This window comes from Micromonospora sp. KC213 (assembly GCF_004348325.1).
Classification (GTDB): domain Bacteria; phylum Actinomycetota; class Actinomycetes; order Mycobacteriales; family Micromonosporaceae; genus Micromonospora.
In genome coordinates this window covers 1-115343 of the sequence record NZ_SMKF01000001.1, presented here as the reverse complement: position 1 = coordinate 115343, position 115343 = coordinate 1, and the positions used below count along the sequence as shown (strand labels likewise).

Genomic DNA, 115343 nt, shown 5'->3' with positions numbered 1-115343 from the left:
GCATCAGCGCGATCCGCTCCGGTGGGTACTCCGGGTCGATCGGCAGGTACGCCGCGCCGGCCTTCAGCACGGCCAGCGCGCAGACGAGAAACTCACCGCAGCGGGGGAGCGCGACGGCGACCACGGTCTCGGGTCCGGCGCCGCGCGCGGCGAGTGCGCCGGCGAGGACGTCCGAACGCTCGTCCAACTCGGCGTAGCTCAGGGTCCGCGTTCCACCGTCCTCCCAACGCAGTGCCTCCGCGTCGGGTGTGTGTCGGGCCCGCGCGCGGAACAACTCGGCGATGGTGGCCCGGTCCACCGGCCGGGCGCGGCTGCCCCAGCCGGTGAGCACGAGTTCCCGCTCGCCGGGAGCGAGCAGGTCCAGGTCGCCGAGCGGGGCGTCGACGTCGGCCAGGGCGGCGTCGAGCAGCCGCGCGTAGCGGCCGACGAGGCCGTCGACGGTGCCGGCGTCGTACCGGTCGGCGCGGTAGGTGACGTCCAGACCCAGCGTGCCGTCGGGTTCCAGCACCGCGGCGACGGCCAGGTCGAACGCCGCGGCCCCGTTGTCGACGCGCCGTTCCGTCACGGTGACGCCCGGCAGGTCGAGGGCCGCCCAGACGTCGCTGCGTACCGAGAACAGGATGTCGAACCAGACGTGGTTCCCGGCGCTGCGATCCGGGCGCAGCTCCTGCACGATGGTGTCGAACGGCACCCGCTGGTGGGCGTACGCGGCGAGGCACTGCTCACGGACGTGCTGCAGGAAGGCGCGGAACGTCGTCGCCGGGGTCGCCCGCGTATGCAGGGCGAGTGTGTTGCCGAAGTTGCCGATGAGGCGGTCGGCGCCCGGGTCGGTGCGGGTCACGACGGGGGACCCGACGATGAGGTCCGGCACGCCGCCGACGCGGTGCAGGAGACCGGTGAACCCGGCGAGCAGTGCCATGAACGGGGTGACGCCCTCGGCGCGGCAGACGGCGTGCAGTCGTTCGCGCAGCGCCGCCGGCAGCCGCCGGGTGAGCCGGCCGCCCGTCGCGGTCCCGTCGGTGGTGCGCAGCCGGTCGGTGGGCAGCGGTACCGGGGCCGGTGGGTCGGCCAGTCGGGCGCGCCAGTGGTCCAGGTCCGTGGCGGTCCACGGCGGCGTGCGGTGTTCCGCGGCGGCCAGGTCGGCGTACTGCGCCGGCAGGTGGGGCAGGTCCCGCCCGGTGTACCCGGCACCGAGGTCGTGCAGGAGCACCTGCCAGCTCGCGTCGTCCCAGGCGATGTGATGCGCGACCAGCAGCAGGACGTGCTCGTCCGCGGCGAGCCGGAGGATCTCCAGCCGGATCGGCAGCTCGGTCGTCAGGTCGAACGGGCGTTCGGCGAGCCGCGCGGCGGCCCGGTCGACGGCGGGTTCGCGCTTCTCGGGCGCCAGCGAGGTCAGGTCGGTGGTGGTCAGCTCCAGCCCGTCGACCGGTACGACCACCTGGTGCGGTTCGCCGTCCTCGCCGACCCGGTAGACCGAGTGCAGCACGTCGTGGCGCTGCACGACGTCGCGCAGCGCCCGGGCGAGGTCCGGCGCCGACAGCGCACCGCACAGTCGCGCGCCGACGCAGACGTGGTACGCGGTGTCCTCCGGCCGGAGCTGGTGCAGCAGCCACATCCGGCGCTGCGCCGCGGACAGGGGAGCCGGTCCGGTGACGCGGGGGACGGTCGACGGTATCTCCGGCCGACGGGCGATGCCCCGCTCCGCGAGTCTGCGGCGGACGAGTTCTCTCCGCCGGGCCGCCAGGTCGGCGTTGCCGTCGCCGTCCATGTTGGGCACGTTCCTGTCACCTCCGATTGCGCCGGGTCAACCGGAGGGACCCTAACTTAGGTTAGCCTAATCTTGCCATAGCGACGGGTGGAGGTGGCGCGTGCGCGTCCGTGAGTTCGGCTTGGATCTGCGTCCGCTGCGGGGCGGTTCGCGGCTGGCCTGGGTGCTCGCCGCCCGGCTGCTGGGACTGCTCAGCATCGGACTCACGTCCGTCGCCGTCGTCGTGCAGGTCTACGCGCTGACCGGTTCGTCGTTCCAGGTGGCGATGGTCAGTCTGGTGCTCGGCGCGGGCCTGCTGGTCGGTCTGCTCGCCGGCGGGGTGCTCGCCGACGGCCGGGAACGCCGGTCCCTGATCCTGCTCGGCAGTGGCTGGGCGGTCGTGACGTTCGGCGCGCTGGCGCTCAACGCGGCAGCCGACCACCCGCGGTTGTGGGTCATCTACCTGCTCGGCGCTCTCTTCGGCCTCACCGAGGGCTGCGCCGAGAGTGCGTTGACCGCCGTCGTGCCGAGCCTCGTGCCGGCCGACCAGCTACCGGCGACGGGCGCGCTGGTGACCGTCACGACCACCGTCGGCGCCATCACCGGTCCGGTGGTGGGCGGAGCGCTCGTCGCCGGTCCGGGACTGGCCACCACGTACGCGCTGGCGGCGCTCGGCGCGGCGGGCGCCGTTCCGCTGCTGGCCCGGCTGGGCGCGCTACCGCCGCAGGCGCCCGGCGACGCGGAGTCCGTCGCGCCGGCCGGCCGTGCCGCCTGGTGGCCCGCGCTGCGGGAGGGTCTGGCGTTCATCCGTCGCAGCCGGATCGTCGCCGCTGTGCTCGTGGTGGACCTCTGTGGTGCGCTGTTCGCGACCCCGGCGGCACTGTTTCCGCAGTTCGCGGAGCGCGTCTTCGCCGCCGGCCCGAGCGCGGTCGGCCTGCTCACCGCCGCTCCTGCCGCCGGCGCCGCCGTCGCCTCCCTGCTGTCGGGCTGGACGGGACGGTTGCGCCGGCCCGGACGGGTCCTGCTCGGCGTGGTCGGTGCCTACGGACTGGTGACGATCGGCTTCGGTGCCAGCCCGGTGCTCGGCCTCGGCCTCGCCTTCCTGGCCCTGGCCGGTGCCGCGGACACCATCTCGGAGATCCTGCGTCGCACCCTTCTCATGCAACACACCTCCGCGCACCTGCAGGGGCGGGTCGGCAGTCTCTGGCTCGCGCAGGCGATGACCGCACCCGCGCTCGGCGGCGTACTGCTCGGGCTGGCGGCAGGGCTGACCGGCCCGTCGGCAGCCGTCGCTCTCGGTGGGGCGCTCTGCGTCGGGGCCACCGTCCTGGTGGGATGGTGCTACCCGCAGCTGTGGCGGCACCGGGCGGTCGGCGCCGGACCGAAGGCCGGTCGGGACGTCGCGGAACCGCCGTGCGACGACGTGAGGACCGCGACTGTCCAATCCTAGTTAGGTGAGGCTATCCTACCTCGGTGACTATCGAGGCGACGAGCGTCGTGCCCCGCCGGTCGGCGTCGCCTGCCGTCCGGTCGCACGCGTGGGCCACGCTGAGCTGCCTGGCCCTTCTGCTGGTGCTCTGCCTGGCGTCCGTGGCGCTCGGCACCCGATGGATCCCCCCCGATCAGGTCCTCACCCTGCTCCTGCACCCAGACGGATCGGAAGTGGCCGCCATCGTCCACCAGATGCGGGTGCCGCGGACGCTGTTCGGGTTGCTGGCCGGGGCGGCGCTGGCGATCGCCGGCGCACTGATGCAGGGGCTGACCCGCAACCCGCTCGCCGATCCAGGAATCCTCGGCGTCACCGCCGGTGCCTCCATCGGTATCGTCGTCACGACCACTGTGCTCGGCATCGCGTCGGTCTACAGCTACGTGTGGTTCGGCTTCGCCGGTGCCCTCGCCGCGACGGCTCTCGTGTACTTGCTCGGCTCGGCCGGCGGCGGTGGCGCCACACCGGCCAAGCTGGCCCTCGCCGGTGCCGCCGTCTCCGCGTTGCTGCAGTCGCTGGTCAACGCAGCCCTGCTCGTCGATGCCGCGGCTCTCGGCGATTTCCGGTTCTGGGCGGTGGGAGCCCTTACCGGCCAGCCCGCCACGATGCTCGGGCCCGTCCTGCCCTTCTTCGCGGCCGGCGCCGTGCTCGCCGCCACCACCGCGCCCGCGCTCAACACCCTGGCGCTCGGCGAGGACGTCGCCCGCGGTCTCGGGCAGCGCGTGGGCCTCGCCCGGTTGCGCGGTGCCGCCGCGGTGACCCTCCTCGCCGGTGCCGCCGTGGCGCTGTGTGGACCCATCGCCTTCGTCGGCCTGCTCGTACCCCACGTCGTGCGTGCCTTCACGGGCCCGGACCACCGATGGATCCTGTGGTACTCGGCGCTGCTCGGGCCGTGCCTGCTGCTTGCCGCCGACATCGCCGGCCGGCTGGTCGCCCGGCCCGACGAACTACCCGTGGGGATCGTCGTGACGGCGCTGGGTGCGCCGTTCTTCGTCGCGCTGGTCCGCCGCCGCGGACTCCGGGAGCTGTGACCGTGTCTGCCGCAGAGAACGCCAGGGCTCTTGCCCCGGGGGTCGTGATCCGTCTGCCGGGCACCCGGGCATGCTGGCTGGTGCGCCCCCGCGCCATGGTGGTGAGCCTGCTGCTCGCGGCGGTGGTCGCCGCGGCTTTCCTGCTCGCCGTCGCCGTCGGCGAGCTGGACCTACCGCTGTCGGATGTGGCGGCGGCCCTGGTGACCGGCGGTGACGACGTGACCGGCCTGGTGGTACACGACCTGCGCCTGCCTCGGGCACTGGTCGGCCTGCTCGTCGGCGCCGCGTTCGGCGTCTCCGGGGCGGTCTTCCAGTCACTCACCCGCAACCCGCTCGCCAGTCCCGACGTGATCGGCGTGTCCGCCGGTGCCGGCACCGCCGCCACGGCGGGACTGCTCATCGGCGCCGGCGCCGGGCTCGGCCTGCAGACGGTGGCGTTGCTCGGCGGGCTGGGATCGGCCCTGCTGATCTACCTGCTGGCGTATCACGGCGGCACCAGCGGCTTCCGGATCGTCCTGGTGGGCATCGGCGTCGCCGCCCTGTGCGGCAGCGTCACCACCTACCTGTTGCTGAGGGCCGGGGTGTACCAGGCGCAGCAGGCCCTGATGTGGCTGACCGGCAGCCTCAACGCCCGTGGCTGGGAGCACGTCGGCCCGCTCGTGGTCGGCCTCGCTGTCCTCGCGCCCGCCGTCGCGGTGCTCGCACCGTGGCTGTCCGGCCTGCAGCTCGGCGACACCCCCGCCCAGGCCCTCGGCCTTCCCGTTCACCGGGCCCGGGTCGCCCTGCTGGCGGTGGCCGCCGCGCTCGCCTCGATCGGCACCGCCGCCGCCGGCCCGGTGGCCTTCGTCGCCCTGATCAGTCCGCAGATCGCCGTACGGCTCGTCGGGGCACCCGGCCCCGCGCTGGTCTCGTCCGGCCTGGTCGGGTCCGCGGTGGTGCTTCTCGGTGACGTGCTCGCCCGGGAGGCGCTGCCCGGCGTCGAATTACCCGTCGGCGTGGTGACGGGCGTACTCGGCGCACCTGTCCTGCTGTGGCTGCTGGGCCGTGCGAACCGTTCCGGTGTAGGAGGCTGACATGGATGTGCTGGCGCACGGGCTCACCGCTGAGGGACTCACCCTCGGGTATCCCGGCCGACGAGTGGTGGACGGCCTGGACGTGACGATCCCGCCCGGCCGGGTGACCGCCATCGTCGGGGCCAACGCCTGCGGCAAGTCCACCTTGCTGCGGGGCCTGGCCAGGCTGCTGCGCCCGGCGGCCGGCACCGTGCAGCTCGACGGCCGGTCGATCGACACGCTGCGCGGTAAGGAGCTTGCCCGGCTGCTCGGTGTGTTGCCGCAGGACCCGGCCGCGCCGGACGGCATCACCGTACTGGACCTGGTCCGTCGCGGCCGCAGCCCGCACCAGTCGTGGTGGCGGCAGTGGTCCGCCGCCGACGAGCGCGCCGTACGGGACGCGCTGACCGCGACCGGTCTGCTCGCCGAGGCGCAGCGCAGCGTCGACGAGCTGTCCGGGGGGCAGCGTCAGCGTGCCTGGATCGCCATGGCGCTGGCCCAGGACACCGGTGTGCTGCTGCTGGACGAACCCACCAACCACCTCGATCTCGCCCATCAGATCGAGATCCTCGACCTCATCGCCGACCTGAACCGGGCACAGGGCCGCACCGTCGTGCTCGTCCTGCACGACCTGAACCATGCCGCGCGCTACGCCCACCACGTCATCGCCATGCTCGGCGGCCGGGTCGTCGCGGCCGGACCTCCGCGTGAGGTCATCACCCGACAGCTCGTCGAGGACGTCTTCGGTCTCGCGTGCGTCGTCGTCGACGACCCGGTCAGCGGTGGGCCGCATGTCGTCCCGTACGGCCGTCACCACAGCGTCCCCGCGGCCCACTGATCCTCGATGACCTACCGACGCCGCCGGGCGGAACGCCCCGCGGCGCCTGCTGAAAGGAAACACGCACCATGTCAATGATCGGTCATCCCGTCCGGGTCGGGCAGAAGCTGCTCGCCGTGGGTGCCGCTGTCGCCATGACGGTCCTGCTGGGTGCCTGCGCCACCGGTAACCCGGCCCCGTCCACGGCCGGCGCGGGGTCCGCGAGTTCCGACGGGCCGTGGAGCTTCACCGACGACCGCGGTACGAAGATCGACCTGCCGAAGCGTCCGACCCGGATCGTGGCGCAGTCCCACCCGGCGGCCGCCCTGTACGACTTCGGCATCAAGCCGGTCGGTGTGTTCGGCCCGCAGAGAACCTCCGACGGCAAGCCGAGCCCGCAGATCGGCAACCTCGACCTCACCGGCGTCGAGTCGGTCGGTACCGCGTTCGGCGAGTTCCAGTTGGAGAAGTTGATCGCCCTCAAGCCCGACCTGATCGTCACCGTGGCCTACGGTCCGATGCTCTGGTACATCCCCGACGAGGTGCGGGCGAAGGTGGAGAAGGTCGCCCCGATCGCGGTCATCCAGCTGATGGGCGTCGCGGTCCCGGACGCTGTCAAGCGTTTCGGTGAGCTGTCCGCGGCCCTGGGCGCGGATCCGAACAGTCCGGCCATCCAGCGGGCCAAGACCGGATTCGAGGCCGCGGCCAACGCCCTGAGGACCGCGGTGGCGGCGAAGCCCGGACTGTCGGTGGAGGTTGTCTCGGGCACCAAGGAGAACTTCTTCGTCGCGGACCCCGAGTTCCACGGCGACGTGAAGTTCCTGCAGCAGCTCGGGGTGCAGTTCGTCAAGCCGGCGAAGCCCGAGGCCGGTTTCGAGTCGCTCAGCTGGGAGGAGGCCGGCCGCTACCAGGCCGACCTCATCATGGAGGACGCCCGCCCCGAAGGCGGCCTGGACGCGACGCAGTTGGCCACGTACCCCGCCTGGCAGAACAGCCCCGCCGTCAAGGCCAACCAGGTCATCGACTGGCAGACCCAGACGCCGTTCACGTACCAGCGGTTCACGAAGGTCCTGACCGACACCACCGCCGCCATCGCGAAGGCCGACGCCACCGTCGTGCCGTGACGTCGGACGCGCCCCGCCAGCCGTGGCGGGGCGCGGAAACCCTGCGAGAGGAAGCGATCGATGCTGCTGACCGACGACTGGGCGCGCTGGTTCCGCCGGTACGTACCCAAGCCCGACGCGACGGGCCGGCTGGTCTGCTTCACTCCGGCCGGTAGCCTGCCGTCGTTCTACCTCGACTGGGCGCGGACCGCGCCTGCCGGGGTGGAGGTCCTCGCCGTCACGCTGCCCGGCCGTGAGCAGCGCAGCGCCGAGCCACCGGCGACCGACCTGGAGTCCCTGGCCGATGCCGTCGCCCAGGCGCTGCGCCCGCTGGGGGATCGCCCGACCGCCCTGTTCGGGCACAGCATGGGCGCCGCCGTCGCCTACGAGGTCGGCCGGCGGGTCGAGGCGGCGGGTGGCTCGCTGGCGGGCCTGGTCGTGTCGGGCTGCGCCAGCCCCGCCCGACTGCGGGAGCGACGGTCGTCTCTCACGGCGTACGACAACGACCGGCTCGCGGTGTACCTGCGTGACCTCGGCGGCACGCCGGCGCAGCTGTTCGACGACCCGGAGCTGCGCCAGCTGGTCGTCGACGCCTTCCGTGCCGACCTGGCCGTCCTCGAACCGTATCGGCCGGACGAGACGGGCAGCCGCCTGCGGACCGCGGTGCACGTCCTGCGGGGCGAGCAGGACCAGGCGACGCCGGGCCACGACGCCGCCCGCTGGGCCGAGGTGACCGACCGGTTCGCCGGGGTCCGCTCCTTCCCGGGCGGCCATTTCTACCTGCTCGACCAGCGGTCCGCCGTACTGCACGCCGCCGTCGAGCCGCTGCGCGGCCACGGTCTGCAGCCGATGTTCATGCACGCACACAGGAAGGGGTAGGACCGGCATGTCAGCACGGGACTCAGGCTCTCCGGCAGAGCACGTCGACGACGTGGTGGGCGTGGGATTCGGCCCCGCGAACCTGGCGCTCGCCGTCGCCATCCACGAGCACAACGCGCGGCGGCCGCACACCGACGCGGTACGTGCCGCGTTCGTCGAACAGCAGTCGCAGTTCGGCTGGCACTCCGGGATGCTCCTGGAGGGCGCGACGATGCAGGTGTCCTTCCTCAAGGACCTCGTGACCATGCGCGACCCCGGCAGCCGGTTCACGTTCCTGCGTTACCTGCACGAGCAGGGGCGACTGCCGGACTTCATCAACCAGAAGAGCTTCTTCCCGACCCGCATCGAGTTCCACGACTACCTACGCTGGTGCGCCGCCGCCGTGGACGACATGGTGGCCTACGGCGAGACGGCCGTCGCCATCCGCCCGGCGGCCACCGGGGTCGGGCCGGTCGACCACCTCGACGTGGTGGTGTCGCGCGCCGACGGCCGGCAGCGGGTGCTACGTGCCCGCAACGTGGTGGTCAGCACCGGCCTGCGGCCCCGGATGCCCGCCGGCGTCACCGCGGGACCACGGGTGTGGCACAACCGTGATCTGCTCTTCCGAACGCGTGAGCTCAGACAGCGCCGGCACCGGCGGTTCATCGTCGTGGGAGCCGGGCAGTCCGCCGCCGAGACGGCCGAGTACCTGCACCGCACCTTCCCGGACGCGGAGGTGTGCGCGGTCTTCGCCCGGTACGGCTACAGCCCGGCCGACGACAGCCCGTTCGCGAACCGGATCTTCGACCCGGCCGCCGTGGACGACTTCTACACCGCGCCGGAGGACGTGAAGCAGACGCTGTTGAGTTACCACGCCAACACCAACTACTCGGTGGTGGACGGCGAGCTGATCGAGCAGCTCTACCGGATCGTGTACCAGGAGAAGGTGGCGGGTGTGCAGCGGCTGCGGATCCTGAACACCACCGCCCTGGAGTCCGTCGACGAGTCCGCCGACGGGGTGCGGTGCGTGCTCCGCTCGCTGACCACGGGGAAGCGGTACCCGCTCGACTCGGATGCCGTGGTGCTGGCCACCGGCTATGCCCCCGTGGACTGGCGGGAGCTGCTGGGAGCGCTCGCCGACGAGTGCACCACCGACGTGCTCGGGCGCCCGCGGATCGGCCGGGATCACCGGGTGCTGACCTCCGACTGGATCCGGGCCGGCCTCTACGTCCAGGGCGCCGGTACCGAGCACAGCCACGGCCTGACGGCGTCCCTGCTGTCGACCCTCGCGGTCCGCTCCGGCGAGATCTGCGACTCGCTGGTGCAGCGCCGCGCGGCCACCGCCGGTCTGGCCACCGCCGTCCATCCCGGCTGATCCCCACCCGCCCTCACCGAAGGAGTACCGATGGCTGCCACGAACCCGTTCGAGGACGACGACGCCCGCTACCTGGTGCTGGCCAACGCCGAGAACCAGCACTCGCTCTGGCCCGCCTTCGCCGCCGTGCCGGCGGGCTGGTCCGTCGTGCACGGCGAGGACTCCCGCCAGGGCTGTCTCGAGTACGTGCAGACGCACTGGACGGATCTGCGCCCGGCCAGCCTGATCGCGCAGGGATGACCGACGCCCCGCCGTCGCGAGGCTCGCGACGGCGGGGCGTCAGAAGGCGCGCGGCGGCGTCACGGCGCGACGGCCGCCGCCAGCGCCCGCTTGTCGATCTTGCCGATGGCGGTCAACGGCAGGTCGTCGACGACGGCCAGCAGGTCCGGCAGTTTGAACGCGGCCACGCCACGCTCCAGCAGGAACGCGCGCACGTCCGCCAGTTGCGGCGGGGCGGCTCCGGCGGGCGGCCGCAGCGCCACGCAGATCAGCTGCCCTTCGGCGCCGTCGGGCACGCCCACCGCGGCGCACCGGTCGATGAGCGGGTGGGCGTGCAGGTGGCTCTCGATCTCCTCGCCCGAGACGCTCTCACCGTTGCGGTCGATGGTGTCCTTGACCCGGCCCTCGACCACGAGATGACCGGACGGCAGTGCCCGGACCAGGTCTCCGGTGGTGTAGTACCCGTCCGGCGTGAACGCCGTCGCGTTGACCTCGGGTGCCCGGTAGTACCCGCGCAGCGTGTACGGGCCACGCACCAGCAGCTCGCCCACCTCGCCCGCGGCCACGTCCGCTCCGTCGGCGTCGACGACGCGCAGCTCGTCGTCCGGGCACATCGGCCGGCCCTGGGTGCTCGTCACGATGTCCTCGTCGTCGTCGCCGCGGGTGTAGTTCAGCAGCCCTTCCGCCATCCCGAACACCTGTTGGACCCGGCAGCCGAGCGCGTCGGGAATGCGCCGCGCCAGCTCCGCGGACAGCTTCGACCCGCCGGCCTGCAGGATCTCCAACGTCGACAGGTCCGCCGGATCCCAGGCCGCGGTCTCGATCCACAACGGGATCAGAGGTGGGACGAGGGCGGTGTGGGTGACGCCCTCGGCCTCGATGAGCGGGAACGCGTCGTCGGGCGCGGGAGAGGGGGAGAGCACCACCGTGCCTCCGACCGAGAACGTGCCCAGCATGCCGGGGCAGGCGAGCGGAAAGTTGTGGGCGATCGGCAGGCAGGCCAGGTAGACCGTGTCGCGGTCCAGCTCGCACACCTCGGCGCTGGCCCGGGCGTTGTAGCCGTAGTCGTTGTGGGTACGCGGAATCAACTTCGGCACACCCGTCGTCCCGCCCGAGACCAGCAGCAGGGCGATGTCGGCCGGGTCCGGTTCGGCGAACTCGCGCGGCGGGGCGTCGATCGACGCCAGCGCCGGGTACGGCCCCGGGTCACCGTCGACGAGCACGTGGCGCAGCTCCGGCGCGTGCGCGGTCACCTGACCGGCCAGCTGTCGGTAGTCGAACCCGGCGACCTCGTCGGCGATGACGTAGGCGACCGCACCGGAGAGTTTCGCGAGGTGGGAGATCTCCGTGAACCGGTGCGCCGGCAACGTCAGCACCGCGATGGCACCGATCCGCGCCAGGGCGAACAGCAGCGGCGGGAAGGATCCGGTGTTGGGCAGCTGGACGAGGACCCGGTCACCCGCGCGGATGCCGAGGTCGGCGAGGCCCGCGGCCATCCGGTCGGCCCGCTCGTCGAGCTGCCGGTACGTCAGCCGCTGCTCGCCGGCGACCAGGGCGAGCCGGCGGCCGTGCGCCGCCGTCCAGTCCCGCAGCAACCGGCCCAGGGTACGCCCGTCCCAGTAGCCGCGTTCGACGTAGCGTTCGGACAGCTCCCGGGGCCACGGTGTCAGGCCGGAGGGTAGAGGGGCGACCAGGTCGTCCGGTACGCGCATCGCTGCTTCTCCTTAACGGCACGGCAGGTGAGGGGGACCCGAGGAACATCCTCGGACAGTAGGTTAGGTTAACCTAACCATTGGCCGGTGGTGGCCGGCGGCGGAGCTTCCCGCACCATGACGGAGGGTTGGCGATGTCCACTGTGGATGACCTGCGGCGACTGGTGTTCGAGCTGCTCGGCGGGGACATTCCCCCGGCCGACGACGACCACCTCATCGCGCTCGGTCTCGACTCGCTCAAGCTGATGCGCATCGCGGGCCTGCTCCGCCAGCGCGGCGTACGGGTGAGCTTCGCCGACCTCATCGCCACCCCCACCCTCGGCGCCTGGTCGGCGCTGCTCGCGACCGCCACGCCACCCGGCCGACCCACCGCGACCGAACGTCCGGGTCCGGCCACCGTCACCGAGGGGGAACCGTTCCCCCTCGCGCCGATGCAGCACGCGTACTGGGTGGGGCGCGAGGCGACCCAGCAGCTCGGCGCGGTCGCGGCGCACCTCTACACCGAGTTTGACGGGCACGGCGTCGACCCGGCCCGGCTCGGCGTCGCCCTCGCCACGCTCGCCGGGCATCACCACATGCTGCGTGCCCGCATCCTGGACGACGGCCGGCAGGTCGTCGAGCCGTGGCGGCACGGCACCGAGGTGCCCGTCCTCGACCTGCGCGACGCCGCCCCGGACGAGGTCGCCGCGGCCACCGCCGCCCTGCGCGAGAGGATGTCCCACCAGCTCCTGCCGGTGGACCAGGGCCGGATGCTCGACGTACGGGTCACCCTGCTGCCCGAGGGCCGCACCCGGGTCCACGTCGACATCGACATGCTCGCCGCCGACGCGCGCAGCTACCGGATGCTCCTCGCCGACCTGGTGCGGCTCTACGAACACCCCGAGCAGCCGCTGCCGGCCCTCGACTACCAGTACGCGCAGTACCTCGCCGACCGGCGCACCGAACCGCCGCGACCCGCGGACGTGCGGTGGTGGCAGGAGCGGCTCGCCGACCTGCCGGGCGCCCCCGAGTTGCCGGCGCGACCCGACAACCGCAGGAGCGACCCGCACCGGGTCGTCCGGCTGCACCGGTGGCTCGACCCCAGGACCCGCGCGGGCCTGGTACGCCAGGCGCGCCGCCACGCCGTCACCCCCGCCGTTGCCGTCGCCACGGTCTTCGCCGAGGTGCTCGGGGCGTGGAGCGGCGTACCGCGCTTCCTGCTCAACGTCCCGATGTTCGACCGTCAGCCGATCCATCCCGACGTGGAGCGCCTCGTCGGCGACTTCACCAGCTCGGTGCTGCTGCCGGTGGACGTCTCCCAACCCGTCGAGTTCGCCGAGCGCGCCCAGGACGTGCAGCAGTCGATGCACGACGCGGTCGCGCACTCCTCGTACCCCGGCCTGGACGTGCTGCGCGACCTCTCCCGCGAGCACGGCACGCAGGTGCTCGCCCCCGTCGTCTTCACCAGCGCGCTCGACCTCGGCGAGTTGTTCGGCGCGGAGGTCGAAGGTGTCCTCGGCGAACCGGTCCACATCATCTCCCAGGGCCCGCAGGTCGTGCTCGACGCCCAGGTGACCGAGCTGCACGGCGGCCTGCTCGTCAACTGGGACGTCCGCGCCGACGCGCTGCCCGACGGCGTCGCCGACGCGATGTTCGCCGCGTTCGGTGACCTGCTCGGCCGCGTCGCGGACGGAACGGCCTGGGATGAGCCGGTGGGCGATCTGCGCCCGGCCGCGTGCCGATCGGTGCGCGAACAGGTCAACGCCACCGCCGGGCCGGTGCCGGAACACCCACTGCACCACGCCTTCTTCGCCCGCGCCGGCCGCGAGCCGGGACGGCCGGCGGTCGTCGGCGCAGCCGGCACCGTCCTCACGTACGGCCAGCTGGCCGACGCCGCCCTGCGCCTCGCCCGCACCCTGACCGACCGGGGCGTCCGGCCCGGTGACGCCGTGGCCGTCCGGCTGCCCAAGGGCCCGGAGCAGGTCGTCGCCGTGCTCGGCGTGCTGGCGGCCGGCGCCCACTACGTGCCGATCGGGAGGGACCAGCCGGCGGCACGGGTACACCGCATCCGCCAGCGGGCCGGCGTCACCGTCGTCGTCGCCGAGGCCCCCGCCGGCGACGACGAGATCGGGTACGCCTCGGCGGTCGCCGCCGATCACCCCGCTCCCGCCCCCGTCCTGGCCGATCCGACCGACGTGGCGTACGTGCTGTTCACCTCCGGTTCCACCGGTGAGCCGAAAGGCGTCGAGGTGTCCCACCGGGCCGCCGCCAACACCGTCGACGACCTGGTGCAGCGGCTCGGCCTGGGCGCCGACGACCGCACCCTCGCCCTGTCCGCGCTGGACTTCGACCTGTCGGTCTTCGACCTGTTCGCGCCGCTGTCCGTCGGCGGTGCCGTCGTCGTGGTGGACGAGGCGACCCGCCGCGACGCCACGGCCTGGGCCACTCTCGTCCGCGACCGCGCCGTGACGGTACTCAACTGTGTGCCGAGCCTGCTCGACATGCTGCTCACCGCGGGCCGCACCGAGCCGCTGGGCGGCAGCCTGCGCGCGGTGCTGCTCGGCGGTGACTGGGTGGGCACCGACCTGCCCCGGCGCCTGCACGCCCAGGTGCCCGGCTGCCGGTTCCTCGCCCTGGGCGGTACGACCGAGACGGCGATCCACTCCACGGTCCAGGAGGTCCACGGCGGCCTGGTGCCGGAGGGGTGGACGAGCGTGCCGTACGGCACCCCGCTGCGCAACGTCCAGTGCCGGGTGGTCGACCCGCAGGGCCGCGACTGCCCGGACTGGGTCCCCGGCGAGCTGTGGATCGGCGGTGCCGGTGTCGCCGACGGGTACCGCGCCGACGAGGACCGCACGGCCGACCGGTTCGTCACCGTCGGGGGCGTGCGCTGGTACCGGACCGGCGACCGCGCCCGGTACTGGCCCGACGGCACGATCGAGTTCCTCGGCCGCGCCGACGACCAGGTGAAGATCCGCGGTTTCCGGATCGAGTTGGGCGAGGTCGAAGCGGCCCTCTCCGACCATCCCGGCGTCCGGCAGGCGATCGCCTTCGTCCTGCGCGGTTCGGGCGCGCCGCGCCTGGCCGCCGTCGCGGTCACTTCCGACGTCAGCGCCGTGGACCTGGCCGCGCATGCCGCCCTCCGGCTGCCGCCGCACATGGTGCCCGACCCTCTGGTCGTCACGTCGGAGCTGCCGCTGACCCCGAACGGGAAGGTCGACCGCAAGGCGCTCACGGCCCTCGCCGAGGCGCGTCCGGTTGACGGGGCCCGGGTACTCCCCGAGACACCCCTGCAGCAGCTCGTCGCCCACGTCTGGGCACAGGCCCTGCAGTCGGGCCCGGTCGGCCTGCACGACGACTACTTCCAGCTCGGCGGCGATTCCGTGCTCGCCACGGCCATCACGGCGCGGCTGCGCGCGGCCCTCGACACCGACGACGTGCGCGTGCACGACGTGCTCGGCTCGCTGACCGTCGCCCGACTCGCGGACGCACTGCTGCGCCGGGCTGCCGACCCGGCGGTCCTGACGGCCACCGCGGAGATCTACCTGGAGGTCGAGGCTCTCACCGAGGAACAGCTCACGGCCGAACTCGGGGACCGCAGCGGCGTACCGCACGGCTGACCGACGCACCCGCCGATGTGGACAGCGGCCCGCCGGGGCAGGTGCCCGGGACGGGCCGGGCCGGAGCAGACCGGCCCTGCATGATCCACTCCGCGTGCGGCAGATCGCGTGTCTGGACTGCCCGACACCGCAACCTGCCGCAACCTGCGAACGCTGACCGTCTCGTCGAGGATGGGTGCAGGCCGGTCGTGACGGCGGTGAGCGTGGCGACCAGGTAACGGTGCTGGCCACTGGTGCGGTTGCTCATCCCCTACGACGTCGGCGCGGTGCCGCCGCCGAACTGCCACCAGTCGACGTTGAACAGGTAGCCGCTGCCGCCGGCGAAGCGCAGGTACATGTCTCGCGTACCGGTGGCTCCGCTCACCCCGCAGGTGGTGGTCGTCCAGTTCTGCCAGCCGCCGGTGCTCCCGACGGCGCAGGTGCCGACGACCGGCCCGCCAGGGCTGTCGAGCCGCACCTCGACCCGGCCGCCGCTGGTGGCGGAGGCGACCCGCGCTGAGAAGGACGTGGCACCGGCGCCGAAGGCGACGCCCTTGACCTTGATGTAGTCCCCGTTCTCGATCCAGCCGACGTTCATGCCGCCCGCACTGGACGGCTCCGTCTCGATGCCGGATCCCCAGGCGATCGTCTCGGCCTCCTGGCGCGCGTACGGATTGAGCACGCCGACCTGGGGAGCCCCTGCGGTGGTCATGTTGATGGTGGGAAAGGTGCCGTTGGCGTTGTAGGTGAACCTTTCCACCGCGACGGATCGGGTGTAGCCACCACCGCCGGGCAACGCCCCGTTGTGGTAGAAGAAGTACGAGGCGCCGTTGAAGTCGATGATTCCGGCGTGGTTGGTGAAGCTGCTGCCCTGCCGAGGCATGATCGTTCCCCGGTAGGTCCACGGCCCGGTCGGGCCGGGCGCGGTCGAGTACCCGATAAACTCGGAGCAGCACTCCGCCGCGAACACGTTGTAGTAGAGCCCGTTGCGCTTGAAGACCCACGGTCCTTCTTCGTAGAGGGTCGGGCGGCTGGGGTTGCCGGTGCGGGTGCCGAATCCGGCGGTGGTGAGCGGTATCCGGGTCGGGCCGCCGGAGAACGAGATCATGTCGGGGTTCAGCCGCACGTACCACAGGTTCGGGTTGCCCCAGTACAGGTATGCCTGCCCGTCGTCGTCGATGAAGGCGTGCGGATCGATCTCGCCGTTACCGACCAGTGGGCGGCCGAGCGCGTCGCGGAACGGGCCGGTGGGGCTGTCCGCGACGCCAACCCCGATGACCATCTGTTTGTTCGACCGTTGGCGTACCGGCACGTACCAGTAGAACTTCCCGTTGCGGGGAACGACATGCCCGGCCCACGCGTCGGCGTCCGCCCAGGCGAAGGTCGCCAGGCTCATGGGCACACCGTGATCGGTCCAGTTGACCATGTCGGCGGAGGAAAAAACCCGCCACTCACGCATGGTGAAGTACGTCGAGCCGTCCTCGTCGTGTCCGGTGTAGAGGTACACCCTGCCGTTGTGTACCAGCGGCGCCGGGTCGGCGGTGTAGATGTGCTGGACGATGGGGTTGTCGGCCCGCCCTGTGCCAGGCAGCAGGGCGACGGCGCAGAGCAGGCCGGCGAGTGCGGCGACGGCGCGCCTGAACTTCGCGCCGCCCCGGTGTGCAGCTGTCAACGTCAAGGCTTCCCCCAGGGTGTGCAGCGGTACGTCGTCGGTGGCGTGGGGCCGGCGGGCAAACCGGCGTCCTCGGACGGCAGGTCTAACCGCTCGGCGGGCACCTGCGGGTCACGCCCGGTTCCATCGCTGGTTCGCGTTGCCGTGGCAGCCCCAGACGATCACTGCGGTGCCGTTCGCGGTGCCGCCGTTGTTGACGTCCAGGCACAGGGACGGGGAGCGGCCGTTGCTGATCGTGCCGTTGCCGTTGAACGTCCACTGCTGGTTGGTGCCGCCGTGGCAGTCCCAGATCTGCACCCGTGTGCCGTTGACCGCGTTCGTCGGCAGGTCCAGGCACTTGCCGAGGATCCGCAGCGTCTGGCCCTGCTGGCTGATCTGTTGGTTGGTGCCGCCGTGGCAGTCCCAGATCAGGGCCGCGGTGCCGTTGGCGGTGGAGGAGTTGTCGACGTCGAGGCACCGCCCGGCCGACTCGCTGCGCAGTCGGAAGGTGGTGGGGGTCGGTGGTTCGGTGGTGGTGCCGCCGCTGACCCGGTACACCACCGTGCCGTGCGCCGGGACGCTCGCGGAGATGGCCCCGGTGGTGGTGACGGTGCCGTTGGTCCACACGTCCCGAAGGGTGAACGAGGTGCCGGTCTTGCCGATCGCCGCCGCGGTGGTGGAGACGGTTGTGGTGGAGGCGCCCTGGTTGAACAGGGCCACCGCGACGTCGCCGTTGGCCAGCCGCTTGGCCAGGACCCGCCGGGTGCCGTCGTGGGACACCTGGACGGCCTGACGGCCGAGGGTGTCCTGGTTGATGGCGATGAGGTGCTCGTTCCTCAGGATCGTCAGCGTCGCCGCGTCGGCCGAGCGCAGGTCGTTGCCCATCATGAGGGGGGCCGCCATGATCGCCCAGAGCGCGAAGTGGCTGCGCATCTCGGTGTCGGTCATACCGCCTCTGCCGACCTCCATCATGTCCGGGTCGTTGAACCCGCCCGGGGCGGCGTACCCGGCCAGCGGCACGTTGACGTTGACGATGTTCTGGATGCCCATCGGGTAGCCGTTGGTCTGGCCGGTGTCCCACTTGTTGGTGATGTCCTCGGTGGTCCGCCAGAGGTTCGCCACGTCGCTCCAGTTGCGCTGCGGCCCGGTCTTCTCGTGGATGCTGTTCGGGTTGATGCTGTAGACGATCGGCCGGCCGGTGGCCGCCAGCGCGTCGCGCATGAGGCCGAACCTCGCCACCTGGTCGTTGATGGTCCCGGTGGGGGAGCACCAGTCGTACTTCAGGTAGTCCACACCCCAGGCGGCAAACTGCCGGGCGTCCTGGTACTCGTGACCGAGGCTGCCGGTGGCGCCGGGGAAGGCGTTGAAGTACTGAGCGCAGGTCTTGTCCAGCGGGGCCTGGTAGATGCCGAACAGCAGACCCCGGGAGTGCAGATAGTCGCCCAGAGCCTTCATTCCACTCGGGAATCGTTGTGGATGGGCCTGGAGGTTGCCCTGCGCGTCCCGGTCCGGGTTGAACCAGCAGTCGTCGACCACGACGTACTTGTAGCCGAGGTCGCGCAGGCCGTGGTTGACGATCGCGTCGGCCATCTGGCGGATGAGCGTCTCGTTGATGTTGCAGCCGAACGTGTTCCAGGTGTTCCAACCCATCGGTGGAGTGCGGGCCACACCGTTCTCCAATGCCTGGGCCGTGCGGGGCGCGACAACGCCGCCGCCAACTGTCGTCGCGAGCGTCACCGCCAGGACACCCAGGACAGACGTCAGCCATTTCCTCGGCTTGCGCACGTGATCCTCCTCGGTCGAGGGTGACCGGCACCGGTACTCCGGCTGCCGGCACCGAGATACGAACATCGCGGGACCGACGCCGGGTCGAGGCCGGCGGGGGTGGCCGTCACGCCTGGTCCGTGCCGTTCCTGGTGTCGCGCAGGGTGCGGCGGTAAGACGTCATACATCTTATCAGCTACCATCCATCTATGTAAATGGCTGTCGAGTCTGGACCGGCGCTGTGTGTTGCGTCTTGACTAACCACCTGTTATCGCTCACAGTCGATGGATGGAACGGTCGGCATACGCGGCGGACAGGGCTCACGGCCGTTCCCCGTAGCTCATGCGGACAGCACAAGCCGCATGGGCGGAGGACGTGTTTGTTAGCGGTCACATTCGCTGGTGGAGTCGCAGGCCAGTTGGCCCGGAAGCCGTAACGACGGCCCGCAAGCCCTTCAGTGCCTGTCAATCCGAGGAGGATCATGGTTGCCATCGGTGGGCTTTCGCTGGCCGCGCCGCGTCGGCGTGGGTGGTTGTCGCGGGTCGTCGCGGCGGTGGTGACGGTGGTGGTGGCTGGTGCCCTGGTGGGCGTCGCGCCGTCGCCGGCTTCTGCGGCGACGGTGGACCCCAACGCGTGGTACGTGTTGGTGAACCGCAACAGCGGCAAGGCGTTGGATGTCTACAACATGGCCACGAACGACGGTGCGCGGATCACCCAGTGGTCGCGACACGGCGGCAACTGGCAGCAGTGGCAGTTTGTCGACTCCGGTGGCGGCTACTACCGGCTCAAGTCCCGGCACTCGGGCAAGGTGCTCGACGTCTACAACTTCTCCACCGCCAACAGCGCGGCCATTGTGCAGTGGACCGACCACAATGGCGCCAACCAGCAGTTCCGCCTCGCCGACTCGACTGACGGCCACGTACGACTGATCAACCGCAACTCCAACAAGGCCATCGAGGTGCAGGGCGCCTCGACCTCCGACGGCGGCAACATCGTGCAGTACGACGACTTCAACGGCACCCACCAGCAGTGGCAACTCGTCCGGGTCGACGACAGCGGCACCCCCGGTGGCACCTTCACCAACCCGGTCGTCTGGCAGGACTTCGCCGACGTCGACATCATCCGGGTCGGCGACGTCTACTACATGTCCGCCTCCACCATGCACTACTCGCCGGGTGCCCCGGTGCTGCGCTCGTGGGACCTGGTGAACTGGGAGTTCGCCGGGCACTCCGTACCCCGGCTGGACTTCGGCTCGAAGTACGACATGGCCAACGGCAGCCAGGCGTACGTCGACGGCATCTGGGCCTCGACGCTGAACTACCGACCGAGCAACCGGACCTTCTACTGGGCTGGCTGCATCGACTTCGCCCAGACGCACATCTACACCGCGTCCGCCGTCGACGGCACCTGGAACCGGCACGCCACCATCCCGAACTGCTACTACGACGCCGGGATGTTGATCGACGACAACGACACCATGTACATCGCGTACGGCAACGGCACGATCAGCGTGGCCCAGCTGTCCGCCGACGGACGCTCCCAGGTGCGGGCCCAGCAGGTCTACCAGACGCCGTCGACCATCGGCACCCTCGAGGGGGCCCGTTTCTACAAGCGCAACGGTGCGTACTACATCTGGCTCACCCGACCGGCGAACGGCCAGTACGTGCTCAAGTCGACCAACGGCCCGTTCGGCCCCTACGAACAGCGGCAGGTGCTGCTCAACATGCCCGGCCCGATCCCCGGCGGCGGCGTGCCGCACCAGGGCGGACTGGTGCAGACCACGAACGGCGCCTGGTACTACATGGCCTTCACCGACGCCTACCCGGGCGGACGGATGCCGACGCTGGCGCCGATCACCTGGACCAGTGACGGCTGGCCGCAGGTGCAGGCGGTCAACGGCTCCTGGGGCGTCAACTACCCCAACCCCCTGCCGCTGCGTCCGGTGAAGCCCCTCACCGGCACCGACACCTTCGACGGGACCACCCTCGGCGTCCAGTACGAGTGGAACCACAACCCGGACAACAGCCGGTGGTCGGTGGACAACGGGCTGCGCCTGCAGACCGCGTCGGTGACCAACGACCTCTACCGGGCCCGCAACACGCTCACCCATCGGATCCAGGGCCCGACCTCGACCGGAACCATCGAGTTGGACTACTCCACGATGCGTGACGGTGACCGGGCCGGGCTCGCGATGCTGCGCGACAGGTCGGCATGGATCGGCATCAGACGGGACAACGGCGCCACGCGCGTGGTCATGACCAACGGCCTGGCCATGAACACCAACTGGGACACCAGCAGTACCGGGACCGAGATCGCCAGCGCTCCGGTGTCCGGCGGGCGGATCTGGTTGCGGGCCAACGCCGACATCCGACCCGGCTCAGGCCGGCAGGCAACGTTCTCGTACAGCACCGACGGGGTCACGTTCGTTCCGCTGGGCAACGCGCTGACCCTCAACAACGCCTGGCAGTTCTTCATGGGATACCGGTTCGGCATCTTCAACTACGCCACCGGGTCACTGGGCGGAGCGGTGACGGTGCGCCGGTTCGTCCTGACGACACCGTGACGCTGACCATCCCCGGTAGCGCGCTGTCCGATCGGCGCGTCGGGGATGGTCAGCGGGGCGCAGTGTCGGCGGGGCTGAGGGAAAAGAACCCTTCGCTTCCTCGGTGGCGCAGGCAGAGCACGGCGTTAGCCGTACTGCGCGGCCAGCAGGTCCGGTGCCGTCTCAGGGCGCAGCCGGCCGTCCGGGTGCCGCGCCGGGTGGCCACCGATCTCATCCATCAGCCGGCTGCCTCCGCATGGCCTCGGCTGCCTCGTGTGGCAGCACCTCGTCGACCAGCCGGCGGTGCACCTCGCCGCACCGCCGGCACGCACTGCGGGGCGTCCGGACGGGCCGCCACCAGGTCGGCGGTCGATGCCCTCCTGGACAAACGCGCCGCCGACCGGGGGCAGGCCACCGGTCGGCGGCGGGTACTGGGCGATCACGTCCTCCACGCCGACGGGGGTGTGGTGAGGCCCCTGTCTGAGGCAGACAGGGGCCTCACGCAGCGGGGTAGATGGTGGCGTACCCCTGACGCGGCGACGGCTCGAGTACAGAACCGCCGGAGAAGATGAGCTCCGCCAGCGCGAGTCGCTGGTGGTAGAAGTTCAGCGACGACGGGGCGCCGAAGATGTCGGCCGAGGCCAGAAAGAACGGAAGTTCGGCGAGGAGATACTGCATGGCCCGCTCGATGCGTGCGGTGTCGGGAGGGCCGTCATACCCCCGGGTGGCGAGCACCTCCTCACTCATCTCCTGGCACGTCTCCCACAGGGCGCGGTCCTCCTTCAAAGCCTGCTCGCACTCCACGAACCTTTCGCGGTAGACCTCGTTGGATACCAGGTCCGACATGCGCTGGAGGCCGTCGAGTTCCCGGGGCCCACCGTGGGTCTTCCAAGCCCGGACCACCCGGTTGTACAACACGTTTGTCTCGCCGCGCGCCTTGCGAACCGCTCGCTGCGGCTCGTAGCCGAGGGCGAGGTACGTGTGGTGCAGGGCCGAGTCCGGGATGATCACGTCCACCCGCTCGAACTCGGCGCGGAGCCAGCCGAGGAGGCTGGCCAGCCGCGGCACCTGGAAGTAGCTGTTGCCGGGGCTCACCCCGCACACCACGTGCTTGCGCTGCTCCCAGATCACCCGGCTGACGTCGGTGAGTGGTTCGACGACAAAGGCCCCCTGTTGAAGCGTCCGGGTTTCGTTGTCCTGGGCTGTTCTCCCGTGCCCCGCCATCAGGTCCACCGGCCGCTTCCAGGATGCTCGGCCTCGTCGAGGTACCGCCGGCGCAGTTCCTCCCGGATGATCTTCCCGGTACCGGTGCGGGGCATGTCCCCGGCATCGATCACGATTGGTTCGGCCATCGGGGGACGACCGCGAATCACCTGCTGCCACAGATCTTTGTCCAGCGTGCCGTCTGGTGTGGCAACGATCGGCACCGGCGGCCCGCCGGTCACCGGTAGCAGCGCCACGTCGTGCCCGCCTGGCAGGCGATCGACGAGCACGTCCTCCTGTTCGAGGTTGCTGCTTCCCGGGACGTGGTTGACCTCCCGGTCGATGAGCATCAGCGCTCCCGTCCTGGTCTTGATGCCGATGTCACCGGTGTTCCACCACTCGCCCACAACCTTCTCGTTCCAACGCTCGGGTTCCTTGTAGTAGCCGACGCAGCGGGCCTTCGTGCGGGCGAGCACCAGCCCTGGCTCACCGTTGGGCACCGGCCGGAAGGTCTTCGGATCGACCACCTTCAGGGTGACGAAGCCGGGCATGGGCCGGCCCACCCGCCGCGGCCCGGGAAGCTCCTCGCGCCGCTTGTTGGCCGTGCGCCGACTCACGAACGTCATTCCCATCCCGCCGGTCTCCGACTGCCCGTACCCCTCTCGCCAAAGAGGGAAGGGATGCCGCGAGGCGTTCAGGAAGGGACGGATTGTGGACCAACGCACCCCGTCGAAGTTGCTGATGAACATGCGAACCGAGGAGAACGCCTTTCGGCCCGGCTCCTTGGCGAGTTTCTCGAGCCGGAAGTAATCGATTGGCAGCGCCTCGATCACGGTGGGCCGATGCTGCTCAAACATCGGACCCACAATCTCGGGGTCACTGTCGCTCATCACCAGGACTTTGGTGGGGGACAATGTGAGTGTCGAGTAGATCCAGGTAAATGCGCGAGCATGCACGTAAGGCGTGAACATCGCCACGACGTCGTCGCGCGTGAACGTGATGGGCGGTAGGTGGCGGCATTCCAGCCGAGCCATCTGGCGCTGCAGCTTGGCCGGCGTATACATGATGAGCTTCGGTACGCCGGTGGTGCCGGACGTGTGTGTGAGCATCATCAGCTCGTCGTCGGCACGCGGGGTGGGCGACGGATCCGTGGCCCCGTAGAGCTCGGCGAAGGGCAGTGCGTTGGAATCGCCCCCGTCGAGGGAGACGCTCTGCTCCGCGAACGCGGCGGGCGAGGCGCCGTCGCTGCCCTTGCCCGCCAGGAGCCGTTGGTTGCTCACCAGCAGTTTCGGCTCGACCCGCTGGAGCAGCGCCTGCGTCGGATCGGGTGGCAGCAGACCCGACACCATGACCGGGATCGCGCCGATCCTGATTCCGGCGGAGGCGAGCAGCAGGCAGTCGAAGTGGTTGTCCTTGTAGACGACGAACCGGTCGCCGGAACGAAGTCCCGCCGCGTACAGCGCCCCGGCAGTCTTGCGCACGATCTTGGCAATCGCCTCCAGATCGAGGACTTCCTGTCTCGCTGGATCGATGTCCAACGGTCGGCTGGGGCGGAAGATCATCGGCTTTCCCACTTCGGCCCTGCGGTCGAAGAGGAGGCCGACGCTGGTTTCCCATAGCTTGAGATTCGCCACCGTTCCCTCGCCTTCCGGCTCCCGACAGTCGCAACGGTCGATACCGTATTGCCGTGAGGAGGTATTCGTCAAGGTCGACTCTGGGGCGGGAGCCCACGTATTTTCCGGGACGGCTGTGATGCGTCCAATCGGCAAAAATGGGGTTCCAACCTGCGTTTTTGAGCGCTCTTCGAGCGGTGGGCCAGCGAGCCGTGACGGTTGAGTGATAGCATCATCGACCGTATGGTTTCACGCAGGTGAATGCCCGCAGGATACGCGACGAAGTTTTGGCTGTAATGCGCCGCCGGTGGGGAGGAGCGCACGTGTCCGACCAGTACGACGACATCGCCAGGAGTTTCGACGAGGTGGAGAGCGTCATCCGCTTCGTTCGGGAGAATCTAGAGTTCCCGTCGTTCCGGCGGGCCCTCGGGCCCCTGACGGGCAAGCAGGTGTTGGATGTCGGCTGCGGGGAAGGCACGTTCACCCGCATGATCATGCGGCAGGGCGCCCGGCGGGTGGTCGGAATTGACCAGTCCGAGGGCATGATCAAGCTCGCCCAGACGATCGAGGCCCGCGAGCCGCTCGGTATCGAGTACCTCGTCCAGGACATGGTGACGATGCCGGCGCTGGAAGCCTTCGACGTGGTGACCGCCGTCCACGTGCTGCACTACGCCGACAGTCGGGAGAGCATGGCCCACCTGGCGCAGCGGATGTTCGCCAACCTCGCTCCGGGCGGCCGGCTCGTGGCGTTGTTGGCCAATGCGGAATCCAGCGCGCGGTCGGAGGAGGCCAGTGGCTTCCGCACCCACCGTCCGGACAATCCGCGGGAGGGCGAACGCTTCCGCGTCTCGGTGCTGACGACGCCGCCCACCGATGTCTGGGTCCACCACTGGCCCAGCGAAAGCATCGTGAGCGTCCTCGAGTCGGCCGGTTTCACCGGGTTCACCTGGCATGCGGTGGCGGTGGCGGAGTCTGTCGCGCCCGAGGACCTCGAACGGGCCCGGCAGTGCGCCGAGAATCCGACCAGCCGCCTCCTGACCGCCACCCGGCCGTAACGTGTGACGTGGGGCGGACGGTGCGCCCACAGTTCGAACGGTCAGGACTGGGTCGTGACCTGGCATGCGGGCGCCGAGCCACCGCCGGGGATGTCGCACGGTGCGGGCCGGTGTCTGCGTCACCGGCGACGGCCACCTGGTGCTGATCAGTCACGACGCCAGACACTGGGGTTTCCCGGCCGGCCGCCCCGTGGGGTTCCGAGACCCTCTTCGAGAACGCTGCGTCGTGAGATGCTCGAAGAGGCATGCGTCACCGTCGGTGATGCCCGACTACTCGGCTTCGCGAGGAGCCGGTGCCTCCGTGGCCACGGGCAGGGTCTGGGTGCTGGTGCGCTCGTTCGAGGTGAGAATCTGCTGCCCCGGGATCCGCAGTTCGAGATCCAGCACCGCCGGATACGCTCCCGACCCGGTGGGAGCCCGTATCGCCCAACGCGCGCTGGTTGACGCCGGGCTGGGGTGAGGCGGCACTCCAGTCGAGGACTTCGATCATGGCTCGTGCGGGTGTGCGGGCGTAGTGGCTGTTCATGGCGCGGGCTGAGTGATCGCGACGCCGCTGATCGGCGTACGGTGCCCGCGAGCGGTCCGGACAGCGCTCGCCTGTGGACGCGATTGGTAGGGCCAGGGAGTCGGTAACCGTGGGGCGCCCGGTACCGGCGTTGCTTGATCCATCAGGTGCGGATGTTGGCTGCGGCCTGGCGGCACACCTCCTCCCAGCCTTGGCCGCGTCGTGGGTGGCGAACCGAGAGTGGTGGCGAGGCGGGTGACGTCGGCGGGGAGGTGGGAGGCGGTCGTGACGCGGGTCACACCCTGTCCCGCACCGATCCGACGGGGGAGGTCGTCTTACCGGGTGTGAAACGACACCTGGACGCGACTGACGAGGAAGACCTCGTACGCCGCGTTGCCCGCGGGGACCGGCAGGCGTTCGACGAGTTGTACCGGCGTACCGCTCCGTGGCTCGAGGTTCGGCTGCGGCGCCGGTGCGCCGACCCCGACGTGGTCGCCGATGTGCTGCAGGAGACGTACCTGGCGGTGTGGCGGGCCGCGGGCGGCTTCGCCGGCACCGACGCCCGGGGCAGCACCGTGGGTTGGCTGTGGACCATCGCCGCGCACCGTCTCGTGGACGCCTTCCGCCGGCGGGCCCGACAGGCGCGGACACCCCCGGTGACACTGGCGGAGAGCACGGTCCCGGCGGCCGAGGACGAGGTGATGGCCGCCCGCGTCGGCCAGGAACTCGAACAGGCGCTGCTCGTTTTGCCCCTGGAGGTGCGGCAGGTGCTTCGCTCCACCGTCCTGGACGGGCTCACCGTCCGGGAGACGTCCGTGCTACTGGGCGTACCGGAGAACACCGTCAAGTCGCGGATACGCCGTGCCCGGATCGCCCTGCGGGAGGCCCTGTCGTGACCCGCCATCCCACCCTTACGGTGATCGACCGGTACGCCACCGCCGACCCTGGGCTCGATGAGGCCACCGTGTGGTCGGTCGAGGTCCACCTCGAGGACTGCGCCGACTGTCGCGCCCGGCTGGCCGGCAGCACGACCCCGCAGAGCCGAGCCCTGATCGACCGGGTGGCGACCGGGCTGGACCGGGAGATCTCCGCCGGCCCCGTCCCGGCCGGCCGCGCCCGGCAGCTGCGGTATCGGTGGATGACGGTGGTCCTGCTGCCGTGGCTGGTCATGACGGGCGCGGTCCTCGGCTGCGCGGCGCTGCTCACGATCCTGGAGACCGGCTTGCCATCGCTGGTGCTGCTGCTCGCCCCGGTGGCACCGCTGCCCGGGGTGGCCGCCGCCTGGAGCCGGCGTACCGATCCGTGCTGGGAGCTCATCGCGGGCACCCCGGCCGCCGGGCTGACGATGGTGCTGCGGCGCACCGTGGCCGCCCTGGTCCTGGTCATCCCGGCGCTCGCCGCCGTCGGTGCCGGGACCGGCGCCTCGCTGGCGCTGATGCTGCTGCCCTGCCTGGCGTTCACCGTCGCCACCCTCCTGCTCGGCACCCTGGTCGGCGTGCGCCGTGCCGCCGTCGGCCTGGCCGCCTCCTGGACGCTCGCCGTCGTGCTGCCCAGCCTGGCCACCGCGCGGCTGCCGGTGCTGCTGCAGGCGGACAGCGCCGGCCTGTGGGCACTGACCACCGTGCTGCTCGCCGGCTGGGCGACAACCCGCGCCGGCAGCTTCCGGCGCCTGTCCAACAGCAACTGACCCCGACCGAGGCGCCCCCGGGCGCCGACTGTCCACCAGCAACCGACCAATCCAGCGCTTGCGACAGCGGCACGTGCCCCACGGCAACGGCCGACGGCGAAGCGCATCCGAAATGAGGGGAAACGATGATGCGTGCGGTGAGCGCGGCCGAGACGGTCGCCACCACCCACCCCTGGGCTGTCCACGCCGAGGGGCTACGGGTCCGCGCCGGCCGGCACCTGGCGGTGGACGGTCTCGACCTGGCCCTGGGCGCCGGCGTGTACGGTCTGCTGGGCCCGAACGGTGCCGGCAAGACCACCCTGATGCGGGCCCTGGCCACGGTGACCAACCCGGCCGGCGGACGGCTGGCGCTGCTCGGGCACCCGGTGGACGGTCGGTCCGACCTCCGGCTGGTCCGCCGTCAGCTGGGCTACCTGCCTCAGCACTTCGGCTTCTACCCGCGGTTCACGGTCCGTGAGTTCGTCGGATACATGGCCTGGCTCAAGGAGATGCCCAAGGCCGGACTGGCCGCGGCGGTACAGCGGGCGATCGACCGGGTGGGGCTGACCGCGAAGGCCGACGCCCGGATGAAGACGCTGTCCGGAGGCATGCTGCGCCGGGCCGGCATCGCCCAGGCCATCGTCAACGATCCACGCCTGCTGCTGCTTGACGAGCCGACGGTCGGCCTCGACCCGGAGCAGCGCCTCGACTTCCGGGAACTGGTGCGTGACCTCGGCACGGACACCTGCGTGCTGGTCTCCACCCATCTGGTCGAGGACGTGGCCGCCGCCTGCACCGAGGTCGTCCTGGTCAACGAGGGCCGGCTGGTGTGGCAGGGCACTGCCGCGGACCTATCCGGGCAGGGCGACCCGAACCACGCCGGAGACAGTGCCGCCGAACGCGGCTACTCGGCTGTCCTGCGCCGGCACCGCGCGGAGGCCGTCCGATGAACGTCCTCGGAGTCGAGCTGCGCCGGTCCGCCGCCCCGGGCGCGGCGCTGATCATGCTGGTGATCGCGGTCGCCGCCCTCTACGTCGCGCCAGGCCGGTGGGCGAGCGGCTGGATGTCGCTGGCCATGACCGCGCGCGAGTACACGTTGCTCCTGTGGCCGCTCGCCCTCGCCGCCGGCGCCTGGCAGGGCCGCCGGGAGCACCGGGCGAAGGTCGGCGAACTGTTCGCGACCACGCCCCGCCCCCGCGGGCAGCGGATGGCACCGGTCCTCGGTGCGATGGCCGTCGCGCTGGCGGCCGGGTACCTGCTGACGATCCTGGCCGGCGCCGCCTGGATCATCACCACCGCCCGCTACTTCCCGGTGGTGAACTTCACCGTCGTCACGGCGGTGGGCGTGCTGTCCCTGATCGGTGCGGCGTGGCTCGGCCTGGGGACAGGGCGGCTGCTGCCCGCCCTGGCGACCGCTCCCGCGCTGGGTGTGGCCGGTGTCCTGCTGACGATGTTCGGATCGCAGATCCGGCCGGACTGGTTGGCTGCGGTGCTGTCGCCGATCTACGGCACGAGTCAGCACCATGCCTTCCAGACGATCGACAACCGGGTCAGCGGCGCACACGCGATCTGGATGGCCGCGCTCGCGGTCGCCGGTGTGGTGCTGGTCGTGGCCGGCGACTGGCGTCTCCGTACGGCCGCACTGCTGCCGGTGCTGCTCGGGGTGACCGCGGCGAGCGCGGTGGTGCCCCGGGACGCGGCAGCCCTGGACACGCCGATCGACCCGGTCGCACGGCAACTGGTGTGTACCGACGACGCGCCGAAGGTCTGTGTCAGCCGGGTCAACGCCCACGTGCTCGCGGCGCTCACCCCGTTGGCCCGCGACGGCCTGGCCCGGCTGGCCCGGCTGCCGGGTGCGCCGAGCGCGGTGCACGAGGACACCCGCACGTACGATGCCGGCACACCCCAGCCGCCCCGGCGCGACGACGTCGTACGGATCCCGGTCCGGACCGACGACCACGGCGGGCTCGCCCATCCGGGCGCGGTGGTGCCGGAGATCGTTGCCGGGCTGGGCGTCGAGAGTGACCGGGACTGCCGCGACCGCGACCCGGTGGTCGAGCGGGCGGCGGCCTACTGGCTGCTCGGGCAGGAGCCACGGTCGGACGTCGGCGTCATCCCCGGTGCCCTCTCCGAGGACCCGGCGTTGAACGCCGAAGCCGTCCAGTTGTGGCAGGGTCTGCGGCAACTGCCCGAGGACGAGGCGCTAGCCCGCGTGACGGCCGTCCACCGCGCCGTCCGGGCCTGCGCGGACAGCGCCGGACTGCTGTCCCGGAGCGCCCGATGACCTGGACCCTGCTGTACCTGCGCTCGCGGCGGGTCCCGCTCGCGCTGGCGGTGAGCGTCGGTGGCGCGGTGCTCATCTGGGGCCTGTGGCTCGCGCTCGCGGACAGCCGGGACGCCGCCCGCGTCACGGTCGTGCTGACCGTGCTGTTGATGGTCGCGGTGCTGTCGACCACGCTGGCCGGACCGGACGACCACCTGGAACGTATCGCGGCGATGCGCTGGCCCTGGCGGCGGGCCGTGCACCTGGTTGCCGCCCTGCTGGTCGTCTCGCTCGTCCTGTCCGCCACGTTGCCGACCGCGGCCCGGTTCGGCCCGGCCGCACTGGTCGTCCGCGACGCGGCCGGTCTGCTGGGTTTGACCGCGCTGGGCACCGCGACGTTCGGCGCCGCCCGGGCGTGGCTGCTGCCCCTGCTCTGGACGACCATCGCGGCCGTGTATCCCCAGGACGGGACCGGGGGTGCCGTCGTGACGTGGCAGGCGCAGGGGCCGCAGAACACGGCGGCCGCGGTGACGGCGGGCGTGCTCGCGCTCGGCGGGCTGGTCGCCTGGTCGTTCGCCGGGCCGGCCGGGCGGGAGGCCGCCGAGTACATCCACTGATTCACTCTCGGGCATCGGCCGCCACCGTGGCGGCCGTTCGTCTGCCCCGCATCGGTCACCCCGGCAGGCAGGACGCGGCAAGGCCCAGAACCGCTTGATCAGCTTCGGCGTGGCCAGGCCCGATACACCAGGCGCCCGGGCGCGTTGAACTGACCGGACGGTCCTGGGTCTCTCGCGGGCGGGCAACCCTGCTCAGGTGCGTGCCGGTGAACAGTCCACCTCGGCGATCAGGGTGAATCACCCAGGCTAGGACGCTTGGCGGATGGGCGTGTCGGCCAGCCAGACGTCGGCCAGGTCGCTGAGGGGAATCTCCAGGGCCTGGCTGAGGCAGACGACAGTGCCGAACGCCGGAGCCGGAAGGCGGCCCGCCTCGATCTTGCGTAGCGTCTCGGGGGAGATGCCGGCCGCCAGGGCAACCTCGACGAGGCTGCGGCCGGCCCGCGCGGCCCGCAGGGCGGTTCCGAGGCGCTGGCCCGCTGCGATCTGTTCGGCGGTGAGTGGCTGGCGAACCATGCCAGCAGGATATCCCCTTCGGACGTCCCGACCTGGCATGGTATAAAAATACCGGTATAGAAATACCGCATCGGAGGGGGAGGCTGTCGTGATCGAGCTCAAGTCCGCCGAGGAGATCGGCCGGATGGCGGTGACCGGCCAGTTCGTCGGCGAACTGCTCGCCGAGCTGAGCGATGTCGCCGCGGTCGGCGTCAACCTGATGGACCTCGAACACCACGCCCGCCGCCGGATCACCGAACGCGGCGCGACATCCTGCTACTGGGACTACGCCCCTTCGTTCGGCCGCGGCCCGTTCCGCAACGTGCTGTGCCTGTCGGTCAACGACGCGGTGCTGCACGGCCTGCCGCACGACTATGGTCTGCGGGACGGTGACCTGCTCAGCATCGACATGGCAGTCGGCATCGACGGATGGGTCGCCGACTCCGCGCTCTCCGTCATCGTCGGCACCCCCGACCCGGCCGACCTGAAGCTGATCGAGGCCACCGAGGTCGCACTGGAGGCCGGGATCACCGCCGCCCAGCCCGGCGGCCGCCTCGGCGACATCTCCGCCGCGATCGGCGAGGTCGCCCATTCCTACGGCTACGGCGTGAACGCCGAGTTCGGCGGCCACGGCATCGGCCGCACCATGCACGAGGCCCCGCACGTGGCCAACAACGGCCGCGCCCGCCGCGGCATGAAACTGCAACCCGGCCTCACCATCGCCATCGAGCCCTGGTTCTGCCGCTCCACCGACGAAATCAGGTTCGACGACGACGGCTGGACGATCCGCTCCGCCGACGGCTCCCGCGCCGCACACTCCGAACACACCGTCGCCATCACGGCTTCTGGCCCCCAGGTCCTCACCCGCCGCCTCACGCGCGGCGTCACCTCGGCCGACGCCACCAGAAAGCCCGCCACAGCCTCCTGACCCACTGCCCTGACCGACCATGTCGCAGGCGGGTCACCGGGACCGTGTCACGGAGGTGTTTCTGGCCCGACACGCCGGGGGCCACCCTGGTCCGCGCTGGCCATTGACTTCAGATCTGCCCTGACACCTGTCGGCAGGGCGCACGGGCACGTTCGGCCTGAGATGGACAGCCTCTTGACCGGAAGCGATTCGGCTTGTCCGGGCGCTCACCCGTACGCCCGGGCTTGCGCCGTGTAGAGGGTTGCGTACGGACCGGTGGCCGCCAGGAGCTCGCTGTGTGTCCCCGATTGGACGATTCTCCCGTCAGACAGCACAAAGATCCGGTCAGCCATGTGCACCGTGGAGAATCGGTGGGAGACCAGAAGCGTTACCGCTCCGGAGCGGGTGGATGCCGCCCGCGATTGCTGGGCGAAGGTTTCGAACAGGTCGTGTTCGGCCTGTGGATCCATCGCCGCTGTCGGCTCGTCGAGCACCAGGAGCAGCGGCTGCTCACGCATGAAAGCGCGGGCCAGAGCCAGTTTCTGCCACTGACCGTGCGACAGTTCCACACCGCCGAACACATGTCCTAGCTGGGTGTCCAGCCCTTGAGGCAACGCGGCGACGAGGCCGGCAGCGCCGGCCCGCTCGACCGCGTTCGGGACAGCCTGCGGGACATCGATGCGCCGGAGATCTCCCACGCCGACCGCCGTGCGGACGGGCAGCTGCAGTTTGCCGAAGTCCTGGAAAACGCCGGAGCAGCGTGCCGCCCAGCTGGCCGGGTCCAGGTCAGCGAGCGGAGTCCCGTCCACCGTGATGACGCCATGGTCGGGTTGGTACAGGCCGCACAGGAGTTTGATGAGGGTGCTCTTCCCGGCGCCGTTGATGCCGACCAGGGCGATCGTTGCCCCCGCCGGAAGATCCATGTCGACATCCTGCAACACCGGGATGTCGGTGCCGGGATAGCAGAAAGTTACGCCACGCAGTCGGATTCCGCTCGTCAGGCGGTCCGGGGCGGTGGCGCCACTCCGTTGCCGGGAAGCCGCGTACTGCCGGAGCCAGTTGTAGTGGCCGGCGATCCGACCGGCCTCCGCCACGGCCCCGAGACCGCCGATCGTCCCGGCCGCCTGTGAGCGCAGCTCCCTCGACAGGCTCAGTACCAGCACCACGTCACCCACCGAGGCGCGGTGGTGCATCGCGGCATCAGCCACCACGATGACAGCCACTGCGAGCCCAGCGGCGTAGGTCGCCCAGCCGGCGTACGACCAGACCAGACCCCGCAGCCTGGCGGCAACCTCCCGGCGAGTTGCCGTCTGCCACGCCGCACGCGCCATTCGGTCCAACTCGGGGCCGGCTCCGGCGATCCACACTTCCTTGGCAGGGTCGGGCTTGATACACAGATCGTGTAGCTGGGCCTCCTGCCGTAGCGGCCCGGCCACCTCGTCGCGCGCCTGCCCGAGCAAACGTTGCGCTCGCCGCCCCGCTAGCAGCACCGGCGCGGTCCCGATGACGAGGACAATCAGTACCGGGTGGATGTCGACGAGGAGCCACGCGCTCAGGGCCAGGCTGGCGACCGCGCAGGCTGTCTCCGCGAGTGACCAGCATGACCAGGCCAGCGCCCAGGCGCCGCGACGCAGCAGCGACAACCGGTTAAGGTGCTCGGGCCGCTCAAGATGCTCAATGTCGGGCACCTTGGCCGTGGCGGTCAGAATGTCCTCGACGAGTGTCGCCGCGACCCGGTCGGCGAGATCAACCCGCAGGTTGCCCGCTATCCGGCCGAGGGTCAAGGTGACGATGTGCACGGCGACACCCAACGCAACCGCGCTGATTAAGCTCGGCAGCATGCCCATACCTGCGGAATCGATCAGCCAGCGCTGGCTGACGGCGGTACCGGCAGCCACGCCGGCCAGCGCCACGGTCAGGCCGACCCCCAGCACCGTGCCCAGCGGGTACGCGCGCCAGGTCAGCCGCAGCGATACCGCGGTGATGCCCAGCATCCGCCTCATGACACACCCGCAAAGCGGTCCGCCTGCAGCCGGAACAGCCGCGCGTAGGTTCCGTTGAGATGCATCAGTTCCTCGTGGCTGCCCGCCTCGGCGACTCGCCCGTCGGACAGCACGACGATCCGGTCAGCGTCACGGATCGTCGACAGCCGGTGCGAGATCAGGACGACCGACACATCACCTACCGCCGCGACGACCTGCCGGTAGAACTCAGCCTCGGCCGCGACATCCAGGTGGGCCGTGGGTTCGTCCAACACCAGGACCGTGCGGCCGTGGCGGACCGCGAAGATCGCCCGGGCGATGGCGATCTTCTGCCACTGTCCGCCGGACAGGTCGGTGCCGCCGGCGTCAGCACGCCACAGTGGGGTGTCCAGACCTTCCCCGTGCCGCTCAATGATCTCCCGCGCACCGGCAGCCTCGAGAGCCGCCATGATCGCCTCATCGTCGGCGGACGCCTCTGGCGCCGACATCCGGATGTTGTCGCGCAATGTGGAGGGGTAGTGCACGAAATCCTGGAAAACCACGGCCATGCGACGCCGCCATGCCACGGGATCCAGGCGGGCCATGTCAACCCCGTCCACCGTGACCCGGCCGGATTGCGGACGGTGCAAGCCGGCCAGGAGCTTGATGAGCGTCGTCTTCCCAGCACCGTTGAGGCCGACGATGGCAAGCACCTCACCCGGGTGGATGTCGAGGTCCAGCCCATCCAGCACCAGCCGGTCGCCAGTCGGATAACCGAACCGCACCTGCTCGAAGCCCACCCTGGGCGGGCCCGGCTCGACTGTGGCTGCTGTGGCCCCGGCGGTGTCCGTAGCACTCGTCCTGGGTGCCGGTGTGCCGTAGCGGGCGGCCAGCCGATCCAACGCATGCACGGCACCGACACCGTACTCGACGTTCAACGCCTCAACGCCCATGAAGCTGATGCTGAAAATGGCCCACGCCGCGGCCAGGCATTCCGCCAGCCCACTGGGGCTCAGCCGTCCATCAAGAGCGGCCAACCCGGGGATCAGTAGCGCGGCCAGGCTGGCACCGGCGGCGATGAGGATCGTGACCCACTGCCGCCGCAGGATTCCGCGCACCTCCGTCGAGTACGGCGTCGCCCAGGCGGAATGAGCCTCTCGCCGGCGCCCCACGACCCACGGCGCCAGCCCGAACAGCCGGATCTCCTTTGCCGCGGCCGGCCCCGCGGCCAGCTCAGTCCAGTACTCAGCCCGGCGCTGCGCATCGGCGAAACCATCAACCAACCGCTCCAGGTAGATCCACTGCCGGCGGGTGATCGCCCGGATCAACAGGGAACCTGCCAGCAGCCCCACCGCCAGCCACGGAAAGTAGGCCGCGACGACGACGGCGGCACCCACCGCCGACACCAGCCGAGCCAGCAGTACCACCTGGCCGGTCGCCGCGGTGCCGGGTGACCGGAGACGCCACGTCTCACCTTGGTCTGAGGCTCGGGTCACCTCCGCGGCGAAGCGAGGATCGGCCAGGTGGTCGATGAACGCCGGGCTCAACGCCGTTGTCCTCACCCGACTGCGCGCCGCACTGTCAATCCGGCGGGTGGCCAGCCAGTTGAGCAACTCCAGCAGCGACTCGCCGATATGACGCAACAGGACGCCGCCAGCCACCATCGCGAGCGGCACCACCATCTGGGCAATGCCCCTGCCGGCGACGACGCTCTCGACCACAGCGCCGGTACCCAACGCCGTCAGCGGTGCCGACGTCGCCATGGCGACTCCCGCCGCGATGATCCCGGTGACTAGCCCAGGACCGGCCAACGCCAGCAGCCGTGCCAGCCGAATTCGCTCAGCCGCAGTCGCCAAGAGCGCTGATACTCGGAAGTCCAGCAGCGCCGGTGGCTGCGCCGCATCCTCGACCGCCATGCCCGAACCCCCTGGCTCGTTGAAGTTAGTTGATCGTCGATGGGACGATGCGGCTCTCGCAGATGATCGCGAAGGCGCTCGATGTCGGTAGGAGCCCTCATCGAGTCGTGAACGGTATCCGGACGGTGGGTTTGGCCGAGTAGTAGACCGCGAGCGGCGCCACCAACCACAGCATGAGCAGCGGCGCCGCGAATGGCAACGCTGATGGGTTGACCGACCAAATGACGCCGGCGAGAACCAGGCTGAGCACGCAGGACGCCCTCATCGTGCGATAGCGCACCCATACGCCGTCCCTCAGCTGTCGGGTCTGCGTCCGCGCTGCTGTCCACTGCAGGATTCCCCGATGGCTAGCGACGGTGCGGTACCCCGCTCGCACCACCGCATCGGTGAGGGTGACCGCCCGGTCCGCCATGAGCAGGATTCCCGTCGGAAGGCTCGCCAACTCCGCAAGAGTCTTGTGTCTGACGTGTCTGTAGTGATCTCGAAGGAACGGATGCCCCACCAACTCCGTCGTCGGGGCGGATATGAACCGTCGCCGAAACGGTCGGGCGATCGCCAGTATTGGGCGGAACAGCACGTGACCAGCCAGCAGTGGCACCAGCACCACCACGGCGGCGAACAGCCCCGCTCGGGCGCCTGGCAGGGCCAGCCAGCCGCAGGCCAACAGCGCCAAGCTCACCGGTGGCAACAGGTGACCCACGGCGTCGTCGAGCACACGGTATCGGTCCAGCAGTGGGAGTCGTCGCAATGTTGACTTCGGACCGGCGAGGAGCCAGGGGACGAGGTGAATGTCTCCTCGTGCCCATCGATGGTCGCGAAGTCGGGAGGCCAGGTAGTCTTCGGGGGAGTCCTCGATGATCATTGCGCGGCTCTCGTAGGCCGCGCGAGCGTACATGCCCTCGATCTTGTCGTGGTTGAGTACGGCGTTTTCCGGGAGGCTGTCGTTCAAGGTGGCTGCGAATGCGGTGATCTCGAAGATTCCCTGGCCAAAGAAATGATCCCGGCCGAAGAGCTGTTGCATGACCGTGATCTTGGCTGAGCGCTGCTTGGCTCGAGTCGCCCAAGCGAAGAGGGTCCGCGCTCGTCTGGAAGCGATGAGCGGGCGGAGAAACGTGAAACCAGACACGACCTGACCGGTCTCCCGGTCGACGACCGGGCAGTTGTCGGGATGGGCGATCGTGGCGACGAGTTGCCGAGCGCTACCTGGACACAGTCGGCTACACACGTCGAGCGTGATGACGAACCGCACACCTCGAAGCGCTGCCGTGGCCGTCCGGTTGGCCAGGAACGTCGTGTCCTGTGACCCGTTGACCACGCGCACGAATTCCACAATTTTGCCGCGCTTGCGCTCCCAACCCATCCAGACGCCGTCGGCCGAATTCCACTTCCTGGCTCTGAAAAGCGCGAACATCGGTGGGCCGGGAGCACAGTCATGCGCGACCCGGATGCGTTCTTCGATGAGACGGCTCAGCTTTTCGTCCCCGGGATGGGTGGGGGAGTTCCCGTCGGCAAAGTCCACCAGTGCCACGTGGGCGACGAACCCGGATCCGGCGTCCCGCCGCGAATCGCGCATTGTCGTCAGGAGATCCTCGACGTCCTGCTCATCGTGCACGATGACGGGATACACCAAGCAGGTTCTGGCGACCGCGGCCTCGGTCGCCTGAGCATCCAGGTCCGACAGCGGCGCGGCGTCCGGCAGGATGGCCTGCAGCACCGTGTGCACCGCCTGCTGGGCGATCCGACTGGTCACCGGTACCGCCAGAAGTCCTGCCCACCACGCGAGCACGGCCCCGCCGCCCAGCGACCGCGTGAGCCATCCCATGAGTCCAGCCAATGCCACGGTGGTGACGCCGATGGTGCCGGTATAGACCAGCGCTCGGTTCCGCTCGCCACGGCCCGTGGCCACGGTCGATGCCTTTGCCGCCAGCGTCCCGTTACTGGTCACGCGCATAACCCCTTCGCGTCTGTTGGCGGGCCCCGCCCCACGGGCCCGTTACCGTCGTTCGACACCCGCACGCGGTTGGTCTTCACAAAATTGGTCGCTGGCGGTTGCTCAACTGCGAACCTGCCCGGTCGGCCATGACTTTGCTGGTTCGAGACGTCGAGCAACCGTTCGTCGACGTGGCTACGCGGCGTGGTGGCGCTCAGCCGGGTTCGTCGCCGCCCAGATCCTCGCGATAGAGCCGCTGTGCGTCGTCCTGGGTGAGCACACCCTCGAACAGCCGGATCGGCCCGACGGACCCGGGCCACTGGTCGACCGGCTCGTTGCGCCAGTACGCCCGCCCGATCTGCAGGGGCGCGTCGGCCTGCCAGAATGGCCAATGGGAGACAAGCGTCGCGGTGCCGTGCTCGCCGGTCGCCGGCAGGTAGAGGTGAGTGGTCAGTGACTCCTTGTCCACGACGCCGACGACGAAGACCCAACGATCGAGCACCGACGAGTCGAGCTGACCGGGAGAAAAGGCGTTCTCCCAGACAAACGGCCACGGTGGACCGGGCGGGTCACCGTCGACCGGCGCTACCTCCAGACACCACTTCATCACCTCTGGGGTGTCCTCGTCGCGCGCCCGTACGCCCAGATAGAACGGCGAGTGAGTGAGTGACCCGGCCGCCGGTCCTGGCTGGCTGACAGCAGTGAAGGCGTACCACCCGGGTGGAAAGGCAAGGTAGTCGCCGACAACCGCGCGGTCCAGGCGCAGCCACGCGGCCACACTCAAGCTTTCGTCGGTGCGCAGTACCGGTCCGGCCGTTTCCAGATGCTGATCCTTGCCGTTCAGGGCGACTGCGCCGCCGGGCTTGCCGCGGACCCAGGCGGGGTCGCCAACGAGGCGTAGGGTGTGGCCGTTGCCGGAGGAGTCCTCGACAACGTCTCCCGCCCCCTCCTCAAATCTCCACCACGCCAGAAGGCGGGCATCACTTTCGAGGCTCGACATGCGCCTGACTCCGTTCTCGCGAGGGCCTGTGTCCCGGGTCAGGGAGCACACAGCCCGTGTGTATATCGTCGTCTTTGAACTGCCGGATGGCCCGGCATGCCCTCGGGAAAGGCCGTTCCGTTGGATCAGCACCGGATTGCCGTTGTCGGCCTCGGTCCGGGGCCGCGCGACATGGCGTGCGGGGCCGCGGTGGACGCCGTTCGGACGGCCGGCAGCGTGTTCACGACCGCGCCCGAGCACCCGGCGATGTCGATCGTTTCGGATTGCGTTGCCCTGCCGTCGACCGATCCGCCGGCCGCCGCGCGCCTGCTCCTGGATGCCGCGGCCAGAGCGGGATCGCCGTCGGTGCTCGCTGTACCTGGCTCGCCGTACGTCTTGGAGCCGGTTGTGGCGTGGCTGGTGAAACGACACCGGGCGGTACTTCGTGTCATTCCCGGCACATCCTTCCTCGACCTGTTGTGGCAGCGCATCGGAATTGATCCGTTCCACCGTGCTGTCCGGGTGCGGCGAGCCGCCGAGGTCAACGCTGCCTCGGTGCGCCAGGGTGGACTTGTCGTGGCGGAGCTGACTCCGCGATGGATATCGGCTGCCGCCAGACTGCCTGACATCGAGGCGGCCACGCCGGTCACCGTCGCCCATCGTCTAGGCATGCCGGGCGAGTCGGTGGCGCCGGTCACCTGGGACGATCTCGAATACATCGACATTGGCCCCTACTCATCACTGTATATCCACAATGGAGCGTTTGGGAGCGAGTCGGCTCTCGCCGCGGCGTTGCGTGCCCAGCACCGCGGCGCGGGGATGGGCTTCGGGCTGCCGGATCTGGCCGCCGCCCTCGCCGACGTCGAGGATGAGGTGGCGGAAGCCCGCGCCGATCCCAACGCGGCCGAGGTCGGCGACATCCTGTTCGCGGCGGTGCAGGTGGCACGGCAGCTCGGCGTCGATCCCGACGACGTACTCATCGGCGCCGTAGGGCGGTTCGTTGCCCGGCTCGACTACATCGACGCCCGCGGAGAAGATCTGGCGGCTGCTTCGCCCAAGCGGCTCCGCGAGCTGTGGGCGGAGGCGAAGCGCAGCGCGGCCAGCCGGGCAACACCGCCCTAGGCGAACCGGTTTTCGCGTGACGTCGACAGCCAACTTGGTCGCTTGTAGGCGGTGTCCGGACCGTCGGCACCCCACGGCCACGCGCCGAGAAGACCCATGAGCGCGGCGAAGCGGGACGAGTTGCGCTCCAGCATTTCGCGCGTGGTCGAAGCGAAGAACACCTCCTGCGGCAGCAGGTGGTAGCGGACCATCGGCATCACGAGGGTCACGCGCTTGCCCGGCGCGGTACGCGGAACCGCGCCGTGCCAGAGGCCACCATGCCAGATGATGACCGAGCCGGCCTCCGCCTCGATCACCTCGAGATCGGGATGGTCATGCGCCATTTCGAACTCGCGAGGCACATCGGTGCAGAGCTTGTGCGTGCCGGGGAAGACGCACACCGCGCCGTTGTCCCTGGTGTATTCGCTCAGCACCCAGGTGACCGTGCAGTACTGAGCGTCGCTCGGCCAGGGCGCAGGAACCTTTCGGCTGTGGTCGGCGTGGATCTCCATGGGCAGCACGGACGTGTCGTCCTTGACGATTCCCCGGAACTGGCTCAGCTTTGCCCGGTATCCCATCAGATACGCCACCAGGGCGAGAGGCGCCGGTGCCATGAGGGCCTGTTCGAATACTGGGTCCCGGGGCAGCAGGTGCCAGAGGTTCCGGCCGCGGGAGTGGCCTGGCTCGGGCGCGTCGGGCTGCTCCTCCTCGTCGATTGCCAGGATCAGGTCCCGTAGCCTGGGCCAGAGGTCCGGAGGGCCGGCGACGTGCGGCGGAAGGACCGTATACCCGTTGGTCTCCAGGTCGACGGCATAGCTGTCCAGCCCAAGCTTGCTCAGATCCTTCCGTACCTGAAGGCCGGCCTCGAGGCCGGTGGGCAGCCGGTCCTGCTCGACTTTGGCAGCCGCCACCTGCCGAAGTTCGGCGAGGTGGCGCGACAGGTCCCGATGATCGATCGACATCTTTGCTCCTCCGTGACAGGGTGCCGTGGATGCCAGCTGGTTGGTGACTGCGGCGCGTCGTGCCGCCGGTCAGACGACCGGGTCGGCAAGTACCTGGACTAGTACCTTTGTCTGGAAGCCCTCGGGGTCGGGGCTGGACAGGCCGGCCATCGTGGCCAGCGCCTTCCACAGCGCCCACCCGCGGGCCCGGCGCCAGGTGTCGGGGGGAAGGCCCACCGCGTTTGCGAAAGCCTTCCGTTCGTCGCCGCTAAAGTAGGTCCACGCCATGACGAGGTCGCAAGCGGGGTCACCGACCCCGCACGTGCCGAAGTCGATGACGGCGGCGAGCCGACCATCGTCGACCAGCAGATTGCCGGCGGCCACGTCGCCGTGGAACCACACGGGCGCGAGCGGCCACGCGGTGATCAGCGCTTCGGCCCAGATCGTCTGGCAGGCGCTGACGTCGACCGCGTCGCCCAGGCGACTCAGCGCCGTTTCCACCTGCTCGCTGTAGACACTCGGGTGGCAACCTCGGAAGTACGAGTGCTGGCCGCCGGCCGGGCCGTGCCGGGTCGGCACGTCGCGCAGCGCGGTGAGGAAGCTGCCGAGATCGCGTGCCAGTGTCGTCCGGTCGACGGCCGGGCTGCTGTCGACCGGTTCACCTGGCAACCAGCGGCGGACCGACCAAGGGAACGGGTACACCGTCGACGGCGAGCCGATGGCAAGCGATTCCGGCACCGGCAGGGGCAGGTGCTTGGCCAGGATGGGCAGGCACCGCTCCTCTTTCTCCACGGCCGCCACATACCCTTCGGCGCTGGGTAATCTCACCGCCAGCTCGTCACCGAGGCGGAACGTCCTGTTGTCCCAACCCTGGCGCGGCACCGGGACGATCGGCAGGTCGCGCCAGTCAGGGAATTGCTCGTCAATCAGAGAGCGCACGATATCAGCGGTTATGTCGAGCATTGGCCTCGTTCCCTCATTTTTGTGGAGTCTGTTCTACTCTGGCTGTGGTTGGGGCTTGTGTCGACGGGAGCCCGCGGCACCTCCGTACCATCACCCGGGCCGCCTGCGACGATGTGAACCGGCAGATAGGCCGGGCCACTCACCACGATGGAAGCCACCGGCACCGCGGGGCCGGCAGGCTCGACCCGCAGGCCAGCATCGAGCAGTTCAGACAAGAGCACGGTGGTCTGGATGCGGGCCAACGCGGCACCGATGCAGGCGTGCGGCCCCGCGCCGAAGCTGAGGTGGCGGTTGGGGCGTCGAGTCACCCGGAACTCGTCGGGCGCGACAAACACTTCCTCGTCGCGATTGGCCGACGGCAACCAGACGACGACCCGGTCGCCGGGTGCGATCGTGTGGTCGCCGAGCAACACCGGTGCCGTGGCCGTCCGCATGCTGTGACTGGCGCTGGAGGTCCAGCGGAGGATCTCGTTGACGGCGCTCGGCAACTGATCCGGGCGCTGGACGAGAAGCGACCACTGGTCCGGGTGCTCGGCGAACGCGACGATGCCGGCCGCGATCGAAAGCCCGGAGTTCTCTGCCGCTCCAATGATGTTCTCGCAGTTCAGCAGGATCTCGACGTCGGAGAGCGGATCCCCGTCGACTGTGCCGGCCACGAGCCGGCCGACGACGTCGTCGCCCGGGTCCGCTGTCGAGAGGTCGATGAGCTCGATCACGTACCGCATCAGCTCGTGGTGCGTGGCCAGTGATCGGCCGGCAGCAAACGACTCGCTGGTCCAGCGCAGCACGTCGTCGTGATCCGAAGCCGGTATGCCCAGGATGGCACCGATCACGGCGACGGTCAGATGCGCCGCAACGTCGTGGACGAAATCGCATGTCTGGCGTTCCCGCGCCGCGTCGAGCACGGCGCGGGCCGACCGCCGCACGCTCTCCTCAAATGACCGTACCTGCCGGCCGGAGAAGGCGTCGGCGACAAGGGCGCGGATCGCGGTGTGCCGAGGTGGGTCGGTCAGCGCCAGCGTCAGGCCGGAGCCAGGGTCAGCGCCGGCCGTGACGGGCCGCAGCATCACCCCATGTGCCGAGCTGAAGGTGGCATGGTCGAGGTACACGCGCCGCACGTCGGCGTATCGGGTCACCGACCAGAAGCCCGGATACACTCCCGGCTCGTGCCAGTGAACCGGCGCATGTCGACGCATCCAGCGCCACACAGCCCGCGTCTCGCCACGGGCGTGCACGGCCGGATCGGTCAGCCGCCCCGGATCCATGATGGCGTCATCCACGACGGCCTCGATCGTCATCACCCCACGATGCCGGTCCCACGAGCGCGTCGACGCTCGCGACGAACCTGTGTGCGATATCTTCTGCCGTCTCCACGGCGACCGCATCGATGCGGTACGAGACATCCACCGCCAGTTCCCCGTGCTCGCCGGGCCAGAGCTCGGCGTGGAGGTCGGCCGGCAGGTCAAGGTATGGCTGGCGCACGAGGGTGGTCGTCGCGCCCACCAGGTCCAGCCGCGGCACCGGATCGTCCTGGAGCGCGAACAGGGTCTGCGCGAGCGGCGGGCGGGAACTGCGCCGCGCGCCCGTGAGATCGAGTACTTTCCCCAGCGGAACATCCTGTGCGCCCCGCGCCGCGGCGACGGCGGCGGCGACGGCGCGCACAGCCGACGGGTCGCCGGCGAGCATCGACCCACGCAGCCGCACGAACACCATCGCGATATGACACCCGACGACGTCGCTGGTCTCGGAACTGGAGCGTTGGCTCATCGGCGAGCTCACGACGAAGTCGCCGTGCCCGGTGACGGTAGCGACGGCCGCGCCGTAACAGGCGAGGAGCGCGACGTAGGGTGACGTGCCGAGCACCTTCGCGTACCCCTTGAGCGCATCCACCGTTGAGGCTCGGATGGCCGTCGTGACCAGTCCGGTCGCTGGCGCGCCCGGCGGCCTGCCTGCCGGGGGCCTGGGCCAGACCAGGTCGGGTGCGCCGCGGAGCCGTCGCGCCACCTCGGCATCGGCGGCCTCGTTGGCCTCGCCCGCGCAATGGCGGTAGGTCAGATCCAGAGGTGTCGGCGACTCGTGGGCATCGCGGCCCGCCAACGCACGGCGGTATGCGGCGCCGAGGTCCGTGGCCAGCACCGACTGGGATCGCCCGTCGAACGCGATGTGATGGACCACGATGCCGAGCACCGCGGTGTCGCCGCCGACGGGAACGAGTGCGACGCGCCACAGGTCGGCCACCGTCACGTCGAGGTCCTCGTCGAAGGCGTCTCGCACCGCCGCGACGGCGGCCTCGACGGACGCCTGGCCGGGAAGCTCCTCCAGCGGTGGCGGTTCGATGTCCACGAGAAGCATCCGCGGCGAGGGGTCAGGCAGGTACCCGGCGCGCAGTGGAGTGTGACGCCGGTGCACGGCAGTCACAGCGGCCATCAGGGCCGCCCGATCCACATGGCCCTCGACGACCCAGGTCAGCAGGCAGTGTCCGGTCCGGTCGGCCGGATTGGCGAGGAACCGGGTCAGGAAGACCCGCTGCATCGCCGTCAGCGGAACCGAGCTGTCCGGGCAGTCGGGGCGATGGTCGCGGTCGTGCGTCGGCGCCTGGTCCAGCCACCCAGCGAGCTCCTCGACGCTCGGATGTTGGTAGAGCCGTGACAGCGGCACCGGACGCCCCACCAGCGCGCTCAGGCGTGCGCAGATTCTGCCGGCATCGAGCGAGGACCCACCGAGACTCAAGAAGGACGATCCGCGGGGCGTCGACGTCCCGAGGACCTCATCGAACACCCTGGCCACGATCGCGACCGTTCCCTGCCCGGTGGCGGCACCCGGCCGCGGAGCCCCGTCCGCCAATGGTGTACGGGCTGCGCGGAGCAGATTGTCCTGGCCCGAGGTGGCGGCCAGCAGGCTGACCTCGTCGAGTTTTCCGTTGGCGGTCAACGGGAAAGCCTCGACGCTGACAACGGCTGCCGGCAGTTGGTACGGCACCATGGTCGCGCGCAACACGCCGAGGGCATCGTCTAGCGCGTCGCCCGTGCGCTGCGGCACGCAGAACGCGATAAGGCGGTCGGGCCGGCCGTCCCGACCGGGCGCGGGGACCACGCGGCATGCGCGGACCGGGAGTGACGCCTCGATCTGGTGCTCCACCTCGGCCGGCTCGACCCGATGCCCGTGGATCTTCACCTGCCGGTCGGCGCGCCCCCGGAAGTGCAGCACGCCGTCCGACGCGAGCATGCCCAGGTCACCTGTGCGGTAGACCCGGGTGTCGCGCCCGTTCACCGACACCGACTCGAACCTTGTCCGGGTGAGCGCGGGGTCGCCCACATAACGCAGCGCGAGGCCTTCGCCGGAGACGCAGATCTCGCCCACGACCCCGGCAGGGCACGGTTGGTCACCGTGGAGGACATGGACCTCGGTGCCCGGCACCGGCCGGCCCAGGGGGATTCCATCCGGCAGGTCGCAGTCCGCCGGCCGGACGCGGTGCAGGGTGGTGAACACCGTCGACTCCACCGGGCCGTACCCGTTGCACAGGGGGATCTCGGGGTGCCGGTCCAGGAACCGGCGGACGTGCCGTGGCGAGAGCGCCTCGCCACCGGCCACGACGGCGTGCAAGCCGGCGAACGAGTCGATGTCCTCATCGATGATCATGTTGAACAGACTGCTGGTCAGCCAGGTGACCGTTGCGCCGTGTCCGGCGACGGCCCGGCGCAAGCCTGTACCCGTGAGGTAGGGCTCGTCGTCAAGCAGGGCCGTACCTCCGGTGAGCAGGGCCCACCACAGCTCCAGGGCGAAAGCGTCCCACGGGATGGGTGCCCCGAGGGGCACGACGACCCGATCGGTCAGGCCGGGCAGTACCCCCGCGCGGAACAGGCGGGAGATGGCACGGTGGGTGGTGAGCGCTCCCTTTGGCGGGCCCGTGGTGCCGGAGGTGAAAAAAACGCAGCACGGGTCGGTGTCATGAGTGGATGCGCTGCGCCAGCCAGGTGGGGGCGAGGCGGCAGCGGTTGGCGGCGTCCACACGGTGGCAGCGACCGACGGCGGAAGGTCGGCGGCGACGGTGATCGGGCTGTCGAGCTGACCGAGTATCTGCGTCAGGCGGGAAGCCGGCCAACCGGGCCTCAGAAGGGAATAGGCGGCGCCCGCCTTGAGTACCGCCAGCAGCGAGATGACAAGCTCGACGCCTTTCGGCAGCACGATGGGGACGAGATGACCGGGCCGGACCCCGCGCCGGGTCAGATCCGCCGACCAGGCTGCGGCCGTACGGTCAAGATCCGCATACGAAAGCCGGTGATCGCCGGCCACCAATGCCGTGGCGTCGGGGCGGGTACGTGCTGTCGCGGCGACCATGTCGTGAAGGCTGCCTCGACAACCCGGCAGGTTCGATGCAACCAATGAGCCAGCCCGCATGCCATCCCCCGTCGACGAGCCATTCGTGGTGGACTATAAGCCAGTACGCCGAAGGACGGGGCGGGGAAGCGAGCGCACGCCTCATTTGTCCGGCGCGTCGGCGCATAGCGGCCGATGCCCGCCGTTGACGGTGTTCTCATCCACAGGAAGGGAGTTGGCGATGACACGTGACCGTTCACTCGACATTGGCGTCGTCGGTGTCGCGGGATGGTTCCCCGGCCGCCGGGACGTGGACGGTCTGTGGTCGGCCGTCTGCCGGGCCGAGCGGCTCATCACGACGCACACCCGCGAGGCGCTGCTCGCCGCAGGGGTGCCCGCCGATCTCGTCGACGACCCCGACTATGTACCCGCAGGTGGCTACCTGCCCGACGCCGACAGGTTCGCTCACACGCTCTTCCGGATCACGCCCCGGGACGCGGAGGTGATGGATCCGCAGCACCGGCTGATGTTGGAGGCTGCCTGGGCGGGCTTGGAGGACGCGGCATCCGGCTTTGGTCGGGACGCGCCCGTGACGAGCGTCTTCACCAGCGCCAGCGGCAGCGGTTATCTCCGCGCCATGCTGACGCGCGGGCCGCTCGACCCAGCGCGGCTGGACCAGGCGCTGCACGGTACCGAGCCGGACTTCATCGCCAGCCTTATCGCCTACAAGCTGGGCCTGACCGGCGCCGCCATCGCTGTACAGACCGCCTGCTCGTCCGGTCTGGTGGCGGTTCACCTCGCGGTGCAGGCGTTGCTCAACGGGGAATGCGACCAGGCGGTCGTCGTGGCCGCCGGCATCGGCTATCCGCAGGGTGGCCACCTGTATCTGCCCGGTGGCGTCTTGTCGCGGACGGGCGTCTGCCGCCCCTTCGACGCGGCGGCGGACGGCGTCGTTCCTGGCGCGGGCGTCGCCTGCGTGGTGCTCCGGCGGCTCGCGGACTCGCTGGGCGACGGCCCGCCGCCGCACGGCGTGATCGTGGCCAGTGCGGTGAACAACGACGGTGCCGCCAGGGCGGGATACTTCGCGCCCTCGCCTGAGGGCCAGGAGAGCGTGATCCGGGCCGCCTACGCGACGGCCGGCATTGACGCCACGCAGACCGGCTATCTGGAGACCCACGGCACGGGGACGCGGATCGGTGATCCGATCGAATGGTCGGCCGCCTCTGCGGCGCTGTCCGGCCTGGATGCGGCCCCAGGAACGGTGGCCGTCGGTGCGCTCAAGGCCAACATCGGTCACCTGGACGCCGCTGCCGGGATCGCGGGGCTCATCAAAGCGCTCCGGGTCGTGCGGGAGGCCACGGTGCCCCCCGTGGCAGGATTCCAGCGGCTCAATCCACTGCTGCAGACCGACGGCTCGCCCCTGTACGTGCCGGACGCACCGAAGGCGTGGGGCGGCCCGGGACCGCGCCGGGCGGGCGTCAGCTCGTTCGGCATCGGCGGTACCAACGCTCACGTCATCGTGGAGGAGGCGCCAGCGCCGTCACGACCGCGCCACCCGTCGGCCGGTCCGCGGCTACTGGCACTGTCCGCCATGGACGCCCGGAGTCTGCACGGCGCGGCCCGGCGCCTGAGCGATCACCTGAACACCACCCCGGTCGCGATCGAAGACGTGGCGTACACGCTGGCGCGCGGGCGTGCCGAACTGCCAGTTCGGATGGTGGCGGTCGCCGATGATCCGATCGGTGCCGCGGCCACGCTGTCCGCTGAGGCGGACCTCGCCGGTGAACGGTCACCGGGGTACGCTCCGTCACCCCTGGTGTTCCTTTTTCCGGGGCAGGGTGCCCAGCGGCCCGGCATGGCGCTGACCTTCGCCGAGGCGCTACCCGGTTACCGAGCGGCGCTGGAGGGATGCATCGAGGCATTCGCCGAGCCGTTAGCGGGCCGGCTGCGTCGGGCCCTGTTCGATCCATCGTCCTGCGCCGACGACATGCGAGACACAGGTCTTGCCCAGCCTGCCCTCTTCGCTACCGAGTACGCCTTGGCCCGCACCATCGTCGACGATCTGGGGCTCGTTCCCACTGCCGTCGCGGGGCACAGCCTCGGCGAGGTCACTGCCGCTTGCATCGCGGGGATGCTCGACGTCGCCACGGCGGCGGCGTTCGTCACCGCGCGCGCGGAGGCCATGCGGGACTGCGCGCCGGGTGGCATGCTCTGGCTGGAATGCGACGAGCAGACGGCACTCGCGCTCGCGGAGCAGGCGGCGCTGCCACTCGAACTGGCAGCGGTGAACGGCTCGGCGATGTGTGTCATGGCGGGACCGGCCGGAGCGGTGGCCGAGCTGCGCCAGGCGATCGACGGTAAGGTCCGGTCTGGGATCCTGCGAACAAGTCATGCCTTCCACACCACGATGATGGAGCCGGCCGTCCGAGCGCTCGAAACAGCGCTGGCACCTGGTGACCTCCTGCCCAGCCGGATGGCGTTCGCCTCCGGCTTCACCGGGACACTGCTGCCGGCGGGTGCGCGACTGCCTGCCGGCGCGCTCGTCGAACAGATTCGGCGTCCCGTGCTGTTCGCCGGTGCGCTCGGCAGCCTGGCCGAGCACTTCGGTGCGGTGACGGCCATCGAGGTGGGGCCGGGCTCCGCGTTGACCACCATGGCGCAGTACTCCGGCATAGCGGCGATTCCGCTCGACGACAACCGCGGCGGCGCGGCACTCGGGCCGCTCGGTGCCATCGGAACGCTGTGGGTCGCCGGCCACCCCGTCCGGTTGGCCGGCCTGGTCGGGCAGGGAAGGGCGGTCCATCTTCCCGGTTACCATTTCGCCGGGGACAGGTTCCTGACGCCGGAGCTCGCCGCGCCGGTCGGGCCGGACGGTCGGCGCCCGAAACCGTCCACGGACAAAGGTTCGGAAGGCGAAACCGTCGCCGAGGCGTCCGCTTTGGCCGCGCCGCACACCGTCGGCGCTGAGACTCTCGACGCCGCGAGCCTGGTCCGAGACCTGTGGTCCAGCCTCCTCGGACCAGACAACTACCCGGGCACCGCGGATTTCTTCGACCGTGGCGGGGACTCGATGCTCGTGACTCATCTGGCCCGTCGTATCAAGGCAACGACCGGCGTCACGCTGCCGCTGCGCGGCCTTCTCGCGGCGCGGACGCTGGACGGACACATCGCGCTCGTTACCGAGGCGCTGAACCGCCAGGGCGAGTGAGGTTGGTGGTTCGACGTACGGTCGCGCAGCGGCCGCGCGCCGATAAGATATCCACATGGATCTACGTTCAACAGATCAGTGCGTCCGGGAAAAGTCGCACAACACAATCGACGTCTGGTGGCTGGTGCGGCCGGAGGAACTGCGCGGGGTGACCGAGGGCGGTTATCTGGAGTACGTCACCGAGTTCGAGGTCGCCGGCGGCGACCTGGTGGAGCCCCACCAACACCCGTCGGTCGAGTTCTACTACGTGCTGCACGGCCGGGGACGAATGAGGGTCGGGGACGACGAACGTATCGTCGTCCCCGGCGATCTCGTCCACATTCCGTCTGATGTGGTGCACAGTCTTGAACCGGTGAGCGAGCACGACTCCGTGCGCTGCTTCACGTTCGCCATCGCCGATCGCGGTAAGGCCAGTCATTACCGCTGACCGCTGCCGTTGCCCCGCCAGCACGATGATTGGGAGTAGCTAGCGCCATGGTCATTGACTCCGCTTTTCCTGCACATATCGAACGGTTTCCGACCGACGAGAACTGGGTGGTTCAGAACGGCCTGAAAATCCCTGCCCGGAAACTGGCGGCGGAGGGCTGTGAGGTTGTCTTCGCCACTTACCCCGCCGGCCTCACCCTGGCACCGCACCGTCACGACGACCTGGACATCGCCGGTGTGGTGACCAAGGGTCTGGTGCGGCTGACCATCGACGGCGATGAGCGGCACTACGGGCCCGGCGACTGGTTCCATGTGCCGACGTCAGTGGAGCATTCGGCCACCTACGAGCAAGAGACGTCTCAGGTGGAGCTCATCTTCCCGCCTAGCGCACACACGACGGCCACCCAGCCGTAGCTCGCGGCCGTGGACCGGCTGGTCGTGGCGGCGCTGACCGTCACGACCAGCCGGGCCCGCCTCAGTGGCGGGCAGCGGAAAGACGGGGACTAACCGACAGACCAGATGAGCTCTCGCTGCATGGCACCCGGATAGCCGAGCAGAGCACCCATGTGCCGCACCTCGCCCATCGCGCCGACGAGGCTGAGCTGCGAGGCGTAGCAGAGCACAGCATCGCGTTTCCGCGACCACTCGGACGGGCCGAGCGTGATGCTGTGCGAGATTCTCAGGTCGTAGCGTGCCAGAAGGGCACGATAGCCGGCGTCGTGGGCCGCCAACTCCGACGCGAGCGCCTCCGCGGGCGCGGAGGCCCAGTCGGTGACGAGCGCGGCGGCGTACGGCAGGTCTGCGTACATCCCCACACGACGATGGCCGGTGCTGTCGAGCGCCGCGAGGGCCGCGTCCCGCGCGACGCCGTGATCCGGTTGGTTGATGCCCAGCGGCAGCAGCACCTGCACGTCCGCGTCCAGGCTCGCGAAAAGCTCGCGTAGGCCGATCAGCGGCCCGCCGGATCGGTACGGGTTGTCGGGGTTGTTCAGAGCCACCTGGTCGGCGCCCAGGATCGCGCACGCCCGGTCGTCCTCCGCCAGGCGCGTGGCGTGGGCCTCTGTCGCCGTGGTGAAGCCGCAGTCCCGGTCCCAGCTGGCGAGCTGTGTCCCGGATTCCGGTGCGCCGCCGTGCACGGTCACGACGGCCTTGGGTACCGTGATCCCGAGGAGAAAACCGCCAAGGGACAGGGCGGCGTCATCGAAATGGGTGGAGATCACCACGACTCGCCAACGGCGGTCGATCAGCGGCGATACGGTGCCGGACATGGCTGGCTGCCTCCAGATGTTTACTCGTGACGTCTCGCGGTCGAGGCGGTGGCTGTCCCGTCAGGCCGCCGCGTCGAGCAGACTGCGCATCGCGCGATGCAGTTGGGGCCCGGCAGCCAGCACGCCAGCGCCGAGCTCCGTGACGATCCCGCCAGCCTCCTCCACGATCAGGCGTCCGGCGGCCCAGTCCCAGCGGGACAGCTCGTCCTCGTAGTAGCCGTCGAGCCGGCCAGCCGCGGTCCAGCAGAGGTCGAGTGCGGAACTCCCCGTGGCGCGGACGTCACCGACCAGCGGCGCGACGCGGGCGAGGGTGGCCGCCTGGCGCTGCCGGCTCTCCGACGAGTAACCGAACTCGGTCGCCACCAACGCCTGCCCGGTCGGCACCGGATCAGTGACGCCGATCGGCCTGTCGTCGAGCCGGCTACCACCGCCTCGCACCGCGGTGAACAGCTCGCCACGGGCGACGTCCAGTACGACGGCGACGGCGGCCGACCAGACCCGGCCGACGTACGCCTCGCAGGCGATGCTCACCGAGATGTGCGGAACACCGTGCACATGGTTGACCGTGCCGTCGAGCGAGTCCACCACCCAGCGCAGCCCGGTGGCGGACTCGATGTCGTCGCCGTCCTCGCAGAGGATTCCGTCGCGCGGGCGCCTCCCGGCGAGCCCGGCCCGGATGGCGGCGTCGCTGGCCAGATCCGCGGCGGTGACATGGTCGGTCGGGGTGGACTTCACCCGAAGGCTGCGCCGACCATCGTGCTCCGCGCCGATCGCTTCGCCCGCCCGCACGGCGAGGTCGATCCCGAGTGCGAGCAACTCGTTGAGGTCCGCGTTGGCCAACGGAGGAGCCGGCAGCGTCATCGCGCCCCCTCGGCGTCCGCGCCGACCAGGCGCCGGGCGGTGGCCCGGACCTTGGCCACATACTTGGCGGGCAGGCGGTCGATCGTGGGCAGGACGCGGCAGTTCGCCGCGCTACCGTCTTCGTACGGCACAGCCAGCCCGGCCAGCGGCAGGATCTCCACCGAGGCTGCCGACCGCGTGACGTCGCGGACCTCGGCGTCGAGAATGTGATGCTCGCGATCGAGGGGCACGCCGAGAAACAGCGACGCGGTGCCATCCGTCACGACGCGCACCGTGCCCAGCAGGTCTGCGCCGTCCCGGAGGACGGCTCGCACTGCGGCGAGGTAGTCCAGGTAGAGGCCGTTCGCTTCGTAGTCGCTGAACGCCGCCGCGAGCTCCACGTCCGGGCCTGGCCACTTGCGGAGGAACTGGCGGTACGTGATCGCCTCGGTGACGAAGTTGGCGGCACTGTCCCGGACGTGGGGGAGATGTATGGCGTACGCGTCCGGACGCAACAGGATCGGTGTACCGGTGGCCGCGATGCGATAGCCCCACTCGATGTCGTCGACGCCCCATCCGATGAACGACTCGTCGAAGTAGAGGTCGTGCTTCCTGACCAACCCGGCCGGCAGCGCCACGAGGCCCGTCCAGGCGAAGCTCCACGGTATGACGTGCTCGACTTGGAACCGCGGATCACGTGGTCGCTCCACGATGCCGTGCAGGTCCTCCAGGCGCTTCTGCCAGATCTCGAACGGCTCCGGTACGACGTGCGAGACATCGCCGTCGTAGTTGTTGCCGTACCCCACGACCTGCCCCACGACGCACGCGTTCTGTCCGAAGGCGTAGTGCCGCTCGTAAAGGTGCTGCAGGCCGTGGGGCGGCAGCAGGGTGTCGGCGTCGATGTTGACGATAACGTCTCCGGTGGCCTGTCGCATGGCCAGGTTCCGGGCTCGCGGGATCTCGAACCGCTCGTCGGACATGACGGTCACCAGGTTGATCCGGTCGACCACCTCCCGGCAGGTGGCGACGTAGTCGTCGTCGTACTTCGTGGTGCCGACGACGACTTCGAAGTCCGCCGGTGACATCGTCTGCCGGGCGAGGCCCTGCAGGGCGAGCCGCAGATTGTCCAGCCGTCTCTCGTACGGGATGATCAGACTTAGCTTGGGTTGACGCATCGGGCCTCCTCGTGGAGCCGTTCTCATCCTGTCTGGTTGAGGAGCCGGCGGAGCCAGGAGAGCCGGGCCGCCTCTGCCGCCCGGGACACCTCCGCCTCGGGCACCCACTGGTCGAAGCTGTGGAACGCGCCAGACCACACGTGCAGCTCGGTGGCGACCCCCGCCTGGCACAGACGCATGGCGAACAGCATCGCCTCGTCCCGCAACGACTCCACTGCGCCGACGTCGACGAACGTCGGTGGAAGACCGCGCAGATCGGATGCGCGGGCAGGCGCCGCATAGCAGGACACGTTGGCGCCGCCCTGCCGGTCCCCGAGCAGCGCCCGCCAGCCGGTCCGGTTGGATCCGGTGTGCCAGAGGCCCACGGACTCCATCTGGCGCGCCGACTCGGTGTCGCACCGGTCGTCGAGCATCGGGCATTGGAGCATCTGCCCCAGCGGCCGTGCGGTGCGCCGGTCTCGGGCGAGCAGCGACACCCCGGCAGCGAGACCCCCACCGGCGCTGTTACCGCTGACGACGATGCGGCGGGGGTCGATGCCCAGCTCGTCGGCGTGCTCCACGATCCACCGCAGCGCGGCGTGGCAGTCCTCCACCGGGGCCGGATCGGGATGCTCCGGGGCCAGACGGTACTCGATGGCGAGGACCGACAGCCGCAGTGCCTCGGCCCGCCGCAACTCGCCACCGAGGTCGGCGCACCGCGCATCGCCGGCCACCATGCCGCCGCCGTGAATGTTGAAGATCGCGGGATGTGGCTCGCGCGCGGCCGTGTTCCGGCAGACCAGCAGCCTCATCGTGCCGTCGCCGCCGGCCGCCGGCAGGTCGAGCCATCGCACTTCGAAGGCGCCGCCACGACGGATCTCGTCGTCGGTCATCCCGGTCGCTGCGGTTCGGGCCCGCCGGTCGGGGATGCTCTCGAGCGTCAGGGGCGGTAGGTCGGCCAAGATGGCCCGCAGCGGATTGGCCAGTTCCGCGTCCAACGGAGGAGGGCTACCGACCGTCATCGCCGGAACGGTCCACGCGGGGATGACGCAGGTGAAGGCTGCGCAGGAGACATCGGCGTCGACCGGGCCCGTCGCGATAGGCGTCGCGTCCGTGCGAGATCCGGGTGTTGTCCATGACGAGGGCCTGGCCGGCCGCGAGGTCGAAGCGCCGGATGAACGTGCTGCCGACCTGTCGCGCCTGGTGCAGGAACTCGGCACCGCGCGCGATGGCGGCGGCGTCGCTACCCTTCGGCACCGCCCAGCGGTCGGTTGCATCGACGCAGTACCGGCAGATCAACTGTTCGCCGTCCACCGCGAACACCGGAGTCTCCTTGATTTCCGAGGATCCGTTGAACGTGGCCTGGCGGACGAGGACTCCATGCGCTGTCAGCGCCCGAGCCGCCTCGGGATCGACGTCGAGGAGCTTGGTGAACGCGCCATGGGCATTGAAGAGGGTCGTTGTGCCGCCGTCAAGCCCCTGCGACTGGCACAGCAGGATCACCGACTTCACCTCGCCGATGTCCTGGAGGGTTCCATCGCAGTGCAGCTCCTGCCCGACGGTCGTTTCGAAGTGCGGATGAAGCGTGCCTGAGGTGTCGTCGACTGCGGGCGCACCTATCCGGGACACCGGGGGTGAGGAGTACCCGCCCCTGCTGTACAGCGGTGGGACGAACGGCTCACCCAGATCGAGCGCCACCGCCAGTCGCTCAACGGTTTGCTCCGTCCACGGCCCCGGTGCGAACTGGGCGACCGCGAAGCCGTGGCGACGGTATCGCCGGACGATCTCCGCGACCGTGTCTGGCGAGATCCGGTCCGGGTTGGCCGGTACCGGGGCCGGCGGGATGGAGTCGAACGTGATCGGCCGCGCGGCCGTTCCGGTGCGTAGCCTCTCCAGCGGGGTCAGTGTCGGCATACCAAGTCCCTTCCGCTCAGAAGATCTGATGCACCGCGGGCGGTACGGCGCAGTCACCGTCCCCGACGACGAACGCCTCCGCCAGAAGGGCCCGCGCGCCGTCGGCGTCACCGCTGTCGTAGTGCAGTTCCGCGAGCACGTCGCCACGGCCGACGCGGTCACCGACCCGGTGGTGCAGTACCACGCCCGCGCCGTAGTCCAGCGAAGCGTCGTGCGTGAGCCGTCCGGCCCCGACGAGCAACGTGGCGCGCCCGACCGCCCGCGGTTCGATTCCGAGGACGACACCGGACTCGGTCGCGGTGACCAGATGTCGACGGCGAGCTGTCGGGAGCCGGGCCGGGTCGGCGAGTACCGTGGCGTCGGCACCCTGCGCCACGGCCCACCGTACGAACATCTCCCGGGCAGAGCCGTCGTCCACCACGCGTTCGACCATCGCGTCAGCGGCCGCGTCGGACAGCCCGGGGTCGACGCTCTGGAGCATGAGCCGGCTGATTGCCGCGCACAAATCCCAGAGGCCGGGGCTGCGCCGGCCACCGAGGACATCGAGCGCCTGCCTGATCTCCAGCGCGTTGCCGACGGCGGGACCCAGGGGCTGGCTCATGTCGCTGAGCACCGCACGGCTGGGCAACCCGAAGGATGCGGCGAGAGCCATCATCGTCTGGGTGAGCAGCACTGCGTCGGGCCGGTCGGGAATCAGCGCGCCGGCACCGGTCTTGATGTCCAGCACGAGGCCGTCCGCGCGGACGGCGATCTTCTTGCTGATGATGCTGGCGGCGATCAACGGAATGCTCTCGACAGTGCCGGTGACATCCCGCAGGGCGTACGTCGCACCGTCTCCCGGGGTGAGGTCGGCGCTCTGCCCGGTGATGACCATGCCCACCTTGCGAATCATCGGCACCAGTTCGTCGGTATCGAGATGCAGGCGTAGGCCCGGTATCGAACTGAGCTTGTCCAGCGTGCCGCCGGCGAAGCCGAGCGCCCGTCCGGTCATCTTCGCCACCGGCACGCCGCAGGCGGCCACGACCGGAACCACGATGAGGGTGGTGGTGTCGCCGACGCCGCCGGTGCTGTGCTTGTCCACGACGGGTGCGCCGATACCGGTGAGATCCAGCCGCCGGCCGTCGCGGATGTAGGCGCGGGTCAGGGCGGTCAGCTCGGATGTGGCCATGCTGCGGCAGGCGACGGTGGCCAGCCAGGCGGACATCTGGTAGCTGGGGATGCGTCCGGCGACGTAGTCGGTGACGACGCCCTCGATTTCCTCGTCGGTCAGGGAGGCGCCCCTGCGCTTGCGGTTGATCGCCTCCAGGACCCGCGCAGACGACCGGGCCGCCGTCGGATCCGCCGCCCGATCGGTGGCCGGTGTCGGGCTCATGCGGCCTGCTCCACCGCACGCCGCAGGCGTTCGAGAAGCGCCGTTGCGTCCGCGTCCTGCAGTGTGAGCGGCGGGACGGCCATGACCACCGCACCCTGGCGACGCAGCAGCAAACCGTGCTCCGCGGCGGCGGTGACGGCGTTCGTCGCCGCGTTCTGGTCCTCGAACTCCAGCGACACGAAAAGTCCCAGTCCCCGTACGTCGGTGACGCGTCCGGTGCCGACCAGCCCACGGACTGACGCCAGGAGGCTCTCACCGAGATGCGCGGCGCGCTCGACGAGTTTTTCCCGCTCGATGAGCTCGAGGGTGGCGAGTGCCGCGGCACAGGCGATCGCGTGGCCCGACGTGGTCTGTCCGAAGCGCAGCCCACCCATGAACGGATCACGATCGAAGGTCGCGTAGATCGATTCCCGCACGCTGACCGCGGCGATGGGCGCGTAACCGGCGGCGAGCCCTTTGCTGGACACGACGATGTCAGGTAGCACGCTGTCGTGCTCGAAGCCGAACATGCGCCCGGTACGGCCGTACCCGGTGGATACCTCGTCGAGGATGAGCAAGGCGCCGTGGTCGTCGCACAGACGCCGCAACTCGGTGAGGAACGTGGCGGGCAGTACCACTCCGCCGCCGACGTTGAGCAGCGGCTCGACTAGCACCGCGAGTGGTGGCAGATCCGGGTCGTCCGCCAGCGCGGCCCGGAAAGCGGACAGCAGCGGCTCCAACGCCTCCGGAACTCGCATGTGCCGGGGCGCGAGCGGTAGGTCGACCCGGCTGACCGGCAGAGGGCTGTTGAACGGGTGCGCGAGGTGCGGTAGGCCCGACAGACTCCTGGAGATAACGGTGGAGCCGTGGTAGCCAGCCGAGAACGTGATCACCCGCGTCCGTGGCTGGCCCACGTTCTGCGCGTACATGGCGGCGATGAGCAGCGCCGCCTCGCACGCCTCCGTGCCGCTGTTGGTCAGCAGGGTCCGCGACAGCGCGGTGGGCATCAGCTTCGCCACGCCCTCGGCCACGGCGCCGGCGAGATCGTGCGTCGCCACGGACAGGTCGTAGCCGTGCAGGCGGGATGCCTGCGCGCTGATCGCGCGCGTGATGTCGGGCGCCGCGTATCCGCAGGTGAGATTCAGTGAGGATGCGTCGAGGAACTCGTGGCCGTCGACATCCGTGACATATGCGCCGGTGCCCTTGACCAGCATGGTGCGGGTGAGATCGGCGGCTAGCGGCGACCAGATGTGCCACAGGTGGCGACGGTCGCGCTGCCGCTTCGTCGTAGCGCTCACGATGCGTACCGGCTTTCAGGGGAGTCGGATCCGAAGGGTTGCCTGTCGACGAGCGCCGGCCGTACCGCGTTCAGCACGTCGTACGGCGGCTCGTCGACGAGGTAGAAGTGGTCGCCGGGGACCATGTGACGCGCCACCGGCGCCACCGTCAGGGTGCCCCACGGTCGCAGGTCCGCATGGTCGTCCCGGTCACCGGTCAGCACCGTCACCGGAGAGTGCAGGATCGGGTCGGTGGACATCCGGTAGGCGTGGAACATCCGGCTGTCGGCGATGACGTAGGGCAGCACCAGTTCGCGAAACATGGGATCCTCCAGCATCTCGCGGCTGGTGCCACCGATGCTGGCGAGTTGCTCGATGGTCGCGCGCTCGTCGGTGTCTGCGCTGTCCGCCGGATCGGCTGGATCCGGCAGCGGTGCGTCGCGCGAACCGGATGCGAACAAGTGCCGGATCCTGGTTCCCGCGGCTTCGAGGGCGCGTGCCGTCTCCAGGGCCACCGCGGCACCCATGCTGTGGCCGAACAGCGCGATGGGCAGGTCCGTCCACGGTGCGAGCGCCTCCGCGATGTCGCGTGCCAGCCGCTTCAGGTCAGCCGGCGGCGGCTCCTCGATTCGTTCGGCCCGTCCCGGATAGCGGACCGCGAGCACCTCGGCGCCTGGCAGATGCGCGGCCCAGCCGCGATAGAAAGTCGCCGACCCACCCGCATGTGGGAAGCACACGAGGCGGTAGGTCGGCGTCAGGCCCGACGCCCATCGTTGGAACCAGATCTCCGGATCATTCATCCGCTGCGGCCTCCTTTGGCCCGCTGTATCCGCGCGGTTCGTGCGGCCCGGGCGCGCTCCTGCGTGGTCGCGGTGCCGGCCGGGCCCGGAGGGCCCCCGTCGATGTAGGAGGCCTGCTCGGCGACGGTGGTGTGGCGAAACAAGGCCACGATGGATGGGCGTGTGCCCGTGTGGTGTTCCAGCGCATCTTGTAGCTGGAACATCGCCAGCGAGTGTCCGCCAAGGTCGAAGAAATTCACATCCGCGGGAACGTTGTCGATTCTCAACACCTGCGCCCAGGCCGCGCTCACCCGCGCGACCGTTCCGTCCATCGCCGTGGGGCCGACCTGGGCCAGGTGGTCGTCGGCTGGCCCCGCACCGGCGGACCGGAGCGTCTCCGCGAGCCGGTCGCGGTCCACCTTGCCGTTGGGGGTGAGCGGGAACTGGGGCACCGTGTGGAAGGTGGCCGGCACCATGACGGGCGGGAGACGCTCGGCGAGATGCTGCCGTAGCGCGGTCTTCGAGGTCGGCTCCGCGGTGGTCACGAATGCCGTCAACTGTGTGGCCGCGGGATTGGGCAGCACGACAGCGTCCTTGACGCGCGGCACACGGCGCAGCTCGGCCTCGACAGCACCCAGTTCTACCCGGTGGCCGCGGATCTTCACCTGGTGGTCGCGGCGGCCGAGGAAGCACAGCTCGCCGTCCGCGGTCCAGCGGACCATGTCGCCGGTGCGAAACATTCGGGCGCCGGCCTGTGGTGCGAACGGGTCGGGCAGGAAGGCCCGTGCCGTGGCGTCCGGCCGGCCCAGGTAACCGTCCGCGACGCCCGCCCCGCCGATGTACAACTCGCCCTCTACACCGGGTTCGGCGGGTCGTCCCTGTTCGTCGAGTACATAGAGGCGGGCGCCCGGAATGGGGTGGCCGATCGTGACCGGGCCCGGCGAGAGGTACCGCCGGTAGGTCGCGAAGACGGTTGCCTCGGTGGGGCCGTACTCGTTGACGAGCGCCACACCGGCGCGGTGGATGGCGAAATGGCGCCGCAGAACCCGCTCTGGTAGTGGCTCACCGGCCACGATGACGGTGTCCAGGGTCGACAGCGGGCCGGCCGGGTCACTCTCGACAAGGTCCAGGATCTGTCCGTAGAGCGAAGGGATGCACAGCGTTCGGGTGACGCCGTGCTGGGCGATCAGGCCCACCAGTTGCTCGACGTCGCGCGTCTGCTCGGCCGACGCGACGATGAGGCGGCCACCCGTCGTCAGCGTCCCCCAGATACCGGCGACCGACGAGTCGAAAGCCAGCGGGGAGACCAGCAGGAACGTCGACGTGCCGGGATAGATCAGCTCGCGAGCTGTGGTGGACGCGGTTAGTTGGGCGTGGCCGACCACGACCCCCTTGGGCTCACCGGTGGTTCCCGAGGTGTAGATGACATACGCTGCGTCGCCCGTCGCGGCTGTCGCCGGTGCGTCTTCGGCGTGCAGTGTGGCGACGGCGAGGTCCTCGGTCGCGGCATGCCACGGCAACGCGCTGCCAAGCACCTCCCGCCCGCGGCCGTCGGCGACCACGGCGGACACGCTTGCGTCTGACAGGATCGCCTGGATACGCGTGTGGGGAAGCGACAGGTCGACCGGAACGTATGCGGCGTCGGCCTCCAGGACCCCGAGCAACGCCACGACCATGGCGATGGAGGGTTCGCAGACGACCGCCACCCGTCCGCCGGGATGGCATCCGAGGGTGGTCAGCTGGGCGGCCAGCCGGTGGGCACCGGGCCGAAGATCACCGTAGGTGAGTTCTCCGTCGCCGTCCTGCACGGCAACCGAGGCCGGTTCTCGATCCGCAACGGCCCACACCTGCCGGTGGACGGGTGCGGCGGCGTCCGGCAACGCGGGACCAATGCCGCGGGCCTCCGTGTTTTGTCCGGAACCGACGTGCGTCGACGTGCCGATCACTCGACACCCCGTCCGACCGGCGCCAGCCTTGCGCTGGCCTGCTGGGCTCGGCGTTCCGCGAGGTATCCGGCGATCTTGTCGGTGACCTTACCGACCGCCTCCACGTATCGGTCGTCCTCGTCCTCGAAGGTCCGCGGCGCGCAGGGCACCGAGATCTTGAACGTGTGGGCGGCCAGGTGCTCCGCGACCGGGTACGCGGCCCGCACACACGGCCGGTCGTAGGACGTCACGGGCGAGGTCGGTGCCTGGAACAGGTGCAGGGTGTGCAGCGGCGAGGTGGCCTTCGGCACGTCCATGTCCTCGAGGCCCTCGGCGTTACAGGCGGCCACCAGCCAGTCCCGCCCGCCCGGCAGGACCTTCGGATCCACCTCGAACAGCAGCGCGTAGTGCGCCGACACCCGGCCGTCGCGAGACAGAGTGACCGCGGTGACACCGTCGATGCGGTGGAACAGTTCGGCCAGCCGCCGCGCGTAGCGTTGCTTGGCGTCGATCCAGTCCGTCAGCTCCGCTACCTGCGGCAGGGCGAAAGCGATGCCGAGTGGGTGCGCGCGGTACTTCAGGCCGTGGCCGGTGACCGCGTACGGGTACAGCGGCCCCTCGGGGTCCATCTCCTTCATGGCACGCTTGTTGAAGTGGCCGAGTAGTTGCGCCCGGTCGTACACATCCCGCCGGTCGGTGGCGAGCACGCCGCCCTCACCTGCCGCGATGAGCTTCTGGGTTTGCAGGCTCCACGCCCCCGCCGCGCCGAAGGTGCCGACCCGACGACCGGCGTAGGTGGCACCGTGCGCGTGCGAGCAGTCCTCGATCAGGTCGAGGCCGTGCCGGGACGCGAACGACACGACGTCGTCCATCTCGCACGGCAGACCCCACATGTGGGTGACGACGACCGCCTTGGTCCGCTCGGTGACCAGCGCGGCCGCGTGGTTGGTGTCGAAGGCTCCGTCGGGCCGGCAGTCCACGAGCACGGGGAGGGCGCCGAGCTGGAACAGGGAGGCGGCGGTGGCGAAGAACGTATACGTCGGACACAGCACCTCGTCGCCCGGGCCCAGCCCGATGCCGTAGAACGCGGAGTGCAGCGCGGCGGTGCCGGAGTTCGTCACCAGGGAGTACGGCAGCGAGTGCCCCTCCGACCAGGCATCCTCGAACTCGGCGACCACGCCGGATCGGTCGTAGATCGACAGTCGACCGCTGGCCAACTGCTGGCTGACAGCCTCACACCAGTCCGGTCGAAGCTTGGGCCAGGGATACGCCGTCGGCTGGCCGAGAACCGGAATCCCGCCATCCAAGGCGAGCGTTGTAGCAGACACTGCACATCTCCTGGCACATCGGTTTGACGGGGGCTTGCTGGGCGATCGAGTGGTAGAGCGACTCGATGGTGGCGGTGATGTCCACGGCGGCGGCGAGCTCCTGCGCCACCACGGCTCGGTCTTGCAGACGCGCGACCGTGTCGACTAGGACATCCGCCGCGGATGCCCAGCCGCGGTCACCGGTGAGGTGCTCAACCCGGTTGTTCGACCTGTCGAAGCGTTCGAAGAGGTCTCGCCTCAGCGTGATGTGGCCCTTGGTGCCGTAGACCCGGATGGCCTCCTCCTTGGCGGCCTCGCACAGCGAGAGGCGGAAGGTCCCTGTCGTTCCGGTGTCGTACGTCAGGTTCGCAAGGACGGTTTCTTCGATTGTGTAACCTGCCGTCGGAATGAGCTTGGGTGCGGTGGTCGCGTATACGACGGAAGGAACTCCGAAGAACCAGTGCAGGAGATCGACGATGTGATAACCCATGTCGATGATGGCACCGCCGCCCGCCGTTTCCGGGCTCGCTCGCCAGCCATCTTGGTAGGCGTCGGCGTTCAGTTGGTATGACGCATCGAAGTGCCTTATCTGGCCGAGCGCTGCCAACGCCTGCTTGGCGTGGAGATAGAGCGGATGATAGCGTCTCTGCACGCAGATGCGCACGTGGCCGTCGCGCTGCCAGATCAGATGGGCGAGTTCGTGCGCCTCAGCCAACGAGATGGCGAAGGGTTTTTCTTTCAACACCGGGATTCCGCGTAGGACCAGATCCTTGGTGACCTCGAAATGGGTGTGGTGCGGTGTGGCGACCACCGCCAGGTCGGGGTGTGACGCGTCCAGCGCCGCTGTCCGGTCGGTGAAGAAGGGCGGGCACGCGCGGCCATGCTTGCCCAACTCCTCGGCGAGCCGTCCCTGCGCCATAGGATCGACGTCGCAGGCGGCTACGAACTCGATGTTCTCCGAGAGGTCGACCAGCGCTGGGACGTAATCCTCCAACGCCCGCCGGCCGATGCCTACGAGGATGCACCGGACCTTCGGTGAACTACTCAATTGATCCTCCCCATGGACCGCGACGTTCACCGCAAGAATGCTTCGACATCCCCGTCGCCTATGACGCCAGGCTGACGACCGCCGAGCGGTAATAGATGTGGGTGCGCGACATATCCGGAGGTGCAAACCGTCAGGTGCCAACCACCTCGCCTGTCGCCAGAGGCTACCACCGTTCTTCGTAGATGGACGCCGATGGACTTCCGTCGTGCTCCCGCATGCTGCCGGGCCGCTGGAGGCGATGGGTGGTTGTTCGACTGTGCAAGGTGCGCAGTTGCGCGAGGTGTGGACCGTCCTTGGCCCGAGGCGTGACGTGAACGCCTTGGTGATGTGCGGCAGAAGTTGCAGCCCCGTCGATCTGCTGATATGGCGAGCAAGCCGAGATCGCTTGCCTGACGGTATGGGATCGTCAAAGATGGTAGGGATGCGACCGGGACGAGAAGCTGGGCCTTGCCGTGGTGAGTCTTTGGTGGCGGGGTGCCGCGTGACCACGCGCAGCTCGTGAAGAGCCAGAGCCTCGGAATTCTGGCGCACGTCGACGCCGGAAAGACCAGCCTCAGCGAGGCGCTCCTTCATGAGGCCGGCGTGCTCGAGAAGGTCGGCAGCGTGGACGAGGGCACCACGCAAACGGACTCGTTGGCGCTGGAGCGCCAGCGTGGCATCACCATCCGGGCGGCCGTCGTGGCGTTCTCCGTCAAGGACGTGACCGTCAACTTGATCGACACCCCGGGCCACCCCGACTTCATCGCCGAGGTGAACCGATCGCTTGCCGTCCTCGACGGAGCGGTACTCGTCGTTTCCGCCGTCGAGGGCGTTCAGAGCCAGACAATCGTTCTCATGCGCGCGCTGCGCCGGCTCGCGATCCCCACCCTCATCTTCGTCAACAAGATCGACCGCGCGGGCGCCGATCCTGATCTGGTCCTGAACAGGATCCGCGAACGGCTTACGCCGGCCGTGGTGCCCATGGGCGTGACCCACGCCGCCGGGACAAGGGACGCGTCATTCGTTCCGTTCGACCGTGCCGACGAGCGCTTCGTCGATGTCCTTGTCGACACACTGTCCGACCACGACGAGTCTCTTCTCGAAGCGGTCGTGGACGAACGTCCTGGTCCCATGACGCCGGGCGCCCTGTACGCCAACCTCGCCGCACAGACCAGGCGCGGTCAGGTCTTTCCGGTGTTTTTTGGCTCTGCCATCACCGGCACCGGCGTCGGTCCGCTGATGGCGGCACTGCCGGAACTCCTTCCCGCCGTACCGGCCGACAGCGGTGAGCCGGCCTCGGGGCTTGTCTTCAAGGTCGAGCGGGAGCGACAGGGCGACAAGGTCGCGTACGTGCGGATGTTCTCCGGGGCCGTGCACCGCCGCCAACGGCTGCCCTTCGGGGCCGGCAACGAGGCGAGTGTGACCTCTGTCAAGACCTTCCAGCCCGGCGGCGCCGTAGACAGTAGCTCCGTCGTGGCGGGTCAGATCGCGAAACTCTCCGGACTGACGGGCGCCAGGGTCGGCGACCCCGTCGGCACCACCCTGAGCCGACCGACCGTTGATCTGTTCGCCCCACCAACTCTGGACACCGCCGTGGCACCGTGCGATCCGGCCCAGAAAGCCGCGCTGCACGCCGCGCTCACCCAGCTCGCCGAGCAGGATCCGTTTATCAACCTCCGTCAGGACGACTCACGGCAGGAGCTGTTCCTCTCGCTCTACGGCGAGGTGCAGAAGGAGGTCATCGAGCAGACGCTCGCCGCCGACTTCGGGCTGCGCATCGAGTTTCGTGAGACGACGACCATCTGCGTCGAGCGGCCAACGGGCAGCGGCAGTGCGGTGGAGCGGCTCGGTGGTGCCGACAACCCGTTCCCTGCCACCGTCGGCATCACGGTCGCGCCGGGAGCGGTGGGCAGCGGGACAGATTTCCGCCTCGCGGTCGATGTCTCGGCGATCCCACTCTTCGTCTACAAGACGGTTGACGCGTTCCGGGAGGCGATGGCCCGGTATGTCGCGGAAACCCTGCAACAGGGACTCGCCGGCTGGCAGGTCACCGACTGCATCGTGACCATGGATGACTGTGCCTACACGGCTCCGGGCACGTCTGCCTCAGATTTCCGCAAACTCACACCGCTCGTATTGATGGACGCGCTGCGACGGGCCGGCACGGTGGTGTGTGAGCCCATCCACCGGTTCCACGTCGAAGCGCCCGCGGACACATTCTCGGCTGTGCTGCGCCTGCTCGCTCAGCATCGCGCGATTCCCGAAGCGCCGCTGATGTCCGACACGTGGGTCTCCGTGCGCGGCAGTATCCCTGCCGCGGAGGTGACCGGCGTGCAGATCCAGCTTCCCGGTCGGACCCACGGTGAGGGAGTAATCGAGCTCCAGTTTGACCGATACGACCCCGTCACGGGCCCGGCACCGACGCGCCGCCGCTCAGACAAGAATCCGCTCAACCGCAAGGAGTACCTGTTGCGTGTCAGCGGGCGAATCTAGGTTCATTGGCGGATTGCCGCGGTTGAATTGACGCCTGTCGCTGCACCGTCTTAACTGGCCGGATGCCTCAATTCACCGCAGACGCCAGTCTGGACAGCCGTGCGGGTAGTGGCCCGTCTTGGTCGCGGTACGCGCACCTGCGTGCCGCAGCGGCCGCGGCGCTGACCACGTCCGAAATCACGACCGAGCTGTACGAGCGGCTGTGCAGCCTGGAGCAGACCGTCTCAGACGTCGCCGCGGTGCTTGGTGAGGCAGGTGCCGGAGAGTGGTGGCGGCGACGGGGTGAGCCCCTGCGCGCTGCGTCGGTCGACGCCGCCGGCGCGCTGTGGTTCGACCGGGCGGTCGACGCCTCGTGGGCGGATGGCGTTCGACGTCTGATCACCGACCTCCCAACGGTGGACGATCTGAATACACAGTGGCGGCGGCACGTGGCGAACAGCGGGCGGCTGCCCATTTTCGAGTACCTGGACACGTGGCCCATCTGGCCCGAGTGCCTGAGCACCGAGCCGATCGACTGGCGCTCGTACGCGCGTCAGGTCGCGGCCCTGGTCCGCACGGCTGCGCCGGAGCCCCGAGCCGTCATAGGTTTGCGCACCAGCGGAAGCTACCTCGGACCCATCTGGGCGGCCGCCATCCGTGCCGAGCACACGACGGCGGAGTTCCTCACCGTCCGACCCGTCCACGCCTCGCTTCGCGCCCGCATACCCGCGCTGCCGGCCATGCTGGACCACAAGCTGGATACCAACCGGCTGCGGGGCCGACGCGTCGTTGTCGTCGACGATCTCGCGGGTACCGGCAGAACGGTCAGATCCGTACTGGACTTTCTCGCGTCCGAGGGCACTCCGCGGCACGAGATTCTTGTGTCGCTCTACCGCTGCTCATCTATGGCTGAACTAACCGGGAAACTCGACATCGCCGCACCGAATGTCCTCGTCGTTCGTGGAGGCCACATGCGTTGGCCTCAGGCCACTCACAAGGCGCCTCCGACGAAAACGGTGCATGGCTACTTCGAACGGCACCTGTCCCGACGGTCGCAGCCGGCCGACGTGCTGGATGTCCGGCCGCTGGATTACGGCTACGCGCTGCGGTACGCGGCGACCATAACTGGCGCGGCGCCGGCAGACGTGGCGCCTTACGTGCACGGAGTGGTCCGGCACCGCCGTTACCTGCTGCGGATACGGTCGGAGGAGGGGGAGTCAGCTCTGGTGGCCAAGCCGCTCGGATTCGGCTACTTCGCTGACGAGGAGCTGCGTCGGCTCTCGGTACTGCCACACTATCCGCGCCCCTACGGCATCGTCGGCGGATATCTCCTGTACGCCTGGGAGCCCGGCTCCCCGCTGCCGTTCCGCGACCGCTCCGGGCCGGGCCGCATCCATACGGCAGACCTCGACGCGGTTGCGGCGGTGGCGGCGTTCGCTGGCCAGCACGCTCCCGGTGGGACCTATCTGCCGCGGGAAGGTGCGGCGCTGCGGATCCGCGCCGTCGTCGAGGAGCTGCGCGGGCGAGGTGTTCGCGGCCTCCCGACCGCGGCCGAAATCATCGCCGCCGTCAACGAGGCGTGGGTGCCCGTGGTCGCGGCAGCGCCGAACAACGGGCATTGGCATTATCTGCGGCGGCCAGACGGCGGGCTCCTGAAGCTGCATCGGGAGGTTGGCAACGTCCTGCGGCGCAGCGATCCCGCCGAGGACATCGGCGCGGCAGCCGTGGAACTGGACCTCACTCCGGCCGAGGTCGACCACATCGCGGACCGGTATGCCGTGTACTGCGGTGACCGCCCGTCCCGCGGGCGGCTGGCCTTCGGGATGCTGCAGCACGTCAGCCGGGCGTTGCGCGAGTTCGGATACTACCGCGACCACGTGGCCCGATGGATGGGCCGCCAGGTCCGAAACGGTGATGACGGCTTCACCCACCGGGAGCGCGAACTCGGAGGTGTGGCAAGTCTCGCCCGGCATCTGCTAGACGCAGCCTGATCGGCCGATCCCGGCCTGCTTACGACGCCGCAGCACTGCCGAGCAGCAGTGCGCTGAGCTGAGCCAGCGACGTCACCTCGACGTCGGGACAACGGTCGACCGGAGTCGGCCGCCCCGTGCGGTTCAGCCAGACGGCTACGAGCCCGGCCGCACGGGCCCCGCCGACGTCGTTGGTGAGTCCGTCACCCACGTGCCAGACCTCGCGGTGATCGGCGCCGATCCGATGCAGGGCCGCGACGAACAGGGCCGGGTCGGGCTTGGCGGAGCCGATCTCGCCAGAGATCGCGACGGCGTCGAACGTCGACCCGAGACCCAGGGCGCGGAGCTTGTCCCGCTGCACATCCGAGGGCCCGTTCGTCACCAGAACCACCGGGATCTGCATCCGAGCCGTCGTCGCGAACAAGCCAGGAACGTCCGGAAACAGACGGTACGCCGAGCGCGCGATGGCCTGGTATCGCTCCACCGCGAACTCGGCTGCCCGTTCATCGGCGAGACCGGCCCGGCGCAGCGCCCGGCGCCAGGTCTCCCGGAGCGCTGCCTCGCCATTCATCTGGCCGAGCCAGCAGGGCAGCTCCACCTCCGGTCGTAGTGCGGTCCACACGGCCGAGTACGCCTCGCGCAGTTGCGCCTTCTCGAGGGCGAAAGACGACGCGAGCGCGGCGCAGGTGCCGTCGATCGCCAGAGCGGTGTGGGCGCCGTCGAGGAGGGTGTCATCGAGGTCGACCAGAAGCGCACGTGGGCGCACCAGGGGTGGCCGGCGTCGTGCGGCAGCCGACGTCGTGGGCTCATGGGGAAGTGGGATCGTGATCATCCTGATGGCTACCTTCCACGCCGGGACCGGCTGACTGCCATGTCTGGCATGGTCGGTCAGGAGCGGTCGACGGGAAGGGCCTGTTGCGGTGGGAACTCGTGTGCCGACCGATGCAGCACGAACGATGCCAGCCGCGCAGGTGCCGAGAACACCAGATAGAGGTCGTGCCGGCCCTCGGCTGGGGCGAGCGGAGCTTCGACCGTGGCCCATCCGCGCAGGTCCGGCTCGACCACGCCGACGCCGCCGAGCAGCCGACCGTTCACCGGATGGTCGAGCCGAACCTCGATCCGCGCGCCGGGTTCACCGCCGCCCAGCCTGGCGACCACGCGGTCTGCGCCTGCGCCGAGGTCCGCGTCGCGGAACAGTAGCCAGGCGCCCGGCTGGCTGGCGAGCACCGCCTCGCCTTGTCGCGGCGTCTCATCGATGATCCGCACTGCCTCGTAGTCGTCGAAGTCGACCGCGCGCACGAGCGCCGTGCTGAGGTCGCGCGGTGGCAGCTCGGGTGCCTGGACTGTGAGGATCGCAGTGCACTCGATCGCTGTCGCGCTTCGGCCGAGCATGAACTCGTAGCGGCCGGGGGCGATCGCGAACCGGCCGCGACCGACGTCCCAGAAGCTGAGGCGGTCTACGGCCAGCGAAAACTCGACCTGCCGCTTGGCGTTGACGGGCACCATGATCCGATCGAAGGCAACCAGTTCGCGCCGGGGGCGCGGCACCGGCGAGTCGAGCGCGCGAACGTAGAGTTGGACGACATCGTCGGAGTCGGCGGGGCCGACGTTGTCGATGACCCCGGTGATGGTCACCCGGCCACCGGGGGCGGCGACCGACGGCTCGACGGCCAGGTCGCGGTAGCGGAACTCGGCATAGGTGAGGCCGTGGCCGAAGGCGAACAGCGGGTCGCGGTCCGAGTAGAGGTATGTCAGCCGGCTCTTGATGATGTCGTAGTCACGAATGTCGGGAAGGTCCTCGACGTCGCGCGGCCAGGTCTGGGGCAGCCGTCCCGCGGGACTACACACCCCCAAAAGCACATCCGCCAGGCCGTTGCCGAACTCCTGACCGCCGTGCGACGACCAAAGCAGGGCACGGGCACGCTCGGCGATCCGCGGCACGGCGACCGGATGCCCGGCTACGAGGACGACCGCAGTGTGCGGGTTCGCATCGATGACGGCATGTGTCAGCTCCTCCTGCGCCGCCGGGAGGTTGAGGTCGTCGCGGTCCTTCATCTCTCTGCCGTTGATGTGCGGATAGGTTCCGACCAGGACGATCACGACGTCTGCTGCCCGGGCAGCCTCGGCAGCCGTTTCCGTGCCCCGGTGCACGACTTCCAGGTCCAGCCTGCTCGCCGCATCCGCGTCCGGGACCACGACCGCTACGCCGTCATCGCCGATCGCCGCGTAGCGCCCGGTGAAATGATTCTGCAGCAGCCAGGAGGACCCGTCCCGGACGAGCCGGAAGGTCTCCATGATGTTCCAGTCGTACGGCTCCAGCTTGTCGCAGCGCAGTTGCTCTGTGCTGGCCAGAGACAGAAACTGGCCGTTGCCCACGGAGCGTAGACAGAGGCCGCCCTCGCCCCAGTCGAACACGTCGAAGCAGGCGGCGTCAGTGAGCTTCCCAGCGGCCACCCGCAGCGCGTCATCGCCGGATGCCACGGCGAGGTAGTCGCCGCCTGCCGCCAGCCGCAGGGCGATGCGGTCCAGGCCCGAGTCGAACACCACCCGGGAGTCACCCACCTGAGACCGGAGGCCATCAAGCGGCGTGACCCGGTAGGGGGGGATGCCTCCGTACCAGTCACGACAGACCCGGTCGGCCAGCGGCCCGACGACGGCCACCTTGCGGCCGTCCTCGGGGTGTAGCGGCAGCAGCCCGTCGTTCTGGAGCAGCACGATGGACTGGCGCACCGCCTCCCGCGCCAGGCGCTCGTGATCCGGGGTGTTCAGCCTGTTCGTCCCGGTCGGGGCGGGCGTCTGAAAAGCGTCGGTAAGCCGCAACCGCATCCGCAGTATCCGCCCGACGGCGGGGTCGATGTCCTCTTCGCTCAGCAGGCCGAGCCGGAAGGCGTCGTAGAGAGCGGTCATGGTGATTTTCAGGTCGTCGGTGAAGCTGTCGAGACCTGCCCGAAGGGCTGCCGCGAACCCCAGCGTGAAGTTCTCGTAGAAGTGACTTTTCTTGACTATGTCCGCCGACGCGTGGCCGTCCGCGACAATCACCACATCCGGATCTTCTTCACGGAGAAGCCGTAGGTGCGGGCTGACGTGGTTGGGTCGACCATTTACCACGTTGTATGAGGGCATGACGGAGGCCACGACGCCGGCGCGGATCGGCTCCAGGAACGGCGGCAGGTCGTATTCGTGCAGCACCCGCGGCCGTACACTGACGGACTCGCCGAACTTGTCGTTCTCGTGGTTGCTCGCGGTGAAATGCTTGAGGGTCGGTGCGACCCGCCACTGTGACGCGTCACCGCGCAGGCTGCGGCAGTACGCGACGGCCAGCGCGACCGTCAGGTGCGGATCTTCGCTGTACCCTTCCTCGTTGCGGCCCCAGCGGGGATCGCGGAGCAGATTGACCACGGGTGCCCAAAGGTTGCGGCCCAACCGCGGATCCGGCGGGTCGGCGGGCAGCAGGGCTTCCAGTTCCGCCAGGATGACCGAGCCGATGGCGCCCATCAGGTCTGGGTTCCAGGTTGCGGCGAGGCCCACCGCCTGCGGAAACACGGTGGTGGGTGAGGACGCCACCAGGCCGTGCACCGCCTCGCCGCCGGTGTGGAACTCGGTCAGTCCGAGCCGGTCCACCGCGGGCATCTGGCCATACAACATGGCGATCTTCTCGTCCAGAGTGAGCTGCGCCAGGATTTCCTGGGCCCGGCTTTCAACGCTGGTCATACCTCACCTGTCTTCTCGACTCGTGCGGACTGGTCGACTGCCTGGCCTTCGCGCAACGGGCGCGCGTCACCGCCCGACTAGGCGGTCGATCCGAGCTTGCGTTCGACTATCGAGGCGAATTCCAGCCACTGGGCGCCACAGTTACGGGCGGCCTTGGCGACGAGGTACCCGCAGTGTGGCGGCAACCCGCTCATCGCCTCTTCCCATCCCGCGGGTCCGGCGGCTCGCGCGTAGAGCCAGCGCAGCATCATGCGGCCTGATTCGCTGAACCTCAGCGACGGGTCCCTGGAAAGGCTCCGCAGCAGGCCGGTCTGGTCCTGGACCGGTTCGGCGCAGCCGTCGGCGCATGTGCATCCCGCCGCTGCGGGGCTCTGGCTCGACTGGGGTTCCCTAGGCATGCGGCGGACCGGGGCGGGTGCGCGGTCGTCCCCGACAGGCTCGCCGCCGCGACGCATCTTCGCGGGGACCGGGTCGTCGCCGCGACGCACGCGTTCACGTACGTCTCGGGCGGTGGCAAGTGAGATTCCGGCGCTCCGCGCGATCTCTCGAAGAGTCGCCTCGGGCCGCCTGGCGATCTGTTCGCTCGCCATCCGCCGGCCCTCTGCGCTGTTCAACGGTCGCACCCTGCCGTCCCGGCCGACCCGGGCAACCCCGTCCACGTCCCCGACGGCGGTGCGGCGACGGATCGCCGCCACCGTGCCGGGCGCCAGCCCGGTGATGGCGGCCACGGCCCGGTCTGATCGCTGAGGGCTGGACTGCAGGATGCGCGTCGCGGCGGCCTCACGGTCTGCCAGCGACATCGGCAGGCCGTGTGCCTGGTTGGCGCGGACGGCCTCGATGAAAGCACGCTCGTCGTCGCCTTCGAAGAAGCGAACCGCGATGGTGACCTGTCCCCGGCGCTCGGCGGCCCTTAGTCGGTGATTTCCGTCGATGACGCGCATAGTGCGGCGATGTACGAGGATCGGCGGGAGCGGCATCTCCGTCTGCGTAAAGAACTCGATGTGGTCTTCGTTCTCTCCCGCTAAGCGAGGAGATTCGCCGCGTCGAAGCGCTTCGACAGGCACCAAAAAAACGTCCTGCTGCGAATAGTTTGATTCCTCCGAGCTCATTCGGCGATCCGATTGAGTGAGGCTGACTAAATGCCGCGGGCCATGTGCCGTCAATCCGCACCCCCATGTGTGTGCTGATCTGAACATGCGGAACGCATCGCGAGCCGCGACTCGTTCGTATTTGGATGATATACGTCCATCTGTCGTTGTCCAACCTCTCGATCATCGAAGGTTGCGGCCCGCAACGTTCACGCACAGTGATTTCTGAGGGCTCGCCGCTCGTCAACGAGACCGCCCGCATGGCCGTGTGGGGCGAACCCTCAACAGGTCCCGGCTGGTGGGGTGACCAGCGCGGAACGTATGGCGGTCACCAGGCTGATGTCAGATGGTGGGGACGACAGGAAAACTGCCGAGAGTAATGACGACACCGAACATGCGCCCGGAGCAACGGCCACCTGGAACTGGTCGGTGTATGGTCGTGTCGGGCCGCGGTTTCACCTCGGCCAAGAGCCGTTGGCGCGGCTGGTCGCGTGCGCGGGGTGATACGGCGGTGGAGACCGACTGCTAAGGGTTGTCCCGTTGCCCCGGCGCCTGTTCGGTCGGGCGATCGTCGAAGACGCCTGGGTGCGGGTGATTTCCGCAGCCCGCCCGGAGTGGATCTTTTCGTGCACCGGGGCTGATGCCCGCCCGGTTCCGAGAGCCCTTCTGGTATCGCCGACCTGCACCACACTGCCCGGCAGGGTGACCGGCAGCACTGTTACCAGGTAGGACCTTCACCGAGCTTCGAGACGTCCTTCAGTGATCTCTTCAGTCGGCCAGGGCGGCGTGTAGACGTTCGTGCGCGGCGGGCAGGGCGCCGAACCAGTCGAGGGCGTACAGAGCGGCGCCGAGCACCGGCGGGCTGTGCACAACGGTCATTGTCGTTGTCGCCGGAAGCCCATCCCGGATGAGTTCGAGCAACATTGGATGACGTGGTCGTATGACGCCGCCGCCGAGCGCGACGGTGTGCGGCGAGTCCAAGATGCTCAGCCGCCGGCCAGCCACCGTCACCAGCGTGACGATCTCCTCGGCGAGCCGAGACACGAGCGAGGCGCAGACGGCATCCCCGTCCGCCGCGTGTGTGAAGATCAGCGGGGTCAGCTCCTGACGCCGTTCGCTGGCGATCTGGCCGAAGTGAAACGCGGCGACCACCGCGTCCATGTCCGGCAGACCGAAGTGAGCCGGAACCGCGGTACCCAGCACCGTCGACGGCCCGCGGCCGTCGTGCTCGCGCATGGCATGCCACAACGCCAGACTGCCCAGGCTCCACCCGCTGCCCCAGTCACCGGAGATTTCTCCGACCGACCAGAATCCGGTGGTACGCCCGTCCGCAGCTCGCGCCACGCAGTTGATGCCGGTGCCACAGACGATGCCGATCGCGTTCGGTGCCGCCGTCCCGGCACGGAGCACGGCGTAGGTGTCGTTGGCGACGCGGATCGAGCGCGCCCAACCGAGGCTGGTGACCGCCGAGGTCAACATCGTGACCTCGGGCGGGAAATCGGCGCCCGACAGGTAGCACTCGGCCCGGTCGAACACCGTGGTATCCGGTAGCCCGGAGCGAGCGAGCGCCGAGAAGACGAGCTTCCGCAGGCGCCGCAGCGCCTCCGGCAGGCCGATCATCTGATGGCAGGTGGACGGGCCCTGCGTGACGGCCAACAAACGCCCGGCTTCGTCGCCGATGACCACGTCGGTCTTCGACCCGCCGCCGTCGACCGCGAGGTAGAGCCTCACCGCGCCCACGCGAGGTAGTCGGCGTTGGCGGCTACCAGGCGGTCGGTGAGGGCGTCGGCGATGTCGTGCTGGCCCACGAGCGGGTGTGCGAGCAGCGCCCGGTAGACGCGGTCGCGTCCGCCATGGACCGCCGCGGACAGCGCCAGTTCCTCGTAGCCAGCGACGTGGCTGATGAGCCCTGACATCTCGGGCGGCAGTGGCCGGATGCGCCGCAGTCGGGGTCCGCCGCTGTCGACGTCGCAGGTGCCCTCGACGACGGCCTCGTCCGGCAGGTGCGGGACCGTGCCGTTATTGCGGACGTTGGCCACGTGTGGCCCCGGCGAGTTGCCGTTGAGCGCGGCGATCAGACCCACAGCCGCCTCGGAGTAATACGCGCCACCGCGCTGGGCCAGCAGATCCGGCTTGGTGCTGACGCTCGGGTCGGCGTAGATCTCGAGCAGGGACTGTTCGATGGCGGCTACTTGGGCGCCGCGGGTGGGAGCACCGCGCTCCGCCTCGACCACGGCGTCGTGAAAGTAGAAGTAGCGCAGATAGGACGAGGGAACCGAGCCGAAGAACGTCAGGAGTTCCGCCGGCAGCCCCACCTCGGCGGCCAGCGCGTGCGGGTGTGCCGAGAGCAGCTCGGGCAACCGGTCCTCGTCGCTGACAAACGCCGCACGGGTCCAGGTGAGGTGGTTCAGCCCGATGTGGTCGAGGACCACCTTCTCCGGTGCGACGCCGAGCAGGTTCGCGCAGCGGCGCTGTAGCTGGATGGCGACGTTGCACAGTCCGACAGCCCGGTGGCCGGCGTCGAGCAGTGCCCGGGTGACGATGCCGACCGGGTTGGTGAAGTCGATGATCCATGCATCGGCCGCAGCCCGCCTCGCGGCGCGCTCCGCGACCCGCAACACCGCGGGCACGGTCCGCAGCGCCATGGCCAAACCGCCCGCACCGGTCGTCTCCTGGCCGACGCAGCCGCACTCCATCGGAAAGGTCTCGTCGGACATCCGCGCCCGCTGTCCTCCAACACGGAGCTGGATCAGGACCACGTCGGCGGCGTCCAAGCCCTCATCCGCCACCGTTGTCCAGGTGACCTTGCCCGGATGATCATGCTGCGCGAAGATCCTTGCCGCGAACCGGCCGACGACGCCGAGCCGGTCTGCCGCCGGGTCGACGAGGGCCAGCTCGGTCACCGGGAGGACGCTTCGGAGCCGGGCGAGCCCGTCCACCAACTCGGGTGTGTAGGTCGACCCGCCCCCGACCACCGCAATCTTCATCGTTCACCTCACTGGGGAACCAAATGGCTTGCCCCGGTCCGCGTGTAGGAGCGAACCGGGCGGTACAGGAACACCGTGTTGCCGTTGCCTGACGATAGGCGATCCGCGGACCTGCCAGAGCGCGGAGGGGAAGCGATTGTGCTGTCCCGCGGTGTTTTAGCGCTGATACAGTGGCGCCGATGGACAGTGCGGGGGTTTCGCGTGGCGTCAGGCTCGTATCGAGGGTTTCGGCTACTGATCTTCAGGTTCGACCGCTGCTGCCCGATGTTGCGCATGACGGCTCGCAGGCCGTGCTGATCGACGTCCTGCGCCATTTCAGCGAAACCGGTGTTCGAGTGACGGTGTATTGCGGCACGCAACCGGGACTGCCGGAAGTGTTCAACATCTTTTCCGGCGTCGCGGTGCGACCGGTCCTCGGTTTCAATAGCGGTACGGGTGGTCCGTACTGGACGCCCCCCGTTTCGGCTGACCGCCATGGTCGACCTGCTGACTGAGGAGGTGAGGCGCCACGACGGGTTGTATGTGCACGATCTGAACCTGCGCTTCGACTTCGTGCGCGCCGACAGGCCGCTTGTCGGTGGCGTCTACGACTTTGTCTATCCGCACACCCTGGCTGGCACCATCGCGTTCGGTGGAGACCGTCTCGGGACGAACTCCGACTACATGGGCGCCTGGATCCGCGAGACTCTTCGTCGGCGTTGTTCGCTACCCGACCACGCGATCCGCGTGGTCAATACTGGGTTCGACACGACACGGTACCGGCCAGGCCTGCGCTCAATGCGTGAACGGCTCGCTCTCGCCCCGGAGGCCATCGCGGTTCTGTTCCCACATTGCCCTGAGGAGAGCAAGGGCCTGCACGACGCGATCCGGGTCATCGCCGCCCTGCGAGAGCGTTTGTCGGCGGAAATGTTCGCGCGCGTCCGACTGCTCGTGCCAGTGTGGCCCGACAGGCCCGGAGGAGCTTGTCCGCAAGGTCGATCCGGGCGACGTCGACGCCGCCGCGGACCATCTGGCCGAGGTTATTGGCCGGCGCGAACGATGGGTGAGGATCTGCTCGACCAGCTACGCGGCCGTTATCCGCTCAGCACTGCGCTGCAAGAAACGCGGACGCGATTTTGGGATGCGGGCGCGATTCGGGCCCGACTTTCGCGACGCAGGGTGTGCTGAGCGCCGACGCCGTGCTGCGCATCCCGCCCTGGGCTGCCTGGCTGCGTAGCGGCTACTACAACGACTACACCGGCTACTGCACCGACGCCGCGCTTCTGTCGTGCCTTGACGACATCGCGGGCGGCGTCAGCGTCGGCGAGCTCATCAGGGCCCACGGCATAGCCGAGGCGGATATTGCGCGCTGGACGGCGGACGGCCTCGTCGTCGGCGAGCATCCGACTGCGCTGACGTCCGCCGCGTAACTGGCGCTCGATTCTCACCCTCACCGGATTCGGACTGCTCGTCACCGCGCCGTCCTCGCCGCCTGATTCAACCCGGACGCTGCGGTGACGACGTCGCGTTCGCCATGTCTCCGTCACCGCACCCGACCGCCGTCTCCTCCGGCAAGGCCGTCCGCTACCGACTCAACCGCGGGAGTTGGCGGGGTGTCGAGGGCCGCGCGGTGGCGAGCAAACGCCTCAGCGGATCTGCACCGTCGTCAGCCGGACGGCGCCGGTCGAGACGATGAAGATGTCTCCGCGCTCGACGTTTGCGGCCAGCGGAACATCGATGACGTCGTCGTCGGCATCCGCAACGACCGCAACGACGGCCAGGAGGTCACCCTCCGGCCCGTTCATCCGGATCTCAACCGCGGCCCAACCAGTCGTCGGACGGACGGCACGCATGCGAAGGCGTTGCCCGCGGACGACGACATCGCGGAACACCAGCCAGGCGCCGGCGTCAGCGCAGATCATGGTGGTCAGGCCGGTTTCGGCGTCATCCTCCGGCCAGAAAGCGTGGTAGTCGTCGAAGTCGGACAGCCGGACTGGTTCGAGGTCCAGACGACGCGGCCCGACGGGGTCGGCACGCACCGTCAGGAGCCGCGTCGCCACGATGTCGGTCGACGATCGTCCGAGCATGATGTCGTAGTCTCCAGGCTCCACGACGAACTCGTGCCGTTCGACGTCCCACATGGCTAGCTCCTGCAGCGGGATGGTGAACTGTGCAGAGAGCGCGGTGCCCGCCGGCACGTGGACGCGGCGGAACGCGAGTAACTGGCGCAGTGCACGCGGATGGCGGGATTGCCGTGCCCTTGCGTACAGCTGGAGCACCTCGTTGCTGTCCACCGGCCCCGGGTTACCCACCTCGACCGACACCTCAATCGGGTTTTCGACACACAGGATCGGACGCAGCAGGCTCATGTCGTACCAGAACCGGGTGTATGTCAGCCCGTGTCCGAAGGAAAAGAGCGGCTCGGTGTCCGAGTACAGGTATGTTTTGCGGCCCTTGATGATGTCGTACTCGTACATGTCGCCGAGGTCGGTCACGCGGCGCGGCCACGTCTGCGGGAGACGTCCGGCCGGCGCTCGAACCCCGAAGATGGCATCGGTCAGTGAGGTGCCCAACTCGGGCCCGGCGTGGCTGCTCCAGAGCATGGCCGGCGCCGCGGCGGCGATGTCCTCCACCGCCAGCGGATAGCTGCTGACCAGCGCCACGACGGTGGCGGGATTCGCGGCTGCGGCCGCGTGGACGACCCTCTCCTGGGCCGGCGCCAGCCCGATCTCGGTGCGGTCCTCCGCCTCACGACCGTTGATCAACGGATGATTTCCCACGAACGCGACGACGGCATCCGCGTCGGCAGCCGCCTCACCGACTGCGGTCGCCCCGTCGGTGATCAGCTCTACGTGGAGAACGGCGGCGGTGTCGGCAGTGGCGGCCGCCACGCGCAGCACGCCGTCAGCGGCCGGCGGTGCCACGTAGTGGCCGGTGGACACGTCGAGCAGCACGGAACCGGTGCCGTGTGGCTCGAGCCGGAACCGTTCGCGGACCTGCCACCCTTCTGGCGCGAGCCGGTCGTTGACCACTGTCCGATTTGATCGGCTTCTCAGGAATCGTCCGTTGCTCTCCGCGCGCAGGCACAGCACATCGGAGCCCCAGTCGAACACGGCGAAGGCATGGGGGGCCTCGACGGCCGTCGCGGACTGCCATGTCAGCTCACCCCCCTTGGGCGTTGCGGGGGCCGCGATGTAGCGGTCCTGGCACCGCAGCGCGATCACGTCGACACCCTCAACCAGACTGACGCGGTCCTGGCCCAGCAGTGAGGTGACCGCCGCCACCGGTGTCCGGGCGCCGTCGAACTGCGGGCTGTACCAGTCGCGACACACCATGGCGGCGAGCTGACCGACAACCACCACCCGACGGACTGCGGCGGGGTCCAGGGGGAGCAGGTCGTCCCGGTTCGTGAGCAGGACGATCGCCTCCGCCGCGGCACGTGCGGCGAGCTGACGGTGTGCTTGGGCGTCCACGACCTGCGACTCGCAGTCCGCGTCGTCGTTCTCCCGCGCGTCGAACTGGCCCCACCGCATGCGCATCCGCAGTAACCGGCCCACTGCGGCGTCGAGCATCCCCTCGGAGATCAGGCCGTCCGCCAACGCCTGGCGGAGGTTGTCGGTGATGATGTCGCTACGGTCGCCTTGGTCGACGAACAAATCCAGACCAGCCCGTACAGCGGCGGCGTACGCCTGGAGTCGGCTCTGGTACGACGGACTCTCGTCCATCGCGAGGAAGCTCGGTGCCCACGCGTCGGACATCACGACGCTGTCCGGATTCCAGGCGCGGATCTGACCGCGGATGTGTGGGCTCAGATGGTTGGGTACACCGTTGACGCGGCTGTAGGCGAGCATGACGCCGTCCGCGACACCGTCGACAATCGGTGTTCTGAACGCTCGCAGGTCGTACTCGTGCAGCACGCGTGGGCGAAGATATGCCGACCGGCTGCCGCGGCCGTTCTCGTGATTGTAGGCAAGGAAGTGCTGGAGAACCGGTGTGGTCGCCCGGTGTTGCCCCCCGGACGAGTCCGCATGCCCGGACAGTCCGCGGCACATCGCCGTGGCCAGCGCGGACGTTAGCACGGGGCACTCCGAGTAGCCCTCTTCGTTACGGCCCCAGCGAGGATCACGCAGCAGGTTGGTGACCGGACCCCAGATCGCCAACCCGACCTCTGGCCGCTGGTGGTGGTAAGCGCGGATCTCGGCCGCGATAGCGGCGCCAATGCGGGTGATCAGGTTTGGATTCCAGGTGGCTCCGAGGCCGACCGCCTGCGGGAAGACGGTCGCGCCTGGCACTGGGTCGGCCCCCCTGCGAACGGCGATTCCCCAGACGAGCGGCGGAATGCCGAGTCGCGGTATGCCGGGGGAGTACTGGTGCATCATCGCCAGCTTCTCGTCCAGCGTCAGCTGGTTAAGAAGGCTGCGGACACGCTCGGCGACCGGTAACGCGGGATTGGTGAATTCCGCTTCCGCGCTCACCGGCTGTGCTTCGAATTTCACATTGATGGCCGATTCGCGTAGACGACATAGGTCACGATCGCAGTGGGAATCATCGGAGCCTGCATCACGGTTGGTCGCAGGCCATGCTGGATGAGCAGGTCACACATGTCCTCGAGACGCCCCGCGAGATCCTGCACCTCGATGATGACCTGGTCGATGAGGTCCCAGTGGGGCGGGTCGATACCGAGCAGGATGTCGAGCTCGGCTCCCTCGACGTCAATCTTCAACAGGTCGACGCGGCGGTCGTGCGGCAGGAACGAGGAGAGTCGGCGAACATCGGTGCGTACCTCGTATCCGCTGTGCAGGCGGTCGATGTAGGCGGCCGGCTCAAAGTCGTACAGCACGCGTTTCTGTAGTTCCTTCTGTTTGGGATATCTGGTCGAGTTCCCGGGTAGCAGTGGATAGTAGGTGAACGGAACGTCCTCCTCATCTTCCCGGCCGAGCGCGCACTGGTGCAGCGCGACCTTCGTCCACCCGTAGTTTTCCACGTTGTGGAGCAGTGCCTTCGCTGGTTCGGGCATTGGCTCGAAGGCGAGGATCTCGGCCGATTCCTGACGTTGTCGGATGAAGAGCATGAAGAGGCCGATATTTGCGCCCACGTCGACGACGAACGGCTGGTCTGGAAGCTGAATCCCGTCATAGCAGCCATGTTCGAAGATCTCGTTGTACTGCCACATGATCTCCTTTACGCTCGGTCCCACCCAGGTCAGGTTGTCCTTGAGCTGTGCCACCTTCATGTCCGGCACCTTCTTACCTCTCGTCGCCGCTTATCATGCGGTAGTGCTGCCACAGTTCATAGTAAGGAAGTGTTCCACCCTCGGTGCGAATTCGTTGCCACTCCCCGGCCCAATGGACCAGTAGGACCCGGTTCACCTGGGATGGGATGAGCCGGCCCGCGTCGACCCGACCGATATCGTGGCCGGCCCACTGTTCCTGCGGGATATCTGGGTCGTTCTTCTCTGCGGCGATGGTCCACAGACTCGAGTACGGCCGTCCCGACGTCACAATGAGAAAGTTCAACAGGGGTTGCTCGCGGCAGAGTAGTTCCATGTGCGGCGCCAGGGACAGCGGTGCGGAGAGATCCCGCCAGACCGCCTCGGGATCGAGCAACCCGGCACGCGACACCACGAACCCGGTGTTGGCGGCGTACTCTATCTGTTCGCGCCGCAGGGCGTTGGTCTGGAAAATCGAATCACGCCAAACCCAGTGTCGTATGCGGGGAATGTCGGAGTGGGAGGTCACGAAGTCGTATCGCGACAGGTGATCGAAGGCAAAGTCTATCGATTCGAGCACGATTGTGTCGGAGTCGATGTAGACGAACTCCTCGAACGGTCCCTTCCACATCGCCAGCTTTCGGTACTGGCCCATCGTGCTGCCGTCGTGGAACTGCTCGCTGATGGCGTCGCAGCGTTGTAGCGTGTCGTTGTCGCGCCAGATCGTGAAGTTGTACCGGTCGGCCAGTCCGCCGATGCGCGCGAAATTATCCGCGAACGGCACCAGGCAAAGCGGGATCGTCGGATTGTGGATCCGGAAACTGTTGAGGAATCCGATGACCTGTTCCAGGATGTCGTCGTTGGCGAGGAAATAGGCGCCGCGCTGCATGTTGCCTCCGGGAGAAGTGGACCACAGGGGGTCGGCCCCGAACTCATCTGGCTGCGTCGGAATCGTCGGCTGCTGGCCGTCGAGATGCAGGGCGGTGACGGACGGGAATTCGCTTCACCTCACCTGAAACAGCGTTCCTGGCCCACCCAGTTTGCTGTTGACGGCGTGAGCGTCGATTTGCGGACAATGTTCGCGCTCATTGTCAGCGATCATACGCGGTGCTCGGGTACGGGCAAACGCGATGACGGACTGAGTCGCGATGGTGGTGGCCGGAACCCTTCGGTGGTGGTAGTCGGCTGAGCCTGGGGGCCGAGCGTTTGATCTGCAGAGGGTGCCTGACGAGTTGTGGCAGGGGTCGGATCCGTTGGTCCTGCCGCACTGACATCGGCCAGGGTGGGTGCGCTGCCGTTCACGGCCTGGATCGCCGCCGGGCCCTGGCGTAGGTGGCACGTCGGGACGGTAGGGGCTCCGGTGGATAGTCCGGTCTGATTCAGCACGAGACATGTTCAACTGTCCGTCCTGCGCAGTTGAGCACGAACCGGCAGGGACGCCCCGCGACCTTCAACGCCTGGCCCTGCTGACGTCCGAGTGAGTTTCTGACCTGCGGGTGTCACCAGGCAGCGGGTGCGAGGCCAGGCAACCACCGGCAGCCGTAGCAGGTGCGGGGTCTCGGTTCCGTCGCCGTCCGGTACGGCCGAGCCGAATCGCTGTACCCTTCCGGGCAGCGCTGCGTGGTCGCGCAGCCCTCCATTCCGCTTAACGATGATGTCATACGGCACTCACCAGTCTCTATTTGACGATGGACGGCTCCGTGGATCGGTCCGTACGGATCGGGTGCGGGCTATGGTTCAGTACGCCTGCCGGTAGTACATGTTGTCTGTGTGGTGGCCTTGGGGTCTGTCACGATGGTGACTTGGGAGCAGCATATGCCGTATCACCCTCCGCTGGTAAAACGCGAGTACTTCGTCGCGCCTCCGCCTGAGCTTCCGGTGCGCGATTATGGAGAGGAGGGGTTGTCGGCTGTGCAGGAGGCTCAGGTCGTCGCGCAGGGAGCTGCTTCGGTCACCCTGGTGGCGACGACATCTGCTGGCGAGGAGCTCTATGTCGACCTGACCGCCGCGGCGGAAGGTGTCGTCAGGATGCGTCTGTCGGCGGAGCCGGCGGCGCGGCCCACGGTGACCCGTATTCTCGAGTTGGTCCATGCCGACAGCTATGAGCACGCGAAAGTGTCGGTCGAATGCGGGACAGTGGTGGTAGACGCCGGTCCGGTCCGTGCGGTGGCCACGCTCAGCCCTTGGTCGCTGCGCTACACGGACGCGACCGCCAAGACCCTGGTGAGCCAGAATCGAGGCGAGAGAGATATCTCCACCAGGCTGCGGACCTTGCCGTTCGGTCGCTCTCTGGTCAACGGCGAGCCGGTGGCCTACCACGAGTCCTTCACCTGTACCCCGGACGAGGCATTCGCGGGATTCGGGGAACGCTTTGCTCAATTGAACGCGCGCGGTCAGCGCCCGCTGATGTGGAACTTTGACGCGTTCGGCGCGGACTCGATCCGTGCCTACAAGAACGTTCCGCTTTACCTGTCCAGCCGCGGTTACGGAGTCCTGGTCAACTCCGGTGCGCCTGTCGAGTTCGACATGGCTCAGTCCACGCATGGCGTGGTCGAGATCGTCGTTCCCGACGACGTGCTGGAGTACTTCATCCTCGCGGGAGAGCCGGTCGAGATCCTGGACCGCTACAACCGTCTGACCTCACCTCCCGTCCTGCCCCCCAAGTGGGCCTTCGGCACCTGGATCTCCTCGGGCTTCGCTCGCGACAACCAGCAACGGTTCACGGCGCGCGGTGCCACGATCCGCGAGCGGGGGATTCCCTGCGACGTCCTCCACCTCGACACCTATTGGCAGGTGGGCGGAAGTTGGTCGGACATGCGGTGGGATGACGCCAGCTTCCCCGAGCCCGACAAGATGTTCGACGATCTCCAGCAGCAAGGTTTCAAGGTTTGCCTGTGGATGAACCCCTACATCTCACATGAGTCGCCGGTGTTCGCCGAGGGTGACGAGCGTGGCTACTTCCTCAGAAATGGTGTGGGGGAGACGTATGTCGCTGATGTTTGGCATGGGTATCAGCCGGATAGCGGCATCGTGGACTTCACCAATCCCGAGGCCAGGGAGTGGTGGAAGGAGCTGTTGCGTCCTCCGCTGCGTGCTGGCGCCGCGCTGTACAAGACCGATTTCGGCGAAGGAGTGCCGGCCGACGCGGTCGCTCACAACGGGATGACCGGTACCGAACTGCACAACGTCTACGCGCTGCTGTTCAATGACGCGGTGTGCGAGGTTACCCGCGAGGTGCGCGGCTATGACTTTGTGTGGACGCGTTCGTCGTTCGTCGGCGGACAGCGGCACTCGGCCCAGTGGTCGGGCGATGTCCAGACTTCCTGGGCTGGGCTCGGATCGACCATTCGGGCTGGGGCCAGCCATGGCCTCTCGGGTGTGCCGTTCTGGTCGCACGACGCCGGTGGCTTCAATGGCAGGCCGAGCGACGACTTGTACGTCCGCTGGGCCCAGTTCGGCGCGTTCTCACCCCTGCTGAGGTTCCACGGCACGAAGACCCGGAACCTGTGGGAGTTCAGTGACGAGGTCGAACGACTGATCACTGAGGCATTGAGGCTTCGCTACCACTTTGCTCCCTACCTCTACTCGGCGGCGGTGCGCTCGTCGCGTTCCGGCGAGCCGATGCTCCGTGCGCTCAACGTCGACAACCCCGAGGACCCGGTCGCGTGGAGCGCTGACCAGGAGTATCGGTTCGGGCGAGACCTTCTGGTCGCTCCCGTCAACGATCCGTCGGGCGAACGTATGGTCTATCTGCCGGTCGGAAAGTGGGTTGACTACTGGACCAAGGCCGTTGTCGAGGGCGGCCGTTACATCAAGACAAAGCACGGACTGGAGACCTTTCCACTGTTCGTCCGCCATGGCGCGATCATTCCCACGGTGGAACCGGGCGAGCGCATCGGCGACGGCCGGTTCACCGCGATCACCCTTCAGGTCTGGGGTCGGCCCGATCGCGGGATCACGATCTCCGACGTCGACGGCGACACAGTTGTGGATGTTTCCGGCGACTCGCCTGTGACGCTGGTCGCTGCGGGGCCCGCTGACATCATTGGTGTCGAAGCAGTGGATGTGGATGGTACCCCGTCAGAGATCAGATTCGTGAGAACGTGAGCTGTGAGGCTGCATCTGCAACGGCAATAGCGGGTGCCCGCACCGAGACGGGTCATCGGTCCACGATGCCGGGAGATCAGCTGTCGGTCAATCCACCAGTGCCCGTCGCCGAGGTCCGACTACGCCGGTCGTCTCTTCGGTCAGCAGGCGCGCTGGCGGAACGGCGGTAGGCCACCGTGTTGTCGGGACGGGATCCGGAGCCAGGGCTGGTGGACCACGCGCTGGTGGCGTCGACGCGGGGTGAAGGCGTCCTTTCCCCAGATCACGCCGGGTTCACCGGTTCCCGCCAACAGGGCTGGTCCGCCGCGCGGCGGTTGTCGCGACCCCGGTCTCGGCCAGTGCCACGGCGAGGGCCAGCAGCAGCACGATCCCGCCGACCAGCGCGGTGGCGCGCACCCCGAGCGCGGGGAGGACGATGCCGCCAAGGAGCGAGCCGGCGGCGATGCCGACGTTGTAGGCCGCCGAGTTGCCGGCCGAGGCGACGTCGGTGCGTCCGGGCGCCACCTCCATGACTCGGTTGGACAGGGCCGGTGTGAGCGCCCCCATCGCAAATCCTGTCAGCGAGAGCAGCACCGCGACTGGCAGCGTCGCCTCGGCGAGCCAGAACATGCCCAGGTGGGCGGCGGCCAGCAGCGCCAGCGGGACGATGACCGCCAGCCGTTGGTGACGGTCGGTGGCCCACCCGCCCGCGCTGATGCCGATGAAGTCGGCGACGCCGCGGGCCAGCAGCACCGCGCTGAGCGCCGCCGCCGGCAGACCGCTGACGGTGGTGAGGAAGACCGACGTGTATGTGAAGGCGGTGAAGAGTCCGGCGACCGACAGTGCCGTCGTGATGATCACGATGGCGTAGCGGTGCGCCTCGGGATTGGTGCCGGTGGCTGCGTGCTCCTGCTCGGGTGGCACCGACGGCATCAGCATGACGATGGCCAGGAAGGCGACCAACGCCAGGCTGGCCAGCGCGAGGAAGGCGACCCGCCAACCCGCCTGCTGTCCCAGCCAGGTGCCGGCCGGCACCCCGAGCATGGGGCCGAGCGCGGCCCCGGAGAACACCACCGACATCACCCGTCCCCGCACGTGGACGGGGAACATCCCGGCTGCGGCGGGGGCCGCGACCGCCCAGAACAACGCCTGGGTGATCGCGATCACGACCCTGGCCCCGAGCAGCACCCCGTAGGTGGGTGCGGTCGCCGAGACCACCGTCGCGACCACCAGCAATGCCAGCAGGGTGCTCATCAGCCGGCGACGCGGGATGCGCCGGGTGGCGTAGGTCAACGGCAGCGACACCACCGCGACCACGACGGCGTACCCGGTAACCAGCGTGCCGGCCATGGACATGGAGACATTGAGATCGGCCGAAACGAGCGGCAGGATCCCGATGGGCAGGGTCTCCATCGCGACGTAGCAGAACGCGGTGACGGCCAGGGAGACCAGCGCGCCGGCTCGGCGTAGCCGCATCGACGACGTTTCGGTGACTACCGGAGCGGTCATGCCGCCCACCCGTCTCGTGCCCGGACCCGGTCCAGCGCGGCCAGGATCATCTTGTCCGGCACCAGCGTCAGCGGCAGCCCACCCGGGCCCGTCACAGTCGTCCCCGGCGCCTGCAACAGCACCATCGGAACGTCACCGGCGCCGCCCGCCAGGTAGCCTCGCTTGTTGTCCGTGGCAAGCCGCGCCCGCAGTGCGGCCGGGTCGACCCAGTCGAGCGCGGTCGTCGGCGCGGGTAGGCGGAGCGGGCCGACGACCTCGTAGTGCGCCTCCGTGCCCGCCTCGTCGAGATAGCCGAGCATGGTGCTGACCTCGGCGGCTACCAGCATCCCCCACGCCACCGCCTCGCCGTGGCCCATCACGCCCCCGGACATGAACTCCAGCGCGTGACCCACGGTGTGGCCATACTCGAAGACAAGGGCCTCGCGTCGCTCGTGTGGATCGCGGGCGAGCAGTGGTTTCTTGGCGGTGAAGCCGATCCGCCACAGCGCCTGCAGGGCCGCCGCGGGCCTGGTGTCCAGCTGCGCCACCGCGGTCACGAACCTGCCGCGCTCATCGGGCACCACGGCCAACACGTTCTTGGCCATCTCGGCGACCCCGGTGAGCATCTCCCGTGGGGGAATGGTGGTGAGCCAGGTCAGATCGCAGGCGATGAGCGCCGGCTGGAAGTAGGCACCAGCCAGGTTCTTCCCCGCCGCGAGATTGACCGCCTGCTTCAGTGACAGCACGGCGTCGAATGCCGCGATAGGGGTGGTGGGCAGGTGGATCAGCCGCACCCCGCGGTACAGCAGGGCCGCCGCCAGCCCGGCGATGTTGGCCACCAGACCGCCGCCCATGGCGACTACCGTGCCGCCGCGGTCGAAGCCGCGCTCCACGGCGTACTCCGACAGGGTCTCCACCAGCGAAAGCCTCTTCTGCTGCTCGACGGCCTCCACCACGAACGGGTGCACCGGCACCTTCCGGCGCAGCCGGTCGATGACCGGCTGTGCGTGCCGGCGCAGCACCGCACGGTCGACAACGAAGAGCACCGGCCCTCCGGCCACCTCGTCCAGCACCGTGTCGAGCAGCGCGGTGCCGCAGTCAAACCCGTAGTGGTACGGCACCCCTCGTGTGCCGAACACCAGGTTCTCCGTGTGCAACAGGACGTCCTCCCCAGGACCTATGCGGCCGGGTCGCGGTCGGGCGACCGGAAGCCGGTGAACAACAGGACCGGTCGGCGCAGGCGGACCGCCTCCGCGACCGCCCCGAGGTCGAAGACCCACTCCAGCATCGTGCGCGCCGCCGCATGGCTGAGCCGGCGCGGCGGCTCATCATCGGCGTACCGGAGGACGGCGCCCAGGCCGACCGCGGTGGCGCCTGCGACGGGCAGCAGCAGCAGGCTCCGTCCCCGGGAACGGTGTGCCGTGACCACGGCGATCCCGGCGGTCAGGCCGAGGGCGACGATCGGCATCAACCGGGGCCGGCGCAGGTGCGGGTAGACCGTGGACAGCCACTGCTCGGATCGGCCGTACCCGTACAGCCGCCGGCACACCGAGCGGACCGTGTCGGTGCTCATCCGGTCGTGGGTCACCAGCGCGTCCGGGTCGGACCGGATGATCCAGCCCCGGCCGGTGAGCCGGAGTCCCAGGTCGACATCCTCGCCGCCGGTGGCCCCGACGGTCCGCTCCGCGAAACCGCCCACGGCCCGCAGGGCTGACCGGCGCAGGAAGAGGTTGCTGGTGGTGGCCCAGGCCAGCGGCCGGCCGGCGCCCGGCATCTCCAGGTCGCCGTTGAGCAGGTGCGAGCGTCGCATGATCTCGAACACCCGGGTCTTGCTGTGCTCAACCACCGTCGGGCCAGCGATGCCCACCACCTCCGGCGGGGCGGCGCGCATCCCGGCAACGTACCGGCGCAGCAGGTCGGGCGAGGCGCGGCAGTCCGAGTCGATGAACAACAGCAGGTCGTGCACGGCCAGCTCGGCGCCGCGATTGCGTTTTGCGCCCACATGGCGCGGGCCGCGCACGTAGCGGGCGCCGTACCGGTCGCAGTTGATCTGGTGCTGGCGGGCGTCCTGGGGCGTCGAGTCGTCGACCAGGATCGTCTCGACCGTTTCCGGGCACTGTGCCGCCGCCACCATGATGCTCTGGAGCATGCGCCGGGTCTCGGCGACCCGCCCCTTCACCGGGACGATCACCGAGACACCCGGTCGGTCGGTCCCGGCCGTCATGCCGCACCCGCCACCTTGGCGACAGCCGCCGCCACGTCCGCCATGTCCTGCTCGTCGCCGAGGAACGCGCTGTGGTGCAGCAGCACACTGTGGCTGGCGAGGTGGTCCGCGCCGGGAAACGTTCGGCCGCGGTGGCGGGCGACGAACCGCTCGGTGAGCGGCGCGAGCGCCGGTTTCGTCCACGGCCGCAACAGCGGGCTGCGCGGCAACGGCGGCCGGGGTGGATAGGCACGCATGCCCAGCTCGGCGGTGAGCGCGGCGGCGGCCCAGGCGTTGTCCATGCCCGCGGGCAGCCGGTCGAAGACGATCGGCACCTCGTACAGCGACAGCTGGTCCTGCTCGGGGCGCCGCCGCAGCAGCCGTACCGAGGGCACGTCGGCGAGAAACTCGGCGAGCCGGTCGTAGTTGCGGTTGCGTACCGCGTGCTGCTCGTCCAGCAGCGGCAGCTGGGCGCAGAGCAGCGCGGCGGCGAACTCGCTCAGGCAGAAGTTCGCACCCATCACCGTGGCCGTCTCCCGCAGGTCGAGTTCGCCCTCGCGGGGGTCGTCGCGGTACCGGCGGGAGTCGGCGCGTAGCTCCTCCAGGCGACCGGCCAGGGCGTCGTCGTCGGTCACCACGGCGCCACCCTCACCGCTGGTGAGCACCTTCGAATGCTGCATGCTGAAACAGCCGAGCCGGCCGAGGGTGCCCGCGGCGCGACCGAGCCAGCGTGCGCCGTGCGCCTGCGCGGCGTCCTCGATGACCGCGCAACCCCGGCCGTCGGCGACTGCGGAGATCGCCGGCACGTCAGCCATCGTGGCGGCCCAGTGCACCACCACGACCGCCCGCACGTCCGGTTCGTCGCGAACGGCGGCGGCGTCGAGGCACCCGGTCTCCGGATCGACGTCGGCCAGCACCGGCAGCAGCCCGGCCCGCAGCACGGCGGTCGCCGACGCGGCCCAGGTCAACGCCGGCACCAACACCGGGTCGCCGTGCTCCAGGCCAAGCGACTCCAGCGCCACCACGAGGGCGCTGGACCCGTGGTCGGTGGGCACACAGTGCCGGGCACCCAGGTAGTCGGCGAACTCGCGAGCGAAGCGGCGTTCGAACAGGTCGCCGTGGTGCGGGCTGCTGATCGCCCACCGTCGGCTGTGCAGCACCTCCTGGAGGTACCGGCCGGCCTCAGGCGCGGGTACCGGCCATACCGGCCAGGGGCGGTCCGCCGGACGGACGGCCGGTCCACCGTTGACGGCCAGCCGCCCGGTATCCACCGCCGTGCCCATCAGGACTCCAGCCCTGGCGCGCGGACCTCACGGCCGATTCGGCGGGCCTCACGGACGAGGTCCAGCCCCCAGCGGTCGAACATTCCGCGCAGCCGCGACGTGATCAGCACGACGTCCACCGAGTGGTCGGGAAGTGGCGTGCGTAGCCCGAGCGCGTGGTGACCGGTGTACGCGGTGTTGGCGAGAGCGCGCTCCAACAGGTCGCGGTCGAAGTCGAACAGGACCGCCGACGACAGGCCGGCAGGCACCTGCGGGCCGCAGCCGAGCACGGCGACCCGGTCACCCGGTTGCAGCCCCTCGACCGCCTCCTGCAGTTCCTTGGCGACGTCGAGGTCGCGCGCCTCGGCAGCCCAGTCGAGCAGGGCGCGGTAGTCGTTCTCCCAGGACCAGTATTGGTCCTTTGTGAGCAGGGCGAATCCGATTTCGTTGACCGGCTCCGGGTGTTTGTTCAGCAACATCTCGATGTTGTGGTGGTTGCTGTCCATGTTGCTTTCCCACTCACGCTCGTGTGGCCCTTCGATGACCCAGGCGGAGCGGCTCAGTGTGAACGGAATGTTGCGCTGGAAGAGCCGAAAACCCAGTTCCATGTCCTCGACGCCCCATCGCTGGAAATCCTCGTCGAAGCCTCCGACAGCCCAGTAGTCCTCGGTGCGGACGGAACAGTTGGTGGCCCAGAACAGCATCCACGGCACCACCCGGCGGCCCGGATCGAAGTCGCACGCGAGAAACTCGCCGTGCCGGTTGTCCCAAAAGGACGGATCGCCGCTGTAGATGTCGACCACCCGCTCTGGCAGCGCCCGATCGACCATCGCGGCGAGACCCGGGGTCGGGTCCTCCGGCCGGTAGGCGTACGCGTAGCCGATGACCGCCCTCGGGGTGGCCGGATCGGCGTGTGCGGCCAGGTGGTGTCGCAGGTAGTCGGGGCCAACCAGGGCGCCGGTGTCGAGGAAAACCAGCAGCGGTGCGTCGGCCAGCCGTACCCCGGCGTTGCGGGCGGCGGAGACGCGGAATCCCAGGTCCTCCTGGAAGTGGTACTTCAGGCGTAACCGGTCGGCGAAGGACTTCACCACGTCGGGCGTGGCGTCCGAGGAGCCGTCGTCGGCGACGATGACCTCGAACTCGTCGGTGGGCAGGTTCTGGCGGGCCAGTCCGCGAAGGGTCTCGGCGAGCAGGGCGCACCGGTTGTACGTGGGGATGACGACGGAAACTTTTGCAACCTTCGATGACATGGTGGAGGTGGTGACCCTTCCAGGTAGCCGATCGGGGCCGGAGGTGGGCGCGCCCAGGGGATCGTGAGGCCACAGCTGGGATGCCGATGCTTGGGTGGCAGCCGTGTCGAACTCGGCGTGCCGCAACGCCTCCAGCACCATCCGCATCCCGGTGTCGCGATCGACATGGGCTATTGCGGTGAGCATATGTTCCGCCTCGGTATCAGTCGAGAGTCGCGCGTCGCATCCGAATGGCCCATGCGCTTTCCCGCATCCGCCTGACGCACAGACCGCGCAGCGGGTGCGGGACGCTCAAGGCGCGCCCGCCGGGACCCGACGGGGCGCTGGTCGCCGGGGGCCGGGACGGGCCGTCGGCGGGCGTACTCATCGGGCGTGGCACGCCGCGAGTTGGCCCAAGTGTCGGCCACCGGGCGTGCCGCAGCGACGTCGCCGTACCGTACTGTCGTCGCTGGACTGACCGGCGCTGCCCGCAAGCGTGCGGTCGGTGTTCAAGTGCGAGTCGGAAACAGTTGCACTCGTCATCCAGTGCTCCGGACGGTCGCCAGGCTGGCGGCTGTCCGACATCGCGATGGCGCCGACAGGCGACGGGGGAGCACGCGGGTGGCTCGGTGGATTTAGCCCTGACCGGGGTCGGCGCATTTCAGCCGTCGAGCGGGTCTGGTTCTCCTTTTACCCAGAGATCGACGACATGACGTCCGTCAAGCCTGCGGTCGGTCGTCGTGCGGCCGGTCGCCCTGCCCGCCCCGCGTGGTGAGCCAGTCGAACACCTCCTCGGCCCGGAATCCCGACATCCCGTACGGGATCAGCAGATCAGCGGATCGGTACACCGGATCCAGCGGGTCGTCGGGAAGGTACGGGACGGCGACACACCGCATCCCGGCGGCGAGCGCGGCTCGCACCCCCGGCGCGGAATCCTCCAGTACCACGCACCCTTCGGGGGGCACCCCCAACTGGTTCGCGGCGGCGAGGAAGAGGTCCGGCGCCGGCTTGCCACGCGGTACGGCGTCTGCCGAGACCACCACGTTGAACAGCTTGCGCAGCCCGGCGGCGTTGAGAACGACCTCGATGACCTCCGGTGACGAGCCGGATGCCAGGGCCACCGGGTACCCCCGCTCGTGCAGGAGCGTCAGCAGGCGGCTGGTCTGCGGGTACACGGTGGTGGCTCGGGAGGCCAGCTCCAGGTAGTGGGCGTTCTTCCGCTCGATCAGGACGTCGACCGGCTCTGGCAGCCCGAACCGGCGTACCAGATCGACGATCACCTCGCGGGTGCTCATTCCGATGTACGGGCGCTTCATCTCGACCGTGAAGTCGACGCCGTGGTCCGCGAGCAGCCGCCGCTCGGCGGCGAAGTAGTTGGGCTCACTGTCGACGAGAACGCCGTCGAGGTCGAAGATGACCCCTCGGACGGTCGGGTCGTATGCTCCGTGTCGCACGTCACCCCCCCGAAGGCTCGTCCCGCAGGCCAGCCGAACCTGCGGGACGACCATTCTAGCCAGCAGTCGACTACGCTACGGCGTCGGCGACGAGCACGGTGGACCCCGGTACGCCCAACCGGACGGGTACGTGCGGCAACCCGGCGAGCGCCTCGCGCACCGCCGCCTGATGGTGGTTCGGCTCCGAGCGCGGTCTCGGCGGGGATGGTGTCGACCAGTTCCGGTTCGCCGAGGGCGGCCCGGACGAGGCCTTCCATCTCAAGGGTTGGTAGGTGCCACTGCCCTTACCGACCACTTCGCAGGCGGGTCACCAGGTGGTGGCACCACCTGGTGACGCCTGATTCACGGTGTTTTCTCCGCTGAAAAAGGTTGGGTGTTGCCGCCTCCCGGTGGGCGCCGGTGTTCGTAGGCGGCGGCGAGAACGAGGTAGGCGCTGGCCGTCCAGGTGTAGGCGCGGTCGCGTAGCCCGGCGCCGGTGAGGGCGTCGAAGTTCTCGGCGAAGCCGGATTGTTCACACAGGGCCCGGAACCGGCTGCTCACCTCGTCGGCCAGTCCGGTGAAGCCGCTGCGCCGCAGCCCGTCCTCGATCAGGACCGTGGCGGGGGCCCAGATCGGGCCACGCCAGTATCCGTCGGCCTGGTAATCAGGTGAGGTCGGCAGTTCGGTGGCCAGCCCGTGCGGGGTCAGGTGTGCCTTGATCCGGTCGGCCAGGGCCTGTCGGACCGCTTCGGGCAGCTCGTCGCCGAGCACGACGGGCATCAGGTCCAGCAGGCTCGCGCTGGTCCAGGTGCGCCGGGTGCCGGCGGACCGGATGACGAACTCCTGCCCGGTCCACAGCTCCAGCAGCGCCGCCCGCATCTGGTCGGCCTCCTCGGTCCAGGAGGTGGCCTGCTCGGCCAGTCCCAGCTGGCCGGCCAGGTCGGCCAGCTCACGCATCTGCAGTACGAGGAACGCGGCCAGGTCGGCGGACTCGACCACCCGTTCCGGGTCGAACGTCGTGGCGTTGTCCCAGCCGCTGTCGTTGCCGTGCTGGTAGTGCGCCAGCGCCTGCCCGGGCACCCGGCGAGCGGTCAGCCAGAAGCGGGTCCAGCACTCCAACCGCCGGTACGCCTCGACCAGCTCGTCCCGAGCCAGGCTGGGGATGCGCTGGCGGAGCCGGCGCAGCGCCCAGCCGTGGATGGGTGGTTTGACGAAGTTGTACAGCACCTCGGAGTGCGTGACGGAATCCGGCAGGGCGCCGGAGGTGTCCTGGTGCTCGAACGGCAGCTGGAACTGGTCCCATGCCAGGTCCGCGAGGCCGGACGCCAGGGCGAGCGCGTTGAAGCAGTGATCCCAGCTCCACACCTTGTCCATCCAGTGTTTGGACATCAGCACAGCCGGCCGGGTGACGAACCCGGCGGGGCGTACGGTGGCCGACCACAACACGTAGGCGGCCAGCTCGGCGGCGGGCGTGCGGTCGGTGCGCCAGGGCGCCACCGCCGCCACGAACTCGGCGAACGCGGTGGTGGCCGTCTCGGCGACCTGGTCGAAGGCCAGCGTCGGGCGGTAGGGGGGCCGGGCGTTGTCGTACTCCTCGATCGCCACCTCCCAGGTGTCCGTGTCGGCGAGGACGACACCCCGCTGCGCGGTACCGAGCTGCTGCGCGCCCTCGACGGCCACGGCAGGACCGGAGAGCACTGTGAGGCGGTAGCGCCGGCCGGTCTCGTAGAGGGTGAACAGGTACGAGCCGTCGACCGGGTCACGCAGGAAGTACGCCCCGGAGAACGGGGTCAGCACCGGCGCGGCGGCGACGATGCGCAGGCCCAGTCCGGTGCCGCGCACCCGTACGGTGTCGGTGGACTCGTAGGCCAGCTCGATCCGACCGGCGTCGTGGGTCCACGTCAGCCGGGACGGCACTGCCGTGACACTGGTGTCCACCCGGCTGCCGTCGAGGTGCGGGACGAGCCGTAGCACCGGGTGCAGCCCGTTCTGGTGGGACACGAGGTGTACGTCGTCCGCGTAGGTCCTCTCCGCGATGACCGGGGAGAAGTCGAACCAGGATCCGCAGTGGCTGAACGGGATCTCCCGTACCGAGAACTGGGGACCGGGTGGGGCGACGGGCATGCTGATGCTCGCTTTCGCTGGTTGCGGTGGGGTCAGTCCTTCACGGCACCGGTGGTGACGCCGGCCGCGATGTAACGCTGGGCGACGACCAGCAGCACGGCCGCGGGAATCGACGCCACGACCGCCGTTGCCATGATCGCATTCCACTGCTGATTGTTGTTGCCGATGTAGTTGTAGATGCCGAGGGTGATTGGCCGAAGGGTGCCGCCGCCGTTGAGGGTGGAGGCGAAGATGAAGTCCGACCACGCCCAGAGGAACGCGAAGAGCGCGACGGTGATGCCGGCGTTTCGACTGACCGGCAGGATGACCGACCAGAACGTCCGCAGCGGCCCGGCGCCGTCGACCGTGGCCGCCTGCGTGATCTCCTCGGGGATGCCGGACATGAACGCCTGGAAGATGAGCACCCCGAACGGGACGGCGATCGTCGCGTCGGCGACAATCAGCCCGGGCAGGGTGTTGAGCACGCCCAGGTTCAGGTAGATGGCGTAGAAGCCCATCGCCATGATGATGCCCGGGATCATCTGGGCGACGAGGAGCACGAAGCTCAGCAGGCGACCGCCGGCGGGTCGCAGCTTGGCCAGGGAGTAGCCGGCCGGCGCCGCGATGAGCAGCGTGAGAGCGACCGTCCCGAACCCGACGAGCAGGCTGGTCCCGAGGTGGGGCAGTTGCTGGTCGACGACCGCGCGGTACCCCTCGACCGTGCCGTGGAACGGGAACAGGTCCGGCGGGGTCTTGCGCATGTCCTCGTCCCGGGTGAACGAGACGTTGACCATCCAGTAGACCGGGAACAGCATCAGGGCGGTCAGCACCAGGCCGATTCCGGTCTTCCACCAGGTGGTGGCCCGCTTCATGCCGTACCTCCCTGCCGACGTTGTACGCGGATGTAGACCAGCCCGAACGCCAGCGCCGCCACGATGAGCAGGTTGCCCACCGCGGCGCCTGGCCCGAACTGCGGCAGCAGACTGCCGAAGCCGAGCTGGTACGACCAGGTGGCGAGGGTGGTGGAGGAGTCGGCCGGGCCGCCCTTGGTCATGATCCAGATGATGTCGAAGACCTTGAGCGTGTAGACCAGGCCGAGCAACAGGGTGATCGCGGAGACCGGGCGCAGCAGGGGGAACGTCAGCCGCCAGAACCGTTGCCAGCCGGTGGTCCCGTCCAGCGCGGCGGCCTCGTAGATCTGTTGCGGTATGCCCTGCAGGCCGCTGTAGAGCAGCACCAGGTTGAACGGAATCCCGATCCACACGTTGGCGATGATCACGGAGGCGAGCGACCAGTCCGGCGAGGTGAGCCAGTTCACCGGGTCGATGCCGAGCACCCCGAGGAACGTGTTCACCACGCCGGCCTCGCTGTTGAGCATCCAGGACCAGGTGGACGCCGACACGATCAACGGCAGCAACCACGGCACGAGAAAGAGCGCCCGGAGGGTGGCGGACAGGCGGAAGTGCTGGTGGAAGAAGACCGCCAGCGCCATGCCGATCCCGAACTGGAGCACCAGCGAGGCGGTGGTGAACACGACCGTGTGCGTCAGCGCCGGCACGAACGTCGGGTTGTCGGCCACCTCGCGGTAGTTCGCCAGGCCGATGAAGGGCGCGTCGCCCTGCACGAACGAGCGCACCGTGTAGTCGCGCAGGCTGAGGTCCAGGTTGCGGTAGAGCGGGTAGGCGTAGAAGGCGAGCAGGTAGGCCAGCAGCGGAAGCAGGAAGGCCCAGGCTGCCCACCGTCCCGTGCCGCCCCCCGCCGGCCGGCGGGACGGGCGTGCCCGTGGCCGGGCGGGCTCCTGCGCCGCCAGGCCACGGGACGCCGTGTGCGTCGAGGAAGCCATTCGTCCGCGCTACTTCGTCGCTGCGGCGGCTGCCGACTGCGCTTCCGTCAGCGCGGCCTGCGGAGTCTTCGACCCGCTCAGCGCCGCCTGCACGGCCTTCCACAACTGCTCGGAGATCTTCGGGTACTTCGTGCCGAGGTCGTCGCCGGTGCGCCCCTTGGCGGCCTTGACCGCCTCGACCCACACCTTCAGTTCGGGGTTCTGGGCGACCTGCTTGTCCTGCACCGTCACGGTGGGTGCGATGTACGACAGCGTCGTGTCGGTGGCCAGCAGGTTGTCGCTGCTGGTCAGGCAGGCGACCAGCTTCTGTGAGGTGGTGTAGCGGTCGGTCCTCTTCTGCACCGGGATCGTGACGAACTCCCCGCCGGTCGGCGCGGGCGCGGGACCACCCGCCTTGGCCGGGATCGCGATGATGCCGTACTCGAAGCCGAGCTTCTTCGCGTTGCCCAACTGCCAGGTGCCGTTCTCGGCGAAGGCGAAGTCGCCGCTGGCGAACTCCTGCCAGCTCGTCGTCTGCGTGTTGTTGATGACCGAGTTGGGGGCGTGGCCCTTCTTGAGCCAGTCGGTCCACAGGGAGACCGCCGCGGTGCCCTCGGGGGAGTCCAGCTTGGTCAGTTGCGCGCCACTGCCCCAGAACCACGGCAGGAACTGGAAGCTGCCCTCTTCGGTGCCGATGGCGGAGAAGGTGATTCCCTTCTTGCCGGCGGCGGTCACCTTCGCCAGGGCGGCGTTCAGCGCGGCCCAGTCCTCGACCGTCGTCGGGTCCACGCCGGCGGCGTCCAGCACCTTTTTGTTGTAGTAGAGGGCGAGTGTGTTGGCACCGATCGGCACGCCGTACGTCTTGCCGCCGCTCTGACCGGCGCCGAGCAGGTTCGCCTCCATCACGGAGGTGTCGAGCTTGGTCTCCTCGGTCGTGGTCAGGGTTCCGGCCTCGGCCAGCGTGGACACCACCGGGTTGTCCACGATGAGCACGTCGGGCGAGTTGCCCTGTTGCGCCGCGAGCAGCGCCTTGTTCGTCAGGTCGGTGGTGTCGTAGCCGGTCCGGGTCACGGTCACCCCGGCGTCGGTGCCGCACTTGGTGAGCAGCGTGACCCAGTCCGAGCTGTCGTCGAACTGCGGGTACGGGTCCCAGATGGTGTACGTCCGGCCGGCCGCGTCGCCCGAGCTGTCGCTCCGCGACGAACATGCGACGGTGCCGCCGGCCGCGACCAGGGCCGCCAGCGCCACCCCGAGGGCTCGCTGGCTCCTGCCAAACGATGTCATGACGTGTCCCCTTGTCTGTGTTCGGTCGGGAGGCTGCTCCCCGGGGAGGCAGCAGGCTTACGTGCTTTGGGTTGATCATCGAATCGGTTCGCCGAATCGGTTCGACAGAACATAGGTCCGACCGAACCCCCGGTCAAGAGGCGACGGCAGGTTCAGTATCCTCGGCTGAGGTCGGCTCGCAGCCCTCGGCTCGTCCCGTTGACACCGGCTGTCGATCAAACCTAGGCTGGTCGAATCGGTTCGCTGCACGCGACACCTGATAGCGACGGCCGGGCCGGACGGTGCGCGAAACTGACCACGCGCGTCACAGCAGCGACGCGACGGGCGAGGAGTGAGATGAACATCGGGGAGATCGCCCGTCGGGCCGGCGTGTCGCGCAGCACCGTCTCGTACGCGCTCAGCGGCAAGCGAGCGGTCTCCGACGAGACCCGGCGGCGCATCCAGGCCGTCATCGACGAGCTGGACTACCGCCCCAACGCCGCGGCCCGCGCGCTGAAGGAGGGCCGTACCCGCACCCTCGGGCTGGTGATACCGCCAGCCAGCCTCCGGCTGACGGACATGCAGCTCGGCTTCGTGGCCAGCGTGGTCGAGGCAGCCGCCCGCGCCGACCTCGATGTGCTGCTGTCTCCCTCCGGTGGCGACCACGACCGGTCCTTCGAACGGATCGTCAGCGGTCGCCGGGTCGACGGCGTCATTCTCATGGAGATCCGCCTCGAAGACGAACGTGTCACCCGCCTGCGGCAGACCGGCCTACCGTTCGTCACCATCGGCCACACCGCCAACCCGGAAGGCACCTGCTGGGTGGACGTCGACTACGCCACCCTGGTTGCCCGCTGCGTACATCACCTGACTGACCTCGGTCACCGCCACATCGCACTGGTCAACCGGTCCGCCGAGCTGGTCGCCTCCGGTTACGGTCCCGCCCAGCGTGCGCTGGTCGGCTTCACCGAAGCCATCGCCCAGCGTGGCCTGACCGGAGTCGACCTCTGCTGCGCTGACGACGCCACGGCAGGCGAGGAGTGCCTGCGACGGCTCCGCGACGAACACCCGGACGTAACCGCGATCGTCACCATCAACGAAGCGGCCCTCCCGGGCATCCAACGCGCCCTGGAACAGGCCCGCATCGCGGTGCCCGCAGACCTTTCCATCACCGGCGTTCTGGCCCGCCACTGGGCCGAGGACTTCCGCCCGCCGCTGACCGCCGCGGACGTGCCGACCGAGATGGGCACGCGCGCCGTCGACCTGCTCCTCGAACGCATCGCGACCCCCGACGAGCAGCCCCGGCACCTGTTGTTCACCCCGCCGATCTCGCTGCGCGGCAGCACCGGTCCTGCTCCGCGCCGGTAGGCCCGCCGTACCCGCAACCTGGACGGGCCCGGTAGGCAGGCAAGACAAATGGAAACGTGATCAAAGACAGGCTTCGGACCACGCATCGTGACAGTGACCGCCGTAGACCGCGGACCTGGACAACACCTTGATCGCCAGCGTGAACCGTTCGGCGCACCTCATCCGACGAAGGGGTGTGACGAGGACGCCCGGTACCACACCGCCGCCGGGGCCAGCGCCAGTGCGGGGAGGGCTCCTGGCACGCCCGCGGGGATGGTGACGGTCATGGCGCTTGCCCGCAAGGGCGGTGGGAGCATCACCGGCCGGGTCTACGGTTGACCAAGGCCCTCAGCACCCTGATCCTCGCCTACGGCGACCGGATCACCATCCAACAACCTTGATCACACCCGCCCAACCACGGAAATCGACACACACCCGACGAAAACTCGGCAAGGTCAATGTCTCGTGTATCCCGTTGCGGGTTGCCGGAGGGATCTGCAGTTGCTGTAGGTCACGCTGAGCCCTCGGTCGGAGTTGCGTCCAGCGGAGTGGTGGTAGCTGACAGCCGCAAGGCGTTGACATCGATTGCACATCCCGGCAGGCTTTGTGTTCCGAGTAACGTTGATCGATGTGTCCCCTCCCCGATGGTGGCGAATGCGTAGAGCCTCGTAGCACACCTGGACGTCGACGGTCCCTTTCGCCTGCCGGGCGCTCTCGCCTGTCCGGGGGGGTTCTGCCGTTCGTGCGTCGCCGTCTCGACTCGTTTCTGCAGCCAGGGGATGTCGCGGTCGTGGCTGCTGTGGTGCATCCAGGGCCAGCTCTTGGGTCGGCCTGGTCGTCTTCTTCCGATGGATCGGAGATCTGATGCGCGTCGCCCTCCTCACCACGACTCAGCATGGTCACCTGAACCCGTATGTTCCGGTGGTCAATGCGCTCCAGAATGCCGGCAGTGAGGTTGCACTGCTGTTGTTGTCCGCCGACGGTGGCGCGCTCGACGAGCAGCGTCGCCAGGTCTTGGGAAAGGCGCAGGTCCACGCGATCGGGCAGGTCGAGATGGCGCCGTGGAGCGGCGATCCGGCGAAGATCGGCCCGATGCTCCGGTCGTCGCCGGTGGCAGACCAGACAGCTGACGCGCTCCGTGCGACGGCACCGGACTTCGTGCTCGTCGATTCGCTGCCGGTCACGGCGTCGGCCATGGTCGGCGCACAGGCGTCCGGCGTGCCGTACGGGATGATCTGGGCCAACCTGGGCGGAGTATGCCCGAGCGAGCATCGACGAGGTCGCTGGCCGTACGACGAGCAGGTCGGCGACTATCTGACCAGGCACGGGGTGTTGTGGTCGACCCGGACTCATTCGGCGCGTTCGCCGATTCTCAATCTGATGCCGACGATTCCTGCTCTCGTCGGAGACGACGCGGTCACCGACGACGGTGTGCAACTGGTCGGGTTGCCGGGTGCGGCGGGCACCCGCGGCGACGAGGTCGCCTTCTCGGGCCTGGATCGGATCGACCCCGACCGCCCGGTGGTGTACGTCTCCTTCGGCACGATCTTCTACCGGCGGCCGGACCTGCTACGCACGGTGATCACCGGGGCGGCGGCGACAGGTGCACAGGTGATCGCTGCGGTAGGAGATCTCGGCGAGGAGCTCGCGCTGCCCGACGACGTGCTCAGCGCCCCGTATCTGCCGCAACGTGAGGTGCTCGAGCGCGCCGACGTGTTCATCACCCATGGCGGATACAACTCCGTGGCGGAGTCGATCCGGGCGGCGACCCCGATGCTGGTGATCCCGCTGGCTGTGGATCAGCCTGTGCAGGCGTACTTCGTGGGTAGCGCGGGCTTCGGGACGGCGTTGGAGCCGGCCGGCGTCACCGAGCAGGCGGTCGCCGACGCTGTCACCGATCTGCTCGATCCCGCCCGGGACTACCGGGCCCGGCTGCGCGCTGCGCAGCCGGAGTGCGGCGATTCTGCCGTGCGCACGGCCGAGCTGGTCATCAGCACGGTCGAGACGCTACAGCGCAAGGGGGAGCAGTGACGATCGAACCGCAGCGGCCGGTCGGCGACCCGATCGTGGTCGATGATTTTGAGCGCCTCTCGTTCCGGGTGGATCGCCGCGCCTACACCGACGACGACCTGGCCGCACGGGAAACGACCATGATCTTCGATCGCTGCTGGTTGTACGTCGGGCACGAATCGGAGGTGCCCGGGCCGGGCTCCTACGTGGCACGCGACGTCGGCGGGCGCCCGGTCGTCATGGCGCGCGGGTCCGACGGGGTGATCCGGGTGTTTGCGAACAGCTGCACCCACCGCGGGGCGCTGATCTGCTCGCAGCCGGCCGGGCGGGCCAGATCGTTCCGGTGCCCGTATCACGACTGGACGTTCTCCATCCAGGGCGACCTGGTCGGGGTCCCGATCCCGGACGGGTACGGGCCGGGCTTCCGGAAGGCGGACTTCGGCCTGGCGCGGCACCGCAGTGACAGTTACCGCGGTTTCGTGTTCGTCACCTTCGATCCGGAGCAGCCGCGCACCTTGACCGAGTACCTGGCGGGTGCGACGGAGTACCTCGATCTGATCGACGACCAGTCCGAGGTCGGGATGGAGGTGATCCAGGGTGCGCAACTGCACGGAGCTCGGGCCAACTGGAAGCTCATGATGGAGAACAGCGTCGACATCTACCACTTCCGGGCCCTGCACAAGCGTTACGTCGGCTACATGGAGTCGCTGGGGTCGGTGCCACCACGACGACGAGGCGGCTTCGGCCGCGCCCTCGGACTGGGGCACGGAGCCAACGAGCTGCCACCGGCGGCGGCCCGCCCGCTGGCCTACTGGACGCCGATGTTCGGCGCCGAGGTCCGGCCGCGGATCGAGGCGACGGCCGCACGGTTCGTCGACCGGTTCGGCGCCGAACGCGCCGAACGGATCACCGGCACCAATCGTGCGGTGCTGATCTTCCCCAACTTGATGATCATCGACGCGATCGCGATCACGATCCGCAAGATCGACCCGGTCGGCGCCGGCCAGATGGCCATCACCTCGGTCGCCCTGGCCCCCAAGGACGAGGATCCGGACATCCGGGAACTGCGCAAGAGTCACTACCTGACGTTCCTCGGCCCCGCCGGCTTCGCCACCCCGGACGACATCGAGATCGTCGAGTCGTGCCAGCGGGGTTATCTCAACCGCACGGTCCGCTACTCGGATCTGTCACGGGGTATGAACAAGGAGGTCCCGGAGACGACCGACGAGCTTCCCGCCCGCGAGTTCTGGCGGCAGTGGGACCGGCTGATGCACGGCGACGACGGTCACCTCGAGGTCGCTCACCGGGGCGAGATGCAAGGGGCAGAAGCACGATGACCACCGAGCTGACGGTCGACGAAGCGGCCCAGGTGCGGTTGTGGCACCGGGTGAGCCAGTTCCTCTTCCGTGAGGCGCGGCTGCTCGACGAGTGGCGCCTGCGCGAGTGGTACGACGAGATGCTGACCCACGACATCCGCTACTCGGTGCCGGCCACCGACGTCCGCGGCGAGACGGCCGATGCGCTCGGGCTCATCGACGACGATGCTGCCCGGCTACGCCAGCGGATCGAACAACTCCTCAACGGTGAGGTGTGGTGTGAGAACCCTCGGTCGCGGACGAATCGGATGATCAGCAACGTGGAGATCCTGACCGACCGGGGCACGCACCTCGACGTGGCGGCGAATGTCATCGTGTACCGGTTCGGGCACGGACGCTCTGACGCTTACGTCGGCAAGTGCCGGTTCGAACTCGTCGTCGAGGGCGAGTCGTTCCGGGTCCGCAGACGGGTCGTGGTGCTCGACCACGAGACGTTGTACGAGCACGCAAAGCTCAGCATCATCCTTTGACTTCCTTCCCACCCCTCAAGGGCGGGGATCGCCTGGGTCACCCCGGGGGTCCTGTTTCCCAGCCGACCGCAGAAGGGAGGACCCTTGCTGTCTCCCATCAGCTCCGCAGGTATCGCCAGGGTTCTCCCTGGCTCCGGCTCGACCAGCCACAACGATGTTCGTCGCCGCGCTGACGTCCCGATCGTGTCGGGTGCGGCAGACCGGGCACGTCCAGTGGCGTGTGCCGAAGGAGATTGCGGCGAGCAGACGCCCCCGCGCCGAGCAGGTCTTGGACGACGAGTACCAGCGGTCGAGTCCGACCAGGACCCGGCCGGCACCCGCGGCCTTGTATTCGAGCTGGGTACGGAACTCGCCCCAACCGCAGTCGGAGATGACCCGGGCCAGCCGCCGGTTACGGATCATGTTCTTGGCGGAAAGGCATCCTCCGCAGGTACCTGTGATCGGACATGACGGCGACCGACCCTGGCAGCGGCCCACCCGTTGCCGTCGCCCAGCAGAGTCTCCCTCGCGAGGTCTACGTCCTCAGTGTCGTTGGTGGCTGCGTCATGCTGGGCCTGGGACTGGTGCTCCCGGTGCTCCCGGTGTACGCGGCGACGTTCGGGGCCGGGCCCACCCAGATCGGAGCGCTCGTCGCCCTGTTCGCGTTGATGCGACTGGCCACCAGTCCGTTCTGCGGCCGGCTCGGAGTTCGCTTCGGGGAGCGGCGAGTCCTGGTCGCCGGCCTGCTGCTGTGTGCGGTCTCCTCGGTCCTGACGGCGTTCGCCGGGTCCTACGGGCAGCTGCTCGTGTTCCGCAGCCTCGGCGGCGTCGGCTCAGTGCTGTTCTCGGTGTCCGCACTGGCGACACTCCTGGCGATCGCGCCGGCCGACCAGCGGGGCCGGGCCAGCGCCGTGTTCGAAGCGGGCTTCCTGCTCGGCGGGATCTGCGGACCAGCACTGGGCGGACTCCTCGCTCTGATCGCCCTGTCCGCGCCGTTCGTGGCCTACGCCGTGCTGTTGCTAGCCGCCGCGGCGCTGACACTGGCGGTGCTGCGCACCGGCCGAACTGCCGGCGCGGGGCCTGGCCGCGACGTGGTCCGGCTACCGGTCCTACTGCGGGACCGACGCTACGTGGTGGCTTGCCTCGCAGCGTTGGCGCAGGGATGGGTCTTGTTCGGGCTGCGCAGCGCGCTGGTCCCCACGGTGGTTGTGGCGTGGCGACATGACGTGACGTGGGTCGGGTGGGCGTTCACGATATCCGCCGTCGTCCAGGCGCTGCTGATCATGCCGGCCGGCCGGGTTGTCGATCGGGCCGGCCGCCGGTCCGCCATGATCGCCGGCACCGGTGTGGCCGCGGTGGCGATCACAGGCCTGGTGTTCGTGGACAGGTACGCCTGGCTCGTCGTCCTGCTCAGTGTGTACGCGGCGGGATCGGCGCTGCTCAACGCCGCACCGGCCGCGCTGATCGGTGACGTCGTCGCCGGCCGGGCCGGCAGTGGCGTCGCCGTCTTCTCGATGTGCACCGATGTCGGCGCCGTCGTCGGACCGGTCGTCGTTGGGCTCATCGCCGAGCGGGTGAGTGTTCCGGCCGCCTTCGGCAGCGGCGCCGCGCTGCTGGTCGTCGCCTTCGTGGCGTCGGGGACGTTGACAACTGTTCGGCCAACACGAAGGAGTTGATCGATGAATCAGCCGTCTGCCCGTCATGAGCGGGGTGAGGCCATGTTCCAGCAGGTCTTCGGCCGCGTACCGCGCCCGGGTTCCTACCCGGAGTTCCTGCAGATCACCGTCGACCACCTGTTCGGTGAGATCTGGACCCGCCCGCACCTGAGCGTCGAGGAGCGCGAACTGGTCGCGCTGACCGCGGTCACCCTGGCGCGGACCGATTGGGAGTTGCGCGGCCACATCGGTGCCGCCCTGCACCTCGGGATGTCGCGAGAGAAGATCGTCGAAGTCATCATTCAGCTCGCCTACTACGGTGGCTGGCCGGTCGCCAACAACGGGCTGCGCGTCGCCCAGGAGGTCTTCGCCGAGCTGGACGGTGCCACCGGGAGGGACGCGGACCATGACCAGTGAACCGTCTCCCCTCGACCCGGACGAGAAGGTCGACCTGTGGCGCCAGCGGTTCTTCGAGGCCCAGGCGGCCGCAGAGGAGTTCATCCTGGGAGAGCACGGCGAGGAAGGCCTGGCTGCGTGGATCCAGGCAAACTCCCGCATCACCGCGGAACTACTGCGGGCGCAACGGCCCGCCGGGATATCCACCACCGATCACTTCATGACGCGGCTGCAGCGTCAGCTGTTGCTGTACGACTCGGCAGTGACCAGTGAGCCCCAGCCCTCGGGCACCGTCCTGCGCAACGCCGACTGTGGGATCCTCCGGTACCGCAAACGGGCCGCCCGCGCCGGCGTCGTCCTGACGTTCTCGTCACCGTGCCCGTACTGCCAGGAACTCAACACCGCCATCGCCGCCCGCTACGTGGAACCGGACGTCACGGTGTCGTGCGAACAGGTGGGCGACGGGTGCACCTGGCGCGCGGAGTCTTCTCAGGCTCCAGGAGAGGACGCGGCCGGGTCACCGCAGCGCGGACGAGCCGGTGACTGAACCAACGGCAGTGCCCTGCGGTCGTTGGCCGGCGACCGGTTGCCGTCGAGCGTCATGCCGAGTTGCCGGCCCACGGCCACACACAGGTCGAGCGCCGCGGTGCGGGTCAGGTCCTGATGACCGTTCTGGGTGAGGCACGCCGACGCCACGTTCTTGTTCCGTAGGCGCAGGTACCACGGGAACAACGATCCCAGTGCAGGCTCGGTCAGCATCGTGCGCGAATGCACGATCGTCCCCACCAGCAGGTTGCCGAACGGGCGTTGGCTGGCGTTCATGAAGCTCTTCAAGCGTTCCTGGAAGATCTTCAGCACCGCGGGTACGTTCCCCGCGTACACCGGCATGGCGAGCAGCATCGCCTGCGCACCCTCGGCCAGATCGACGACATGCTCGAAGTCGTCGTCGAGCGTGCACCGGCCCACCTCGGGATCAAGGCAGGTGTCCTCGCCCTCACACATCGCGATGCGATGGTCGATCAACCGAATCCGCTGGATCTCCGCGTCACTGACCTCCCGGACGACGCCGGTGATCGCCGCCTCGAGCAGCGCGTCGGTCAGCGACGGGAGACGCTTCTGCGTACAGGACAACGCAACGATCTTCATCCGAAGGGCCTCCCCTGTCCGCTCAGCGCCACCCAAGACCGGCCATCTGACGAGGCTCCCCGTGGCCGCGCACTGAGGCAGCCTGAACCTACCCACAATCGAGCACCATCGAAAGGTATCGAAAGGGGTCTGTCTCGCTGGAGGTGAGTCGTCCCGGCTGCGAACCCGGACTCCGAACCGCCCCGGCCGGAATCTCCTTCACCCGCAGCCACCGCGGCGAAGCCGGAGCGGTTTCCAGGACTACCCGACCTCAGGTCGCCTATGGTGGGAGCGAGGAGGCGGACACGAGTCGCCAATCGCCGCCGAGGATGGCGAACGAGCAGCATGCCGCGCTTCCTGACGGCTGCCCGGACGGCAGCAGCGTGAGCGCACCCGCGCGGGTGCATCCGCGCCATGTCGGAGTGGGTTGAGCTGTCGGGCCGCTTCCCGGTGCCGGTCCGCGCCGCCCGTCAGGTGAAGGACGCCGCCCGTCAGGTGGCGGACCAGTCACCGGGGGAGTGCTCGCCGCGTCCGCCCGGGCAGCGGAGAGGGGGCAAGGTGCGTCCCGAGCGGGTACGTCTGCTGTGGCTGCTGGTGCTGGCGGCGATACCGCCAGCGGCTGTGGCGGGTGTGCTCCTGGCGGTCGACTTCACCTCCGCGCTCGGTCTGGCACCCCAGGTCAGCGCGATCTCGCCGTACGCCACGTTCTTCGATCTGCGCTGGGTGCTGGTGTATCACGACTCCTGGGCGATGTTCGCCGTCCTGTTGCCGGGTGTCATCGTGCTGCGCGGACTGTACGCGTCCGTGCTGGTCGCTCTCGCCTGGCCGGCGCAGCGGCCGAGACCGTCGTATCGCCGGCTGGCCGGCCGTAACCTGGTCTACTCGGCAGTGGCCCACCTGGTTCTCCTGCCGTGGGCGGCGATGGCCGTCGTGGCGGCGGACGTGTCGCTGGCCTGGTACCAGTTCATGGAGCTGGTGCCGCTGTTGATCCTGGCGCCGTGGCTGCAACGCGGCGGTATCGTGCCGCGCTGGTGGTATGGCCTGCCGTCGGCCGGCCTGGTCGGCTGGTCACTGCTCAACTTCGTGACCCTCGCGCTGGGCGCCGTGCTCGTCTGGTCCGTTCCGCACCGGTGGACGGTGCTGGCGGCCGCGGCGACCGGCGTGGTCAACGGCCTGCTGTGGCAGCGCAAGGTGCGCGCGGCGGTGCTGCCCGAGCGGGTGCGATGGAGCCGGGTGCCGGTGGTCCCGTTGGTGTTGGCCCTGACCCTGGCCCCGCTGTTCCTCGTCGACGAGATCGAGGCCGGCGGCGCACGTGGTGCGACGTTGGCGACCGCGCCGATCGAGCGCCTACCGGAGTTCGGGGACCTCCGACACACGGTGATCTTCCTCGGTGGGTACGACTCCGGGTACCGGGGCGACGAGCCGGGATGGGCCGAGCCGCCCGTGGTGCGCTTCTCGTACCGGGGCACCGATGAGCGGGGTCGCCCGCGGCCCTACACGCCGGCCGACACGCACCAGTCCGTGCCCACCAGCGCCCGACTGCTCGCCCAGCAGGTGGAGCGGCTGTACGCCGGTACCGGTCGACCGGTGGCGTTGGTGGGAGACAGTGAGGGAGCACTGATCGTCCGCTACTACCTGGAACGCATGCGGCACCCGGCGGTCGACTCGGCGGTCATGCTCAGCCATGTGCTGCGAGCCGGTCGGATCTACTATCCACCACCGCAGGCGAGCAGTGGTTGGGGCGTCGCCACGGGTTGGTTCCTGCGGAACATGTTCGCGGTGATCGGCGTCGGGGCCCCCCTACGCGACGATCCCGAGGAGCCGTTCATCCGCTCGCTGTTGGACGAGGCCCCGTTCTACCGCAACGAGATGCTCTGCCCGGTGCGAGGCGTACGGCTGATCGCGATCCTGCCGTTGAACGACGCCATCGCGGTCCCGGCGGAACTCAACGCCGAGATCCCCGTGGTCGAGGTCGCCGGCCTGCACGGCCAGCTACTCCGACAGCGGCGTGTGCTGGCCACCGTGGCCGACCACATCGCCGGCAAACCGGTTCCCGAGCAGACCCGCTGGGACTACGCCATCCTCGAACGAGCCGCGGGGGCGTGGCAGGCGCCGCCGCTTCCGCTGGCACTCAACCCGGCCTGGCACGCCGAAGACCAACCCGACCGGGCCCTGCGCCCGGAACCCTGCCCGCCAACCTGAGCCGCCGTCGCCTTCTCGCTTCCGATGATCGCGGCTCAGCGCTAGGCTGGGCCACAGCGTCGCGTGCCGATGGCAGACCGTGCCAGGCATGGAGGCGCCGGACCGAAGGATGCACGACGATGATGATCGTTGTCCCTTCGCCCTCCACCCGTGGGTGAGGGCGAGAAGACCAGGCTGGTTGCCTGGAGCCGAGAGCTGCGCGGCGTCCACGACAGACTGCGCGAAGCACTGACCGTGACCCGGCAGGCCCTCGCCGCCGGCGAGCCGGTTGAGCCGGCGACCAGGGATCTGCTGTTGTTCTGCCACGGGTTCTGCATCGCGCTCACGGCTCACCACGAGGGCGAGGACCGTCACCTCTTTCCGGCGATCGCCGAGCAGTACCCGTGGCTGCGCGACACGCTGTACTACCTACGGCAGGACCACTCGATGATCGCTCACCTGTTGCTCGGACTGCAGGAGGCGGTAGCCCGGGCCGCCCCGCCGCCGGAACTGCACCAGCACGTGGAGGGCGTGGCGGCGATCATGGAATCGCACTTCAGGTACGAGGAACGCCAGCTGCTGACAGTTCTGGAGACACTGGCACTGGGCACCGACCCCGACGTAGTGCTGGGTCCTTTGTGACCGTCCGAGCCGCAGGGTGCCGACCCGACGATCTGCCGGGTGGTCGACGGATACCCTCTGGCCACCTCGTCGTTCGAGTACTGTCCCGAGGGCTCGTTGTCTGACAGCCAGCGCCCCGGTACATTCCTGGCTGTTGATTAATTCCGGTGCTGAGGCGAGGTGCGCGGTGCGGTCACCCGTGACGAGGTATCGAACTATATTGATGGATACCGAGCGATGGGACCATGTTCCGTTCCGTGCCGGAGACATCGTGATCTCTTCACCGCCGAAATGCGGTACGACGTGGACGCAGATGATCTGCGCTCTGCTGATTTTCCAGACACCCGAACTTCCTCGTGCCCTGGATGCCATATCCCGCTGGCCCGATGCGCTGACCCACCGCCTCGACGACGTGCTGGCCGATCTGGAAGCGCAGCCGCACCGACGCTTCATGAAGACCCACACGCCCCTCGACGGCCTGCCCTTCGACGACCGGGTGACCTACATCTGCGTGGCCCGGGACCCGCGAGACGTCGCGATCTCCTGGGACAACCACAGCGAGAACGCCGATCTCGATGTGGCGATGGCGATGCGTGCGGCCGCCGTTGGCCTCGATGATCTTGACCCCTCGGCGCCCACCGGGGTGCCGGAGCGGTCGGCGTCGGCGCGTGACCGGTTCTGGGCGTGGATCGACAACGACGACACGTTGATCGGCCTTCCGGCGCTGTGCCATCACCTGTCCACGTTCTGGCAGGCGAGGGACGAGCCGAATGTCCTGTTGCTTCACTACGACGACTTGAAGGCCGATCTTCAAGGGCAGATGCGCGGGCTCGCGGCCCGCCTTGGCATCGAGGTTCCTGAGCAGCGGTGGCCGGAACTGCTGAACGCCGCGAGCTTCGACGCGATGCGCACCCGCGCGGACGAGCTGGCGCCGGAGATCACGCTGTGGCGGGAGCCGCACCGCTTCTTCCATCGGGGCACCAGCGGCCAGTGGCGTGATCTGCTCGACTCCGACGACCTGCGGCGCTACGAAAGGCGCGTCCACGAACTCTTCGAACCGGACCTGGCCCGGTGGGTCCACCGCGGGCCGGTGGTCACCTGAGGCGTCGCCCCGACAGGCCCGGCAGCCCGGCCTACCGTCGTCGGCCCTCGGCGTCGAGCAGTTCGTCGAGCGTGACGGCCGTGGTGATGAGGGAGAGGTGGCTGAACGCCTGCGGGAAGTTGCCGATCTGCTGACCGGTGAGGGCGATTTCCTCGGCGTACAGGCGCAGGTGGTTGCTGAACGTGAACATCTTCTCGAAGGTGAGACGGGCGTCCTCCAGCCGCCCGGAACAGGCGAGGGCGGCCACGTACCAGAAGGTGCACATGTTGAAGGTGCCCTCGTCGCCGGGCAGTCCGTCCGGGGCCTCCGATGGCTTGTACCGGTGGACCAGGCTGTCGGAGACGAGGTCCTTGTCGATGGCGCGTAGGGTCGACTGCCACAGCGGGTCGTTCGGCGTGACGAACCCGACTGACGGCATGATGAGCAGCGAGGCGTCGAGGACGCTCTCGCCGTATGCCTGGACGAAGGATCGGCGGTTCCAGTCGTAGCCCCTGGCCATGATTTGGTTGTAGGTGGCGTCGCGGTGGTGGACCCAGCGGCTGACGTCGCCGGGGCGGCCGTGGCGGTCGGCGAGACGGATCGCCCGGTCGAACGCCACCCACGACATGAGCCGCCCGAAGGTGTAGTCGCGGGGGTGGCTGCGGCTCTCCCAGATGCCCGCGTCGGGCTGGTCCCAGTTGTCGCAGAGCCAGTCGACCAACCGGACGGTGCTCCGCCACACCTGGTGGGAGGCGCGGATGCCCTGCTCGTCGGCGAGGAGCATGGCGTCCAGGGCCTCGCCGTGGATGTCGAGCTGGAGCTGGTCGGCCGCGCCGTTGCCGATCCGGACCGGGCCCGACCCGCGGTACCCCTCCAGATGGGGGAGGATCTCCTCGTGCAGGTCGGACGAGCCGTCCACCCGATACATGATCTTCAGGGGCACGGCGTTGTTGCCGGCCTCCCGGATGCGCTCGTCGAGCCAGTTCGTGTACCGGGCGGCCTCCTCGGTGAAGCCCAGCCCGAGCAGGGCCCGCACCGAGAAGGACGTGTCGCGGATCCAGGTGTAGCGGTAGTCCCAGTTGCGGGTGCCACCCAACTCCTCGGGGAGTGAGGCGGTGGGTGCGGCGATCATCGCGCCGGTCGGCGCGTACGTCATGAGCTTCAACGTCATCGCGGACCGCTCGACCATCTCCCGCCACCGCCCCGTGTACCGGGAGCGGTCGAGCCACTGGCGCCAGTAGTCCCGCGTCTGTTCGAACAGCGCCTGTACCTCGGCGTACGGGACGCCCCGCGGGCCGTCCGGCGCGGCCGTCTCCATAATGATCGCGCCGGTGTCGCCCTCGTGCATGGTGGTCGAGGCGACCAGGTCCCCGTTGCGGTTCTCCAGGTTCTCGACCGGGATCAGCCGCCCGTCGGGGTGCGACAGATGCAGGGTGAGAGTGGCCGACGGCGCGCGGAAGACGGCCCCCTCGGGCTGGATGTGGAGTTCGTGCTGCTCGCGGCCGTAGTTGAACCGGGGGCGGCAGGCGGTGCGGAAGCGCATGTCGCCCCGGACCATGTTGATGGTTCGCACCAGGCGGTGCCGGTCGGTCGCCCGCTCGCCGGTGACCGGCATGAAGTCGACGATCTCACCGACTCCGTCGGCGCTGATGAAGCGGGTGATCAGAATCGGCGTGTCGGGCAGGTAGAGCTGCTTGCTCACGTACTGCACGGCGTCCGGCACCAGGGAGAAGTAACCGCCGCGGGTCCGGTCCAACAGGGCGCCGAAAATGCTCGGCGAGTCGAACCGTGGAGCGCAGAACCAGTCGATGGTGCCGTTGCGGGTGATCAGGGCCGCGGTCTGCAGGTCACCGATGAGACCGTGGTCCTCGATGGCCGGATAGTCCTCCATGCCGGCCCTTCCGTTCACGTCCGATACCCCTGGACCAGAGGCTAGACCGGCGCCAGGGGCGTGAGGGCGGAAACAGGAGCCGGGACACCCGCCCGGAGTACGCCGGACCGCCGCGCCCAGGGCAGCGGTCCGGTCAGCGACGTTGGTCGTGGGTAGAAGCAGCGGGCAAACGCACAAATGTTGACAGTCGTCGATTGAAGGGGTGGCGCATGCAGGACAAACTGTGTGATACGCCTGATCGACGGGTGCCCGGCAAGGCCAGAGGTGTGGGCAGCGGCATCCGCCAGCCGGGGCGGTGACGGGGTTTTTTGCATCGAGATCCGCCATGGCGTTTCGGCGCAGCTGACTTGAAACGTTACAGAGGTGTCGCATCCAATGGATCTTCACCACCTACGGTTCCGGCGTGTTGACTCCCCGCCACCGTCCGTCGGGGAACGGCCGACCTGCATGAACCATCACCACATCACGTAAGGAGGCACGTGCCGATGCAACGACGAACCCTTCTCCGGCTCAGCGCTGCCGCAGCGGCGGGCGCGGGCGTGTCCCTGCTCGGTTCCGGGCAGGGACACACCGCTCCCGTCAACCCTCTGGGAACGGCGCCGACCACCCCGTTCGCCGTGGGCGTGCGCCGCTACGACTGGCGGCGGGGCAGCCGCACACTGACCACCTACGTCTACTACCCGGCCACCGGCACCCCCGGCGGCAACCCCGTCACCAACGCCCCCGTCGCCGATGGGGTCTTCCCCGTCTACAACTTCATGATCACCCACGGCCTGCTCACCTCCTGGCCCGACAGCCGGATCATCTCCGCCAACCCGCAGTCCTGTGTCGACATGGGCAGCCCCGCCAGCTCGGTCAGGGCAAAGGTCCTGTTCGTCCACGGCGACCGGGACTCGACCACGCAGTACTCGTCCGCCCGGCAGGCGTACTCGCAGATGCCCGCGCCCAAGGCATTCCTCACCTTCGTCGGCGGCAGCCACACCAGCTTCTGGAGCGACAGGCGATTCCCCAACACCGCTGTCGACTGGGCGCGCTGAACCATGGACGACGACACCGCCGCCCGTGACCGTCTGCCCGCCGACGCGGGCGGCTCCGGCACCCGCTGGGAATTCGTCGCAGGTGGCGGCAATCCGGGTACGAGCTACTACAACCTGGTGGCCCAGCACAGCGGCAAGGCGTTCGACATCGACGCGCGATCCACCGCACCCGGAGCGCGTCTCATTCAGTGGACCGTCGGCAGCGGGACCAACCAGCAGTTCGAGTTCGTCGACGCCGGCGACGGCCACGTCCGGATCAGGGCCCGGCACAGCGGCCTGCTGCTCCAGGCAGCCAGTGACAGCACCGGCGCCACCATCACCCAGCAGCCCACCAGCACCTCCGCCAGTCAGCAGTGGCGCATCGTCGACCACGCAGACGGCACGGTCAGTCTCACCAACCGGCAGTCCGGCCTGGCCATGGACGTGTGGGAGGCATCCAGCGCCGACGGAGCCCGGATCTCCCAGTGGACCTACACCGGCAGCTCCAACCAACGCTTCGCGCGCCGGGCTGTCTGATCAACACAGCCGGCGAGGTCTCCGGTGTCAGGTTCTGCTGCTCGCTGAACCATCCACCGGAGACCTCGCCATATCTCGACCTCCGACGTCGAGCGGTCACGCCGGCTCAAGCACCGCCGCCGACTCGACGTAGGTCCTAGCGCACGCGTGCTCCGCGACCCACGACGTCTATGCCGTCAAGCGTGAAGGTCCCGCTGAGGACGCGTACCGTGATTCTGTGGTGGCGTTGCGGCAGGCCGCGCAGCCAGTACGAGGTCTGCCTCGTGCCGACGCTCCCGACCTGCTCAGTTCGGGGCGCCTGGTTGTCGATGCGTACCTCGAGGGTGGCCGGGCCGGTGGCCCCGAACAGGTTCAGCCCGGTGCCGGTGAAATCGAGCGCCAGCGACTGCCCGGCCGCCAGCCCATGCTGGGTGCGGTTGAAGTGCGCGAACCCGACCTGGTGGAAGGAGAACCCGTCAGGGTAGGCGATGCGGGCGTCGGCGTCATCGAGCTTTTCCGACTTCCAGGCATGGCCCTTGATCGGCGTGACCGCGAGGTTGTCGTACCGGGTGTTGTAGTACCCGCTCACCAGTGCCACCCGCCCGGCCAGCACCGGGTTGACCGAGGTGTCGACGTACGAGGTGAGCCGGTCACCGTCGAGCGTCGCGGTGATGACGTTCCCGCGAGCCTCGACGGAGAGCGTGTGCCACGCTCGGGCGTCGAACGTGGCCACGGTGCCCGAGGCGACGACGGTGTCGAGTTTGCGCAACTCCCAGCGGCCGTCCTCATGGACGCGGGCGGCGTAGGTGGCCTGGTCGCCGCCGCGGGCGTAGACCTGCCGCACGCCGAGGCCGGCGAAGTTCGCCAGCGTCGTGTCCCGGTCGACGAGGTCGAGCCGGAAGTCGATCGTCGCGGTGTAGTCGGCCCACCGGTGGTCGCCGAGCACCGTCGACGGCGCGGCCGTCGACGGCACGTTCTGCCGGCCGTCGCCCCACACGTTCCACAGGTAGCCCCGGTTGTCGGCGTGGTTCTGCTGCTGCAACACGTGGCGATGACGGCGGTCGCCGGAGGCGACCACCTCGAACGCGCCGTCCTGGTCGGCCGTGTAGCGGGGGGTGCCGGCGCGGCGCTCGAGGTAGCTCATCCGACGGCCGCCGACCACGGTGGTCGGGTAGTCGTCGTACTCGAAGTTGTCGCGGTAGGGCAAGGTGAGGATCTCGTCCCGCGCCCGCGGTGCGAAGTCGCCCGGCCGGTATGCCGCCGTGGTGCCGTGAACGCCCCGCGGCAGCGTCGACAGGGTGATGATGGAGTACGCCGGCACCCGCACGCGGTACACGTCGTGTTCGACGCCGCCGATCACCTCCGTGCGCACCGGCGCGTGGTAGCCGATGTTCTGGAAGTAGTTGGCGTCGTACGACTCGCCAGCGTCCGGGCCGCGCGTCTGCCAGACGTGCAGCGGACGACCTCGCCTGCCGAGGTCCGCCACCTTGACCTCGAAGTACCGGTCGGTCCGGGTGTTGTTGGCGTGCACCTGAGTCCACTGCGCAGCGCCCTTGCGGCCGGCAGGCGTACGCGCCGTCAGGACGGTACGGGTGGAGGTGTCGACGTTGGTGCCGCCGTCGCCCTTGGTGCCGTCGCCACCGGTGGCGCTTTCGATGTACTCCCAGCCACGGCCGATGAACTGGTGGAAGTGACGCACGGTGACGAGTCCGACGTCGCCCTCCCAGTACCCGGACCATGGGTCGGACGCGCGGATGAGGTGCTTGGGGGAGTACTGGGTGCCTTCGTACATGGCGCTGACGGCGGGCTGGAAGAGGAACGTCGTCATGTGCGCCGGGTCGTTTCCCGCCCCGCTCCACCGATAGGCGTTGATGAAGCGGTCGGCGATGTCGGCGGCGGACACGGTGCCCCCGACGCCACCCCTGGCCGGATCGGCGGCGAGGCGGTACTGCGGGTCGATCATCGGGGCGACACCCTCGGAGTACAGGATCGGCAGTCCGTACTCCTTGTTCAGCCGGGTGACATTCGGGCCACCCACGATGTCGTAGTGGAAGCCGAGGGCGTCGATGTGCGCCAGTGCTTCCGGGTTGGCGAGGATTCGCCCGGCGACGTTGTTGCCGTCCCGGTAGGAGTCGAGCGCGACGATCTTGATCCGCGAGTAGTCGTAGCGTGCGTCCGGCGCAGCGGCGTCACGCTGGAGCCACTTGGCGAACTGAACCGTCCAGTTGAGTTCGGACGCCTGGTAGGTGGCCTGCCGGACCTCGTTCTGCGCCGGGCTGATCCAGTCGAACTCGACGCCGAACACGTCGTGGGCGGCGTCGATCGTCTCCTTGTACCACTGGTACCGCTTGGTCCAGTCGTTACCGGTCCACGAAGGCTCGCCCCAGCGCAGCGCCTCGACCTCGATGTCGGGGTTGATCCTCAGCGCGTCAGCGATGAAGTGGAAACCGGCGCCGCGCAACACGTTCGCGGGCTCGTCGGCGCTGCGCTTCGTCGCCGGCTCGGCTCCGGACGAGCTGTTGCTGTCCGAGCCCAGCTCGACCTTGATGTGCGTGAGCCCCGCGCCGTCGACCGGGTCGAAGAGCAACCGCATGATCTTCCAGTAGGCGCGCGGGTTCTCCTCCTTGTAGTCCAGCAGCAGGTTCGACGTGTTGTTGCACGAGACCGAACCGAACCCACCAAAGACGTTGTACGCCGCGCCGGCCGGTCGGCGCTCGACATCGTCGCCGTCGACCACGATCTCCCGCCAGTCGATCGACGGATCATCCATGCGCAGTTCGTGCAACCCGGCTTCCGGCGCCGGCGCCGACCTCGCTTTGTGCGTGGGCTCCGCCGCGGCGGACGGGGCCAGCAGCCCGAGCGCAAGGGCCAGCACCGAAACGGTCGAGGCGGCGATGATGGGGACCCGTCGATGTCGAGGAGAGCTTGTCATAGGTGATCTCCTATCGTCACGCGGTGATCCTGTCGTAGTCGGTGCGGGCACGCAACGCCGTGTTCACCTGAGCGGAAGCCGGCGCGGGCGAGCTGAGCGAAGGGTGCCAGGACCTCCGCGACGCGGACCTTGACGCCGGCCAGTGGGTGAGGGCCGGGAATCGTCCACCGGACATTCGGCGCAAGGAAACGGCGCAGCGCGGTGAGGTCGCCGGCACCATACGCCTCGTAGTACGCGCGGATGAGCCGGACGTTCGGATGTTCATGGCGGTCGGGCGCCGCGGTCGCGGGGCTGCCGGTGGCCGCCGCCGAGATGGTGGCGCCGGCAACGCCGAGGCCGGCGGCTCGGAGCAGGTGGGCGCGGGAAACAGAGCGCTCTGACACAGGAAGTCCTCCAGATCGGTGACCGATATGGTCATCGTGCCGGTGGGACCGGCCTGGCGGCCAAGACCCGCGTTCATGCCCAACGGTTATCAAAATGTCCTGGCCCGTGCCGAGGCGGTGGGGTGAAACTGCGTGATCGAAGCGTCCCCCCACATAGCTCTCACTGGCGGGGGGACGCTTCGATCGGGAACGGGGCTACGAGGCGGTGCAGGTGGGGGC

Annotated in this window: 86 protein-coding genes (1 of these 86 running past the window's edge); 39 read left to right on the top strand and 47 right to left on the bottom strand. The window is 69.1% G+C overall.

Annotation, left to right across the window (positions count from 1 at the left end; genetic code table 11):
* Positions 1 to 1768, bottom strand: partial view of a non-ribosomal peptide synthetase gene (locus tag E1166_RS00435; RefSeq protein ID WP_243710055.1) — the start only. It extends 6053 nt beyond the left edge of the window; only the first 1768 of its 7821 coding nucleotides appear in the window; the start codon lies at positions 1766 to 1768; its stop codon lies off the left edge, out of view.
* Positions 1769 to 1868: 100 nt separating this feature from the next.
* On the opposite strand from E1166_RS00435, the gene E1166_RS00430 reads away from it, so the two are divergent.
* The 8 genes from E1166_RS00430 to E1166_RS00395 all read left to right on the top strand — a co-directional run bounded on the left by E1166_RS00430 (position 1869) and on the right by E1166_RS00395 (position 9709).
* The gene (locus E1166_RS00430; protein WP_132334674.1) at positions 1869 to 3197 is read left to right on the top strand and encodes an MFS transporter; all 1329 of its coding nucleotides are present in this window, start codon (positions 1869 to 1871) and stop codon (positions 3195 to 3197) included.
* Positions 3198 to 3220: 23 nt separating this feature from the next.
* Positions 3221 to 4264 carry an iron ABC transporter permease gene (locus tag E1166_RS00425; RefSeq protein WP_243710044.1) on the top strand — a complete coding sequence of 348 codons (1044 nt, stop codon included), beginning with the start codon at positions 3221 to 3223 and terminating at the stop codon, positions 4262 to 4264.
* 44 nt (positions 4265 to 4308) lie between these two features.
* Complete coding sequence (locus tag E1166_RS00420; RefSeq protein ID WP_243710043.1) at positions 4309 to 5337, top strand: iron chelate uptake ABC transporter family permease subunit; 1029 nt, start codon at positions 4309 to 4311, stop codon at positions 5335 to 5337.
* Position 5338: 1 nt separating this feature from the next.
* Positions 5339 to 6154 (top strand): ABC transporter ATP-binding protein, encoded by an 816-nt coding sequence (locus E1166_RS00415; protein WP_132260719.1) that lies wholly within the window; start codon positions 5339 to 5341, stop codon positions 6152 to 6154.
* A 68-nt stretch (positions 6155 to 6222) separates the two neighbouring features.
* Positions 6223 to 7257: an ABC transporter substrate-binding protein gene (locus tag E1166_RS00410; RefSeq protein WP_132334670.1), complete on the top strand. Its 1035-nt coding sequence runs from the start codon at positions 6223 to 6225 to the stop codon at positions 7255 to 7257.
* Between the two features lie 60 nt (positions 7258 to 7317).
* Complete coding sequence (locus E1166_RS00405) at positions 7318 to 8115, top strand: alpha/beta fold hydrolase (protein WP_132334668.1); 798 nt, start codon at positions 7318 to 7320, stop codon at positions 8113 to 8115.
* Positions 8116 to 8122: 7 nt separating this feature from the next.
* Positions 8123 to 9469, top strand: a complete 1347-nt coding sequence (locus E1166_RS00400) for a lysine N(6)-hydroxylase/L-ornithine N(5)-oxygenase family protein (RefSeq protein WP_132334666.1) — start codon at positions 8123 to 8125, stop codon at positions 9467 to 9469.
* A gap of 30 nt (positions 9470 to 9499) precedes the next feature.
* On the top strand, positions 9500 to 9709 hold the full coding sequence (locus E1166_RS00395; protein ID WP_132334664.1) for an MbtH family protein: 210 nt from the start codon (positions 9500 to 9502) through the stop codon (positions 9707 to 9709).
* A 59-nt stretch (positions 9710 to 9768) separates the two neighbouring features.
* On the opposite strand, the gene E1166_RS00390 is transcribed toward E1166_RS00395, so the two are convergent.
* A complete protein-coding gene (locus E1166_RS00390; RefSeq protein ID WP_132334662.1) occupies positions 9769 to 11400 on the bottom strand; it encodes an AMP-binding protein in 1632 nt (543 codons plus the stop codon).
* Positions 11401 to 11534: 134 nt separating this feature from the next.
* Between E1166_RS00390 and E1166_RS00385 the strand changes: the two genes are divergently transcribed.
* Positions 11535 to 14999, top strand: a complete 3465-nt coding sequence (locus E1166_RS00385) for a non-ribosomal peptide synthetase (protein WP_132334660.1) — start codon at positions 11535 to 11537, stop codon at positions 14997 to 14999.
* 250 nt (positions 15000 to 15249) lie between these two features.
* Here E1166_RS00385 and E1166_RS00380 read toward each other — a convergent pair whose 3' ends face one another.
* Together E1166_RS00380 and E1166_RS00375 are read right to left on the bottom strand one after the other, a co-directional pair.
* Positions 15250 to 16656, bottom strand: coding sequence for a glycoside hydrolase family 43 protein (locus E1166_RS00380; RefSeq protein ID WP_243710042.1), 1407 nt, complete (start codon positions 16654 to 16656; stop codon positions 15250 to 15252).
* A gap of 105 nt (positions 16657 to 16761) precedes the next feature.
* Entirely contained in the window at positions 16762 to 18279 is a 1518-nt protein-coding gene (locus tag E1166_RS00375; RefSeq protein WP_243710054.1) for an RICIN domain-containing protein, read from the bottom strand.
* Positions 18280 to 18874: 595 nt separating this feature from the next.
* Here E1166_RS00375 and E1166_RS00370 point away from each other — a divergent pair.
* Positions 18875 to 20956: an RICIN domain-containing protein gene (locus tag E1166_RS00370; protein ID WP_132334654.1), complete on the top strand. Its 2082-nt coding sequence runs from the start codon at positions 18875 to 18877 to the stop codon at positions 20954 to 20956.
* Between the two features lie 477 nt (positions 20957 to 21433).
* Here E1166_RS00370 and E1166_RS00365 read toward each other — a convergent pair whose 3' ends face one another.
* Both E1166_RS00365 and E1166_RS00360 read right to left on the bottom strand, forming a co-directional pair.
* Positions 21434 to 22159, bottom strand: a complete 726-nt coding sequence (locus E1166_RS00365) for a tRNA-dependent cyclodipeptide synthase (protein WP_132334748.1) — start codon at positions 22157 to 22159, stop codon at positions 21434 to 21436.
* Complete coding sequence (locus E1166_RS00360) at positions 22159 to 23772, bottom strand: class I adenylate-forming enzyme family protein (RefSeq protein ID WP_207913849.1); 1614 nt, start codon at positions 23770 to 23772, stop codon at positions 22159 to 22161. The genes E1166_RS00365 and E1166_RS00360 overlap by 1 nt, the downstream gene beginning before the upstream one ends.
* 236 nt (positions 23773 to 24008) lie before the next feature.
* Here E1166_RS00360 and E1166_RS00355 point away from each other — a divergent pair, with 236 nt between their 5' ends.
* From E1166_RS00355 to E1166_RS00330, 6 genes are all read left to right on the top strand, one after another.
* Complete coding sequence (locus E1166_RS00355) at positions 24009 to 24806, top strand: class I SAM-dependent methyltransferase (RefSeq protein ID WP_132334652.1); 798 nt, start codon at positions 24009 to 24011, stop codon at positions 24804 to 24806.
* Between the two features lie 849 nt (positions 24807 to 25655).
* Positions 25656 to 26207: a sigma-70 family RNA polymerase sigma factor gene (locus E1166_RS00350; protein WP_132334650.1), complete on the top strand. Its 552-nt coding sequence runs from the start codon at positions 25656 to 25658 to the stop codon at positions 26205 to 26207.
* Positions 26204 to 26998 carry a hypothetical protein gene (locus tag E1166_RS00345; protein ID WP_132334648.1) on the top strand — a complete coding sequence of 265 codons (795 nt, stop codon included), beginning with the start codon at positions 26204 to 26206 and terminating at the stop codon, positions 26996 to 26998. Before E1166_RS00350 ends, E1166_RS00345 begins: the two co-directional genes overlap by 4 nt.
* A gap of 128 nt (positions 26999 to 27126) precedes the next feature.
* On the top strand, positions 27127 to 27927 hold the full coding sequence (locus E1166_RS00340; RefSeq protein ID WP_132334744.1) for an ABC transporter ATP-binding protein: 801 nt from the start codon (positions 27127 to 27129) through the stop codon (positions 27925 to 27927).
* Positions 27924 to 29261, top strand: a complete 1338-nt coding sequence (locus tag E1166_RS00335) for a hypothetical protein (RefSeq protein ID WP_132334646.1) — start codon at positions 27924 to 27926, stop codon at positions 29259 to 29261. Before E1166_RS00340 ends, E1166_RS00335 begins: the two co-directional genes overlap by 4 nt.
* Positions 29258 to 29857, top strand: coding sequence for a hypothetical protein (locus E1166_RS00330; RefSeq protein ID WP_132334644.1), 600 nt, complete (start codon positions 29258 to 29260; stop codon positions 29855 to 29857). Before E1166_RS00335 ends, E1166_RS00330 begins: the two co-directional genes overlap by 4 nt.
* A 246-nt stretch (positions 29858 to 30103) precedes the next feature.
* Here the strand turns inward: E1166_RS00330 and E1166_RS00325 are convergent, their stop codons facing one another.
* Entirely contained in the window at positions 30104 to 30370 is a 267-nt protein-coding gene (locus E1166_RS00325) for a helix-turn-helix transcriptional regulator (RefSeq protein WP_132260797.1), read from the bottom strand.
* Positions 30371 to 30458: 88 nt separating this feature from the next.
* On the opposite strand from E1166_RS00325, the gene map reads away from it, so the two are divergent.
* Positions 30459 to 31277: a type I methionyl aminopeptidase gene (gene map / locus E1166_RS00320; RefSeq protein ID WP_132334642.1), complete on the top strand. Its 819-nt coding sequence runs from the start codon at positions 30459 to 30461 to the stop codon at positions 31275 to 31277.
* A gap of 206 nt (positions 31278 to 31483) precedes the next feature.
* Here the strand turns inward: map and E1166_RS00315 are convergent, their stop codons facing one another.
* The 4 genes from E1166_RS00315 to E1166_RS00300 all read right to left on the bottom strand — a co-directional run bounded on the left by E1166_RS00315 (position 31484) and on the right by E1166_RS00300 (position 38063).
* The gene (locus E1166_RS00315) at positions 31484 to 33250 is read right to left on the bottom strand and encodes an ABC transporter ATP-binding protein (protein WP_165944192.1); all 1767 of its coding nucleotides are present in this window, start codon (positions 33248 to 33250) and stop codon (positions 31484 to 31486) included.
* Positions 33251 to 33255: 5 nt separating this feature from the next.
* Complete coding sequence (locus E1166_RS00310) at positions 33256 to 35133, bottom strand: ATP-binding cassette domain-containing protein (RefSeq protein WP_132334638.1); 1878 nt, start codon at positions 35131 to 35133, stop codon at positions 33256 to 33258.
* 97 nt (positions 35134 to 35230) lie between these two features.
* Positions 35231 to 37078, bottom strand: coding sequence for a hypothetical protein (locus E1166_RS00305; protein WP_132334636.1), 1848 nt, complete (start codon positions 37076 to 37078; stop codon positions 35231 to 35233).
* A 199-nt stretch (positions 37079 to 37277) separates the two neighbouring features.
* The gene (locus tag E1166_RS00300; protein WP_132334634.1) at positions 37278 to 38063 is read right to left on the bottom strand and encodes a LamG-like jellyroll fold domain-containing protein; all 786 of its coding nucleotides are present in this window, start codon (positions 38061 to 38063) and stop codon (positions 37278 to 37280) included.
* A 96-nt stretch (positions 38064 to 38159) separates the two neighbouring features.
* On the opposite strand from E1166_RS00300, the gene E1166_RS00295 reads away from it, so the two are divergent.
* A complete protein-coding gene (locus E1166_RS00295; protein ID WP_132334632.1) occupies positions 38160 to 39164 on the top strand; it encodes an SAM-dependent methyltransferase in 1005 nt (334 codons plus the stop codon).
* Here the strand turns inward: E1166_RS00295 and E1166_RS00290 are convergent.
* The 4 genes from E1166_RS00290 to E1166_RS00275 form a co-directional block, all read right to left on the bottom strand.
* Entirely contained in the window at positions 39161 to 40105 is a 945-nt protein-coding gene (locus tag E1166_RS00290; protein ID WP_132334630.1) for a phytanoyl-CoA dioxygenase family protein, read from the bottom strand. The two genes, E1166_RS00295 and E1166_RS00290, sit on opposite strands and share 4 nt — an antisense overlap.
* Before the next feature lie 69 nt (positions 40106 to 40174).
* Entirely contained in the window at positions 40175 to 41047 is an 873-nt protein-coding gene (locus E1166_RS00285) for an aminoglycoside phosphotransferase family protein (protein ID WP_132334628.1), read from the bottom strand.
* Positions 41035 to 42345 carry a cytochrome P450 gene (locus E1166_RS00280; RefSeq protein ID WP_132334626.1) on the bottom strand — a complete coding sequence of 437 codons (1311 nt, stop codon included), beginning with the start codon at positions 42343 to 42345 and terminating at the stop codon, positions 41035 to 41037. The genes E1166_RS00285 and E1166_RS00280 overlap by 13 nt, the downstream gene beginning before the upstream one ends.
* Positions 42320 to 45385, bottom strand: a complete 3066-nt coding sequence (locus E1166_RS00275; RefSeq protein WP_207913846.1) for an AMP-binding protein — start codon at positions 45383 to 45385, stop codon at positions 42320 to 42322. The genes E1166_RS00280 and E1166_RS00275 overlap by 26 nt, the downstream gene beginning before the upstream one ends.
* A gap of 220 nt (positions 45386 to 45605) precedes the next feature.
* On the opposite strand from E1166_RS00275, the gene E1166_RS00270 reads away from it, so the two are divergent.
* From E1166_RS00270 to E1166_RS00260, 3 genes are read left to right on the top strand one after another with little or no spacing between them, the layout of a single operon-like run.
* Positions 45606 to 48572, top strand: a complete 2967-nt coding sequence (locus E1166_RS00270; protein ID WP_132334742.1) for a type I polyketide synthase — start codon at positions 45606 to 45608, stop codon at positions 48570 to 48572.
* Between the two features lie 55 nt (positions 48573 to 48627).
* Positions 48628 to 48999: a cupin domain-containing protein gene (locus E1166_RS00265; RefSeq protein ID WP_132334622.1), complete on the top strand. Its 372-nt coding sequence runs from the start codon at positions 48628 to 48630 to the stop codon at positions 48997 to 48999.
* A gap of 47 nt (positions 49000 to 49046) precedes the next feature.
* Positions 49047 to 49412 (top strand): cupin domain-containing protein, encoded by a 366-nt coding sequence (locus tag E1166_RS00260; protein ID WP_132334620.1) that lies wholly within the window; start codon positions 49047 to 49049, stop codon positions 49410 to 49412.
* An 89-nt stretch (positions 49413 to 49501) separates the two neighbouring features.
* Here E1166_RS00260 and E1166_RS00255 read toward each other — a convergent pair whose 3' ends face one another.
* The 11 genes from E1166_RS00255 to E1166_RS00205 are packed head-to-tail and all read right to left on the bottom strand — an operon-like array spanning position 49502 to position 61891.
* The gene (locus tag E1166_RS00255) at positions 49502 to 50266 is read right to left on the bottom strand and encodes a PIG-L family deacetylase (protein WP_132334618.1); all 765 of its coding nucleotides are present in this window, start codon (positions 50264 to 50266) and stop codon (positions 49502 to 49504) included.
* Positions 50267 to 50326: 60 nt separating this feature from the next.
* Entirely contained in the window at positions 50327 to 51127 is an 801-nt protein-coding gene (locus tag E1166_RS00250; RefSeq protein ID WP_132334616.1) for an inositol monophosphatase family protein, read from the bottom strand.
* Positions 51124 to 52281 carry a glycosyltransferase gene (locus tag E1166_RS00245; protein ID WP_165944190.1) on the bottom strand — a complete coding sequence of 386 codons (1158 nt, stop codon included), beginning with the start codon at positions 52279 to 52281 and terminating at the stop codon, positions 51124 to 51126. Before E1166_RS00245 ends, E1166_RS00250 begins: the two co-directional genes overlap by 4 nt.
* A 23-nt stretch (positions 52282 to 52304) precedes the next feature.
* Positions 52305 to 53282: an alpha/beta hydrolase gene (locus tag E1166_RS00240; RefSeq protein ID WP_132334612.1), complete on the bottom strand. Its 978-nt coding sequence runs from the start codon at positions 53280 to 53282 to the stop codon at positions 52305 to 52307.
* Entirely contained in the window at positions 53269 to 54174 is a 906-nt protein-coding gene (locus tag E1166_RS00235) for a TauD/TfdA family dioxygenase (protein WP_243710052.1), read from the bottom strand. Before E1166_RS00235 ends, E1166_RS00240 begins: the two co-directional genes overlap by 14 nt.
* Positions 54175 to 54190: 16 nt before the next feature.
* Entirely contained in the window at positions 54191 to 55546 is a 1356-nt protein-coding gene (locus E1166_RS00230; protein WP_132334608.1) for a thymidine phosphorylase, read from the bottom strand.
* Complete coding sequence (locus tag E1166_RS00225) at positions 55543 to 56823, bottom strand: aspartate aminotransferase family protein (protein ID WP_207913843.1); 1281 nt, start codon at positions 56821 to 56823, stop codon at positions 55543 to 55545. The genes E1166_RS00230 and E1166_RS00225 overlap by 4 nt, the downstream gene beginning before the upstream one ends.
* Entirely contained in the window at positions 56820 to 57602 is a 783-nt protein-coding gene (locus E1166_RS00220) for an alpha/beta fold hydrolase (RefSeq protein WP_132334606.1), read from the bottom strand. Before E1166_RS00220 ends, E1166_RS00225 begins: the two co-directional genes overlap by 4 nt.
* A complete protein-coding gene (locus E1166_RS00215) occupies positions 57599 to 59527 on the bottom strand; it encodes a non-ribosomal peptide synthetase (RefSeq protein WP_207913840.1) in 1929 nt (642 codons plus the stop codon). The genes E1166_RS00220 and E1166_RS00215 overlap by 4 nt, the downstream gene beginning before the upstream one ends.
* Positions 59524 to 60813, bottom strand: a complete 1290-nt coding sequence (locus E1166_RS00210) for an aminotransferase class I/II-fold pyridoxal phosphate-dependent enzyme (RefSeq protein ID WP_165944189.1) — start codon at positions 60811 to 60813, stop codon at positions 59524 to 59526. Before E1166_RS00210 ends, E1166_RS00215 begins: the two co-directional genes overlap by 4 nt.
* Positions 60740 to 61891, bottom strand: a complete 1152-nt coding sequence (locus tag E1166_RS00205; RefSeq protein ID WP_165944188.1) for a Gfo/Idh/MocA family oxidoreductase — start codon at positions 61889 to 61891, stop codon at positions 60740 to 60742. Before E1166_RS00205 ends, E1166_RS00210 begins: the two co-directional genes overlap by 74 nt.
* Positions 61892 to 62335: 444 nt before the next feature.
* Here E1166_RS00205 and E1166_RS00200 point away from each other — a divergent pair, with 444 nt between their 5' ends.
* Positions 62336 to 64333 (top strand): TetM/TetW/TetO/TetS family tetracycline resistance ribosomal protection protein, encoded by a 1998-nt coding sequence (locus E1166_RS00200; protein WP_243710040.1) that lies wholly within the window; start codon positions 62336 to 62338, stop codon positions 64331 to 64333.
* A 395-nt stretch (positions 64334 to 64728) separates the two neighbouring features.
* Positions 64729 to 66303 (top strand): phosphoribosyltransferase family protein, encoded by a 1575-nt coding sequence (locus E1166_RS00195; RefSeq protein WP_207913837.1) that lies wholly within the window; start codon positions 64729 to 64731, stop codon positions 66301 to 66303.
* Positions 66304 to 66322: 19 nt separating this feature from the next.
* On the opposite strand, the gene E1166_RS00190 is transcribed toward E1166_RS00195, so the two are convergent.
* The 5 genes from E1166_RS00190 to E1166_RS00170 all read right to left on the bottom strand — a co-directional run bounded on the left by E1166_RS00190 (position 66323) and on the right by E1166_RS00170 (position 74068).
* Entirely contained in the window at positions 66323 to 67048 is a 726-nt protein-coding gene (locus E1166_RS00190; protein WP_165944186.1) for an HAD family hydrolase, read from the bottom strand.
* A gap of 122 nt (positions 67049 to 67170) precedes the next feature.
* Positions 67171 to 69993, bottom strand: a complete 2823-nt coding sequence (locus E1166_RS00185) for a glycoside hydrolase family 3 protein (protein ID WP_132334594.1) — start codon at positions 69991 to 69993, stop codon at positions 67171 to 67173.
* A 77-nt stretch (positions 69994 to 70070) separates the two neighbouring features.
* The gene (locus tag E1166_RS00180) at positions 70071 to 71102 is read right to left on the bottom strand and encodes a ParB N-terminal domain-containing protein (RefSeq protein ID WP_132334592.1); all 1032 of its coding nucleotides are present in this window, start codon (positions 71100 to 71102) and stop codon (positions 70071 to 70073) included.
* Positions 71103 to 71849: 747 nt separating this feature from the next.
* Entirely contained in the window at positions 71850 to 72812 is a 963-nt protein-coding gene (locus E1166_RS00175) for a BadF/BadG/BcrA/BcrD ATPase family protein (protein WP_165944185.1), read from the bottom strand.
* Entirely contained in the window at positions 72809 to 74068 is a 1260-nt protein-coding gene (locus E1166_RS00170; protein WP_132334588.1) for a 6-phospho-beta-glucosidase, read from the bottom strand. Before E1166_RS00170 ends, E1166_RS00175 begins: the two co-directional genes overlap by 4 nt.
* A gap of 179 nt (positions 74069 to 74247) precedes the next feature.
* Here E1166_RS00170 and E1166_RS00165 point away from each other — a divergent pair, with 179 nt between their 5' ends.
* Genes E1166_RS00165 through E1166_RS00155 form a run of 3 tightly spaced genes read left to right on the top strand, consistent with a single transcriptional unit; the run spans position 74248 to position 75477 of the window.
* On the top strand, positions 74248 to 74562 hold the full coding sequence (locus E1166_RS00165) for a hypothetical protein (protein ID WP_132334586.1): 315 nt from the start codon (positions 74248 to 74250) through the stop codon (positions 74560 to 74562).
* Positions 74543 to 75235 (top strand): hypothetical protein, encoded by a 693-nt coding sequence (locus E1166_RS00160; RefSeq protein WP_132334584.1) that lies wholly within the window; start codon positions 74543 to 74545, stop codon positions 75233 to 75235. Before E1166_RS00165 ends, E1166_RS00160 begins: the two co-directional genes overlap by 20 nt.
* Positions 75229 to 75477, top strand: coding sequence for a hypothetical protein (locus tag E1166_RS00155; RefSeq protein ID WP_132334582.1), 249 nt, complete (start codon positions 75229 to 75231; stop codon positions 75475 to 75477). The genes E1166_RS00160 and E1166_RS00155 overlap by 7 nt, the downstream gene beginning before the upstream one ends.
* A 216-nt stretch (positions 75478 to 75693) precedes the next feature.
* On the opposite strand, the gene E1166_RS00150 is transcribed toward E1166_RS00155, so the two are convergent.
* Genes E1166_RS00150 through E1166_RS00140 form a run of 3 tightly spaced genes read right to left on the bottom strand, consistent with a single transcriptional unit; the run spans position 75694 to position 80145 of the window.
* Entirely contained in the window at positions 75694 to 78522 is a 2829-nt protein-coding gene (locus E1166_RS00150; RefSeq protein WP_132334580.1) for a glycoside hydrolase family 3 C-terminal domain-containing protein, read from the bottom strand.
* A 17-nt stretch (positions 78523 to 78539) separates the two neighbouring features.
* A complete protein-coding gene (locus tag E1166_RS00145; protein WP_132334578.1) occupies positions 78540 to 79280 on the bottom strand; it encodes an FkbM family methyltransferase in 741 nt (246 codons plus the stop codon).
* Positions 79281 to 79293: 13 nt separating this feature from the next.
* Positions 79294 to 80145, bottom strand: a complete 852-nt coding sequence (locus tag E1166_RS00140; RefSeq protein WP_132334576.1) for a hypothetical protein — start codon at positions 80143 to 80145, stop codon at positions 79294 to 79296.
* 905 nt (positions 80146 to 81050) lie between these two features.
* On the opposite strand from E1166_RS00140, the gene E1166_RS00135 reads away from it, so the two are divergent.
* Positions 81051 to 83363 carry a TIM-barrel domain-containing protein gene (locus tag E1166_RS00135; RefSeq protein WP_243710039.1) on the top strand — a complete coding sequence of 771 codons (2313 nt, stop codon included), beginning with the start codon at positions 81051 to 81053 and terminating at the stop codon, positions 83361 to 83363.
* A gap of 273 nt (positions 83364 to 83636) precedes the next feature.
* On the opposite strand, the gene E1166_RS00130 is transcribed toward E1166_RS00135, so the two are convergent.
* The 10 genes from E1166_RS00130 to E1166_RS00085 all read right to left on the bottom strand — a co-directional run bounded on the left by E1166_RS00130 (position 83637) and on the right by E1166_RS00085 (position 96166).
* Positions 83637 to 84851 carry an MFS transporter gene (locus E1166_RS00130; protein ID WP_132334574.1) on the bottom strand — a complete coding sequence of 405 codons (1215 nt, stop codon included), beginning with the start codon at positions 84849 to 84851 and terminating at the stop codon, positions 83637 to 83639.
* Positions 84848 to 85969: an iron-containing alcohol dehydrogenase gene (locus tag E1166_RS00125; protein ID WP_165944184.1), complete on the bottom strand. Its 1122-nt coding sequence runs from the start codon at positions 85967 to 85969 to the stop codon at positions 84848 to 84850. Before E1166_RS00125 ends, E1166_RS00130 begins: the two co-directional genes overlap by 4 nt.
* 38 nt (positions 85970 to 86007) lie before the next feature.
* Entirely contained in the window at positions 86008 to 87054 is a 1047-nt protein-coding gene (locus E1166_RS00120; protein WP_132334570.1) for a glycosyltransferase, read from the bottom strand.
* Positions 87051 to 88316: a DegT/DnrJ/EryC1/StrS family aminotransferase gene (locus E1166_RS00115; protein ID WP_132334568.1), complete on the bottom strand. Its 1266-nt coding sequence runs from the start codon at positions 88314 to 88316 to the stop codon at positions 87051 to 87053. The genes E1166_RS00120 and E1166_RS00115 overlap by 4 nt, the downstream gene beginning before the upstream one ends.
* Positions 88316 to 89545 (bottom strand): glycosyltransferase, encoded by a 1230-nt coding sequence (locus E1166_RS00110; protein ID WP_132334566.1) that lies wholly within the window; start codon positions 89543 to 89545, stop codon positions 88316 to 88318. The genes E1166_RS00115 and E1166_RS00110 overlap by 1 nt, the downstream gene beginning before the upstream one ends.
* A 698-nt stretch (positions 89546 to 90243) precedes the next feature.
* Positions 90244 to 90978: an HAD family phosphatase gene (locus E1166_RS00105; protein WP_207913834.1), complete on the bottom strand. Its 735-nt coding sequence runs from the start codon at positions 90976 to 90978 to the stop codon at positions 90244 to 90246.
* A 342-nt stretch (positions 90979 to 91320) separates the two neighbouring features.
* A complete protein-coding gene (locus tag E1166_RS00100; protein ID WP_132334562.1) occupies positions 91321 to 93081 on the bottom strand; it encodes a trehalase family glycosidase in 1761 nt (586 codons plus the stop codon).
* Between the two features lie 32 nt (positions 93082 to 93113).
* Positions 93114 to 93932, bottom strand: coding sequence for a carbohydrate ABC transporter permease (locus E1166_RS00095; protein ID WP_132334560.1), 819 nt, complete (start codon positions 93930 to 93932; stop codon positions 93114 to 93116).
* Complete coding sequence (locus E1166_RS00090; RefSeq protein ID WP_132334558.1) at positions 93929 to 94903, bottom strand: sugar ABC transporter permease; 975 nt, start codon at positions 94901 to 94903, stop codon at positions 93929 to 93931. Before E1166_RS00090 ends, E1166_RS00095 begins: the two co-directional genes overlap by 4 nt.
* A 9-nt stretch (positions 94904 to 94912) precedes the next feature.
* On the bottom strand, positions 94913 to 96166 hold the full coding sequence (locus E1166_RS00085) for an extracellular solute-binding protein (RefSeq protein ID WP_132334556.1): 1254 nt from the start codon (positions 96164 to 96166) through the stop codon (positions 94913 to 94915).
* A 336-nt stretch (positions 96167 to 96502) separates the two neighbouring features.
* On the opposite strand from E1166_RS00085, the gene E1166_RS00080 reads away from it, so the two are divergent.
* The 7 genes from E1166_RS00080 to E1166_RS00045 all read left to right on the top strand — a co-directional run bounded on the left by E1166_RS00080 (position 96503) and on the right by E1166_RS00045 (position 103925).
* Entirely contained in the window at positions 96503 to 97513 is a 1011-nt protein-coding gene (locus tag E1166_RS00080) for a LacI family DNA-binding transcriptional regulator (RefSeq protein WP_132334554.1), read from the top strand.
* An 843-nt stretch (positions 97514 to 98356) separates the two neighbouring features.
* Positions 98357 to 99523: a glycosyltransferase gene (locus E1166_RS00075; RefSeq protein ID WP_132334552.1), complete on the top strand. Its 1167-nt coding sequence runs from the start codon at positions 98357 to 98359 to the stop codon at positions 99521 to 99523.
* On the top strand, positions 99520 to 100839 hold the full coding sequence (locus E1166_RS00070; protein WP_243710038.1) for an aromatic ring-hydroxylating dioxygenase subunit alpha: 1320 nt from the start codon (positions 99520 to 99522) through the stop codon (positions 100837 to 100839). Before E1166_RS00075 ends, E1166_RS00070 begins: the two co-directional genes overlap by 4 nt.
* Positions 100836 to 101348, top strand: coding sequence for an aromatic-ring-hydroxylating dioxygenase subunit beta (locus E1166_RS00065; RefSeq protein WP_132334548.1), 513 nt, complete (start codon positions 100836 to 100838; stop codon positions 101346 to 101348). The genes E1166_RS00070 and E1166_RS00065 overlap by 4 nt, the downstream gene beginning before the upstream one ends.
* A 446-nt stretch (positions 101349 to 101794) precedes the next feature.
* On the top strand, positions 101795 to 103003 hold the full coding sequence (locus E1166_RS00055; protein WP_132334544.1) for an MFS transporter: 1209 nt from the start codon (positions 101795 to 101797) through the stop codon (positions 103001 to 103003).
* Positions 103004 to 103006: 3 nt separating this feature from the next.
* Positions 103007 to 103399 carry a carboxymuconolactone decarboxylase family protein gene (locus E1166_RS00050; RefSeq protein ID WP_132334542.1) on the top strand — a complete coding sequence of 131 codons (393 nt, stop codon included), beginning with the start codon at positions 103007 to 103009 and terminating at the stop codon, positions 103397 to 103399.
* Complete coding sequence (locus E1166_RS00045) at positions 103389 to 103925, top strand: hypothetical protein (protein ID WP_132334541.1); 537 nt, start codon at positions 103389 to 103391, stop codon at positions 103923 to 103925. The genes E1166_RS00050 and E1166_RS00045 overlap by 11 nt, the downstream gene beginning before the upstream one ends.
* On the opposite strand, the gene E1166_RS00040 is transcribed toward E1166_RS00045, so the two are convergent.
* Entirely contained in the window at positions 103868 to 104524 is a 657-nt protein-coding gene (locus E1166_RS00040) for an NAD(P)H-dependent oxidoreductase (protein ID WP_132334540.1), read from the bottom strand. The two genes, E1166_RS00045 and E1166_RS00040, sit on opposite strands and share 58 nt — an antisense overlap.
* Before the next feature lie 393 nt (positions 104525 to 104917).
* On the opposite strand from E1166_RS00040, the gene E1166_RS00035 reads away from it, so the two are divergent.
* The 3 genes from E1166_RS00035 to E1166_RS00025 all read left to right on the top strand — a co-directional run bounded on the left by E1166_RS00035 (position 104918) and on the right by E1166_RS00025 (position 108407).
* Positions 104918 to 106705, top strand: a complete 1788-nt coding sequence (locus E1166_RS00035) for a hypothetical protein (RefSeq protein ID WP_243710037.1) — start codon at positions 104918 to 104920, stop codon at positions 106703 to 106705.
* Between the two features lie 150 nt (positions 106706 to 106855).
* Positions 106856 to 107326 (top strand): hemerythrin domain-containing protein, encoded by a 471-nt coding sequence (locus tag E1166_RS00030; protein WP_132334539.1) that lies wholly within the window; start codon positions 106856 to 106858, stop codon positions 107324 to 107326.
* Positions 107327 to 107528: 202 nt separating this feature from the next.
* Complete coding sequence (locus tag E1166_RS00025; RefSeq protein WP_132260803.1) at positions 107529 to 108407, top strand: sulfotransferase domain-containing protein; 879 nt, start codon at positions 107529 to 107531, stop codon at positions 108405 to 108407.
* 31 nt (positions 108408 to 108438) lie between these two features.
* Here the strand turns inward: E1166_RS00025 and E1166_RS00020 are convergent, their stop codons facing one another.
* Complete coding sequence (locus E1166_RS00020; protein WP_132260802.1) at positions 108439 to 110277, bottom strand: glycoside hydrolase family 15 protein; 1839 nt, start codon at positions 110275 to 110277, stop codon at positions 108439 to 108441.
* Positions 110278 to 110762: 485 nt separating this feature from the next.
* On the opposite strand from E1166_RS00020, the gene E1166_RS30665 reads away from it, so the two are divergent.
* Complete coding sequence (locus E1166_RS30665; protein ID WP_165944183.1) at positions 110763 to 111314, top strand: alpha/beta hydrolase; 552 nt, start codon at positions 110763 to 110765, stop codon at positions 111312 to 111314.
* A 3-nt stretch (positions 111315 to 111317) separates the two neighbouring features.
* Positions 111318 to 111830: an RICIN domain-containing protein gene (locus E1166_RS30660; protein ID WP_165944182.1), complete on the top strand. Its 513-nt coding sequence runs from the start codon at positions 111318 to 111320 to the stop codon at positions 111828 to 111830.
* 136 nt (positions 111831 to 111966) lie between these two features.
* Here the strand turns inward: E1166_RS30660 and E1166_RS00010 are convergent, their stop codons facing one another.
* Entirely contained in the window at positions 111967 to 114579 is a 2613-nt protein-coding gene (locus E1166_RS00010) for a hypothetical protein (protein WP_207913828.1), read from the bottom strand.
* Positions 114580 to 115343: the final 764 nt, after the last annotated feature.

Excerpts from the sequence above, each read along its gene's own strand:
- E1166_RS00255 (WP_132334618.1), bottom strand. The coding sequence starts at position 50,266 with ATGTCCGGCACCGTATCGCCGCTGATCGACCGCCGTTGGCGAGTCGTG.
- E1166_RS00040 (WP_132334540.1), bottom strand. The coding sequence starts at position 104,524 with ATGAAGATCGTTGCGTTGTCCTGTACGCAGAAGCGTCTCCCGTCGCTG.
- E1166_RS00250 (WP_132334616.1), bottom strand. The coding sequence starts at position 51,127 with ATGACGCTGCCGGCTCCTCCGTTGGCCAACGCGGACCTCAACGAGTTG.
- E1166_RS00045 (WP_132334541.1), top strand. The coding sequence starts at position 103,389 with ATGACCAGTGAACCGTCTCCCCTCGACCCGGACGAGAAGGTCGACCTG.
- E1166_RS00415 (WP_132260719.1), top strand. The coding sequence starts at position 5,339 with ATGGATGTGCTGGCGCACGGGCTCACCGCTGAGGGACTCACCCTCGGG.
- E1166_RS00010 (WP_207913828.1), bottom strand. The coding sequence starts at position 114,579 with ATGGATGATCCGTCGATCGACTGGCGGGAGATCGTGGTCGACGGCGAC.
- E1166_RS00055 (WP_132334544.1), top strand. The coding sequence starts at position 101,795 with ATGACGGCGACCGACCCTGGCAGCGGCCCACCCGTTGCCGTCGCCCAG.
- E1166_RS00130 (WP_132334574.1), bottom strand. The coding sequence starts at position 84,851 with ATGACCGCTCCGGTAGTCACCGAAACGTCGTCGATGCGGCTACGCCGA.
- E1166_RS00265 (WP_132334622.1), top strand. The coding sequence starts at position 48,628 with ATGGATCTACGTTCAACAGATCAGTGCGTCCGGGAAAAGTCGCACAAC.
- E1166_RS00400 (WP_132334666.1), top strand. The coding sequence starts at position 8,123 with ATGTCAGCACGGGACTCAGGCTCTCCGGCAGAGCACGTCGACGACGTG.
- E1166_RS00160 (WP_132334584.1), top strand. The coding sequence starts at position 74,543 with ATGGTCGACCTGCTGACTGAGGAGGTGAGGCGCCACGACGGGTTGTAT.
- E1166_RS00390 (WP_132334662.1), bottom strand. The coding sequence starts at position 11,400 with ATGCGCGTACCGGACGACCTGGTCGCCCCTCTACCCTCCGGCCTGACA.
- E1166_RS00245 (WP_165944190.1), bottom strand. The coding sequence starts at position 52,281 with ATGCGTCAACCCAAGCTAAGTCTGATCATCCCGTACGAGAGACGGCTG.
- E1166_RS00165 (WP_132334586.1), top strand. The coding sequence starts at position 74,248 with ATGGACAGTGCGGGGGTTTCGCGTGGCGTCAGGCTCGTATCGAGGGTT.
- E1166_RS00330 (WP_132334644.1), top strand. The coding sequence starts at position 29,258 with ATGACCTGGACCCTGCTGTACCTGCGCTCGCGGCGGGTCCCGCTCGCG.
- E1166_RS00090 (WP_132334558.1), bottom strand. The coding sequence starts at position 94,903 with ATGGCTTCCTCGACGCACACGGCGTCCCGTGGCCTGGCGGCGCAGGAG.
- E1166_RS00185 (WP_132334594.1), bottom strand. The coding sequence starts at position 69,993 with ATGACCAGCGTTGAAAGCCGGGCCCAGGAAATCCTGGCGCAGCTCACT.
- E1166_RS00240 (WP_132334612.1), bottom strand. The coding sequence starts at position 53,282 with ATGACGGTCGGTAGCCCTCCTCCGTTGGACGCGGAACTGGCCAATCCG.
- E1166_RS30665 (WP_165944183.1), top strand. The coding sequence starts at position 110,763 with ATGCAACGACGAACCCTTCTCCGGCTCAGCGCTGCCGCAGCGGCGGGC.
- E1166_RS00285 (WP_132334628.1), bottom strand. The coding sequence starts at position 41,047 with ATGCTCGACATAACCGCTGATATCGTGCGCTCTCTGATTGACGAGCAA.
- E1166_RS00235 (WP_243710052.1), bottom strand. The coding sequence starts at position 54,174 with ATGCCGACACTGACCCCGCTGGAGAGGCTACGCACCGGAACGGCCGCG.
- E1166_RS00080 (WP_132334554.1), top strand. The coding sequence starts at position 96,503 with ATGAACATCGGGGAGATCGCCCGTCGGGCCGGCGTGTCGCGCAGCACC.
- E1166_RS00370 (WP_132334654.1), top strand. The coding sequence starts at position 18,875 with ATGGTTGCCATCGGTGGGCTTTCGCTGGCCGCGCCGCGTCGGCGTGGG.
- E1166_RS00220 (WP_132334606.1), bottom strand. The coding sequence starts at position 57,602 with ATGAATGATCCGGAGATCTGGTTCCAACGATGGGCGTCGGGCCTGACG.
- E1166_RS00365 (WP_132334748.1), bottom strand. The coding sequence starts at position 22,159 with ATGGCGGGGCACGGGAGAACAGCCCAGGACAACGAAACCCGGACGCTT.
- E1166_RS00315 (WP_165944192.1), bottom strand. The coding sequence starts at position 33,250 with ATGCTGGGCATCACCGCGGTATCGCTGCGGCTGACCTGGCGCGCGTAC.
- E1166_RS00180 (WP_132334592.1), bottom strand. The coding sequence starts at position 71,102 with ATGAGCTCGGAGGAATCAAACTATTCGCAGCAGGACGTTTTTTTGGTG.
- E1166_RS00075 (WP_132334552.1), top strand. The coding sequence starts at position 98,357 with ATGCGCGTCGCCCTCCTCACCACGACTCAGCATGGTCACCTGAACCCG.
- E1166_RS00065 (WP_132334548.1), top strand. The coding sequence starts at position 100,836 with ATGACCACCGAGCTGACGGTCGACGAAGCGGCCCAGGTGCGGTTGTGG.
- E1166_RS00405 (WP_132334668.1), top strand. The coding sequence starts at position 7,318 with ATGCTGCTGACCGACGACTGGGCGCGCTGGTTCCGCCGGTACGTACCC.
- E1166_RS00230 (WP_132334608.1), bottom strand. The coding sequence starts at position 55,546 with ATGAGCCCGACACCGGCCACCGATCGGGCGGCGGATCCGACGGCGGCC.
- E1166_RS00140 (WP_132334576.1), bottom strand. The coding sequence starts at position 80,145 with ATGCAGCGCGGCGCCTATTTCCTCGCCAACGACGACATCCTGGAACAG.
- E1166_RS00020 (WP_132260802.1), bottom strand. The coding sequence starts at position 110,277 with ATGGAGGACTATCCGGCCATCGAGGACCACGGTCTCATCGGTGACCTG.
- E1166_RS30660 (WP_165944182.1), top strand. The coding sequence starts at position 111,318 with ATGGACGACGACACCGCCGCCCGTGACCGTCTGCCCGCCGACGCGGGC.
- E1166_RS00100 (WP_132334562.1), bottom strand. The coding sequence starts at position 93,081 with ATGCCCGTCGCCCCACCCGGTCCCCAGTTCTCGGTACGGGAGATCCCG.
- E1166_RS00295 (WP_132334632.1), top strand. The coding sequence starts at position 38,160 with ATGCCCTCGGGAAAGGCCGTTCCGTTGGATCAGCACCGGATTGCCGTT.
- E1166_RS00300 (WP_132334634.1), bottom strand. The coding sequence starts at position 38,063 with ATGTCGAGCCTCGAAAGTGATGCCCGCCTTCTGGCGTGGTGGAGATTT.
- E1166_RS00035 (WP_243710037.1), top strand. The coding sequence starts at position 104,918 with ATGTCGGAGTGGGTTGAGCTGTCGGGCCGCTTCCCGGTGCCGGTCCGC.
- E1166_RS00260 (WP_132334620.1), top strand. The coding sequence starts at position 49,047 with ATGGTCATTGACTCCGCTTTTCCTGCACATATCGAACGGTTTCCGACC.
- E1166_RS00410 (WP_132334670.1), top strand. The coding sequence starts at position 6,223 with ATGTCAATGATCGGTCATCCCGTCCGGGTCGGGCAGAAGCTGCTCGCC.
- E1166_RS00290 (WP_132334630.1), bottom strand. The coding sequence starts at position 40,105 with ATGTCGATCGATCATCGGGACCTGTCGCGCCACCTCGCCGAACTTCGG.
- E1166_RS00325 (WP_132260797.1), bottom strand. The coding sequence starts at position 30,370 with ATGGTTCGCCAGCCACTCACCGCCGAACAGATCGCAGCGGGCCAGCGC.
- E1166_RS00170 (WP_132334588.1), bottom strand. The coding sequence starts at position 74,068 with ATGAAGATTGCGGTGGTCGGGGGCGGGTCGACCTACACACCCGAGTTG.
- E1166_RS00025 (WP_132260803.1), top strand. The coding sequence starts at position 107,529 with ATGGATACCGAGCGATGGGACCATGTTCCGTTCCGTGCCGGAGACATC.
- E1166_RS00340 (WP_132334744.1), top strand. The coding sequence starts at position 27,127 with ATGCGTGCGGTGAGCGCGGCCGAGACGGTCGCCACCACCCACCCCTGG.
- E1166_RS00145 (WP_132334578.1), bottom strand. The coding sequence starts at position 79,280 with ATGAAGGTGGCACAGCTCAAGGACAACCTGACCTGGGTGGGACCGAGC.
- E1166_RS00395 (WP_132334664.1), top strand. The coding sequence starts at position 9,500 with ATGGCTGCCACGAACCCGTTCGAGGACGACGACGCCCGCTACCTGGTG.
- E1166_RS00310 (WP_132334638.1), bottom strand. The coding sequence starts at position 35,133 with ATGGCGGTCGAGGATGCGGCGCAGCCACCGGCGCTGCTGGACTTCCGA.
- E1166_RS00375 (WP_243710054.1), bottom strand. The coding sequence starts at position 18,279 with ATGGGTTGGAACACCTGGAACACGTTCGGCTGCAACATCAACGAGACG.
- E1166_RS00335 (WP_132334646.1), top strand. The coding sequence starts at position 27,924 with ATGAACGTCCTCGGAGTCGAGCTGCGCCGGTCCGCCGCCCCGGGCGCG.
- E1166_RS00385 (WP_132334660.1), top strand. The coding sequence starts at position 11,535 with ATGTCCACTGTGGATGACCTGCGGCGACTGGTGTTCGAGCTGCTCGGC.
- E1166_RS00280 (WP_132334626.1), bottom strand. The coding sequence starts at position 42,345 with ATGACGATCGAGGCCGTCGTGGATGACGCCATCATGGATCCGGGGCGG.
- E1166_RS00050 (WP_132334542.1), top strand. The coding sequence starts at position 103,007 with ATGAATCAGCCGTCTGCCCGTCATGAGCGGGGTGAGGCCATGTTCCAG.
- E1166_RS00110 (WP_132334566.1), bottom strand. The coding sequence starts at position 89,545 with ATGTCATCGAAGGTTGCAAAAGTTTCCGTCGTCATCCCCACGTACAAC.
- E1166_RS00115 (WP_132334568.1), bottom strand. The coding sequence starts at position 88,316 with ATGGGCACGGCGGTGGATACCGGGCGGCTGGCCGTCAACGGTGGACCG.
- E1166_RS00120 (WP_132334570.1), bottom strand. The coding sequence starts at position 87,054 with ATGACGGCCGGGACCGACCGACCGGGTGTCTCGGTGATCGTCCCGGTG.
- E1166_RS00095 (WP_132334560.1), bottom strand. The coding sequence starts at position 93,932 with ATGAAGCGGGCCACCACCTGGTGGAAGACCGGAATCGGCCTGGTGCTG.
- E1166_RS00135 (WP_243710039.1), top strand. The coding sequence starts at position 81,051 with ATGGTGACTTGGGAGCAGCATATGCCGTATCACCCTCCGCTGGTAAAA.
- E1166_RS00085 (WP_132334556.1), bottom strand. The coding sequence starts at position 96,166 with ATGACATCGTTTGGCAGGAGCCAGCGAGCCCTCGGGGTGGCGCTGGCG.
- E1166_RS00275 (WP_207913846.1), bottom strand. The coding sequence starts at position 45,385 with ATGGTCGCCGCGACAGCACGTACCCGCCCCGACGCCACGGCATTGGTG.
- E1166_RS00270 (WP_132334742.1), top strand. The coding sequence starts at position 45,606 with ATGACACGTGACCGTTCACTCGACATTGGCGTCGTCGGTGTCGCGGGA.